Genomic DNA, 115,343 nt, shown 5'->3' on the forward strand with positions numbered 1-115,343 from the left:
TGACCATCCCAGAACACAAACCCCAGCTAAATCAACAGGTTAGTAGCCTGACTAAAGGGAAATTTTGCTACCAAACTCGATACCGCTGGTAGCAGGCACATCATAGCGCGTATCCTTGCCTTTTTTGGTGTTTTGGAGTAGGGGCAGGCTTGGGGGCTTTCAGGTCAGCAACCTCAGCACGTAGTGCCTCGTTCTCAGCCTCCAACTTCGCAGCCTTGGCCTTGTATTTCTTGGCCTTATCTTCGTTTAGCCTGCTATCTTTGGCGTGCTCTTTGCCTTCTTCCAGTCTACGTTCAGCCCTTGCCTCAATCTTTGCGTTTTCTTCTTTGAGCCTTTCGGCTTCTTTCTCTGCTTCCGCCTTCCCTTCCTCGGCCTCCTTTGCCTTTTGCTTCATTTTTTGGCTAGGTAGGTGAAACGCAACTTTGAACTTATCCACAAAACCCATACCAGCCCAAGCCTCGGCCGCTTTTCTCTTGTAGTGGGCAATGTACTTCCTTGCTTTTTGTTTGGTAGTTAGCAACAGACTAGCCTGGTGAGTTTCAGCCTTCCATTGTTCCCTGGACAGCCGACGACGACCGGGGCCAAGTCTGGACATACCGAAGTGGCTTGCTACCTTGATATGAAACTGATCCTGCCATAGACGCATAGCTTGGCAGTATTCTTTATTTTGTTCCCCTTTCGGCCTGTTTTCTTCTTTGGCCTTTTCTGAGGCAGACCGGCCCTTGTGTAGAACATTGAAATTCTCCCCTGCTTTGGGGACAGCATAAAAATGAATATGAGGGTGAGTTTCGTCCAAATGCTCAACTACTGTTCTCAGCCTTTCCCCATATTCCAACTTTAACCATTCAATAGATCGGGCTTTGAAAGCGTCCCAGTTTTCGGCTTTACCTCTTTCCATAGAAATGACACCAGCCAAAAGACAAGCCCCGTCTTTTCTTAATTTCCTACCTTTGGCATCTTTCGCATTATCTCCCCACTCAGTAGCCATTTTTTCCAATTCAGCCAGTGAAACACCATAAAGAATATTTGGCTTTTTTGGGTTTTCAATATGGAAGGTATTGCTCGGCTCTCGTCCAGCCTCGGCTAAAATGTCTCTAATACTCCATTTTTCCTTGGCCTTTATTATCCTGCCTTTTGCTGTTTTTCTTTCTTTTTGTTTGGCTCCCACGCGCGCGTAAACGTCGATGTGGATAAATTGATACGTCATTTTTAGCCCTCCTTTATTGTTGTTTTTTGGTGTGGCTTATCATATTATCTTAAATCTTTTTCGCTCTGTCTAACAGACATAGCGACCGACTATGCTTATTCACTTCGTTCATAAGCGCGGCCCCTACGGGGAAAAATCAAAATCAAAGGCGTTATGCGCTAACGCATAATAAGGGGCTACACCCCTTAACCCCATGAATATCAAAAAATTGCTTTTTGATATTGACTTAATCTAACCAATAGATTATATTATTGGTGTGATTGTAGTATCTGCCTACAATCTTCCTTACGGGATTATGTTGACGCATACAATTAGATAGCAGAAATTAAAGCCTCCAAGTTTTGGGGGCTTTTCTCGTTATTGACATCTCTGGTTTTTTTTGTATGATTTGATTAACTAATTGTTGTACACGTCAATCACAAAAGTTAAGCCGTAACCAGACGGTAAACAGATTCCCGGTTCCAACATTTGATTAATACAGTCCTAGACTGAAAACGTTAGTATTGTGCGTAGCAAACAACTACACAGAAATCACAAGAAAACAGAAATAGGTCTTTGACAGTGAAGGGGTTAGAACGAGGTATGGAGAAAGCCCCGCCCGGTCCGAACGTCACAGGGTCTCCATTGTGCGGCCAGCACATGCGCGAAGAGCGCGGGTGACAACCTGATTTATGAGCCTATATGTCAGGGATGCGATATGCTAGTATCGTGAGCAATGGACTTCTAACCTGTCAACTTGGCGGGTTAGGGGTTCCTTTGTTCGCTCAATCTAATATCCAAAAGAACAAAGGAACTAAAATAAGATGCAGATCTATTGCAGTAATTAGGTAGATCTCTTGCAGATAGAATAGAGATCATTTTGAATATCAGAAGTTAGAGAACTCAGATCATCAACATTAAACTTATTTGAGTAAGTTGCTACATTCACACTTTCAACTGAATGACCAAAGAATTGGCAACGGGGTTCAAACTCAACCCCTTTTTTCATCATATGGTCATTGAGATATTTTCTCAATGAATGGAAAACAAGTTTCCCTCTGCTTATTTTCAACTCTTCCAAATGGCGAGCAAACTTTTTCCCCACAGCATTACCTGCCCCTTTCCCTGTTCTGCTTTTTGCCCCATATTTGAAAACTTGCCCTTTGTGTTTTTTGGAGTTCTCAACCAGAAAAGCCTTAAAGTCTTCATCAAACAAATCAGCAGGCAAAGGTACTTCCCTTTTTCCAGCATGTGTTTTGCTATCTCTGATAATCAAAAAGTGATTACCCTTTTCTGTTTTCTGGAACTGGTCAGCTTGTAGGCTGGTAATCTCATTGACACGGCAGCCAGACACCAAACCCAACAGCAGACAATAATAATAGTCTGGGTCTTTGACTTTCTGGTCTTTGAAATACTCACTCCCAAAAATGGCCTTTATTTCCTGATCTTCAAAAATGGCATATCCACCCGTTAACTTTTGCCTTTTTGTCAGCAGTGCCAAACCCTCGGCCGGATTCTCTTCCTTGGTATATCCCTGCTTAATGGCAAAGTTGAATAGTGTTTTCAGGTAGCCAATTTTCCCATCAATGGTTCTTGGCACGTTGCCCTTAATAGCCAGATATTCCTGATAGCGAGTCATATCACTTTTCAGGACTTCGAGGATATAGCACCCTTTACCAACATAGGCAGAAAACTCTTTGACCGTGTTTTTCAGTGCTGTAACTGTTGCGGGTTTGACCTGCTTCAACAGCAAATACTTGTCAAGCAGTTCTATCAGCGTTAGCCCTGAGTGCGTAGCAGGTAATCCCTGAACCTCGATAGAAGCCCCCTGCGGGGGTTTGGGGGGAAACGTAAAGGCTTGAGCATCCCTTGACACTTGAAGGGCTTGTAGAGCCTCCAGCAGCCTTTTATGGTCGTCCTGACCGTCTGCTATGGCTATGCCCCTACTCAGGTCTATCTGGTACTTCTGGATCTTGGATAGGTCAATGGTCATTTTCAAGGCTTCCAACAGTCTGGATGCTCTAATGATAGCCGTTGCCTTGTCCTTTGTTCCCAGTGACTTTTTGACCTGCTTACCGGCAATCCTTGTGTGTAGGTAGTAGGTGCCTTGGCGGGTGTATACGGGCAGATTGAGCATGGATTGCTACCAAATCTGCTACCAACCCTGAAATGATAAAAGCCTGCTAACTCATTGAATTAGCAGGCTTTTTGAATAGTTGGCGGAGCGGACGGGACTCGAACCCGCGACCCCCGGCGTGACAGGCCGGTATTCTAACCAACTGAACTACCGCTCCGCAGCGGTGCCAGATAAACTGGCGTCCCCTAGGGGATTCGAACCCCTGTACCCACCGTGAAAGGGTGGTGTCCTAGGCCTCTAGACGAAGGGGACAGGACATTCATTCATCGAAGAAGTTTGGTGGAGGTAAGCGGGATCGAACCGCTGACCTCTTGCATGCCATGCAAGCGCTCTCCCAGCTGAGCTATACCCCCAAACAAGGTCTTCGTTAACGAAGAAGCGAGATTATGCACGAAAACTTTTATGTGTGCAAGCCGGGCCTGTTTTTCGGAATAAATCATGCGAATTCAGACGCGTGCCTCGATCAAGACACCGCGCTCAGCACCGCCAGGACCGCCGCCGTCAACTGCCGCACATCATCGGGGGGCATGACAAAGGCAGGCGTCAGATACACGGTGCGCCCCAGCGGCCGCACCCATACGCCGGCCTGCAGAAACGCCTGGCATAAGGCGGCGCGGTCCGGGGCACGATGCAGTTCGACCGCGCCGATCGCGCCCTTGACGCGCACCGCCTGCACGCACGGCAGATCGCGGCACGCGCCCAGGCCCTCTGCCAGCAAAGTTTCGATGGCCTGCACCTGCGCCAATCGAGGTTCGCTGCCGAACAGATCCAGCGAGGCATGGGCGGCTGCGCAGGCCAGCGCATTGCCCATATAAGTCGGCCCATGCATCAGCGCATGCGCGGGATCGTCGGACCAGAAGGCCTCGAACACGCGCTGACTGGCCACCGTGGCCGCCAGCGGCAGCGTGCCGCCGGTCAAGGCCTTGGACAAGGTCAGAATATCCGGTCGGACCCCCGCCTGCTGGAACGCGAACAGGGTTCCCGTACGTCCGAAACCGGTAAAGATTTCATCGAAAATCAGCAGGATGCCATAGCGGTCCGCTACCCGGCGCAAGCGCCGCAAGACATCGGGATCGTGCATCTGCATGCCTGCAGCCCCCTGCACCAAGGGCTCGACCAGCAAAGCGGCCACCTGATCCTGTTGACGCTGCAACAGGGCATCCAGCAAGGCCTCGCCCTGATCATCATGCGGCAATGGCAACACATCCTGGGCGGGCAGGACACCCTGAAAGGCGGCATGCATGCCGATATCGGGGTCGCACACCACCATCGTGCCAAACGTGTCGCCATGATAGCCGCCTCGAAATGACAGGATGCGCTGCCGCTGCGGCTCGCCCTGGTTCAGCCAATACTGGATCGCCATTTTCATCGCCACTTCGACGCTGACCGAGCCGGACTCGGTAAAAAACACCCGATCCAGCCCTGGTCCCAGCAAGCCGCACAGCCGCTGCGCCAGCGTCAGCGCCGGTTCATGCACCAGGCCGCCGAACATGACGTGGGGCATGCTCTCCAGCTGGCGCCGGACCGATTCAGCAATATGGGGATGGTTATATCCATGGCAGGCGGTCCACCAGGAAGCCAGGCCATCGAGCAGCACGCGGCCATCGGCCAGATGGATCCGGCAACCCCGGGTGGCTCGGACAGGGGCCGGCAATCCGGCGGTTTTCATCTGGGTGTAGGGCAACCAGATATGCGGATACCCCTGGTCCAGCCAGGGAATGGATGAAGTTGTCATAGTTTGTTTCTACTGTGCAGCATCGTGCAAAGCGCCCCGAATGGACGGGCGAAGCGGGACGATGGGAGGCGATTGATCGGTATTGTCATTAACTTTCATCTTCCGCTATCTTGTATCTATTTTCATTTAATTCCATTTTTCGTCTTCCAAATTTATATTATCGCCTCCTATCAGATTCTTTCTGGAACCGTCGGCCACAGACCTGCCATGGGCATCTTCGAACCGCTTTACCTGGACGCTTTGCGCCAGCTGGAACGCCAGTCGCAGCGGCGCACCTTGAGCGCATGCGATGAGGACCTGCCCGGTCGCCGCCGCGACGCCGCACAGGGCATTCTGAATTTCAGCAGCAACGACTACCTGGGCCTGGCCTCGCATCCGGCCCTGACGGCCCGCGCCTGCGACTACGCGCAGCGCTACGGCGCCGGGTCGACGGCATCCCGTCTGGTCTGCGGCACCCGCACGCACACACTGGCCATCGAAGCAAAGCTGGCGCACGCCAAAGGAACCGAGGCCGCCTTGCTATTCACATCCGGATGGCAAGCCAATGCGTCCGTCTTGCCAGCGCTGCTGCGGCTGCTGGGCCGCGACACACAGGTCTATGTCGATCGCCTGGCGCACGCCAGCCTGCACCAGGGCTGCCGCGCAGCAGGCATCCGGGAAATCCGCTTTCGCCACCAGGATCTGCATCACCTGGAACAGCTGATCCAGTCGCACGGGGGCGGCGCCGCACGCCGGATGATCGTGACAGAAAGCGTGTTCAGCATGGATGGCGACCAGTGCGACATGCCAGGCCTGACGGCCCTCGCCAAGCGCCACGGGGCCTTCCTGTATCTGGACGAGGCGCATGCCACAGGCGTCCTGGGACCCGGCGGCATGGGTCTGTCAGGGCTGCATCCCGATGGGGTCCAGTTGGCCATGGGCACGTTCAGCAAAGCCCTGGGCGGCTTCGGCGCCTACGTGGCCGGCTCGCGCGCCTTGTGCGATTACCTGATCAATACCTGTTCCGGCTTCATCCACACCACTGCCCTGCCGCCTGCCGTGCTGGGCGCCATCGATGCCGCTCTGGACCTGGCGCCCAGCCTGCAGGCTGACCGCGACCGGCTGACTCATCTGAGCCAACGACTGCGGACTGCGCTGCAGGCGCTGGACATCGACACCGGTGCATCCGACACGCACATCGTGCCGGCCATCATCGGCGACGAACAACGCGCCCTGGACTTGAGCCGCCATCTGCGCACACAAGGCATCCTGGTGACAGCCATCCGGCCACCGACGGTACCCAAGGGCACCAGCCGACTGCGCATCGCCGTCAGCGCGGCGCACAGCACCGCCGATATCGATACGCTGGTCCGGGCGATTGCGCGCGCACAGAAGGCCATGGCATGAGCACGGCCACCCTGCCCGCCACCGACAGCACGACAGTATCCCGCGGACGCCATCGCCGGACCCGGCCACCCGAACAGCGATTCGACGCAGCTGCCGCCGGATACGAACGCCACGCCAGGGTGCAGCATGCCGTAGCGGATCACCTGCTGGCCTGCATCACCCGACAGGCGCTGCCGCCTGCTCCGCGCATTCTGGAAATCGGCTGCGGCACAGGGATCCTGACCCGGAAGCTGGCTGCCCGCTTCACCCAGGCTGACTGGACCATTACGGACCTGGCCCCCGCCATGCTGGAACAAGCCCGGCAGGCGCTGCGCCTGGGCGACAAGGCCCGCTTTCACATCATGGACGGCGAGCACCCTGAACCCCCCGCAGCCGACCGGCAGTTCGATCTGATCTGTTCGAGCATGGCCCTGCAATGGTTCAGCAACCCTGCACAGGGCATGGCCCGGCTGGCCGATTTGCTGACGCCCGGCGGCTGTCTGGCCGTCGCCGTCCCGATCCGGGGCAGCTGGACGGAATGGCGCGCCGCCCATCGATCTCTGGGCCTGTCGTCCGCCACGATTCCATTTCCGGCCGCCGCACGCCTGCGTCCACCCAACGACGCCTTCCAAAGCGACATGCACATGCACCGCTACATCGACGAATGCGGCAGCGCCCTGGGTTTTTTGCGACATCTGCGCGGCATCGGCGCCAGCGCCCCCCGCCCCGGCAGCCGCCCCCTGTCTGTGCTGCAACTGCGGCAGGTCTGCGCAGCATTCGAACAATCCGGCGCACGCTGTTCGTACCGGATCGCCTTCAGCCTATGGCGTCGCCAGGGTGCAAGCCCATTGACCACAAGGAGTCCCTGATGCAGGCCAAGCCTGATACGCCACCCGCCCAGGGGGTATTCGTGACCGGCACGGACACCGACGTCGGCAAGACCCTGGCGTCCGCCATCCTGGCAAAAGCCTGGCAGGCCGACTACTGGAAACCCTATCAGACCGGGGCCATCGACATGGGCGGCGACACCGACACCGTGGCCGCCCTGTTGGGGCCGGGCCGGTACAGACTGCACCCTCCCGCCCGCATTCTGCAGGCGCCGCTGGCCCCCTGGGCGGCGGCCCGCCTGGAAGGCGTCACACTGGACGCAGCCCGCCTGCGCCTGCCCCAGACATCCGCCCCGCTGATCGTTGAAGGCGCCGGCGGATTGTATGTACCCATCGATGAGCGGCACATGATGCTGGATCTGGCCGCCCATCTGGCTCTGCCGATCATCCTGGTGACGCGCAGCACGCTGGGAACGATCAACCACACCCTGCTCAGCCTGCAGGCCCTGGCTGCACGCGGCCTGCCGGTGATGGGAGTGATCATGAACGGCCCCCTGTCGCCCGGCAACCGCCTGGCGATAGAGCATTTCGGCCACGCACGCATCCTGGCCGAGATCCCGCCCCTGCCTCAGGTGGATGCCACTGCCGTCGCCCGGATCGCAGCCGGCATTCCGCCCTTGCGCCTGATCCAGCCGCCTGCGCTGCAAGACGGATCCTGAACTGATGATCTTACAAACCCTCACATCTCTGCCAATCAGCGCCCGACGCTCGATTTCATTCATGCTCGGACGATTTATCAGCATAGCCACCCATAAATAACAGAAATTACAGACAATTAAATAGGTTTAAGCGTCTATTAGAGATTTGTCATTCCCCCAACGCCGCCCTACCATCCCCGCTATCCTCTCTTTTGCATCATCACCCATGCCCTCTTGCCTGCGTCACGAAACACTCGACCCCGCCTGGCCCATCCAGGCGATTCTGGATCTGTTCGCTCTGCCCTTCAATGATCTGCTGCTGCAGGCCCAGACGGTGCACCGCCTGCACCATCCAGCCAACGCCGTGCAGCAATCCAGCCTGCTGTCGATCAAGACCGGCGCCTGCCCGGAAGACTGCGCCTACTGCCCGCAGTCTTCTCGCTACACGACCGCCGTGGAACAAGCCCCGCTGATGCCCTTGCCGCAGGTCCTGACGGCGGCAAAGCGCGCCCAAGAGGCGGGTGCGCAACGGTTCTGCATGGGGGCGGCCTGGCGCTCCCCGACCGAGCGGCAACTGGACGATGTGATCGAGCACGTACAAGCCGTCAAGGCGCTGGGCATGGAGACCTGTGTGACACTGGGCATGCTCAAGCCCGGACAGGCCGAACGCCTGAAGGCCGCCGGCCTGGACTACTACAACCACAATCTGGATACCTCGCCCGAATACTATGGCGAAATCATCCATACCCGAACTTACGACGACCGCCTGCAGACGCTGCAGCGGGTACGCGACGCCGGCCTGAAGGTCTGTTGCGGCGGCATCGTCGGCCTGGGCGAATCGCGCGAAGTCCGCGCCGGCCTGATCGCCGCCCTGGCCAGCCTGAACCCCTACCCGGAATCCGTGCCCATCAACCAGTTGGTCAAGGTGCCCGGCACGCCCCTGGCCGACGCACCGGACCTGGACCCGCTGGAATTCGTGCGCACCATCGCCGTGACCCGCATCGTCATGCCCAAAACGGTCGTGCGCCTGTCGGCCGGACGCGAATCGATGCACGACAGCACCCAGGCCCTGTGTTTCATGGCCGGCGCCAATTCGATCTTTCACGGCGAACAACTGCTGACCACCCCCAACCCGCGCGCCGAAGCCGACGCCAGCCTGTTCCAGCGCCTGGGTCTGACGCCCATGCCCCAGGCCGCTGAAGCCCATCTTGCCTGAACCGCCATGCATACCCTGATCCTGAGCATCACCTTCAGCGTACTGGTGTCCGTGTTTCTGAAGCTCGCCCGGCGCTGCCAGGTGCGTATCGAGCAGGCCATCGCCATGAATTACGTCACCGCCTGCGTGCTGTGCCTGTGGCTGCTGCGGCCCCCGCTGGAATCCCTGGGGCAGCAGACACCGACCGGATGGGTCGTGCTCAGCCTGCTGGGCGTCTTGCTGCCCGCGGTCTTTCTGATCATGGCGACCGCCGTGCGCCGGGCCGGGATCGTGCTGAGCGACACGGCGCAGCGCCTGGCGCTGATCATCCCGATTCTGGCGGCCTTTCTGGTGTTTCACGAGGCCTTGTCCGGACTGAAGGGCCTGGGCATCCTGATGGCCCTGGGCGCCCTGGCCTGCCTGCTGCGCCGCCCGCCACTCCAGGCTGCCGACACGCCCGATACCCAGGCCCTATCGATAGAACAGACGGACGACGCGAACCAGACAGGCCGCCGGATGTGGCTGCCGCTGCTGGGCGTCTGGGCAGGCTACGGCACGATCGACATTCTATTCAAGCAGATGGCGCGCACCGGATCCGGCTTTACCAGCACACTGCTGCTGAGCTTCATTCTGGCCGGCGTCCTGATGGGCTTATGGCTGCTGATGCGCCGCACGCAGTGGCATGCCCGCAGCCTGCTATCGGGCATCCTGCTGGGGGCGCTGAATTTCAGCAATATCTATTTCTACATCCGCGCTCATCAGACCTATCCGGACAACCCGACGCTGGTATTCGCCGCCATGAACATCGGCGTCATTGCCATCGGCACGCTGGTCGGCGCCGGCCTGTTCCACGAGCGGCTAAGCAGGACCAACCTGGCCGGTATCGGCCTGGCGCTGGCCGCCATCGTGCTGCTCTTTCCCCGCTGATCCTCCGGCCGGCGGTCCGTCCGCCGCCCCATCGGGGGCATCGTCTGCCGGCGGCAGGGCGTCGTCCACGACAGGGTCGTGCGAAATATCGTGCTCGATATCGACCCGGGGGTCCAGCACCGCCATGACGTGAGCGTTTTGCAGCGTATCGGCCATGGGCACGAACTGCGTGGGCGCGTCGGGACTGACGTGGGTGCCCTTGACCCGCTGTTCCCGGATGAACAGTACCAGCACGGCGGAGCAGGCGGACACAAAGACGAAATAGACATCACTGCCCCAGGTGCGCATCAAGAGCCCCGCCAGCAGCGGCCCCAGACAGGCCCCCACCCCGTACACCATGTACAGCAGGGCGCTCAGGCCCACGCGCCGTTCGGGATCGACGTTGTCATTGGCAAATGACGTGCCCATGGGATAGAGCGTGAACTGGACGATACCCAGAATGACTGAAAACGCCACCAGGGCCGGATAGGGAAACTGCATCCAGCCCCACAGCGGGATGCCCAGCGCCACCAGGATCAGTGCCCCGAAACGGATCAGCTTGACCCTGCTGGTGCGGTCCGCCAGCCAGCCCAACGGCCACTGGAAGACCAGCCCGGCGGCCAGAGACGCCGCCAGGAATATCCCCACCTGGTGATTGTCCATGCCATGCTGCAGGCCATACACCGGCGCCAGGCCATAAAAAGCGCCGTTGAGCATGCCGGCGACGAACAGCACCGTCAAGGACATGGGTACGCGATTCAGGTAATAGCGCAAGGCCAGGGGAGCGGGCACCTGCAAGGCCGGGTGCGAGCGCCGCGTCAGCGTGATCGGAATCAGACTGAGCACGCTGCAGATCGCGACGAACACCAAGGGCTGGTAGTTCAGGTCCGGGAACAGGCCCAGGGCCAGCTGTCCCAGCACGGTGCCCATACAGGTGGCCACCATATAAAACGCGAAGACCGTGCCCCGGGCGGCGTTTTCCGTCTGCTCATTGAGCCAGCTTTCGATGGCGACGAACAGGCACACCATGGACACGCCGGCCACGAAACGCAAAGCCAGCCAGAACCACAGATCGTGGACCAGGATCATGACCAGCACGGTGATCGTGGTCAGGGCCGCGCAGGCCGCATAGGTGCGGATATGGCCGACCTGGATGATCAGCCGATAGCCGAACCGCGCCCCCAACACCAGGCCCAGATAGTAGGACGCGATCATGGCGCCCACCCAGACTTCGGATACGGATTGCGCGGTCAGCCGCAGACCCAGATAGGTGTTGAACAGCCCTGAACTGAGCAGCAGAATCAGGGTTGCCAGATACAGGGAAAAGAAGGCGCCGATCGTCTTGGCCATGAAAGAAATCCGGTCAGGCCCGCGCCGTATCCCGGCCGCAGTCTGGGTGAAATATCCGATATGATAGAACGATGAACGAAACTGAAGTGTCCCCCAGTCTGACGCACCTGGATGAAAACGGCCAGGTGCGCATGGTCGATGTCGGCGAAAAGGTCGCCACGGCCCGCACCGCCATCGCCGAAGGCCGCGTCCGGCTCAGCCCGCACGCCTGGCATCTGCTGTCGGCCCAGGCCAACGCCAAAGGCGAGGTCCTGAACACCGCCCGCATCGCCGGCATCCTGGCCGCCAAACGCTGCGCGGAACTGATTCCGCTGTGCCACAGCCTGCCGCTCAGTTTCGCGGGCGTGGATTTCAGCGCCGACGACGCCAGCCACACCCTGACGATCCGCAGCACCTGCCGCACCAGTCACCAGACCGGCGTCGAAATGGAAGCCATGACCGCCTGCTCCGTGGCGGCCCTGACCGTCTACGATATGTGCAAGGCCGCCGACAAAGGCATCGTGATCGAACAGGTCCGGCTGATCTACAAATCCGGGGGTAAAAGCGGTGAATGGCGCAACGATTAAGGTACTGTACTTCGCCCAGGTCGCCGAGCACCTGGGCATCCGCCAGGAAACCCAAACCCTGGATACACCGGTCCAGGCCGGCGTCTGGCTGGACGCGCTGGCGGCGCGCTGCCCGGCGCTGGGGCCATCCAGCCGCCTGAAACTGGCGATCAATCAAGAACACGCCGGACGCCAGGACATCATCCAGCCGGGCGATGAAATCGCCGTCTTCAATCCGGTCACCGGCGGCTGACCCTGGCTACGCCGCTTGACACACCCGGCAGGATTTTCAGCATGGTACAGATTCAAACTGAACGCTTCGACGTGGCGGCCCTGATCGCCCAGCTGCAGGCCCGCACATCGGGACAGGCAGGCGCCCTGGTGCATTTCCTGGGTACCGTCCGCGACTACAACCCCGACTCCGAATCCCGCAGCCTGTTCCTGGAACACTATCCAGGCATGTGCGAACGCGAAATCCAGGCCCTTTGCGATCGCGCAAAACAACGCTGGGATATCTTGGATACGCTGGTGGTGCATCGCGTCGGCGAACTGCCGCTGGGCGACCCCATTGTCTTTGTCGGGGTGGCCAGCGCCCACCGGGGCGAGGCCTTTCGCGCTTGTGAATACATCATCGACACGCTGAAAACCCAGGCCCCCTTCTGGAAGCGCGAAACGCTGGCCGATGGGCAGGCGTTCTGGGTGCAGCAGCAAGACGCCGATGCCCGTAAAACCGCACAATGGGATACCCCGTCCACACCATGAAAGCCGATCCGACCCAGCCTCTTGTCAGCCTGCGATGCGCCGTCCTGACCATTTCCAGCCGCCGCCAGGCAAAAGACGACACCAGCGGAAACTACCTGGATGCCGCCCTGAGGGAAGCCGGCCACACGGTCCAGGCCCGCAGCCTGTGCCCCGATGACCGCTACCAGATCCGCAAGATGCTCAGCGACTGGATCGCCGACCCCGGCATCCAGGTGATTCTGTGCAATGGCGGCACGGGCTTCACCCACCAGAAATCCACCATCGCCGCCGTCACACCGCTGCTCGATCAGGTGGTGCCTGGCTTTGGCGAACTCTTCCGCCATCTGTCCTGGCTGGATATCGGGGCCTCGTCCCTGCAGTCCGATGCGCTGGGCGGCATGGCCAACGACACGCTGGTGTTCTGCCTGCCGGGGTCCACCGGCGCTTGCCGGCTGGCCTGGGAAAAAATCCTGCAGCCGCAGCTCGACAGCCGCCAGCCTCCTTGCAACTTCGCCAGCGCCTACCGCGCCCGCACTTCGGATTGACTATGCTGGATTTCGATACGGCCCAAGCCCAACTGGCGGCCCGCGCCCGCACGCCCGAGCAACGGGAAACCCTGCCGCTGGCGGCGCTGTCCGGTCGCGTGCTGGCCGACGACGTGGTCGCCGCACTGGACCTGCCGCCCGCTGATAACAGCGCCATGGACGGCTATGCCGTGCGGGCGGCGGACACCGCTGCCGCCCCTGTCACCCTGCCCGTCCAGCAGCGTTGTTTTGCCGGCCAAGCCCCCCAGGCCCTGCTGCCCGGCCAGGCGATCCGCCTGTTCACCGGCAGCGTGATTCCGGCAGGCGCCGACACGGTCGTCATGCAGGAAGACTGCAGCGAAGACGATACCGGCGTCACTTTTCAGACACCGGCCCAAACGGGCCAGCACATCCGCTACCGGGGCGAAGACATGCGCCAAGGCAGCCGCGTGCTGGCGCAAGGCGCTCTGCTGGACGCAGGCCGAATCGCCGTCCTGGCCGCCCAAGGCATTGCCCAGGCATCCGTCTATGCGCCACTGAAGATCGGCATCCTGACCACTGGTGACGAACTGATCCCGCCAGGCCAGCTGCTGCCGCCCGCCGCCATCTACAATTCCAACGCCCCCATGCTGGCCAGCCTGTGTCAGGGCTTGCAGACCGCGCCGGTGCTGCTGCGCCATGCCCGCGACGAGGCCCCCGCCATCGAGGCAGCGCTGACTGAACTCAGCCACAGCTGCGATCTGGTGCTCAGCGTAGGCGGGGCCTCCGTCGGCGAAAAAGACCTGGTCAAGCCTGCCATCGAAGCCCTGGGCGGCAGCCTGGATTTATGGCGGGTACGGATGAAACCCGGCAAGCCCGTCGCGCTGGCTGATCTGAATGGCCGGCCCATCGTCTGCCTGCCCGGCAATCCAGTATCCGCCTTTGCTGTCTTTACCCTGCTGGTCAGCCCGCTGATCCGGGGCTTGCAAGGCCGCAGCCAGACGCTGCCGCCTGTGCGATACGGCACGTTGCACACCGACCGGCCGCTGGGCGGTGACCGTGACGACTTCATTCGCATCCAGGCGGCGCTGACGCCCTCGGGCGACACTGTCCTGACGCCGCACAGGCAGCAAAGCTCCGGGGCGCTCAGCAGCCTGGCCTGGGCCGACGGCCTGGCACGGATTCCGGCAGGCAGCCGCCTGTCATCCGAAGCCGGCGTCACCTGGTACGCGCTATCGGACTGGCTGCGCTAAGACTTGGCCGCTGCACACGGGATGCCTCATCAAGGCTATCGTGATGCGGCGTCCTGACTGGCGACGCCGCCAGCCCAGCGATCCCAATCCTGCGGCGTATTCAGATTGACCAGACAATCGGGGTCGGCAAAATCGACCGGCTGGGCGCCGCAAGCCCGCAGCCAGGCCTGAACCTGACGCTGGCCCGACTGCAAGAAATCCTGCAGTCCGGGCGCTAACGAGCCATGCGCCACCAGGCACAAGGGATGCGGCCCATCCGGCGTACGGGCATAGGCAGGATGTTCCGGCGTCGCCACGGCAGCCAGCCGCGCCAGCAGATCCGCCGGCCAGCGCAGCACATCCACAGGCAAGATGAACAGCCAGGGGGATACGGCCTGCTGCAGGCCGGTCAATACGCCGGCCAAAGGGCCGCTATGCTGCAGATCGGCGGCATCCGGCGCCACCTGGCCATAGGCGGCATAGGCTTCGGCATGACGATTGGCGCTGATGAAGATCCGGGCAACGCTCTGACCCCGCATATACCGGCACACGCTGGCAACCAGCGGCTGGCCCTGCCAGTCGCGCAGGCCCTTGTCGATATCCGGCGCAGCCGGGGTGCGCATGCGCAAGGATTGGCCGCCGGCCAGGATCAGTCCGTCGACCGGCCTGCCAACGGCAATACCCGAATGCCCGCCTGTCGACGGATCGGGACTAGCCACCGATGTAGCTCATCTCGATCTTGTGATCGCGATGCGCCTGGCCGCGCCGTTCGGAATATCGATCACCCCGCGCCAGCCAGACGCCGGCCAGCCGCTCGCCCAGCGCCTGATCGCTGGCGCCGGAACGCAGCAAGGCCCGCAGATCATGGCCCTGTTCGGCGAACAGACAGGTGAACAGGCGCCCTTCGGGCGACAGCCGCAAGCGCGTACAGTCACCGCAAAAGGGCTGGGACACGCTGGTGATCAGGCCGATTTCCCCCGCCCCGTCGGCGTAGGTCCAACGGCTGGCGACTTCGCCGCGATAGTGGGCTTGAACCGCTTGCAGGGGAAACTCATCCCCGATCAGGCGCACGATTTCGGCCCCGGTGACGACTTCGTCCATCCGCCAGCCATTGGTATTGCCGACATCCATGTATTCGATGAAGCGCAGCACATGCCCTGTCCCCCGGAAATGCCGGGCCATGGGCAGGATCTGCGCGTCGTTCATCCCCCGGCGCACCACCATATTGACCTTGACCGGCGCCAGGCCCGCCCGGGCGGCGGCCTCGATGCCTGACAAGACGGTAGCGACGGCCACGCCGCTATCGCTCATGCGTTCGAACAAGGCGTCGTCCAGCGCATCCAGGCTGACGGTGACGCGATTCAGCCCTGCTTGCGCCAGCGCGTCGGCCTTTTTGGCCAGCAGCGTGCCGTTGGTCGTCAGGGTGAGTTCAGGCGGCTGGCCGTCGGGAGTGCGCAACTGCGCCAGCATGGCGATCAGGACCTCGATCTGTTTGCGCAGCAAGGGCTCGCCGCCGGTCAGGCGGATCTTGCGCACCCCCTGGGATAGCGCCACCGCCGCCACCCGCGTGATTTCCTCGAAGGACAGCAGGGCGCTATGCGGCAAGAACGCATGATCGGCGCCAAATACCTCGCGCGGCATACAGTAGGTGCAGCGGAAATTACAGCGGTCCGTGACCGAAATGCGCAAGTCCCGCAAAGGCCGCCCGTAGGTGTCGCGCACCGCCTCGCCCGGCGCCAGCACGGGCGCCGGGCGAGGCTGGTCTTCGGTTTGATGATAAATGACGCGACTCATGGAACACACGCGATCAATCGTTTTCCTTGACGCGATAGACCAAGGTGGCGACTTTCGCCAGACCCAGGACCTTGACCGTGACGCTGCCCAACAGCAGACGCGACAGGCCGCTGCGGCCATGGCTGCCGATGAAGATCAGGTCGCAGTCCTGGTCCTTTGCGGCGTGGACGATGCCATCGGCCACATTGAAATTGGACACGGCGCAGGCGGTGGCCTTGACCCCAGCAGTGGTGGCGCGATCCAGCACCTGCTGCAGGTATTTTTGCGCTTGTTCGGCCGCCGTGCGGTCGTAGTCTTCGTCCGTGATGGCATAGGCGGCGGCCATGCCGTCGAACCCGACCGTGGCGGCAAAAGGCTGCGTGACATGCAGCGCAACGACCTCGGCCCCGATGGTGCGGGCAAAGCAGACACCCTTGTTGGCGGCCTGGGCCGAGAGTTTAGAGCCGTCCGTAGGGATCAGGATTTTCTTGAACATACTCAGATCATCCAAAAAGCTGAACAGGAGACTTCAGCATACCTGCTGGGCGGCTGAAATGACAGTCGGATCAGCCCTGAGATTGATGTGGCGCAGATTCCTGGGAAGCTTGAAACAATTTGGTGCAACGCCCGCCCGATCGGCAAAACGCCAGCACCGGACCGGGAAGTTCCTGCAGCAGATGGGAAAAATCCGCCACATCGGCAGCCGTCATGGCGCCGCTGACCACCGGCTGATACCGCGCCTGCAGTCCCGCTGCTTCGGCTGCCCGCAGCACGTCGGCCGACAGCGGCTGGCTGGGGCCGTCTTCGCCGTCCGGACGATTGATGATGACGGACTTGAAGCCCGCATCGGCCAGGGCCTGCATATCGGCCGGCTGCAACTGCCCGGTCACGGCAAAATCGGGGGCCAGGGATTGATAAGACACACTCATGAGGGCTCCTTGCAGGGATCGGTTCCTGCGATCATCAAGCGATGGTCGGCCAGCCGCTGCGCCATTCGCGCATCGGACAGCACGGCATATTCGGCCTGACGCTGGTCAGTCAGGGCATCGTGCGCATCCATGCCCCGCGCGGGGTGACACATCAGCACATCGCCATCCTGGGCCAACGTCAGCCAGCGCGACATCCAGATTTCATACGCTGGAACGCCGCCCTTGAAATCATACACGCCCAGGAACCCCGGATTCTGCGTCAACCCGGCCGCCTGCACGCGGCGGCGCAGTCCGGCCGCCCCCAGACCGGCAATGACCTGCGCCTTGAAGCACAAACGCCAGGGCAAGCCCGCCTGACGGGGGCGGCCCGTGTCGCGTATCCAGGGTCTGGCTGTCCGGGTATCCAGCGCCTGCAGCAGCTGATCGCGCACACCTGGCAACTGGTGCACATGCTGATGACCGTCGATATAGTCCGGCAGGCGTCCGGTCAGATCCTGAAAACGATCCAGCTGACGGCAGATGGCGTCTCGCACCTGCCCCAGCGGCAGACGGCGCAGATAAGCGGCCTGGATCAGTGATTTCAACGGCAGGCACAGGCCGGGCTGGCCGAAGGATTCCGTCAGGTTCAGATGCAAGCCGACCTGCAGATGGGTCGTCAGCAAGGCGGGCAGGTTCTGCGACGCACTGGGACCATCGACCAGCAGGCTGGTAGCCGACAGGCGGCCCAGACCGGCCAGGTGCAGGATGCCGGCATCCACAGCGGTATTCATCCCGAAATCATCGGCGCACACTACAATGCGGCGGTATTCGGAAGCGGGGCTGGCGCTTGGGCGTTCAGGATTCATGTTCAAAAAACTCTACACCCAGATCGGCTGGTTCGTCATTGTAGGCTGCGCAGCGGCGGCCACCCATTGGGCCGTGGCAGTGGCCTGCGTGGCCTGGGCAGGCCTGACACCGTTGCTGGCCAATGTCGCAGGCTGGCTGGTAGCCTTTGGCGTGTCGTTCACCGGCCATTATCGCCTGACGTTCCGCCACCAGCATGCGCCCCTGCTGCAATCCGCCCTGCGGTTCTTCCTGGTATCCGCCCTGGGCTTCGCTGTGAACGAAGCAGCCTATGCCACCCTGCTGAACATCACCCCGATCCGCTACGACATTCTGCTGGCGCTGGTGCTGATCGGAATCGCCGGCATGACCTTCATTCTGGGGCGCTACTGGGCGTTTCGCCACACCCGCTGACGGCATCCTGGGCAGTCACCCGCCACAATCCCATGCCACGCGACTGCGCCACCGGCGCCCGTCCGGCCAACGCCGGCAGGCGATCAGCTTCGTCCAGCCAGGCCATCAGCCAGGTAGCCGGATGCGCCGGCTGGCATAGAAAATCCTGCAAACGCGAGGGCAGCCACAAGACATCCGCCCCGTGATCCGGCATGAACAGGGCGGCATCGGCGAGTTCGCGGCGCCAGTCGTCACCCCGCATCACGTCGGGATCATCCCAGTTCGTCACCGCTACGATGGGGGCCCGCCAACCGGCATACATCGGCAGATCGTAGGCATACTGATTGAACATGACCAGCTGATCGCCCGGCGCCGCGGACTGCGCCAGCACCTGGGCCAGCGGTTTGGAACTGCGCTGCGGGACCGCCAGCAAAGCCGCCACGGCCAGCAGGCAGATGCCGGCGGCGATCAGGGCATGCCGCACCAGGCTGCGCCGCACATTCGGCGCGGTTTCTTCCTTGCGCTGTTCAAAGGTTTCCTGGATGAACCAGGCCAGCGGCGGCAATACGGCGATCACATAGCCGACCAGTTTCGAACTGGGAATGGAGAAGAACACCAGCACGACCGCCAGCCAGGACAGCATCAGACCGCGCAACACCCGGCGGTCCACCTGCTCGGGCCGGCGGACCGGGGGCACGAAGCTGGTGTGCAGGGGGCCATGCAGATACAGCCAGCGCCACAGCTGGATCGACCAGGGCAGGGTCAGCGCCAGGATGACGGGGACATAGAACCAGAATGGGTGTGGATTATTGAATCCGGTTTCCAGGAAGCGTTGAAAATGCTGGTAGACGATGTAGTAGTCGAAAAATCCCGGGTAGCGGACCTGCATGGCCACCATCCAGGGCAACACCAGCGCCAGAAACAACGCAATGCCAGGCCACCACAGCAAACGCCCCATGGCCCGGTAGCGGCGACGCCCCAGCAGCCAGAAAAACAGCACGCCGCCCGGCAGCACGACGCCGATCAGGCCTTTGGCCAGAAAGCCGGCAGCCGCCAAGGCATACATCCCCAGTACGGCCATGCGATCGGAACGCTGCTGTTCGTGACGAAACACCGCATCGGCCCCGGCCATGACCGTCAAGCTGATCAGGGCGGCCACCAGCATATCCAGATTGGCGTAATGCGCGCCGCCAAACAGAAAGGGCTGCACCGCCAGGATCAGGACTGCGCGGCTGGCGACGGACAACCGTGCATACCGGCGCAAAAAGAGATAGAACACCGTGACCAGCACTGTGGCGGACAAAACCGATACCAGGCGGCCCGCCCAGGCATTGTCCCCGAATACTGCCAATGCCCCTGCCGTCAGCCAGTAGAACAGCGGCGGCTTATGGAAAAACGGCATGCCATCCAGGCGCGGCGTCAGGTAGTCGCCCGACATCAGCATGTGCCAGGCCACCCCCACGTAGCGGCCCTCGTCGGGCAGCAACAGGGGATAGGCCCAGGTTGTCGCCACCAGCCAGACAAAGGTACACACCGCCACCCAGCCCCAGGAGGCGCGCGCCTGCAGGCGCTGCCAGGTGTTTTCGCAGGCATCCACCAGGCGGTGGCTTGCGTGGCAGATCTTTGCAGCGGCGTTCATACGGCGGATTCCGGCGGCACGTCAGAGGACGCCGACCCCGCATCCGGGCCGGCCTGTTTGGGCTGATCGGGCGCTATCCCGCCCCCTGCCCGTTCACGCAGCAGATAGACCGGCCGCCCTTTGACTTCAGTGAAGATGCGCGCCACGTATTCGCCCACCACCCCCAGCGACATCAGATTGACGCCGGAAAAGAACAGCACCACGGTAATGAGCGTGGCCCAGCCGCGCACCGGATCCCCGAACAGCAGATAGGTCACGACAATCACCAGCCCATAGAGAAAAGCCGCCAGCGACAGGCAGGCGCCCAGCAGGCTGAGCAAACGCAGCGGCCACGTAGTGAAAGCGGTCAGGCCATCCACGGCGAAGCGCAGCAGTTTCAAAGGATGAAAGCGGCTGACCCCGTGCAGGCGCTGAGGCGGCGTATAAGGCATGGGTTCGGACTCGAACCCTACCCAGGCGAACAGCCCCTTCATGAAACGGTCGCGCTCGGGCAGCCGGAGCAAGGCATCGACCACCATGCGGTCCATCAGGCGGAAATCCCCGGCATTGGGCGGCACAGTACGGCCGTCGGATGTTCGCATCAACGCATAGAACAGGCGCGAGCCGATGCGCTTGAAGGGGCTTTCATCCTGCCGCGTCGCCCGCACGGCGTAGACCATCTGCACCCCTGCGCGCCAGCGATCCAGCATGGCCGGCACCATCTGCGGCGGATGTTGCATATCGGCATCCAGGCACACGACGACATTGCCCCGGGCGGCTTCCAGGCCAGCCGTCAGGGCGGCTTCTTTGCCGAAATTGCGCGACAGGCGCAGATAGACGATCTGGGGATGCAGGCTGCACCAGTGCCGCAACAGATCGGGCGTACCATCCGTGCTGCCGTCATCGACCACGATGATTTCCAGGGCATCTACCCGGGATTCCAGGGTGGCCAGCAGTTCAGGCAGCAAAATGCCCAAGTTGGCCTGTTCGTTCAGGCATGGCACGACACAGGACAGAAAAGCAGGCTGGGGCATGGGATCAGTCAATGAAAATCGGCAATTCGGGCAATTGTCGCCAAGATGCTGATGATAACTGAAGGCCAGCCGGGCAGGCCACTGTATCCGCCTGCCTCAGCGGCCCCTCGGCGTCACCCGAAGCTGGAACAGAGCGCTTTACGCTGGCCCATAAAGATTCCTATAATAGGTACCTTTAAAATTCATGGACTGCGAGACCTGCATGGACGACGCCTTTGTCTGTACGGAAGACGACATCGTTACCCTCGTCCACCACTTCTACCGGCGCGTGCGCCAGGACGGCGTGCTGGGACCGATTTTCGACACTCATATCGACGACTGGGACGAACACCTGGAGCGCATGGTGCGTTTCTGGTCATCGCTGCTGCGCCGTAGCGGCACCTACAGCGGCACCCCCATGCCGCGCCACGTCGCACTGCCGGGCCTGGAAGGCCCTATGTTCATCCGCTGGCTGGACCTGTTCCGGGAAACCCTGAGCGAATTCGACAATCCGGCATTCGTCGCCCAGGCTCAGGATTTTGCTCACCGCATCGCCCGCAGCCTGTGGTACGGCTATCAGATCAGCCACCACCCCGACCAACCCATCACGGAGTTCGACGCCCATGTCTCGCCTGTTGAACGTTGAAGAAAGCCCGGCGGCGGCAGCCCCGGCCGGCCCTTCCATGGCCGCTTTCCTGGCCCTGGGCTTTCGTCCCCTGTACATCGCCGGCGCCAGCTGGGCGCTGATTTCGATCGCCCTGTGGATCTTCACGCCGCAGCTGCTGGGCGAACCCATGACACTGGTGGCCTGGCATGCACACGAAATGCTGTGGGGCTTCATCATCACCATCGCAGTGGGCTTTCTGCTGACGGCCAGCGCCACCTGGACGGGCTTCAATCCCCTGCAGGGCAAACCGCTGGCAGTCCTGTGCATCCTGTGGTGCGTCGCCCGCATCGGTTTTCTGCTGGGCGGCCTGACGGGGTTCTGGATCGCCGCCGCTGCCGAACTCGCGTTCTTTCTGATGGCATCCATCGCGCTGGCGCGCGTCATGATCAAAGGCCGCAGCCGGCGCAATTACGGGCTGCCGGCCCTGATCCTGATGCTGGGCGTAGCCGACCTGCTGTACCTGCTGGCCGTCTTGCAAGGCAACTACGTAGTGCTGATGGAACGCTTCGACCTGGGCCTGATCGGCATGGCCGTGGTCGCCCTGCTGATCGCCCGCCGGGTGATTCCGTTTTTCGCCATGCGTATGGTCCAGGGACTGCAGATTCCCATGCTGGCGCGCTCCGGCCACGTACAGATGACATTCAGCGTCCTGGCCCTGGTGGCCGGCGCGCTGGTGCAGATCACCGGCACCCCCATGACGCCGGGTAGCGGCCCTCACGCCCTGCCCCTGATCATGGCGGCCAGCCTGTTCATCACCGGGCTGATCAGCCTGGGGCAATTGCTGTACTGGAAACCACAGGCCGTGCTGCGCAAGCCCATGCTGTGGATCCTGTATCTGGGCTATGCCTTCCTCGGCATCGGCCTGCTGGCCGCCGCCTGGCAGTTCAGCAATCTGTTCGATCCGGCCATCCTCAGCGGTGTGCTGATCCGCAGCGCCACCCATGTGCACCTGATCGGCCTGGCGGGATTCTGCATTCTGATCATCGGCATGCTGACCCGCACCGCCCTGGGCCACCTGGGGCGCCCGCTGGCGCTGGACCGCAGCATGCTGGCTGGGCACTGGCTGATGGTGGCAGCCGTCGTCCTGCGCCTGGCGGCCCTGTGGCCGTCAGCTGCCAGCCTGCACTTGCTGCACCTGGCCGCGCTGGCCTGGGTCCTGTCTCTGGGCTTGTATCTGTGGCGCTTCGTCCCGATGCTGATCCGCCCGCGCCCGGACAAGCCCGCACCGGTCTCCACCCCCAAAAAAGCGGCGGCCGCCCCCGTGGCCCAGGCGCGCTAGGCACCGGACGCCCACGACCATGCGCCTGACCAATATGAGCGACTATGCGGTGCGGCTGCTGATGTATCTCAGCAGCCATCGCGACCGTTTATGCACCATCGCTGAAATCGCACAGTTCTACGGGATTTCCGAGCCGCATCTGATGAAAATCACGCACCGGCTGGCCCAGCACGGTTGGATACGCACGGTGCGCGGCAAGAACGGCGGCATGGAATTGGCTCATGAGCCCCGTGACATCGCGCTGGGCGCTCTGATCCGCGACATGGAAAACGACCTGGCCCTGGTCGAATGCATGGGGGCGGAAAACCACTGCATCCTGACCGGCCACTGCGGCCTGAAACCCGTGATTGCAGGCGCTTTGAAAGCCTTCATGGATTATCTGGACAGCCACACCTTGGCCGATGTGCTGCCCCCTGCGCCCCTGGCGGACCCTGCCGCCTCCGCCGTGCGGATCGCGGCGCCGCCAGCCCGCAAGGTCGTCGGCGCCCGCTGACCCGGGGATGCCCGGACCAGCGCTGTGCCCGCCCGATGTCCCGGACGGGCGCCCCATCGCCGCCCTACTGCACCAGCGGCGAGTCCGAGCCCTGCATGGGGATACCCTGAATCTGCGCAGCGCCGACCAGCTGTTGCAGGTACTGGTGAACCGCCCGGCGATAGCTGGATTCCTCCAGCCAGGCGGCCAGGCGTTCCTGCACATCGGCGAACGGCACGGTACGGCCCTCGACCTTGCGGCCGGTGCGCACGATATGAAAGCCGAAACGGGTTTCGATCAGTTCACCCGCCAGCGTGTGCTCCGGCATGGCGAATACGGCCTTTTCAAATTCCGGCACCATTTCACCGCGCGTCAGTTCGCCCAGCGCGCCGCCTTGCGCCCCGGAAGGACAGTTGGAATATTCCTGGGCGTACTGGGCGAAATGCCCCAGGCCTTTGCGATGCAATTCCGCCAGATGCAGATTGGCGCGTGACCGCAGTTTCTGCACATCCAGATCCGCTGTCGCCTGGAACAGGATATGCCAGGCTTCGATCAGATCGCCTTCGCGGAATTCCTCGGGATGCTGATCGTAGTAGCGCCGGCAACTGGCCTCGTCGGCCTGCGGGGTGCGCACGTCTTCGGCCAGCACCGCCGCCTGCAGGGCCTCAGGGGAATCGGCATTCAGCGCCAATTCCGCGCCGCGCTGACGGATCAGTTCGCGCAATACCAGTTCCTGCCCAGCCGCCAGGCGCGGATTGGCTTCCTGCTCGTGACTGGAGACTTCGGCCAGGATGTCCGATTCGGTGATGACGACGTCATTAACGGTAATCATGATGTTTCCTTAGCGACGCGGACGGACCAGCTGCCATGGGCGCACCAGATACGTGACCGAGGCAAAGCCCGACCAGACGTGCACCAGCCGCGTGAACGGAAAGATCACGAACAGCGTCATGCCCAGCACCATGTGCAGACGATAGATGCCGGGGACGCCTTCCATGGCGCCGACGGCGCCGGAACGGAAGGTGACGATGCGCTGCGACCATTCGCCCAGCTGGACCATGACCGCGCCATCGGTGTGATGCACCGATGTGAACAGCGTCGCCAAACCCAACACCAGGACCAGCAGGATCCACAACAACGTCACCCAATCGGACACGGTGGAATTGTGCATGATGCGGATTTCCGACCAGCGGCGATGGATCAGCAGCAACAGGCCGATCAGGCAGATGACACCCAGGATGGCGCCGCCGATGATCGCCAGCAGCTGCTTGTCCTGCGTGGTGAGGCCAAAGGCGTGATAGACCGCTGGCGGCGTCAGCAAGCCGACCAGATGGGTGAAGAACAGGGAAATGATGCCGATGTGGAACAGGTTGCTGCCCCAGCGCAGCGACCCGGTGCGCAGCATCTGGCTGGAATCGCTTTTCCAGGTGTACTGTTCCCGTTCAAAACGCACCAGGCTGCCCAGCAGGAACACGGTCAGCGCAATATAGGGATACACCCCGAAGAAAAACAGATCGAGCGTCTCTTTCATGATGGTCTCCTCAGGCTTGACTGCCGTTCGGGTGGCCGGCCCGCGAACGGGGCGGGTGGAACACAAGGGGTTGCGGCTGATTGCCGGGACGGCCCATCAGCAACGGTTCGGTACCGTCGGCCTGCGGGCCGAAGGTGACCATGGTTTCTTCCATCTCGCCTTCCGGAGGATCGGGCAGGACTTCGGGCTGCACGTCGGTCATGGTGCGCAACTGGGCAAAAAGACAGGCGTAAGGGCTATCGGATTCACCCAGTTTGTCGCCCAGGCGAGCCAGCACATGGATGGCGTCCCCCAGCAGTTCTTCGGCCGCCTGAGGCGGAATCTGCCCCAGGAATTCCAGGAACAGCGGCACGTAATCGGGCAGTTCGATCGAGGCCGGTTCCAGGCCGTGCTTGCGATATTCCTGCTGCAGATCGACCATGGCCTGGCCGCGATCGCGGGATTCGCCGTGGACGTGTTCAAACAGATGCAGGGAATGCGCGGCGCGCCGATCAAAGGTCGCTACATATTCTTCCTGCAGATCGATCAGGTCGTCGAAGCTTTCCAGAAAAGTGAACAAAGGGTCCAGCCGCGACCGGACTGCCGCCGGCAGCGCGTCGGACAGTTCCGGCAAGGCATCCAGCCAGTCTTGTTCAGGATAGCTGAGCAGGGCTGACAGGACGGAAAAAACCGGCGTATCTTGGGCGTTCAATGCGTGCGTCATGATTCCCCCTACGCCGTCTTGGCCGGATCAAGAAACACCACGGTCGGCTTGCGCTTGCTGCGCGGCTTGCCAAACAGCGAGCCTTCGGAACTGCCGCCGGAGCAGCCGTTGCCAAAGGTAAAGCCGCAGCCGCCGCGCATTTCAAAGGCGTTTTCGGCATTTTCACGGTGCGCCGTGGGAATCACGAAGCGATCTTCGTAGTTGGCGATGGCCAGGTAACGGTGCATGTCCTCGACCTGATGCAGCGACAGCCCCACCTGATCCAGAATGTCGTGCCGTTCCTGGCGATCCACGGACCGCGCCCGCATGAAGGCGCGCATGGCCAGCATGCGTTCCAGGGCGACTTCCACCGGCGCCTCGTCGCCGGCCGTCAGCAGATTGGCCAGATAGCGCAGCGGAATCCGCAGGGATTTGACGTCGGGAATTTCACCAAAGGCGCCGATCTGGCCGCTATTGGCCGCCGACTGGATGGGCGAGAGCGGCGGCACATACCAGACCATGGGCAGCGTGCGGTATTCCGGGTGCAGCGGGAAGGCGATCTTCCAGTCGACCGCCATCTTGTAGACCGGCGAATTGCAGGCTGCATCCAGCCAATTTTCAGGGATGCCGTCGGCCAGCGCCTGGCGGCGGACCTCAGGGTCATGCGGATCCAGGAACAGATCCAGCTGGGCCTGGTACAGGTCCTTTTCATTGGGCACGCTGGCGGCGGCCTCGATGCCGTCCGCGTCGTACAGCAAGACGCCCAGGTAGCGAATACGCCCGACACAGGTTTCGGAACACACCGTCGGCTGTCCGGCCTCGATACGCGGATAACAGAAGATGCACTTTTCCGCCTTGCCGGATTTCCAGTTGTAGTAGATCTTTTTGTACGGGCAGCCGGAAATGCACATGCGCCAGCCCCGGCATTTGTCCTGATCGATCAGGACGATACCGTCTTCGGCGCGCTTGTAGATGGACCCGGACGGGCAGCTGGCGACGCAGGTGGGATTCAGGCAGTGCTCGCACAGGCGCGGCAGGTACATCATGAAGGTGTTTTCAAACTGCCCGTAGATGTCCTTCTGTACTGCCTCGAAGTTGTAGTCCTTGGACCGTTTGGAGAATTCGCCGCCCAGGATTTCTTCCCAGTTCGGCCCCCATTCGATCTTTTCCATGCGCTTGCCGGTAATCAACGAGCGGGGCCGGGCCACGGGCGGCGTGGTGCGTTCCGGCGCCTTTTGCAGATAATCGTAATCGTAGGTGAAGGGCTCGTAGTAATCGTCGATCTGCGGCAGATTGGGGTTGGCGAAGATGCGCGACAGCAGCTTCAGTTTGCCCCCCTGGCGCGGCTCGATACGGCCGTTGGCCTTGCGGCTCCAGCCCCCGTTCCAGCGATCCTGGTTTTCCCAGTCCTTGGGGTAGCCGACGCCCGGCTTGGTCTCGACGTTGTTGAACCAGGCGTATTCCATCCCTTCGCGAGACGTCCAGACGTTCTTGCAAGTGATCGAACAGGTGTGGCAGCCAATACATTTGTCCAGATTCAGGACCATGGCGACTTGTGCGCGGATTTTCATGGGTGCGACTCCTTTCAGGCCTGTGTCTGGGCGGACACTTCGTGTGTTTCATCCATCCAGTCGATTTTCTTCATCTTGCGGACCACGACGAATTCATCGCGGTTCGAACCGACCGTCCCGTAATAGTTGAAGCCGTAGGACAGCTGCGCATAGCCCCCGATCATATGAGTCGGTTTGACGACCGTGCGCGTGACGGAATTGTGAATGCCGCCGCGCTTGCCGGTGATCTCGGACCCCGGCACGTTCACGATCTTTTCCTGAGCGTGATACATCATGGTCATGCCCTCGGGTACGCGCTGGCTGACCACGGCTCGCGCCACCAGGGCGCCGTTGACGTTGAAAACCTCGATCCAGTCGTTGTCGACGATGCCGGCCTTGGCTGCATCGATTTCCGACATCCAGACGATCGGGCCGCCGCGCGACAGCGTCAGCATGATCAGGTTGTCTGAATAGGTCGAATGGATGCCCCATTTCTGGTGCGGCGTGATGAAGTTCAACACCACGTGCGGTTCGCCATTGCTGAACTGCTTGTCCAGCATGGGCTTGATGGTCTTGGTGTCCACCGGCGGGCGGTAGACGCACAGGGCCTCGCCGAAGTCGCGCATCCAGGGGTGATCCTGGTACAGCTCTTGCCGCCCGGTCAGGGTGCGCCATGGGATCAGTTCGTGCACGTTGGTGTAGCCGGCGCTATAGCTGACCTTGTCGGATTCGATGCCCGACCAGGTGGGCGACGTCAGGATCTTGCGCGGCTGCGCCTGGATATCGCGGAAACGGATCTTTTCGTGTTCGCTGGACCGGATCAGGTGCGTGTGATCGCGCCCGGTGATCTTGGACAGCGCCTGCCAGGCCTTCATCGCCACATGGCCGTTGGTTTCCGGCGCCAGGGTCAGGATGGTCTCGCAAGCATCGATGTCGGTGAAGATGCGCGGCTGGCCCTGGCCGACGCCGGGTTCGCGTTCACGGTAGTTCAGCTTGCCCAGGAATTCGACTTCTTCCTTGGTGTCCCAGGAAATACCCTTGCCGCCATTGCCCAGTTTTTCGGCCAGCGGTCCCAGCGTGGTGAAACGCTCGTAGACATGCTTGTAGTCGCGATTGACCACCATCATGTTGGGCATGGTCTTGCCGGGGATCAGATCGCATTCGCCCTTGTGCCATTCGCGCACTGCGTAGGGATCGGTCAATTCGCCCGGGGAATCATGCTGCATGGGCTGCAGCACCAGATCTTCGTCGGGCAGGTCGGCATCGACCGCCAGCTCGGAGAATTTCTTGGCCAGGTTCTTGTAGATTTCCCAGTCGCTGCGCGATTCCCAGATCGGGTCCACGGCCGCCGACAGCGGGTGGATGAAGGGGTGCATGTCCGAGGTGTTCAGATCGTTTTTTTCGTACCAGGTCGCCGTGGGCAGCACGATGTCCGAATACACGCAGGTCGTGGACATGCGGAAATCCAGCGTCACCAGCAGGTCGAGCTTGCCTTCGGGCGCATCGTCGTGCCAGGCGACTTCCTGGGGTTTGCTTTCCCCCATTTCGCCCAGGTCCTTGCCCTGCACGCCGTGCTGGGTACCCAACAGGTGCTTGAGGAAGTATTCATGCCCCTTGCCGGACGAGCCCAGGATATTGGAGCGCCAGATGAACAGGTTGCGCGGGAAATTGTCGGGATTGTCAGGGTCTTCGCAGGCGAATTTCAGCTTGCCGTCACGCAGGCCCTGCACGGTGTATTCCTTGGGATCCATCCCGGCGGCCTGCGCATCGCGCACGACCTGCAGCGGATTGGTCTGCAGCTGGGGCGCCGTGGGCAGCCAACCCATGCGTTCGGCCTTCACGTTCATGTCGATCAGGCTGCCCTGATATTTCGAGGCATCGGCCAGCGGCGACAGCAGTTCCGAGACCTGCAGTTTTTCGTAACGCCACTGGTCGGAGTGCGCATAGAAGAACGACGTGCCGTTCATGTGGCGCGGCGGACGCAGCCAGTCCAGGGCAAAGGTCAGCATGGTCCAGCCGGTCTGCGGACGCAGCTTTTCCTGGCCCACATAGTGACACCAGCCGCCGCCCGATTGCCCCACGCAGCCGCACATCGACACCAGGTTGATGATGCCGCGATAGGCCATATCCATGTGGTACCAGTGGTTCAGGCCAGCGCCCAGAATCACCATGGATTTGCCTTCGGTCTTGTCGGCATTGTCCGCAAACTGGCGGGCCACCGTGATGACCTGTTCGCGCGGCACGCCGGTAATGCGTTCCTGCCAGGCCGGGGTATAGGGCACATCGTCATCGTAGGACGAGGCGGCATTCTCGCCGCCCAGGCCGCGATCGATCCCGTAGTTGGCCACGAACAGGTCGAATACCGTGGCGACCAGGACTTCGCCTTCGGCGGTCTGCACCCGTTTCACGGGCAGATTGCGCACCAGGACTTCGTCGTGATCCGTCCCCTTGAAATAATCGTGATGCACCCCGCCGAAATACGGGAACGCCACCGGCACGACTTCGTCATGGACCTCGAGCAGGCTCAGGCGCGGCGCGACATCATGGCCGCGCGCATCTTTCAGTTCCAGGTTCCATTTGCCGGCGTCTTCGCCGTCTTTCTGGCCCCAGCGAAAGCCGATGGACCCCTGAGGCACGATGAATTCGCCGGTCTGTTCGTCACAGGCGACGGTCTTCCATTCGGGATTGTTCTGCTGGCCCAGGCGATCGGCGAAATCAGCCGCCCGCAGCTTGCGGTCCGGCACGTAGCGGTCGCCCTGACGCACCAGGCGCACCAGGAACGGCATGTCGGTGTACTGGCGGCAGTAGCGGTCGAAATAGGCGCTCTTGCCCGCCAGATGGAATTCTTTCAGGACCACATGCCCCATGGCCAGGGCCAGGGCGGCATCGGTGCCTTGTTTCGGGTGCATCCACAGATCGCCGAATTTCGCGCCTTCGGCATAATCGGGGAACACGGACACGACCTTCGCCCCGCGATAACGGGCCTCGACCATGAAGTGGGCATCGGGCGTGCGCGTCTGCGGCACGTTCGAACCCCACAGCATGATGAAGGTCGAGTTGTACCAGTCGGCGGATTCGCTGACGTCGGTCTGCTCGCCCCAGGTCTGCGGGCTGGACGGCGGCAGATCGCAGTACCAGTCGTAGAAACTGAGCAAGGACCCGCCCAGCAGCGACAGATAACGGCTGCCCGAGGCATACGACACCATGGACATGGCCGGGATCGGCGAGAATCCGGCGATACGGTCCGGACCGTGGCGCTTGATAGTGTAGATGTTGGCGGCCGCGATGATCTCATTGACCTCGTCCCAGTTGGAACGCACGAAACCGCCCAGACCGCGTACGGACTTATAGGACTTGGATTTCTCTGGATCGGTGACGATGGATTCCCAGGCCTGCACGGCGCCCATCGATTTGCGCTGTTCGCGCCACATCCGGGCCAGGCGCCCGCGCAGCATGGGGTATTTCACCCGGTTGGCGCTGTACAGATACCAGGAAAAGGTCGCCCCGCGCGGACAGCCGCGCGGTTCGTGGTTGGGCATGTCCGGACGGGTACGGGGGTAATCGGTCTGCTGGGTTTCCCAGGTGACGATGCCGCCTTTCACGTAGATTTTCCAGGAACAGGACCCGGTGCAGTTCACGCCATGGGTAGAGCGGACGATCTTGTCGTGCTGCCAGCGGTTGCGGTAGGCGTCTTCCCAGGTACGGTCCTCGTGCACCACGTTGCCATGCCCTTGTGAAAAGGGTTCTTTCGGACGGGAAAAATATTTCAGGCGATCGATGAAATGGCTCACGATGGTTGCTCCGTTTGAAAGAATTCGAAAAGGCGCCGCTCAGCGGCGCGGCCCGGATTGCAGGGCAGGATGTCGATGGGCGTCAGCACGGGATCTCCGCACGGCGACGCGAGTAATACCACCAGGTGACAGCAATGGAAACGGCATAGAACACGACAAAGAACACCAGCGCCGCGTGGGGGGTGCCGGTCAGATCAAAGGACGTGCCGAAGCTTTTGGGGATGAAAAATCCGCCATAGGCCCCCATGGCGCCACTGAAACCCAGCACGGCGGCGGATTCCTTCGCACCTTCGGATTCGGCCTGCGCCAGGGCGCCGGCGCCATGACGGCGCTGCGCCAGCGTATTGAAGATGACGGGGATCATCGCAAAGGTCGAGCCATTGCCGATGCCGGTCAGAAAAAACAGGAACAGGAAGGCCAGCAGGAAGCCCAGGAAGCTGCCGGCCGATTCGGCGCCCGGCAAGGCCGCCATGACCCCAAAGACCCCCAGAATCATCCAGAAAAACGTCCAGAACGTGACTTTCGCCCCGCCCAGGCGGTCGGACAGCCAGCCGCCGAACGGCCGGGCCATGGCGCCGACCAGAGGCCCCAGCCAGGCATATTGCAAAGGCCGGATATCGGGATACAGGTATTTGATCAGCAGGGGAAAACCGGCTGAAAAACCGATGAAAGACCCGAACGTGCCCAGATACAGAAAGCACATGATCCAGTTGTGCTTGCGCTGGAAAATGACCGCCTGCTCGCGAAAGGACGCCTTGGCGTCTGCGATGTCATGCATGCCCACCCAGGCCAGCATGGCGACGATGATGATGAAGGGCGCCCAGATAAAGGCGGCATTTTGCGCCCAGACTTCGACCGGGCCGCCATGCGCGCCGGATAACTGCGCCACCTGAGGATCGCCGGCCCACGGCCCGAGAATCCCCATGGTGATCACCAGCGGCGCCAGGAACTGCACCGAGGACACCCCCAGATTGCCCAGCCCCGCGTTCAACCCCAGGGCGGAACCTTTGCGTTCCTTGGGAAAGAAAAAGCTGATGTTGGACATGGAGGAGGAAAAATTGCCGCCGCCCAGACCGCACAGCAACGCCAGCATCAGCATCGTGGAATACGGCGTGGAAGGATCCTGGACGGCCAGCCCCACCCCGATGGTGGGCAACAGCAAACTGGCGGTGGTCAGCGCTGTCCAGCGCCGTCCGCCGAATACCGGCACCATGAAGGAATAGAAGATCCGCAGCGTAGCGCCGGACAGCGCCGGCAATGCCGCCAGCCAGAAGAGCTGATTTTCGGTGTAGCGAAATCCCAGATTGGGCAAGTTGACCGCGACGACGCTCCACATCTGCCAGACGGCAAAGGCCAGGAACAGCGCGGGGACCGAGATCCACAAATTGACATTGGCAATGGCGCGGCCTTCGTGCGCCCAGAAAGCCTTGTCTTCGGGAGTCCAGACGGTCAGCAGGCGGCCGCTTCGGCGTGGTCGGGCATCATCAGGCACGTTGCTCATGCAGGGAACTCCTGTAATAAGGACCCTGTACGATAAACCCCACATTCAATAGGGGTGATGATCTGGATCAAACCTACCGGATTTTCTGTTCCCGGAAGATTGACCGAATCCTAGGAGGACGGGGTCTCGTGATCTGACTGAAGAACGAGCCCAGTATAAGTGCCTCAGCAGCTAAAGACCACTTTTGAATCAAGGGTGCTGCCAAAAAAACGGCCGCCCCTGAGGCGGCCATTCGGACAGGCGCCCTGGCCGCAGACGCGGCCCGCGGGCGCACCGGAAACGATCAGACGCGATCGCAGCGGATAGTGATGGGGTGGCGGCGCAGGCCTTCGACGACCTGGTCGGTGACTTCTCCGTCAACATCGGTGATGGCGTAGCCGATCTTGCCGCGCGTCTGCAGCTGCTGGCTGACGATATTCAGGCCGAACTCACCCATCAAGTTGCTAAGCGCCCCCATGGCCCCCGGCACGTTCTGGTGGATATGCACGATCCGGGCGGCGCCAGCCTGCTCGTGATAGGCGATCTCCGGGAAATTGACCGTGCCTTTGGTCGTGCCGCTGCTGATGAAGCGCTTCAGCTTTTCGGCGACTTCACGGCCGATATTTTCCTGGGATTCCTGGGTGCTGCCGCCGATATGAGGGGTCAGGATGACGTTGTGCATGCCGCGCAAGGGGCTGTCCAGGGCCTCGTCGCGGCTTTTCGGTTCCGTCGGGAAGACGTCGATGGCGGCGCCCGACAGATGGCCGGACTTCAAGGCGCGCTGCAGCGCCGGAATATCCACCACCGTGCCGCGCGAGGCATTGATCAGAATGCTGCCCGGTTTCATGGCGGCGATGGCATCCGCATCGATCAGGTTGGTGGTGTCTTTGCCGCCCGGCACATGCAACGTCACCACATCGGCCTGGGCCAGGAATTTCTTGAGCGAACTGGTGGCGTGGGCATTGCCCAACGGCAGCTTGGCTTCGATGTCGTGATACAGCACCCGCATGCCGAAGGATTCGGCCAGAATCCCGACCTGCGAACCGATATTGCCGTAGCCGACGATGCCCAAGGTCTTGCCGCGGGCCTCGTAGGCGCCGTCCGCCGTCTTGTCCCAGAAGCCTTCGTGGACCCGCGCATTCTTTTCAGGGATCTTGCGCAGCAGCAAAATGGCTTCGCCCAGCACCAGTTCAGCGACCGAACGGGTATTGGAAAACGGCGCATTGAATACCGGAATGCCGCGCAAGGCAGCGGTTTCCAGATCGACCTGATTGGTGCCGATACAAAAGCAGCCGATGGCCCGCAGATCCGGCGCATCCGCCAGCACGCCCTGATCGAGATGCGTACGGGAACGGATCCCGACGACATGCGCGCCTTGCAAGGCATCGCGCAAGGCGTCGCCCGTCAGTGCCCCCGGATAGGTGATGACTTCGTCAAACCCGGCGGCGATGAAGACTTCTTTGGCGCTGGCATGAATATTTTCGAACAGGACGATGCGTGCCATCTTGATCCTTCTCAAGAAGTGAAAACGCCCATTGTGCGGTATTTCTGAGTCGGCGTCAGGGTCATCCCTAATGAAAGCAGGGTCAAATCGGGCTGTTTATGCCGATATCCTGCCGATCGCGATATATGCTTATGCCCGATCCTGCAGCGTTTCCGTCTGAACGCCGTCCGGTCCGCCCTGTCCGGTGCTGATCACCATGCGATCACGCCCGGCGTCTTTGGCGCGATACAGGCATTCATCGGCCCGCCGGAACAGCGACTGAGCAGTGTCCCCCGACTGCCAGGCGGCCACGCCGGCGCTGATGGTCAGCGACAGCTGGCGGCCGTCTTCCAGGTCCACCGCATGATCCCGCACATGGTCCAGCACCCGTTGAATCAGGATGCTTGCATCCTGTATCGCCGTATCCGGCAGCAGCACGACGAATTCCTCGCCGCCGAAGCGGGCCAGCACGTCCGCCTTGCGCCGCAATAGATTACGCAGGACCTCGGCCACCCATTTCAGGACAAAATCCCCCACGTCGTGGCCATAATCATCATTCACCCGCTTGAAGTGGTCCAGATCGAACACAGCCAGCACGACATCACGGCCCGGCAGACCGGGATGACTGAGCAGCTGTTCCAGAGATTCATCCAGCCCGCGCCGGTTCAGCAGGCCGGTCAGGGGATCGTGCAGGGTCAATTCGCGCAGTTGCTGATTGGCCTGCTGCAAGGCGCCCATCGTGGCCCGCAGATCGGCGGTGCGGGCCTGGACCTGATGCTGCAAAGAACTACGGGCCGAAGATTCTATCTGCAAGGCGCGATCCAGCATATCGCGCAGCTGCATGACCTCGGCATAGGTCAGCAAGAATATCTGGCTGCCCAGCGCCACCTGCATCCAGCGTTCCTGAGCCATGAAGCCGGGGATATAGCCGAAAGCCGCCAGGCCATAGAACAGGAAACCGGCATAGAACACCAGCCAGGACACCACATACCAGCGGGCGGCGCGTTCACCCTGACGCTGGTGCCAGATCCCGATCGCGAACATCCCCAGCATGCTGGCCAGGGCATAAACCGTGTTGATCTTGATGATGAGTGCATATGACACCCAGAAGCTGGCGACAAACAGCACCACACCCACACCGAACAGGGCGTGGATCACCCGAGTATGACGCGGCCAGTGATCCGCGCGAATACCCAGAAACGCCTTGGTAAACAGCAGCAGACTGAGAATCGCCAGGATTTCCGTCACTGGCACAGACACATTGGCCAGCCAGGGGGAAGCCGGCCACAGATACTGAAAACTGAGTCCCGACATCGACGTCAGGAACAGCCCTCCGCACAGGATGTAGGCGGCGTTATACAGCGGCTGCAAAAGCCGCAGGCGCAAGAACAGGGTCAGATTGAAGATCGCCAACAGCAGCATCGACCCCATGAACATGCCCTGCGCCAGGCTGTGATCCTGGGTGCCGGCGATGGCCGACTCGGCGGTATGCAGAGACAGAGGGATATTGATGGCGCCGCTGCTGTGCACCCGGATCACCACCCCCAGGGATTGCCGGGGCCGGAAATCCAGGGGCAGCAGAAACAGGCGATGGCGCACAGGGCGCATATCGAACCGCCTGGCATCCCCCATGCGTTCGGCCTGCAGCAGGATCGGCGCAGCGCCGGCGCGGACGGAATCCAGATCGTAAATCCAGAAATCGACCTCGTCGAGCAAAGGGTAGTCCAGCTGCAAAAACCAGGTATGTTCCGCCGAATCGGGGTTGCGCAAAGGCACATAGACCCAATACGCGGCCTTGGTATGAGTGAAAACCAGCTGATCGGCATCGCGGCGCTGCAGCGGCCAACGACCGCTGAGCAGGTCTTCAGGCCCCAGTTCCTGCCGGTCGTCCTGCATGAAACAGAGGCCGGACAACGAGGGAACATCCGGCTGCAGCAAAGAGAGCGACAAAGTCGGGCACAGCGCATCCAACGATTGCGCCACGGTGGCGGCCGGCCATGTAAACGCCAGCCAGACGCTTAGCAGGCATTGCACCCACAGCCAGCCCGCGCGCCCGCGCGCAGCCCGCCGCTGTCCACCGACTGTTCGCCTGCTCCCCCACCCCATGTCCGTTCAGGTCCCCATGAAACATATCAGGGTTATGCTGCATCTATATATCATTATGCATGTGAAGCTCAGACCATGCGATTTTTTGCACTGCAATGCCAGGCTAAAGCACTCGCCTGCCCCTTATTTCGTTCGGATATCCTCATGCCCTCCACCGCCACTCCGCTTTCTTCCGCACCGGCCCCTCAGACTTCGACACGATTCATGCGTACGCCCAATTTGGCCGAGCCGGACATCAACCGGTTACGGGCATCGATCCGGCAATATTTCCTGGAAACCTGCGACCGCTATGAATCGCTGTTCCAATGCCTGGCCAACGAAGAGGCCTACGTCGTCAAGCCCATCGCGTTGCGCCACCCCCTGATTTTCTATTTCGGCCACACCGCCACCTTTTTCGTCAATAAGCTGCTCTTGACCCGCTTGATCGACCAGCGTCTGGATCAGCGCCTGGAATCCATTTTTGCCGTCGGCGTCGACGAAATGAGCTGGGATGACCTGGACGAACGCCACTACGACTGGCCCAGCGTGGCCGAGGTCCGCGCCTATCGCCTGCGCGTGCGCCAACTGGTCTGCGATCTGATCGACCACGCCCCCCTGCAATCCCCCATCGACTGGCAGAACCCCTGGTGGGCCATCATCATGGGCATCGAACACGAACGCATCCACCTGGAAACCTCGTCTGTCCTGATCCGCCAGCATGCCCTGAAATACGTGCGCCCGGCCCCCGGCTGGGAGCCCCAGACGGATACAGGCGCCGCAGCCCCGCATAACGAAACCGTGCGAGTCCCTGGCGCGACGGTGCAAGTCGGCAAGGCCTTTACCGATCCGCAATACGGCTGGGACAATGAATATGGCAGCCATACCGCCGATGTCGAATCCTTTCAGGCCAGCCGTTATCTGGTCAGCAACCAGGAATTCCTGGCCTTCGTCGAGGCCGGCGGCTATCGCAACCACCGCGACTGGACCGAAGAAGGCCGCCAATGGCTGGCCTTCAGCCAGGCGGAACATCCCACGTTCTGGGTGAAAAAGACCCAGGGCTGGGCGCTGCGCCTGATGACCCATGAAATCCCCATGCCTTGGTCCTGGCCGGTCGAAGTCAACTACCTGGAGGCCAAGGCCTTCTGCAACTGGAAGGCCGCCGAAACCGGCCAGCCGGTGCGCCTGCCCACGGAAGACGAATGGTACTGCCTGTATGACGCCGCCGGTTTGCACGACCCCGACGATCAGCCTTGCGCCGCCAACCTGCACCTGGATCACGGAGCATCATCCTGCCCGGTCAACCGTCACGCCCATGGCGACTGGTTCGACGTGGTCGGCAACGTCTGGCAGTGGACGGAAACCCCCACCTATCCGTTCAACGGTTTTGATGTGCATCCGATCTACGACGATTTCACGACGCCGACTTTCGATGGCCAGCATAATCTGATGAAAGGCGGTTCCTGGATCGCCTGCGGCAACGAGGCGGTGCGGGCTTCACGCTACGCGTTCCGGCGCCATTTCTTTCAGCATGCGGGGCTGCGCTACGTGATATCCCACGCGCCGGCCGAGGCCCCCGCCGCCTACTACGAAACCGACAAGCTGATGTCCGAATACGCTGAATTCCACTACGGCGACACCTATTTCGATGTGCCGAATTTCCCCCAAGCCCTGGCGCGGCATGCCATCGCCGCCATGGGCGACCACCCCCGGCGGCGCGCCTTGGATCTGGGCTGCGCATCCGGGCGCGCCACGTTCGAGCTGGCGCGCGTCTTTGATCTGGTCACCGGGGTAGATTTTTCAGCCCGCTTCATCAACCAGGGCGTGCAGCTGATCCAGTCCGGCCAGTTGCGCTACACCCTGGCCGACGAAGGCGAACTGGTGTCGTACAAGGCCCGCAGCCTGGCTGACCTGGATCTGCAGGACACGATCGATCGGGTCGAGTTCTACCAGGGCGATGCCTGCAATCTGAAGCCCCAGTTCAGCCAGTACGATCTGGTGTTGGCCGCCAATCTGATCGACCGGCTGTACGACCCGGCCCGCTTCCTGGATCAGATCCATGAACGCATCGTCGCGGGCGGCCTGCTGCTGATCGCGTCCCCTTATACCTGGCTGGAAGAACACACGCCGCGCCAGGCCTGGATCGGCGGGTTCAAGAAAGACGCGGAAAACCACACCACCCTGGACGGTTTGAAAGAACACCTGGACACCCATTTCGAGCTGGTGTCCGGCCCCACGGATGTGCCGTTCGTCATCCGCGAAACCCGCCGCAAATTCCAGCACACGCTGTCGGAAATGACCATCTGGAAACGACGGTAAGCCCGCGACCGCCTGAATATCAGGAAGCCTGATGCGCGTCAGGCTTCCTGACGCGGCCGATGCGCCCGCACGAAGGCGGCAAAATCCTCGGCCGGCAAGGGCCGGCTGTAGTAATAGCCTTGGGCTTCTTCGCAGCCTCTGGATTTCAGAAACTCCTGCTGCTCAATGGTCTCCACGCCTTCGGCAATGGTGCGCAGCCCCAGGCTGCGCGATAGCTGGATGATGGCGGTGGCAATCGCCTGATCATCCGCATCGATATTGATATCGCGCACAAAGGATTGGTCGATCTTCAGCTTGTGCAACCTGAAGCGCTTCAGGTAGCTAAGCGACGAATAGCCTGTGCCGAAATCATCGATCGCAAAACGCACCCCGAATGCGGAGAGCTCTTCCATGCGTTGCGCGGCGGCCTCGGGCGCTTTCATGGCGACGGCTTCCGTCAGTTCCAATTCCAGCAGATCCGCCGGTACCTGGGTCTCGGCCAGAATCCGCTGAATCTGGTCCACCAGATCCGGCTGATTGAACTGGACCGCCGACAGATTCACGGCAATTCGCAAAGTGGGCAGGCCTTGATCCAGCCATTGGCGCAATTGCTGCATGGCCGTGCGCAATACCCATTCCCCGATGGGGACGATCAGGCCGCTGGCCTCGGCCAGTGGAATGAATTCGCTAGGCGGCACACGGCCCCACTGCGGGGAATCCCAGCGCAGCAAAGCCTCGGCGCCCAGCACGGCGCCATCGCTGAATGCCAGCTGCGGCTGATACACCAGAGAAAATTCGTGATTGCTCAGGGCCTGCTTGAGTGCATTGACCAAGACCAACTCACGGCTGACATGGGCCTGCATTTCAGCCGTGAAAAACCCCACCCTGTGACGCCCCTCGCTTTTGGCCCGATACATGGCGGTTTCAGCGTTTTTGAGCAAGGCATCGAACTCCGCCGCGTCTTCCGGATAACCTGCCACACCAATCGTGGCCGAGCTGAAGATATCCTGGCCGGCCAGCTTCAGCGGCAAGGCGATCGCCCGTTGCAAAGTCTGGGCCAGCGCCAGCGCCTGTTGCCGGGTCGCGCTAGGCAGCACCGCTACAAAATCGTCGCCGGAATAGCGTGACAGGAATGCCGGCTTTGGCAAACAGGCGCGCAGCCGCTGCGCCATTTCCTGCAGCAAGGCATCCCCGATGTGATGGCCCAGGGAATCATTGACGGCCTTGAAATGATCCAGATCGATCCATAAGGCCGCCAGACCCACCCCGCGACGCATGGCATCGCTGCACTGCTCGCGCAACAAGGAACGGTTGGGCAGGCCGGTCAGCTGATCGTATTGCGACAGCAGCCGGACGCGCTCGACGGCTTGGCGCTTTTCGGTGATGTCCCCGTTGTGGGCCAGATAGTTGGTGATCCGGCCCTGGGCGTCTCGCACCGGGTAGATCAATACAGACTCGACATATTCCCGACCGCTCTTGCTGAGGTTGGTCCATTCCCCGCGCCAGGCCTTGCCCTGCGACAGCTGCGCCCACATGGCGCGAAATGTCATGGCCGGCGTACGGGCCGGTTTCAGGCGGCGCAGATTGCGTCCCAGGACCTCGGGCGCAGAATAGCCGCTGATGCGGGTAAAGGCTTCGTTGACGAATTCGACTCTGGCATTATGGTCGGTGATGATGATCGCCACAGGACTTTGCACGACGGCGGTCGACAAAGTGCGCAGGGCCTGTTCGCTTTTCACGCGGTCTGTGATGTCGCGGGAGATCACTGCAAATCGCGGAGCATGTCCCTGAGGGACCGTTTCCCGGGAGACCGAGAGCTCGAAATCGCGCCTTTTGCCTTGACCGGCATCCACGGTGATGACCTTGCCCCGCGACTGTCCCTGCGCAGCGGCCTCTTGTAGAGCGGCCCGGACGATCTGGGCATCTTTGGGCGACATGACCTCGTGCACGGTACGCCCCAGCAACTGGTCGGCAGGCATGGACAGGTCCTCGGGCCGGCTGGTGTGAACCGCCAGATAGCGGCCATCGGCATCCATATCGAAGACCAGATCCGGCATGGCATCGAGCGTAGCCTGCAGGTGCGCCTGGGATTCCTGCAGCAAGGCATAGGGCCGCCGGACTGCCTCGGTGAACACGGCCCGGTACAAAAACCCGTAGGCGATCACCTTGTAAATATGGCCGCACAAACTGTAGATATCCGTCACCCCCGTGTACAGGGTCAGGAAATATTCTCCCTGGGCCATGACGCAGGCGCTGACAAACAGATCACTGACATTGACACGGCGCGGGCGGCGCATGCACAGCCAGAATAGCGACGCCGCCAGCAGGTAAAGCGCGATCAGACTGTATTCGGCGTAGACCTTGAAGGCGGTCAGCCCCGACCCGGGAATGAACGACTGAGGTATCCAGTCAGGCGACAGGAAGTACAAAGCCGCCAGCCCGGCCACCAGGACCGGCATCCCGATCAGTTGCATCCCCAAAGAAATACGGGTCTTGCCGCCTTTCCAGGACAGAACCGCCGCCGCCAGCAATCCCAGCGCGCCCAACAGACGCGCCAGCAGCCAGAAATAGATGGATTTGTCCGGATCATTGGGCGTGATGAACCCTGGCATGCCTGGATAGGCCAGCAGATGCAGGAAATCCAGCAGCGCCACCCCGAAAAAGGCGCCGCCCAGAAGCGCCAGGCTGCCGGGCAGCGCTTCGTGGCGACTGCCCCAGAGCACCGCAAAAATCATCGATGCCGCCACTACCGAGACGACTTCCGCCAGGTTATGCAGCAACAGATAGTGAGCCAGCTGATGAAACGCAGCAGGAAACGTCAAATTGCTGATCAAAATCAGCAACACCATCAGGACGCTGATGGAACGGATGGCGCGACGCGCATCTGCCTGGTAGCTGGGATGTATCCGCATATCTGTTAGGGATGAACCATCCCGTCAATGTACTGACGGCCCTGCTACCTGACAAGTCGTTAAACCCCTCGGGCCGTCGCCAGCTCCGGCAGATCGACGCCCCACCAGCGCAGCGTGCCCGCCAGGTGCAAGCGCACGGCCTGCATGGCCAACAACCGGGTCGTGATCCTGCCTGCCGAAGAAGCTTAATAACCCTTTGCCATATGCTTAAAGTCTGAAAAACTTTGCAGGCCCGGTAGCAGCTCATTAGAATGAAAACCCATAAAAGACGTCGTTGATATAACAACACCGCTTAACTACCGAGGCCTGCTCATGAAAAAACTACCTGCTCTCGTCCTGGCTGCCGTCCTGCCCCTGCTGTCCGTGGCGCCCGCCGCTCAGGCGGCGACGGATGATCTGGCCGCCATCCAAAAAGCCGGCGTCCTGCGCATCGGCACCGAGGGCACCTACGCCCCGTTTTCTTTTCACGACCAGAAGGACAACCAACTGGTCGGCTTTGACGTGGATATCGGCCGCGCCATCGCCAAACAACTGGGGGTCAAGGCCGAATTCGTGGAAGGCAAATGGGACGGCCTGATCGCCGGACTGAACGTCAACCGCTATGACGTAGTCATCAATCAGGTGGGCATCACCCCCGAACGGCAGACCAAATACGATTTTTCCAAACCGTACATTTCCTCGGCCGCTGCGCTGATCGTGCGTGACGACAATGCCGCTATCAAGACCTTCCAGGATCTGAAAGGCAAGCGGTCCGCCAACACCATCACCAGCAATTTCGGCAAACTCGCCCAGCACTATGGGGCCGAAGTCGTGCCGGTCCAGGGTTTCAACGACGCCATCGCGCTGCTGACATCGGGCCGCGTGGATGCCACCATCAACGACGAGCTGTCGTTCCTGGATTTCAAGAAGCAGCAACCGGCCGCCAAGGTCAAGGTCGTGGCAACGGACACCAGCGCGGAATTCAGCCAATCGGGCGTGCTGCTGCGCAAGGACCAGCCGGCGCTGAAAGCCGCCGTCGACAAGGCACTGGACGCGATCCGCGCAGATGGCTCCTACAAGACGATCTCGGAACACTACTTCGGCGCCGATCTGTCCTCGCGGGTGAAATAAAGCCGCCCGTCTATACTGCGACACGATCTGAAAGGAGTGCCCGACCGTGCCAGACTGGCTGCATCTGATGGCAAATTCCCTCTGGCCGCTGCTGGTCGGGGGGATTCAATTCACCGTGCCGCTAGCGATCCTGTCCTTCCTGATCGGGCTGGCGCTGGCATTTCTGGCGGCCATCGCGCGCTTGTTCGGTCCGCCGCCGCTGGTCGCCCTGGTGCGCTTCTACATCTGGCTGATCCGGGGCACCCCTTTGCTGGTGCAGCTGTTCGTGATTTTCTACGGCCTGCCCAGCATCGGCTTTGTCCTGGACCCGCTGCCCGCCGCGCTGATCGGCTTTTCGCTGAACGTCGGGGCCTATAACGCGGAAGTCATCCGGGGCGCCATTGAGGCTATCCCCAAAGGCCAATGGGACGCCGCCTATTCCCTGAGCATGACCCGCGCCCAGGCGCTGCGGCGCACGATCCTGCCGCAGGCAGCCCGCGTGGCCGTGCCGCCGCTGTCCAATTCCTTTATTTCTCTGGTCAAGGACACCTCGCTGGCAGCCGTCATCACCGTGCCGGAAATCTTCCAGGCGGCGCAGCGCATCGCGTCCGTCACCTACGAGCCGCTGATCCTGTACACAGAAGCCGCCCTGATCTATCTGGTGCTATGCACCTTCTTGTCAGCCGCACAGACCCGTCTGGAACGCCACTTCAGCCAGCATGCGGTCTTCTCCGAGGGCCAGCGATGATCCAGCTGCAAGACATCCGCAAGTCCTTTGGCGGCCATGACGTACTGAAAGCCGTCAGCGTCGCCATCCCCGAAGGCCAGGTGACCGCCTTGATCGGCCCGTCCGGCAGCGGCAAAAGCACGCTGCTGCGCTGCGTGAACCTGCTGGAAACGCCGGACGAAGGCGCGCTGACCATCGGCACGGAAACCATCCGCTTCCAAGCGGGACGTCACCCGGACCGGCCCACCGTGCAACGCATCCGCCAGCAGACCGGCATGGTGTTTCAGAATTTTCAGCTGTTCCCGCACCAGACTGCGATCCAGAACATCATGGAAGGCCTGGTCACCGTCAAGCGCTGGCCGCGCGAGCGTGCCCAGGCGCGGGCGTGTGAACTGCTGGACAAGGTCGGCCTGCGCGACAAGGCCGATGCCTGGCCCGCCAGCCTGTCGGGCGGGCAGCAGCAGCGGATCGCCATTGCCCGCGCCCTGGCGCCCGAACCCCGCGTGCTGTTGTGCGATGAACCGACATCCGCCCTGGACCCCGGACTGGCGGCGGAAGTCGTCGCCGTGCTGGGCGACTTGGCCCAGGAAGGCATGACCATGCTGATGGCCACCCATGACCTGCGCCTGGCCGCCCAGATCGCCCGCCAGACTGTGTTTCTGGAAGACGGCGTCATTGTGGAATCGGGGCCGTCGCAAGCCCTGTTCCAGCACCCCCAAGACCCCAGGACACAGCGTTTCGTGGTCACGCTGCAGGGCTGAACGCGGCGGCACGGTTACGCGCAAGATTGAGGTAGAGCATGTCAGGAGCGTCCAGCCCCACCAGCGCAGGGTGAGAAAAATGCGCCTGATCGCCTTCAGGCCGGGTGTGTTTGAGAAGAGTCAAGATATCCAGATGCTGTCATGGAGAGATAATACGCTTGAAAGAAACCGCCGCGATAGCTGAGAACGGTGTACGGTCGTGATTGTGGCGTAGATTGCGATGCAAAGATTTTCAGGCCTGCTCCAGCACGCGGTGCATCCCGGTCGACCTCTCGAGCCCGGGTGCAACACCGGCGTGCTTCGCCGGCTGTGGTTTGGCGGCGCTGCCGGAGCTCGCGCAGGTGCTCTGATCGTGATGGCCGGGCGGGGTCTGGTTAGGTTGAAGTGAAAATTGGATGACGGATGGCGCGTTCCAGCACACCCCGCTTGGGAGGATTGGACGGCCCTGGGTTTCCGAACTTGCGTCCGAAGGGGCAGAGGAGCGAGCTGACCAGTTCCGAGTGCACTGGCCCGCCGCATGGTAGTGCGCCTGATGGTTGAGCCGAGGAGAGATATCCCCCGGTGATTTCGATCGAAGGTTTCGCTGTCCTGGTGGGTGGTGGTGTTCGGTGAGGCCTGTGCTGGCGGGGGAATAGTGGTGGTTTTTAGGTTAGCGGGCGCTGGCCAGCCACAGCTCGCACCCCGTGGCCGGTGGTTGCGGTGATGCCTTTGGTGCCGGAGGCGTGGCCTTGCCTGTGGTCATGATTGCCTGATATGGCCGTTGGAGGAGGCGGTCCTGTTGGTGAGAGGGGGGGGAGGCCGGGGGTAGCGCGCTGGGTGTGGAGGGGCGAGGTAGGGAAGGTGCGCTGTGCGGTAATGCGGCGGCCGGAGGGTCGGGTGGAGGGCTGAAAGCCGCTGTAGGGGGGGAGGGGCCCGGGGTAGGCAGGCGCGGGCCTCCGCCGAGAGGCATCCTCGGAGCCGCTAGATGGGGAGGTCTAGGTGGTGAAATGGGGCGAGGACCGGGGGCCGCGACATCGGGCGAATTGGTGGTGTTGGGTGTGGTTTTGTTTTGGCTTGGGGGTCCAGGGAAGGAGGGGCACGTGTGGTGTGCGGGTGTGGGGGGTGGGGAAGGTGAAGGGGATTGGCGTTGGCGGTTGTGCGGGTGGCGTATTGTTGTGCGGCGGGTGGATGGTTGCTGTTGAGGGCGGATTTGGGGAGTCGCGTCCCTGAGTCCTGCCGGGCGCCGACGCGGGTGTGATGTTGAAGGACACCGCGCCGGGGCCTGGATGGTGTGCATTGGCCGAGGGGGTACCGCGCGGGGATTGGGGGACCGTGGGGTGGGCCCCTTGTAAGAATATCGCAGGGCCGATACGGATATTGGCGCGTGGGACGAAAGACACCCGGGGGTGAGGGGCATAAAAAGGCAAATGGTCAGAATAGATGCCCGGGACTCGCGTGGAGAGAGGGAGCGGCGCCCGCCCCTGGGATTAGCGTCCCTGGAGCGGCGTCGCGCGCGTCCGGCATGTCGCGGGTCGCGTGCCCCGGGCGCTGTGAGATGGGGTGCGGGTAGGATGTGCCGGGATTGGTGACCTGGGGATGGGTGCTGGGTGGGGGTGTGGGGCGTGGCCGAGTGCGTCCGGGGGGGGGGATGGGTGCCCGTGGGGATGGGTGCCATTCCGTGGCGGGGTTGCTGTCCGGTTCGTGGATTGTGCCGGTGGCCCGCCGTCGGCGCCCCCGAGATAGGGGGAGGGGGTGCCGGGGGCGTGATGTGCCCGGGCGTCCCGGCTCTGATGCCGTCACTCCCGGCCGTTTTGCGAGGTGGGGGTTGGTGCGTGCTGTCCGAGCCCTGCAGCCGCGGGATGCCCTCGGGGGGGAGCGAATCCGGGCCCATGGTGCGAGACATAGATGGGGGTGCGGGTGGGGGGCGTGGGTGTGCTGGCGGCTCGCGCCCGGGGGACGCCCGTTGGGGCGGCGGTGGACGGGTGGTGGGCCCCGGGTTTGGGGCGCTTCGGATTGGGTCGTCCGGGCCCCATCCACCTTTTTTGATCGTGGGATTGCCGCCCGCCGCCCGATTGCGGGTGACCGGTCACTGCTCGGTCCCGTGCGGGCGGGCCGCCGCTACCGGACGGCGCCGTTTTGTGTCCCGGCGTGGGTGGCCTGTGCGCCGTATGGGATCGGGATTGCGGCGGTCGCGTCACCCCCTTGGGGTCGCCGTTTACGATGGGTCGATGCCCGGGGATCGATGTAAGGATTGTTTGGGGTCGCGCCGCCGGTGGGGAGTGGGCCCGCGTTGTCGTTGCAAGCAAAATAAGGTTCCCGACGGCAGCCCTGTTGGTGCGGATTCTTCCGTCTGTGTTGTCCGTGTTGTTGTATTGATGTGATTGCGCCGGCGCCCAGTGCGCTCTTTCCTTGGTTTGGGTTACCGGGGGTTTCCTTGCTGTTGACAGCCCGGGCTGATGGGGGCACTGGTTCGATCTGGGAGGTTCGAGTTGAAATGTGGGGAGAGAAAAAGGGCTGTGGGGTCGCTGAGTGAAGGTAGCACCGGTTTGCACGATTGGTGGATCTGCTCGCTGCTGGCGACAGCGCCAGGGATACTGCCAGGCGACGACGGTTGGTGAGGCCGATTGAGTGATGAGCATGCCGAGAAGAGGAGAGGTGATCCGAGCGATGTTTGAATGGTTGCGCAATGTACGGTCGCGATAAAGAAAGCGAATTGAGGGCACTGCCCGATGCGAGAAATGCGTTGACAGATGGAGGATAGGGAAGGGTGTAATTGTTGTGTGCCGACACCCGCTTTGCGCGTTCTCCAGGGGTTCAGGGGTTGTTGCTGGATTGCTGGCGCATTTGATGTGATTGGGAAAATGACGAAATGGAGTAATGCCATGAGGTCCCGATGGCGCCCACCTGGATGAACGCGCTCGGGTGAAAGATGGACAAAAAAAGAAGGAGACCAAGCCGAAAACAAGGCTGAAGATCCGCACTGGTTCGTCCGCACAGGGAGTAATACACCGGAGATGATCGCAGAAGAGGACGCTGATCAACACCCCCGTGACGGTGAGACGTTCAGGAGGAGATGAGAGATTATGCTGGGTGCCAATCAAAGTGCAGAGAGAGACACTGAGGAAGGTGAATGTGGGCCGATGCGCCAACGTGCGGGGAGTCGGATCGGCAATCTGATGGTGTAAAACTGCCACCGTGATTGTGGTGGTGCGGATTGTTTTCCTTGGTGAGGGTCTTGCGTGGGCCGCTGGAGATCGAAAATTGAAATAAAACGAGCATCATGGATCGCGGATGAGTGCCCATCGGACAGAATGGAAGGTGTTGTTTCCGAGGTCCTCTCCGCTGGGAATCATATATTGTCGTGTTGTTTAGGGGATGCGAAATGCCACAAGATCTAGGGGAAATCCCCGAACGCGGTTACATGCCAGGGTTCAGGATGTCGCGCCCGGCGCCGACACCGGCGCGGCTGCCGTGTATTTCGCCCCGGCCACGCAGACCACGACAAATACAGTAACAGCGATCATCGTCATGGTCACAGACTCACCCAACAGCCAGGCCGACAGCAGCAAGCCCATGAAAGGCTGCAATAGCTGCAGTTGCCCGACGGCGGCGATGCCTCCCAGCGCCAGCCCCCGATACCAGAAAATGAATCCGACCAGCATACTGAACACCGCCACATAGGCCAGGCCCACCCAGGCAGATACCGGGACCGCCGCCCCATCCGCCGGCAGCAGGACCAGGGATAGCGGCAAACTGATCGGCAGCGACAGCACCAGCACCCAGCAGATCACCTGCCACCCCCCCAGGCGACGCGAGAGGCGTCCGCCTTCGGCATAGCCGTAACCGCAACTGAGGATAGCGCCCATCATCAGGGCATCGGCGCCCAGGGACCCGGACCCGTCCTGACTGAAGGCGAACCCCGCCACCGAGGCCGCCCCCAGCACGGCAAAAATCCAGAATGCGCGGGAAGGGCGTTCTCCCCCCAACCAGGTGCCGAAAATCGCCGTCGCCAACGGCAGCAAACCGATAAAGACCAGAGAGTGCGCCGAGGTGATGGTGCGCAGCGCCAGCGCCGTGCACAGCGGAAACCCCAGCACGACGCCCAACGCCACCCAGGCCAGCGTGCGCCATTCAGCCCCGGTCGGCCGCTGATTGCGCCCGATCATCAGCAGGCACACCGCCAGAATCCCGGCCAGCGCTGCTCGTCCCGCCGTCACGAACAAAGGGTCCAGGCCCAGGACGGCCACACGGGTCGCCGGCAGCGAGCCACTGAAAATCGCCACGCCCAGCGCGCCGTTGAGCCATCCGCGTGTACTTGCCTGCATCATCCTTCCCGTCTCTTCGATCCCTGATTGGGATAACACTATGCAGGCCTGAGCTTTCCTAAGCCAGATACAGTCTGGTACAGTAAGACGAAACTGTACTGGTATCAATTGAGCATGGGTACTTCCGTCGCCAAAACCGGCCGCACCACGCACGTCATGCAATACGTGCATCAGCGCATTGCGGCCCGCGAATGGCAGCCCGGCGCGCGCCTGCCGTCTCTGCGGTCCATGGCCCGCCACCAGGGGGTATCCAAATCCACCGTGGTCGAGGCCTACGAACGGTTGGCGGCCAACGGCATCATCCGCCCCCAGGCGGGCTCCGGGTTTTATGTCTCCGGCCCGCTGGCGCCTTTGGCAGTGGCTGAAATCGGCCCGCAACTGGACCGCCAGGTCGATCCCCTGTGGGTGGCCCGCCAGTCGCTGGACATGACTGCCGGCGCCATGAAGCCGGGGTGCGGCTGGCTGCCTGCCGACTGGATGCCGGCCGATGCCATCCGGGATGCGCTACGGCAATCCGCACGCGACCCGGACGCCGCATTGACCGATTATGCCGCCGCCCTGGGGCTCCCTGCCTTGCGCACGGCCATTGCCCGGCAACTCTCGGCGCGCGGCCAGCAGGTAGACCCCCGGCAGATACTGGTGACGGATTCCGGCACGCAGGCGGTCGACCTGCTATGCCGGTTCCTGATCCGGCCAGGGGATACTGTGCTGGTCGACGACCCCTGCTATTACAACTTCCTGGCGCTGCTGCGCGCCCATCAGGCGAATATTGTCAGCGTCCCCTACCTGCCGGACGGGCCTGATATGGACCGTTTCCGTCAGGCGCTGGCCCAGCACCGCCCCCGTCTGTATCTCAGCAATTCCGGCCTGCACAATCCCACCGGCGCCAGCCTGTCAGACCACAAGGCGCAGCAGATCCTGGACCTGGCACAGCAGCACGATCTGATCATTGTGGAAGACGATATCTTCAGCGCCTTTGAGCCAACGCCATCCGCGCATCTGGCCAGGCTGGACGGATTGGATCGCGTGATCCAGGTCGGCAGTTTTTCCAAGACCCTGTCGGCCAGCCTGCGATGCGGCTATCTGGCGATCCGCGCGGACTGGATCGACGCGCTGGCCGACCTGCGCACCGCCACGACATTTTCCGGCGCCGGACTGACCCAGTCCGTCATCTGCCGCTTGCTGCAGGACCCCGTCTGGCCCCGCCACATCAGCCTGTTGCGTCAGCGTCTGGGCCAGGCGATGAACCGGGCGGTTCCCCTGCTGCAGCATCTGGGACTGCAGCCCTGGCACCTGCCGCCCGGCGGCATGTTCCTGTGGTGCAGGCTGCCGGATGATATCGACAGCACCCGGCTGGCGACACTGGGCCTGCAGCACGGCCTGGTCCTGGCGCCCGGCAACGTCTTCAGCCTGTCCCAGACGGCAGGCGCCATGCTGCGATTCAACGTATCGCAGATGGACGACCCCCGCTTGCCCAGCCTGCTGACGGCGCTGATGATTCAGGCGCACAATCCTTCCGGCACGACCGGACACCACCGATCGCCCTCCTCGACAGACCTTTTATGACCGCCACACCGCACGACACCGAAGTCCTCAACGCCTTTACGGGTTCCTTGCAAACACAGATCGCCTCGCTGCCGCCCGCCTGGCGCAGCACGCTGGAAGCGCCGCATCTGCAAGGCGTGCTGGCCAAGCTGGATGCCATGCTGGCCGAACGGCTGGCGGCCGGCGCACAGATTTTCCCTCTGCGCCCGTTTCGCGCCCTGATCGAGACCCCGCCTGAATCCGTCCAGGTCATCATCGTTGGCCAAGACCCTTATCACGGGCCAAACCAGGCCCAGGGGCTGGCCTTTTCCGTACCCGATTTCTGCCCCACGCCGCCCAGCCTGCGCAATATGTTCAAGGAACTGGCCCAGGAATACGGAGCGCCTGCCCAAGCGCCGCGCAACAGTCTGGTGCGCTGGGCGCGCCAAGGCGTGCTGCTGCTGAACACATCCCTGACGGTGGAGGCCCACCAACCGGCCTCGCATGCCAAAAAAGGCTGGGAACACATCACGGATGCCCTGATCATGCGAGTGCTGCGCGAACCCCGCCCCAAAGTGCTGCTGCTATGGGGATCGCACGCTCAGGCGCGGCGTCAACTGCTGGAACTGCAGGCGCCGGCCGGCCCGGTTCAGGTGCTGATGTCCAACCATCCCTCGCCGCTATCGGCCCTGCGGCCGCCGCGCCCCTTTATCGGCTGCGGCCATTTCCAGCAAGCCAACGACTGGCTGCAGGCGCAAGGCGAATCAGGCATCGACTGGCTGCTCGCCAAGTCGCCCGCCGCGGCTGCGGGCTACGGCGACTGACGGCACATGGCCTGCGGCCTCGGCCACCGGCCACACCCGGATGCAGTCCCGCCCTGCGGTCTTGGCCGCATACAGCGCCTGATCGGCCCGCGCCAACAACCGATCCAGATCGTAGCCGGCCTGACGCGAGCAGGCGATCCCCACACTGACCGTCAAGCAGCACGGCAAGCTGTCGGTCTGCGCGGACAAGCCGCTACGGATCCGGGTGGCCAGTTCCTGAGCCCCCAACGGACCCAGATTCGCGGCGACCACGACGAATTCCTCACCCCCCAGACGGGCACGCAAATCCTGCGCATCCACCGATTGACTCAGGATCTGGGCGAAGCAGGCCAGCACACGGTCACCCGCCTCGTGACCAAAGTTGTCATTGACCTGTTTGAACCAATCCAGATCGCACATCAGCACGGCCACATCCACCCCGGACGGACGAGCCTGCTCCAGCAGGAGCTCCCCCTGCTCGAACAAGGCTCGACGGTTGGGCAATCCGGTCAGGACATCATGCAAGGCCGCGTAGCGGTAATTCCGCTCGGCGCGCGCCCGCACCATCATCAAGATGCTGAAGGACAGGCTGATGGCAAAGAACAGCCCTTCGAACATCACCAAAGTGAAATCCGGCCAGTTCCGCCAAATCTGCGGCTGCATTGGGCTGGCCGGGATCCGATACAGATAGAACAAGGCGTGGATCGCCAGAAAAACGATCAAAGGCGTTGCAACGCCTGGATAGCGTCGCCATTCAGGCCAGACCTCGGTCAGCGCCGCGCCGAGATAGCCCAGGCACAGAACCGAATAGGCGGCCACGCGCAGATCCGTGTCCGACAGGAAGGCCGGCCACTGACACAACAGCAGCCAGACGAGCGCCCCCGCCCCCAGCCAGCGCCAGGAAACCGGCCGGCCGCCGAAAACCCGCAAGCTGATCCACAGGCAGGCATGCCCGGTGATCATCAGCATATTGGTCACGATGATGGACAGGGTCAGCAGGTCCGCGTATTCACGCGTCACGCCCAGCAAGAACCCCAGGCAGGCCAGCCACATGCCGGTGGCGCACCACAGCAATGTGCGTTCACGCCGACCCTGTATCGCGGCCAGAAACGTCAGGCCGCCCACCAGAAACAGGACAAAGGCTTCTACAACGAGCAGGGTACGCGGGTCAAAATTCACCATGAGAGGCATGCTTGCTAAATAACAGGAACCGACCACTAACAGTGCGGCGCGCCAACATACTCACAATCTGTATCAGGTCACTATGATATAGGGCTTAAGGATACTTCAGTCCTCTTTCCGCCATGAATGCCGTCATCCGTATAATGGCCGGGCCTGCCCGATACCCAGGCCGCTACGATGCATGCCCACCATGTCACAGAATTCCAGCCCCTCTCCCCTTTCCATCCCCAGCCTGACCGCTCCGGTCGCCATGGGCTACATTCCGCTGGGCGCGGTGTTCGGCTTCCTGTTCGTCCAAGCAGGCGGCGATACCTGGCTGGCGATTGCCTCCAGCCTTTTGATCTATGCGGGCGCCGCGCAGTTCATGATGGTGCCCATGTTGGCTGCGGGGCTGCCCATCAGCGCGATCGCCCTGGCGACCCTGGTGCTGAACTTGCGCCATATCTTCTACGGCCTGTCGTTGCTAAACCACATGCCAGCTGCCCGCTGGCAGCGCTGGTACAGCATTTTTGCGCTGACCGACGAAACCTATTCCGTCCTGACCGCTCTGCCGTCCCAGGCTCGCGCCCGGCACATGGCGCTGGTCTGCGCCCTGAACCAAGGATGGTGGGTGTTGGGCACCACACTGGGGGCGGTGCTGGGCGCCCAGGTGCAGATCGGCCTGACAGGGCTGGATTTCGTTCTGGCCGCCCTGTTTGCCGTGCTGGCGGTCGAACAATGGCGGGTGCGACGCGACGTGCTGCCCATCTGGATCGCTCTGGCCGCCTACGCCATCGCGCTGCTGGTGTTCCCCGCCCAGGCGCTGGCGCTGGCCATCGCTCTCAGCCTGTTGGCAGCGGCCCTGCGGCCCGCCAGGCGGTCCGGCCTTCCCGCCACACCAAAGCAACCGGACGCCTCATGACCGATACCGGCTACGTTCTGATCATCATCGCTGTGATGGCTGCCATCACCCTGATCCTGCGGGCGCTGCCCTTCATCGGCGGGCACTGGCTGCGCCGGCATCCCCTGGTGCACAAGCTGGGCGATACGCTGCCCTTGTCCATCATGGTGCTGCTGCTGGTCGACACCGTCGCCGGTCAGGCGCGATCCAACCCCCTGGGGCCCTGGCAGGAACTGCTGGCGGTGGCTGTCGTGGTACTGATGCAATGGCGCACACGCCAGACCTTGCTGAGCATCGTCACCGGCACGGCGGTCTACGTCGTGCTGCGGGCGCTGTAAACCGCCAGCCCTTTACAATCAGGGCATTGCACTCTTGTCCAGGACACTACCATGCCCAGCTTTGACGTCGTCTCCGAAGTCGACAAACACGAACTGTCCAATGCCGTCGATCAGGCCAACCGCGAACTGGCGACCCGTTTCGATTTCAAGGGCGCCAACGCCCGCTTCGAACTGGAAGACTACGTGGTGAACCAATCCGCCCCCAGCGCCTTCCAACTGGGCCAGATGCTGGACATCCTGCGCGGGCGCCTGTCGGCGCGCAGCATCGACGTGCGCTGTCTGGACGTAGCGGACCCGCTGGAAAACCTGGGCGGCGCCCGCCAGAAAGTCACGGTCCGCCAGGGCATCGAGCAAGCCACCGCCAAAAAACTGATCGCTGCCATCAAGCAGGCCAAGCTGAAGGTCGAAACCCAGATCAACGGCGACAAGCTGCGCGTGACGGGTAAAAAACGCGACGACCTGCAGCAAGTCATCGCCCTGCTGCGCAAGACCGACGTGGAACTGCCGCTGCAATATCAGAACTTCCGGGATTAAGACCACACCGTCATCTCGCCGGCCCGGGCGGATACCCCTGACACCATCAGCGACACACCAGGCCCTGCCCGCCAACAGTCCTATACTATCGGCAGACGTTCCGCCCGACACGACGCGAACATGCGATTGCAACGACACCCAAGAGGCAGGCCATGACGACTTACGATGTCAAGCTCATCAGCAAACGGGAAGTAGCTGAAGGCACAATGGAATTCACGCTGGAAAAACCAGCCGGCCTGGAAATCCGCGCCGGGCAGTTCTGCGATGTCAAACTGCCCAGCCCCGAAGGCACGCCCAAACACGACGGCATGCACGGTTTTTCCTTCGTCAATGCGGCCTTTGAGCCCCACATCGCCGTCGCCACGCGGATGCGCGGCACGCCATTCAAGGAAGCCTTCAAGAACACCCCCGATGGCACGGTCGTCAAACTGATTGCGCCGTTCGGCGACTTTACCCTGCACAAGACCGACTCCGTACCGGCGGTGTTCATCATCGGCGGCATCGGTATCACCCCGGTGCGCAGCATGATCGCGCAGGCGCTGCACGACAAGACCGCCCACCGCCTGACCCTGATCTACGCCAACCGCACGCCGGCTCAGGCCGCCTATGCCGACGAACTGCGCCAGTGGGCTGGCCAGCATCCGAATTTCACCTTCGTGCCGGTCTACACCCAGGCGCGCGTGGATGGTGCGGAACACGGCCGCGTCGATGCAGACATGATCCGGCGCCACGTCCCCGACCTGGCGGCGCCCCGGTTCTACCTGGCCGGCCCCGAAGGCATGGTCAAGGCCACACGGGCGCTGCTGATCGCCATCGGCGCCAACGAAGACAATATCCGCGCCGAAGAATTCGAAGGCTATTGATCACAAGAAAAGGCCCGCTACACCCTTCCATGAAGATCGGCTTATTGCAATGCGATGATGTCGCCCCGGCCCTGATCGGGCTGCACGGGAACTATCCCGACATGATCCAGACCCTGCTGCACACGGTTGACCCCGCACTGAGCTTCGAGGTCTTCGCCTGTCATCAGGGCCGGTTCCCCGATATCGCCACCCGCATGGATGGCTGGATCACCACAGGATCCAAATGCGGCGCCAATGACGATGCCGACTGGATCGGGCAACTGTCGGACGTGATCCGCAGGCTCTGGCAAACACGCCAGCCTTTGGTGGGCATCTGCTTTGGCCACCAGATGATTGCCAAGGCCCTGGGCGGCCAAGTGGAACGCAGCCCCCTGGGCTGGGGGTTGGGCGCCTATCCGACCACTCTGGAACAGCAGGAGCCCTGGATGACGCCCTGGCAGTCGGCCACCCTGCAATTGCTGGCCAGTCACCAGGATCAGGTGACCGAGCTGCCGCCCCAGGGCCGGGTTCTGGCCCGTAGCGGCTTCTGCCCGATCTACATGATGCAGGTCGGCGACACCTGCCTGGGCATCCAGGGGCATCCGGAATTTTCCCGCGCCTATACGGCTGACCTGCTGGCCTCGCGGCGTGACCGGATCCCCCCCGAACGGCTGCAGGCCGCCCAGGCACAGCCTGCGCGGCGCCGTCAACGACCTGCTGGTCGGGCGCTGGCTTCTGAACTTCATCCGGCAAGGACGACAACATCGCGTCCAGCCCTGACGGCCATCCTGCCTGCTTCTGTTAGGATGCCGTCCTCTTCTTCACCTTCTTGAACACCAGTCACACTCTTATCATGCCTGCCAGCTACGCCTTGTCTCGCCCCGTGCGCACCCCTCTCTTGCATCGCGGCCTTGCGCTTGCTTTATTCGGTCTGCTCGCCACCGCCAATACGGCTCAAGCGAAAGACCACATCACGCTGGGCGCAGGCGTCATCGCCACGCCACGCTACGAAGGCTCGGATGAATACAAGGGCCGCACCATCCCCATCATCAACGCCCGGATCGGTCGTTTCTACGCCCGCACGGAAGACGGCGTGGGCCTCAGCCTGATCCAGAGCGAAAACCTGGCGCTGGAAGCCGGCGCGAACATGATGTGGGGCTATGGCGGGGACGATGTGCCGCCGGGCATCGGCGGTCTATCCGACGCCATCGGCGCCCGGTTGGGGCTGTCCGCCAATTTTTCAGGGGCGATCTTCAGCATCGCCGCCACCCAGGCGGTCACGCACCGGGATCGAGGGCTGCTGATCAAATCGCGGGTCGCCTACCCCTATGCAGCGACTGACCGCCTGATGTTGACCCCCAGCGTCACCGCCAACTGGGCCAACGAAAAATACATGAACGGCTATTTCGGGGTCAACAGCACCCAATCCAGCCGCTCGGGATTGGCTCAATACCACCCCACGTCGGGTCTGAAAGACGTGTCGCTGCGGCTGACCGCCGGCTATGCCGTGACCAAACGCCTCAAAGTCTCCACCGGCGTCGCCACGTCCCGTCTGGTGGGAGATGCCGCCGACAGCCCGATCGTCAAACAGAAAACCCAGTTTGAGACCCTGCTGGGCGGCAGCTATTCATTCTGACCGGGCGGCTGGCGCAGCATCTGTTCCATAAGCTGCGCCTGGCCTTCATCCAAGCGGCCCGCCTGCCGGGCCAGGGCGACACCGCGCTCGCACAGGCGGTCATACAGATCACGCATGGCCGGATCCACCGCCTGCAGGGCCTGCCGATGCAAACGCACCGTCCCGGCATCCCCGCGCGACACGGGGCCGGGCATGCCGCCCGCCACCCCGCTGCGCGCCATCGAGGCCAGGGTCCCGCGCAGCAAGGGCAATAAGGCATCCAAAGCCTGTTGTTCGGTTGCGCCCCAGGATTGCCACAGGCGCACGGCTTCAGCCAGCAAGACATGGATATGCTGCGACGCATAGCCGCCGGAGGCGTGGTAGCGCGCCCGCGCACCGGGCGGTAATGCCAGGCCCACGCAGCCCAGAAGGGACGCCAGTTCAGACAGACAGGCATTCAGCGCGGGATCCGCCGCTTCGATCGCAATCGTGCACCCCGGCAGGCTGCGCACCGCCGCCATCGGATCGGCCCCGAACGCCTGCATCGGGTGGAACCCTCCGATCAGGGCGCCTGCTTCGGCGGCCGACTGCAAAGCGGCAACGGATGTCGCGCCGCTGCAATGCACGACCCCCTGCCCCGCATGCCAGACCAGCGCATCGGCGACCTGTTCAATCGCCGCATCCGGCGTTGCAACGAACACCAGATCGCACTCATCGGCGACGGCCTGAGGATCCCCCGCCTGGCAGGCCGGCAGCAGCGCCGCCATGGCGCGCGCGCCATCCAGGCGGCGGCTGCCTACCCACGCCACCGAGGCGCCTGCCTGCTGCAGGGACAAGGCCAGCGCCTGCGCCAGCCGCCCCGCACCGATAAAGCCCAGCCGCAAAGATTCCAGCGGAAGCGGAGACACCAGATTCATCACACGCGTTTCTCTTTGCCAGCCCACCACCAATAGACCCGTAACCCCAGCAGAAGCGCCAGCAGACCGGCATACAGGCGCGGTTCCAGGAAATCGTTCTTGCCTGCCCGCATCCAGTCGAAATGCAGGACGGACAGCACTGCTGCAGGATAGATCAGCCAATGCAGACGCTTCCACCCCCGCCCCAGGCGCCGGATCCAGCCCCGGGTCGATGTCAGGGCCAGCGGCACAAGCAGCAGCACGGCCACCGCACCCACGCCGATGAAATCCCGCTGCCAGATATCGGTCCACATCGCTGCCGGATCGCCGCCGCGGTCCCAGATCGCCCAGGCGATCACATGCAACATCGTATAGAAAAATGCATACAGGCCTAAAGCGCGCCGATGTCTCACCAGCTGCCCCCAGCTTGCCAGCCGACGCAGCGGCGTCACGCACAAGACGATCCACAAGAGCGCCAAGGCCCAGATGCCGGACGAACGGGTCAGGAATTCCTGCGGATTGACGCCCAGGCCTTGCGTCGCCCCCAGCGCGATCCAGCGCAGCAAGGGAAACAAGCCCAGGCAGTGGATGCCGATAGTCAAAACCCTGCCGCTACGCATCAAAAATTCTGCCGCAGGTCCATGCCGGTATACAGGGACGCCACGGCATCCGCATAGCCATTGAACGGCTGCGTCGGCACACGCGGCGCGAAAAAGCCCGAGCCGATCCGCTGTTCGGTGGCCTGGCTCCAGCGCGGATGCGGCACGTCAGGATTCACGTTGGCGTAAAAGCCATATTCCCGCGGCGCCGCCCGCATCCAGCTGGTGACAGGAGGTTCGGACTGCAGACGGATATGCACCAGGGATTTGGCCGACTTGAAGCCGTATTTCCATGGCACGATCACCCGCAACGGGGCGCCGTTTTGCGCCGGCAAGTCGCGCCCATACACACCAAAGGTCAGCAGCGCCAGCGGATGCATGGCTTCGTCCATCCGCAAGCCCTCGGTATAGGGCCAGTCCAGAATGCCCTGGCGCACTCCCGGCATGACGTCGGGCTGCAAGGCTGTGGTGAACACCACATAGCGCGCATCCGCGGTCGGCCCGACCTGTTTCAGCAGATGCGAGAGCGAATAGCCGATCCAGGGAATGACCATGGACCAAGCCTCGACGCAGCGCAGCCGGTAGACGCGCTCTTCCAGGGGCGCCAACCGGCGCAGATCGTCCAGGTCCAGGGTCATGGGGTGCTGCACGGCGCCATCGATCTTCACGGCCCAGGGCTGCAGCGCCATGCGCCCGGCATGGGCGGATGGATCGCCCTTGCCCGTGCCGAACTCGTAGAAATTGTTATAGGTAGTGATATCCCGCCAGCGATTGGGCTTTTCCATCGTAGACCACTGGGCGTCCAACGGTGCTTCCAGCACCGGCCCGACGGGCGTATCGTCATCGGCGGCCCGCGCCAGCCCGGTGGCGCCCAGCGCCAGGGACCCCAGCGCGGCCTGCTGCAACCACCGTCGCCGCCCAAGCCAGATGGCTTCAGGTGTAATGTCGGACGGTGGTATGAAAGGTCCCTGTTTCGTACGCATGGTATCAACCCCCGGGCGGCAGGCGCTGCCAGCCCTGTTCACCTAGTCCAGCTTGCCTGCAAACTGGACCAGACGGCGGGCCTGGTAGCCGATGGCCGCACGCACGTCGTCGGTAAAAGGCGCCCCCTGGGTATGGCTATAGCCGTAAGGATTGCCGCCGACCTTGAAAATGGACGGATCCGTAAAACCGGGCGCCACCACGATGCCGCCCCAATGAAAGACCGTCGTGTAAAAGGACAGGATGGTGGCTTCCTGCCCGCCGTGCGTATTCTGCGCCGACGACATGGCCGACACCGCCTTGTTGGCCAGGCCTCCCTTGGCCCAGACGCCGCCCAGCGTGTCGATAAAGGCGCGCATCTGACTGGCCATGACGCCGAACCGGGTGGGGCAAGAAAACAGATAGGCATTGGCCCATTCCATATCGCCTGCGGTGACGGCAGGGATATCGGCGGTCTTTTCAGCCTGAGCCTTCCAGGCATCCTGGCCGGCCACCACCTGGGCAGGGGCCGTTTCCGGGGCTTTCAGCAACCGGACCTCGGCGCCAGCAACCTGGGCGGCCTCGGCGGCAATCGAGGCCATCTGATGATTGGTGCCGTAGGTGGAGTAGTAAACAATGGCAAGCCGGACGCTCATGCGAATCTCCTTAAGGGTTCGGATCAAGGCCGCTACACAGCGGCTTTTTGACTGTACGCCAAATCGATCCGGGTGTCGCGGCTGCTTCCGTCACAAGCTGTCACCGGCGCGCTGCGCAGCGATGTTCAGCAAAGACTTGCGCGTAGAATGGGTCCATCCACACAACCGACTGCCCACCCTGATTACGCCTCTCTTTCGCTGGTTCGAATCCCTGATCAAGGTCTTCCAGGAACCGGATGACCGCATGCCGCCCACGTCGGTGGGGCGTTTCTATGGCTTTTATCTGATCCAGGTCTGGCCGGTATTCCTGGCCATCCTGGTGGTCGGCCTGGGCGTGGCATCGATAGAAGTCGCCCTGTTCGGCTTCATCGGCCGCATTGTCGACCTGGCCAAGGAAATTCCCGAACCGGATTTTTTCCCCTGGCACGGCCGGGAATTGCTCTGGATGGCCCTGATCACACTGATCGCCCGGCCGCTCTTTAGCGCATTGCACGATCTGCTGGTCAATCAGACCATCGTCCCCAATCTGACCAATCGCATCCGCTGGCAGAACCACCGCTACGTTATCCGCCAGAGCCTGAGCTTCTTCCAGAACGATTACGCCGGCCGCGTCGCCAACCGCATCCTGCGCACCGGCGACGCGCTGCGGGAATCCGCCGTCCAGCTGGTGGACGCCCTCTGGTACGTGGTGGTCTACACCGGCAGCGCCATCGCCTTGTTCGCGCATGCGGACTACCGCCTGGCTGCGCCGCTGATCGCCTGGATCATCATTTATGCCGCCCTGCTGCGCATCTGCGTGCCGCGCATGAAGGAGCGATCCTGGAAGGCCTCGGCGGCGGCCTCAACCCTGATGGGGCGCATCGTGGACGGCTACGGCAACATCCTGACGCTGAAGCTTTTTTCACGCCGCCAGCGGGAAGAAGCCTACGTCGCCGAAGCGCTGGCCGAACACACTGAAAAGCTGGCCCGCATGACCCGCATCACCACGGCGCTGGATGCGGGCGTGACGGCACTGAACAGCCTGCTGATCGCCGGGACCTCCGGACTGGCCCTGTGGCTATGGAGCCAAGGCGAAGTCACGGTGGGCGATATTGCACTGTCCACCGGATTGGTCATCCGCATCAGCAATATGTCCGGCTGGGTCATGTGGGTCGTGAACAGCATTTTTGCCGACGTCGGTGCGGTGCAGGACGGCATCACCTCGATCTCGCTGCCCCGCGCCGTACAGGATGCCGCCGCAGCGCCGCCGCTGACCGTGACGGAGGGCGCCATCCAGCTGGACAAGGTGCATTTTCATTACGACCCCCAGCACCCGGTATTCAGCGGACTGGACCTGCGCATCCGCGGCGGAGAAAAAGTCGGCCTGATCGGCCCATCCGGCGCTGGCAAATCCACCCTGGTCAGCCTGCTGCTGCGTCTGCACGACATCCATCAAGGCAGCATCGCTATCGATGGGCAGAACATCGCCCGCGTCACCCAGGAAAGCCTGCGCGCGCAGATCGGCGTCGTCACCCAGGACACATCCCTGCTGCACCGATCCATCCGCGACAACATCCTGTATGGCCGACCCGATGCAACCGAGGCGCAGATCCTGCAGGCTATTCGCAAGGCCCAGGCGGACACATTCATCCCGGAGCTGATCGACCGGGACGGACATCGCGGCCTGGACGCCACCGTGGGCGAACGCGGCGTCAAGCTGTCTGGCGGACAACGCCAGCGCATCGCCATCGCCCGCGTGCTGCTGAAGGACGCCCCGATCCTGGTGCTGGACGAAGCCACCAGCGCCCTGGATTCCGACACGGAAGCCGCGATTCAGGACAGCCTGGACGCCCTGATGCAGGGCAAGACCGTCATCGCCATTGCACACCGGCTATCCACCATCGCCCGCATGGACCGGCTGATCGTGCTGGACCAGGGCCGCATCGCCGAAACCGGATCGCATGCCGAACTGCTGGCCCGCAATGGCCTGTATGCGCATCTATGGCGGCGGCAAACAGGCGGATTTGTGGCGGCGGACAGCCCGGACAGCCCGCAACAGCCATAGCCAACAGCGCGACGGGGCCGCCGCTACAATCCCAGAAACAGAAAGAGGGGTGATACCCGCCCCTGTTCAAGCGAGCCCCTATGAGCACCCTATTTGACCCCTTTGACCTGGCAGGCCTGACATTGGCCAATCGGATCGTGATGGCGCCTCTGACGCGCAATCGTTCGCCCCGCGCCGTGCCGCCGCCCATCACGGCGACCTACTACGCGCAACGTGCCAGCGCCGGACTGCTGATCACCGAAGCCACAGCCATTTCCCATCAGGGACAAGGCTATGCGGACGTGCCCGGCCTGTACACCGCCGAAGCCCTGACCGGCTGGCGTGCCGTGACCGATGCAGTTCACGCCCGGGGCGGCAAAATCGTCGTCCAGCTGTGGCACGTGGGCCGCGTCTCGCACACCTTGCTGCAGCCCGGCGGCCAGGCGCCGGTCGCGCCTTCCGCCATCCAGGCCAAGGCGAAAACCTATTTGATCAACGCCGACGGTAGCGGCAGTTTTACCGCGACATCACACCCCCGCGCCTTGAGCATCGACGAACTGCCCGGCATCGTCGAGGACTACCGCCGCGCTGCGCGGGCAGCGATTGACGCAGGCTTTGACGGCGTCGAGATCCATGCGGCCAACGGCTACCTGATCGACCAGTTCCTGCGCAGCGGTTCCAACCAGCGCACCGATGCCTACGGCGGCGCCATCGAGAACCGCGCCCGCTTCCTGTTCGAGGTCGTCGCAGCCATCACCGCCGAGATCGGCGCCGCCCGCACCGGCATCCGCCTGTCGCCCGTTACTCCGGCCAACGACAGCGTCGACACCGAACCGCAGCCGCTGTTCGAACATGTGGCACAGGGCCTGGCGGCTTATGGCCTGTCCTATGTGCACATCATCGAAGGCGCGACCGGCGGACCTCGCGATTACCAGCAAGGCGACACGCCATTTGACTATGCTGCGTTCAAGCAGGCCTACCGTCAGGCGGGCGGCCTGGGCGCCTGGATGGTCAACAACGGCTACGACAAGGACCAGGCCGCACAAGCCGTTGCCAGCGGCGCCGCCGATCTGGTGGCTTTCGGCAAGTCTTTCATCAGCAATCCCGATCTGGTCGAGCGGCTGCGCCAGGGCGCCGGGCTGAATGCAAGCGACAGCAGCACCTATTACGGCGGCGGCGCACACGGGTATATCGATTACCCGACACTGGGCGGCTAGGGACCCCTGACCGGTCCGGCTACGGCCGGACCACCCTGGCGGCCGGCCAACGCACCAGCCCCAGCGCCAGGGCGGTACCCACCAGCACCACGGCGGCCCCGGCCATGATCTGCCGCGTCACGACCTCATCCAGAAACCATACCCCCCACAGCACCCCGAAGACCGGCACCAGGAACGTCACGCTGACCGCCCCGGTCGGCCCCATGCTGGCGATCAGGCGAAAGAAAACGATATAGGCCATGCTGGTGCACACCAGGGCCAGCGCAATGGTGGCGATCCAGGCATCCCACGAGACGGCCTGGGATGGCCAGTCGGTGATCGCCAGAGGCGCCAGCACCAGGGCAGCAGCCACCATGCTGCCCGTCGCGTTGGACAGTGCATCGACATCGCTAAGGAACCGCTTGGTCCAATTGGCGGCAATGCCGTAGAACAAGGGGGCGGACACCGCCGCCAGCACTGCCGGACCATCACCGCCCGCGCTGAAATCCAGCTTGTCCCAGACCAGCACCACGATCCCCAGCACCGCGATGGCCAGGCCCAGCGCCCGCATCCACGGCAAGCGGTCCTTCAGCCACAACCAGCCGATCACGGCGCCCCACACCGGCGTGACGGCGTTGGTCACAGCCATGAAACCGGCCCCCAGCGACTGCGCGGCATAGGCATACAACAGAAAAGGAATGGCGGCATTCAAAGCGCCCACCACCAGGATTGCCTTCCATCGGCGCAACATCAAGGGCAGCCGGCCGCGCAGGATCGCCAGCGGCAGCAAGGTCAAGGCGGCCAGCCCCACACGCAGTTCCATCAAGGGCCCGGGACCGAATTCAGGCACGGCCACACGCATGAACAGGAAAGACCCGCCCCACACCGCCGCCAGCAGCAGCAAGGCCAATAAATCGTGACGACGCATGGGGTTGGATGTCCAATCAGAGGATGCGCCATTCAAAGGGCGCGAATCAGAAACGGACGGACGACGGCGCCGCGTGCCGGGCAGGCCGGCGCTTGTCGCCCGGAGCAGGCAATTTACCCGGCCAGCCCGGGCGCCGTCCAGTGCCCTGCAAAACCATGATACCTACCTGACCTGGGGTTCTCCTCTCTTTCGCTTTCCAGAACCGAGTCCTATCATGTAGCACCGGCATACAGCCGGTGCGGCGGCAGTGCCCACCCTGCGCTCGCCAGCATGGCGGACATGATCACAGAAAGAACATCGGCTGCTTCGTGACTTCAACACAACAGGAGACTCACACATGCGCAACACCACATCCAAAGCGGTATTGACCGTGCTCGCGCTGGGATTCGCCGGCGCCTACGCGACCAGTGCCTCGGCGACCACCTTGGCCGACGTCCAGCAACGCGACTATGTCCGTTGCGGGGTCAACACGGGCTTGCCAGGATTCGCCGCCCCTGACGACAAAGGCCAATGGGCAGGCCTGGACGTCGATTTCTGCCGCGCCGTCGCCGCCGCCGTTCTGGGCGACGCCACCAAGGTCCAGTTCGCGCCGCTGCCAGACAAAGAACGCTTCACGGCGCTGCAGACCGGCGCCATCGACCTGCTGGCGCACAACGCGACCTGGACGCTGACCCGGGATGCGGAACTGGGCGTCAGTTTCACCGGCGTCACGTTCTACGACGGCCAAGGATTCATGGTCAAGAAATCACTGGGCGTCGATCACATCAAAGACCTGTCCGGCGCCACGGTCTGCACCATCACCGGCACCACCACCGAACTGAACCTGGCCGATTATTTCCGCGCCCACAAGATGAAGTACACCCCGCTGGTCGTGGACAACACGGCGGCATCCATCACGGCATTCAAAGACGGCCGCTGCGATACCCTGACATCGGATTCATCCCAGCTGGCCGCCCTGCGCGTCAAGCTCTCCAACCCCGACGATGCCGTCATCCTGCCGGAACTGATCTCCAAGGAACCGCTCAGCCCCGCCGTCGCCAAGGGCGACCCGCAATGGGACACGCTGGTCCGCTGGACCTACTATTCCATCATCCGGGCGGAAGAACTGGGCGTGACCTCCAAGAACGTTGACGAGATGATGAAGTCCGACAATCCGCTGGTCCAGCGCCTGCTGGGCACTGCCGACCACATGGGCCAGAAACTAGGCCTGAAGGATCAGTTCGCCTACAACGTCATCAAGCAGGTGGGCAACTACGGCGAGATGTTCGACCACACGGTCGGCGCCAACGGTCCGCTGGGCCTGAAGCGCGGGGTCAACGCGCTCTGGACCGACGGCGGCCTGATGTACGCCATGCCGCTGCGCTGATCCTGGCCTGCGGATAGCCTTTCCGTCGACGCGTGCTGCCGGGCCGGACCCGCGCAGCACGCCATGCATCCATGACAAACATCGATACGCATTCCCACCGCCCCCCCGCACGCCGATGGCGCAACGATCCCCGCATCCGCGCCATCCTGTTCCAGGGGCTTGCCCTGGCGCTGGTCGTCTGGCTGGGCTGGACGCTGTTCAACAATACGCTGGACAACATGCAGGCCCGAGGCATCCGCACGGGCTTTGGATTCCTGGAAAACCAGGCGGGTTTCGGCGTGCTGTTCTCGCTGATCCCCTACAACGAGAGCATGAGCTATTTCCGCGTGTTCCTGGTCGGTTTGCTGAATACCGTGCTGGTGTCGGCGATCGGGATCGTGCTGGCCACCATCCTGGGCTTCATCATCGGCATTGCGCGCCTGTCCAGCAACTGGCTGGTATCCAAGATCGCCCTGGCCTACATCGAAATCTTCCGCAACATCCCGCTGCTGCTGCAGATCTTTTTCTGGTATTTCGCGGTCATCCGCAGCCTGCCCGGCACCCGCAACAGCATCAATATGCTGGACCTGATCTACCTGAACAACCGGGGCGTCTATCTGCCCGCCCCGCAGACCGAACCCGGCTTCGGCTTCGTCACCCTGGCCTTTGCGCTGGCTATTGCCGCCAGCCTGGGGTGGGCGGCTTACGTCCGCCGCCGCCAGGAACGCACCGGCCGCCGCCTGCCGGTCTTCTGGATCAATACCGCCCTGATCATCGGGCTGCCGATCCTGGTCTTTCTGCTGCTGGGCATGCCGCTGCACTGGAGCATCCCCGCCCTGCGCGGATTCAACTACAGCGGCGGACTGAACTTCATCCCCGAACTGGGCGCCCTGCTGTTGGCCCTGACCATGTTCACCGCCGCCTTCATCGCCGAAATCGTGCGATCCGGCATCGAATCCGTCAACAAAGGCCAGCGCGAAGCCGCATCCGCACTGGGCCTGCGGCCTAGCCGGTCGCTGCGCCTGGTGATCATCCCCCAGGCCCTGCGCGTCATCATCCCGCAGCTGACCACGCAGTACCTGGACCTGTTCAAGAACTCTTCCCTGGCGACCGCCATCGGCTATCCGGACCTGGTGGCCGTCTTCATGGGTACCACCCTGAACCAGACCGGCCGCGCGGTGGAAATCGTCGCCATCACCATGGGGGTCTACCTGACGATCAGCCTGCTGATTTCCCTGAGCATGAATCTGTATAACCAAGGGGTTGCGCTACGGGGGGGACGCTCATGACGGCACATCCCGACACCCCGGGCGCCGCGCCCGACCTGCCGCCCCCCAGATCCGAGGTCGGCTTCATCGGCTGGGCCCGCAAGCACCTGTTTTCGACCTGGTACAACAGCCTGCTGACGATCCTGCTGGCCTATGCCCTGATCCAGACCCTGGCGCCCTTTCTGGACTGGTCCGTCATCAACGCCCGGTTCTTGGGGACATCCGAAGCCGACTGCACCCGTGGCGCCGCCTGCTGGGTGTTCGTCAGCCAGCGCCTGAATTTCTTCATCTACGGTTTTTACCCCGATGCCGAGACCTGGCGCGTCAACATCGTGTTCGCCATCATCGCCGTGTGTTTCGTGCCGCAGATGATTCCGCGCTTCCCCGGGCGGCGGATCCTGCTGGCGCTGGGTTTCACGGTCTTGCCCGTCGCCGGCTTCATCCTGATCTACGGCGGGATTTTCGGGCTGCCGGTCGTCGCCACCAACAAATGGGGCGGCCTGATGCTGACGCTGGTGCTGGCCTATTCCGGCATGGTGGCCTCACTGCCCATCGGTATTCTGCTGGCCCTGGGCCGGCGTTCGAAAATGCCTGCCATCCGCGGCCTGTCGGTGGCCTTCATCGAACTATGGCGCGGCGTGCCCCTGATCACCGTGTTCTTCATGGCATCCGTCATGATTCCCCTGTTCCTGCCGCAGGGCGTGACCTTCGACAAGCTCCTGCGGGTCTTTATCGGCATGAGCTGCTTCTGGGGCGCCTACATGGCCGAAATCGTGCGCGGCGGCCTGCAGGCGATTTCACCCGGCCAATACGAGGCCGCCGACGCCCTGGGCCTGGGCTACTGGAAAAAGATGATCCTGATCATCCTGCCCCAGGCGCTCAAGACTGTCATCCCCGGCATCGTCAATACCCTGATCGCCCTGTTCAAGGACACCACGCTGGTCCTGATCATCGGCCTGTTCGATATCCTCGGCACGATCCAGTCCACGATTTCCGACCCCGCCTGGGGTGACGTCACGACGGAAGCCTATCTGTTCGTGGCCGCCATCTTCTTCGTGTTCACCTTTGGCCTGTCCCTGTACAGCCGCAACCTGGAACGCAAGCTGCGCGCCGGGGCCGGCGATGAATAGCCAGGCGCGCACCTTTGACCTTCATCCCGCCATGTCCAGTGAAACCGCTACCCCCAAAGACACCGTCATCCACGTCGAAGGCGTGCACAAGTGGTACGGACAGTTCCATGTCCTGAAAGACATCAACCTGACCGTGCAGCGCGGCGAGCGCATCGTGATCTGCGGGCCATCGGGCTCGGGGAAATCGACCTTTATCCGCTGCATCAACCGGCTGGAAGAACACCAGCGCGGCCACATCAGCGTCGACGGCGTGGAACTGACCGCCGACGTCAAGGACATCGAGCTCATCCGCAGCCGCGTGGGCATGGTGTTTCAGCAGTTCAACCTGTTCCCCCATCTGACCGTCATGCAGAACTGCTGCCTGGCCCCGATGTGGGTCAGCAAAACCCCCCGGCGCGAAGCGGAAGCCACCGCCATGGAATACCTGAACCGCGTGCGCATCCCCGACCAGGCGCATAAATTCCCCGCCCAGTTATCGGGCGGACAGCAACAGCGCGTGGCCATCGCCCGGGCGCTGTGCATGAGGCCGGACGTCATGCTGTTCGACGAGCCGACATCCGCCCTGGACCCGGAAATGATCAAGGAAGTCCTGGACGTCATGATCGAATTGGCACAGTCCGGCATGACGATGCTGTGCGTGACACACGAAATGGGCTTTGCCAAGACGATTGCAGATCGGGTGATCTTTATGGACAAGGGGCAGATCATCGAAGAAGCGCCGCCGGCGGAATTCTTTTCACAGCCCAAGAGTGCGCGAACGAAGTTGTTTCTGGAGCAGATTCTGGATCACTGAGGCACCGCACCACCCAGCGCCCAGGACAGTACAATTCTGGATGGCCCCGGCCACCCAAGTTTATGTCACCTGAGGCCCGCCTTGGCACACACAGAATCTGCAGCTGCACACACAGAGCCCCCCGCCCCCTCCGCCAGCGATCAACGCAACAACATCACGCGCCTGACGGTCGCGCAGGCGCTGGCCGGGGCCAATGCCGTCGTGGTCTATGCCACGGGCGCCATCATCGGCAATATGCTGGCCCCGGACAAGACGCTGGCCACGCTGCCGATTTCCATTTTCGTCGTGGGCATGGCCGCCTGCATCTTGCCCGCCGGCGCCATTGCGCGGCGCCACGGCCGCCGCATGGCGTTTCTGGCGGGAACCGGCTGCGGCGTGCTGGTGGGGCTGCTGGCGGCACTGGCGGTGATGCTCGGCTCGTTCTGGCTGTTCTGCTTTGCCACCTTCTTCGGGGGCGCCTACGCGGCGGTCGTGCTGTCGTTCCGCTTCGCCGCCGCCGACGGCGTCAGCCCTGCGGCAAGACCCCGCGCCCTGTCATTCGTCATGGGCGGCGGCGTGGCGGCAGGCATCGTCGGGCCGACGCTGGTCACCTACACCATGGACCTATGGCCGCCCCACATGTTTGCAGCCACCTTCATCGCCCAAGCCGTGGCTGCGGCGCTGTCCGCCATCGTGCTGATCGGCGTCAAATTGCCTATGCCCACCGCCGCAGAGCGGACAGGCGGCAGACCGATGCACATCATCGCGCGCCAGCCGCTCTTTGCGACTGCCGTGATCTGCGGCGCGGTCTCGTACATGCTCATGAACTTCCTGATGACGGTGGCTCCCTTGGCCATGCACCTGAGCGGCCATTCCCAGACAGACTCGAATCTGGGGCTGCAATGGCACGTCATCGCCATGTACGCACCCAGTTTCTTTACCGGCCGGCTGATCACCCGCTTTGGCGCCGGACGCATCGTGATGACAGGGCTGCTGCTCAGCGGTCTATCCGCCGCGGTGGGCCTGACGGGCATTGATGTCACCCATTTCTGGCTGACCTTGATTTTGCTGGGCTTGGGATGGAATTTCGGCTTTATCGGGGCATCCGCGCTGGTCTTGGAGTGCCACCGCCCTGAGGAGAAAACCCGGGTTCAATCGCTGAATGACTTCATCGTGTTCGGGACGATGGCGATCGGTTCCTTTGCATCGGGCGGGATATTGGCGGCCTATGACTGGGATATGGTGCTGTGGGTTTCGTTTGTGCCGCTGGTGCTGGCGGTAGTCGCGCTGGGCATGCAGTGGTCGCATGCCAATCAGACGGCGGGGAATGTCGCGTGATGCATGCCTGGCCTGGGCCGGGATACGACAGGCGTGCGCTGCGCCATCAATTCCACCAGCCAGTCGATGAACACGCGCAATTTCGCGCTGATATGCCGATTCTGGGGGAATGCGACATACATCGGCATCGGGTCAATCTGCCAATCCGCAAATAAGGGAATCAGCTCACCCTGCGCCACATGCGCCTGGGCCATATAAGACGGCATCCAAAGTGCGCCGATCCCTGCCAAGCCTGCCGCCAAATAGGCATTGCCATCGTCGACCACCAGGGCAGGCCGGCCCTGCACCTCAATGCTCTCGTCGCCACGATGCATGATGCACGGAAAGACACGCCGAGTACGCGATCCAGCAAATCCCACGATGCGGTGATGCGGCAGATCCAGCTCTCCAGGGTGATCGGGATGACCCGCCCGCGCGAGATAGCTTGGCGCGGCATATACCGCCAGCGGCAAATCCGCGGCATGCCGCGCCACCAGCGACTGCTTGCTTATCTCCCCGCCACGCACGACGCAATCCACATTTTCATCAATCAGGTCCACGACACGATCACTGACTCCCAAGTGCAGCTGGATATCGGGATACTTGGCATGAAAATCCGGCAAGGCCGGCACCAGAATCATGCTGGCAAACGGACTGGGCACATCCACCCGCAGCCTGCCCCGAGGCGACGCCAGGGCGCCGGACAGGCTGGTTTCCGCATCATCCATATCGGCCAACAAGCGCAGCACCCGGTCGTAATACGCTGCGCCGTCCGGGGTGACCTTGACCTTGCGCGTCGTGCGGTTCAGCAGCCGGACACGCAGATGCGCCTCTAGTTGCTGCACCAGTTGCGTCACGGTCGTCTTACTCAGATGCAGGGTGTCTGCCGCCTTGGTGAAACTGCCCGTTTCCACGACTCGAGCAAAGGCCTGCATGGCATCGAAACGATCCATCTGCCCTCCTCAGGCGCTGGCATTGTTTGGTTTTCACAAACAGTCTTGTGTGTGTTTGCCAGTTTATCAGCCGATTGTCCGTCCCTAGAATGCCTAACAGCCAGCCTCCAACCGGCATCAACCCAATCACGAAGGAAGCCATTCCATGACAACACGCCACGCTGTTTTTCCACCCGGACGCCAGGCTCTTTATGAACGGCACCGCTACTCGCCTGCCATCAAATCCAACGGTTTTCTTTTCGTCTCTGGCCAGGTCGGCAGCCTGGAAGACGGTTCGCCGCAAGCAGGGCTGAAAGAACAGGTGCGACAGGCCTTTGAAAACCTGAACGCCATCCTGGCGGCCGCCGGATGCAGCTTTGATGATGTGGTCGACATCACGGTTTTCATGATCGATCCGCAATCGACCGCGGAGGAAATCTGGCAGGTGGTACCTGACTATTGGGGTGCTGCGCCATATCCGACCTTGACCGCCGTGGGTGTCACCTGGCTGTCCGGATTTGATTTTGAAATCAAGATCATTGCGAAGTTGCCGTAGGGGGAGGTCATGTGCACGCGGATATATCCGCCGATGTCTACTTGACGGGAATGACTACACCCCAGGTGAGCGCAAGAAACCGATAGCAGCACTGTCTATCGCTCAACTAGTCTTCCATGACGTAACACTCTGGAAAGACACGTCATGGAACTGGAAAGTAAAACCATCATCATCACCGGCGCAAGCAGCGGGATCGGCGCGGCGGCGGCGCGGCTGTTCGCATCCGAAGGGGCTAATGTGGTGCTCGGCGCACGGCGGTCCGAGAAGCTCGAGGCCCTGGCAGAAACGATTCATCAAACCCACGGCAAGGCCGTATTTTTGGCTGGCGACATCAAGGATCAGGGCTACGCCGATGCTCTTGTCGACCTTGCGACACATGCGTTCGGCGGGTTGGACGGGGCATTCAACAACGCCGGTACGGTGGGCGAGATGCGGCCTGCCCCGGATATGAGCATCGACAATTGGCTGGATGTCATTTCAGTCAATCTGACGGGCGCCTTTCTGGCAGCCAAGGCGCAGATACCTGCCATGAAGGCGCGCGGAAAAGGCTCGATCGTCTTCACCTCGTCATTCGTAGGTTTCGGCAACGGCGGCATGCCGGGCATGGGAGCTTATGCGGCATCGAAGGCGGGATTGGTCGGCTTGACGCAATCGCTGGCTTCGGATCATGCCATCGAGGGCATCCGCGTCAATGCGCTCTTACCAGGCGGCACGATCACGCCCAGCGGGGGCGAAGGCAATCCAGCCGCCTTGGAGTTCATCGCCAGCTTGCATCCCATGAAGCGGATGGCAAGCCCCAAGGAGATTGCGCAGGCCGCCCTGTTCCTCCTTTCTGATCGATCCAGCTTCATGACCGGGAGCCCGATGATCGTAGACGGCGGAATATCCGTTCGGCTGACATAACCAGCGAAGGCGATTCTGGCGACCGCGCTACATCGGGTTGGAGCCCATCGTAGGCATGTAGCGTTTCCCCAGACCTAAGGGGATAGGATCCATGTATTTGACATAACACAATAATGCTGGTATTTTATACAGTTATAGTGGCGGCACACGGTGTGCTGCCACGTTGCTTTGGGAGAAAACCATGTCAACACCTAAACGTGTCGCCTGGAAGGATATCGTCGCGCCGCCGCTTAACTGGAAAGCCCCAAAGATGTCCAACCAGGAATCTGAATCCAGCGAGAATAAACAAGAGAAGGAAGAGCAAGGCTCTGATAAGTAAGTATCTTGTTGCTGGGCAGCGCCGCTGATTCGTCAGTTCGAGCACAGCCCAGCCAGGGCTCTGGCTACTACGGTGCATCGTGGCTGGAGCCCATCGTACGCAGGTGGCACCTCTCCGAATCCAACGGAATCACCGAAGGATTTCATACGAAAATGGAGATGCTCTCGCGCAGAGCCTATGGCTTCAGGAATTTTGAGAATTACCGCATAAGAGTCTTGGCTCAATGCGGTTGGAGCGGTGTCATCAACCGGGTCTGATGAATGCTCATCCCCCGCGAATGGGGTAGAGCCAAGAAAACATGGTGCCGGGGCCGGAATCAAAAGAAGTCCGTAAAGCCAATGTTTATAAGGGTTTTGGGGTTTTCTTATTTTTAGGGGTACACCCTGGGGGACTTTAGATATAAATGTTGCATAAAGGCGACGCTTACGACTTAAATTCGAGAAGCGCTGCCATTGTTCCAGTCTACATCGTGATATGTTCCTTCCTTGTATCCATCAATGATACTAATATGAAAACTGGTCAAGATGGACTGTGATCCGGAACTCTTCTGCTTCTAAGTTCTTATTAGCGAACCATTGGCTAAGAGGTGTGGCAATAAGATGATCAGAACGAGGCACTCTTACGCAGATTTGAGATTCATCCGTGCTTCGAAAACCAGAAGATCACTTTCCTGTTTAGCGATCATAAGCTTGACCAATTGTGGGTTTATCTCGACTTCTCCGTTTTCTGCTACTTGAACCATTTCTGGATATTTTGCCAGGATCAGGTCCGCTAGGCCACGGCTAAAGCCATCTCGGATCAATTTGATTGTAATGTCATCAGCGGTGCCGTATTTGATTAGTTTGTAGAAGTCAGCATCGACAGCACCAACCCCATTTAGAACCTCAACAAATCTAAAAATTTTGTGATCAAAAAAATCGTCCTCTTCCTTGAGGCGAACAATGGCGAGGTTAACCCTCTCTGCTTCATCTTTAGTTGAAATTCTGACCCAGTGATCATAGTGGCTGTCGCCATATTTGGTATCACCCCATTTTCCGACAAATACGTAGTCGCTCCGCCCATCTTCAACAAGTTTTCTCCAATATCGTAGGGTCAGCCGAATGATCTCTTTGGTACTGTACTGTTTCAATTTCCAGTCGAGCATCATGGCATAGAAACTGAGGGCAGCAGGTCGGTTGAGGCGGATGAGATCGCTGTATTCTCTGTTTTCGTCGAAATGATCAATGAAACATTCCTTGATTGTTTGCATCAAGAGATCGGCGCCATCAATCGCACCGTTAAGCTCGATCCAAACCTTTATTTTTTGGTCGATTTGTTCCTCTTCTTTGAATACATCTATCTCATTGACGCTATTGGCAATTAGCAGCTTCCCTACTTCAGTGGTGACGTATTTGCACTCTTGTCCCTTCACCACGCCGGGGTGAAGGTTTTCAAGCCGCTCAACAGCATCCTTAAATCTTTCGGAAGTTTTTTCGTCGATTATATCCGTAGCCTCTAGTAGCACATTGCTCACGCTGTCTCGGTCTGCTTGCATGACGTGGGCGACCTTCTTGTAAAATTTTTGCAAGTTGGCCCTCTTGTTAGTGAAATTATCAACGCCGATAAGATAAATACTGGACTCAAGTTTTTTAAGGGCCGAGCCTACTTCAGATGAAAAGACCTCGCTGAAGCGATTTACTCTGCCGACGAGATTTTTGAATTGCGACGATGTGAGATTGCTCGTGCCTTTGGTGTAATCGAATATAAACAGTCTTTCGATAGGAAGATTTACTCCTTCAAGCAACGTGGAGTTGCAGACAATGTATCTTAGCTTACGAGATTTGGAAAATAGGTTTTCCAAATAAAGCCTGATCGTGTCAGGGATCGAGCCATGATGGTACATAACACCTTTCCTAAGACAGGAGATGAGTCGGTACCTACTATCAAAGATTTCTTCCAGCTCATCACATGCCCGATTGATCAGTGGGCAATTCACAACGGGAAGAGTGGCCGCTAAGGCCAACGCAAATGCTTCTATGCTTTTCTTTTTGTTGCCGTAGATAATGTTTTTCGACAACGACTCTTTTCTAATCAGTTCAAAGCAATCGTCATAGCGTTTGTCAAGATCAAGCCACTCGTTGAGAAAGTGATCATAGAGCTTAAATTTTCCGTCTTTTTTTTTCATATCTGAAGTCCTGAACGTAAAATCTTTCTGATTTGATGTATTCGTCAATCCTGAACCCTTTAGGTGTCATGTCCAGATAACGTACTCGGAGATTGAGTTCGTCACAAAGGAACGGTGTCAGAAACTTAAACGAGGTTTCAGGGTCGCGCGCGCCTAAAATGCATAGCATGGTTGCCAGCAGTTCGCTCCTGTGGTCGCCCTGGAGAAGATTATGCGCCTCGTCAACAAACACCATCTCAAAGGATAGAGCGGGATATTCATTCAGCAAGCGATTCAGGCGTTCTTGTGTGAGTACAAACGCTCGATTATTTCTTTCCTTAGAGTACATTTCTGGGTGGGTGACAATCTTGCCTAGCTCATCAATATCAGCATCAATTAGCCGCTTTTTAGTCTGTGAGAGCAATGCTTTCGAAGGTACCAAGATTAGAATTCGCTTATCTGGATTGTCCCTTACTGATTTTATGATCAGCTCAGATTTTCCGTAGGACGTCGGCGCAACCACGACTGAGGAACTTTTGTATTCTGATTGTACAAAGGTTCTCAAGGCATCCTGTTGCTCCGTTAGAACTATGCCCTGATTACGGAACGTGTCAATATAACTGCCAATAATGTTTCTAAGGAATGAGTTGCTACGGTAGTCATCTTCGGGGAAGCTTTTACTAATTACTGCCGAAACTGGGTGTAGGCCGCTATTTAGAGCGACGTCGTAAAGTGCTTCGTATCGGCCAGTAATATTGCCGTAGAAGAGAATTATGCGATACCCAAGCCGCTTGATTTCTGGGGCTTGGTGGTTCAGGAGTAGAACGGCGATTGCCAAAAGCTTCACTATGTTGGAATCTACCATTTCATCTCCACGCAAAAACTGTAGGTAGAGATTCTTGAATTTGGTGTTGCCTAGTTTTCTGATCGTCAACTCTTGCATGTTAACGTCCTGCTTCGCTTTTCAGAAAATCTTCAAGTTTCTGTAGTGTTCCCTTATGAAGGGACAAAACCAAAACAGTTTTGAAGACTGACTTTCCGACGAGGTCTTCGGTGAACCGAGAGACGGTCTCGTCAACCACGCGGCGGGAAACGTCACTAAACAAAGCCGAGATTAAGAATACGTTATTGTCCGAGGCGGTAGCACTATTGTTCGCGACCATATCACCCTCCATTTCCAAGATCTCTAAAACCGACTCTTTATAGTCTGTCTTTGCCTGAATGGATTTTTGAGCAGCATTGATCGCGTTCAGCCAATGATTAAGCTCTTGCTCGGCTAACCGCTCCTTAAGGTCATCGCGTGCCTTAGCTAACAGGGCTCGGGTGGCAACACAAGGAGTCTTGTCGTTCCCAAGACCACCTGATTTGACTTCAGTGATCCACACATTGTTTTTGGACGACTCGTAAAGGAGAAGATCGAACCCTTTCCTTATACTTTTTTCTTCCATGTTGAAGAAAGGCGAAACTACGTCGAAGTTAGGGAAAAGCTTCAGAATCACAACGTGAGCTAGCAGCTCACCGAGCATTCCGGTTTTTGTCGTTTCTGGCTTATTGGTGTATCTATCCCAGAATGCCTTCAGTGTGGCGGGATATTTGAATATCACTCTATCGCGGCTGGCTTGGTCGACGCCGTGGCAGATTCGGGTCAAGTTTTCTCTTAAAGCTGTCTGGAGCTCTTCGGAGAGGGTTTCGATGCAGCACAATGCACATTGATCGATTTGTTTGAAGCTCACGCCATCCATAAAACGCTTTCCAAAAGGGCCGGAGCCTGCAGGGTTCGCTGCATTCGCATGCAGCCTTCGCTGATGGCACGCATCCTCCTGAGGAGGTGCTTAGCGCTCCCCAGCTCAAAGGCTGCGACGTATGAACCTCGTGAGTCGCTCCAGATTTTGTAGCCCTCCCATGAATGACCGCTATTGGCAACAGCACAATCTAAGAATGTATCAAAAATAAACAATACGTGTTGCGGTTTTAGGGTTATCGACTAGATAGACGATGGCGTCCGCGCGTCGCACACCGCGCCACTTTCCGATGATCAAATCCTGGCCGTAGTACCGTCCATCTATGCCGAGGCACATCGCGAAACCCGCGCCGAGCGGTACAGCTAGGTGCTGTCTCGCCGGTGGATTTTGGAAAGTGCTATTCCATGTCGCTTTCATCCTGCACCTCTATGCGCATGCATCCTCCCCAGTTATTTTTGCGCCGCAATCTGGATGGCGGTGCGTCCTGTGCGGTACGCAGACCTATTCCCGCCAGTGCGGCCCGTCGCGATTGTGGCCGCCCGCGGGCAGGACCAGAAAGCAGCTGTCCAGAGGCCTACCCTGGGTGGGACGGATCGCGCACCACTGCGTGGTTTCATCAAAGGCCCAACACTCGTGCGGCGGACTTTCCGGAACGAAGTAATGGCAGTAGATATATTCAAGCTGCTTGTCTCTTGGATCAAACTGTTGCGCCGTGGCGAGGATCTTTGCATGGCGCAGACGTTCGACCTTGTCGCCCTCAACAGCCTCGAAGCCGATATGGACGATGCTCGGCCGTCCGGCGGGTAGTTGAGCGTTCGCTTCAGACAGCTTCTTGCGGATGTCGCGTGCCTTGCTGTCCACAGCGTCCTCGCTCAAGCTTTCCCAATTCAGGACGACCGCCAGATCGCAGGCCTCAACGTAGCGTGGGTTGTCTCCACGACTGGTTCGCAGTAGTGTTTGGTACTTTGCGTTGCGGACGTACTGACCCGTCAATAATTCGAGGAGCCGGTGGCTGCTACCCAGCACCAGATCTGTGGACAGCACGTTCTGCAGTGGCCGCAGGTTCAGGGTAGCGATGCTGCCAACCGCCGTAGCGTCGCTCCATGCCAGCCGCTTTTTGCCAGACGCCAGCCATTCGAGGATTTTGTCCTTCAGGTAATCTGTGGGAACGGTCATGAGCTCGACCTGGAAACTGGTCTTGCACAGGGTATTGCGCTCCAGACCCACCAGGTATGCAGAGCAGTTGGACCAGAGCCGGCCGATCTGAAGTCGCTCGCCCTCACCGTACTCTCCCACCTCCATGCGCTTGCATTCGACGGCCCAGGTGCAACCACGGAGCGTGACATCCATGTCGTGGGTCTGAGCCTGACCCGGCTGCTCGTCGACGAAGGAGACGCTGGCTCCGGCACGCCGGTAGCAGGCTGCTACGAGTAGTTCGAAGAGCCCACCGTTAGGCTGCCCGCGCTCCTTGCCAACCATGCGCTGAACGCGCGGAGCGAGGCCACCAACCTGCTGCAGCAGGTCCAGATCACGCCCGATGGCTTGAAAAACAGGGACGACTCGCGATCCGAAGACATAGTCGTAGTTACCGATGTGATCAAGCAGAGCCTCGGCCAGGAACAGATACCAGCCGAAACCGTCCTTGGCATCGAAAAAGCGGCCGTCCCCACTGCCGATGCCCATCGCACTTAGGTACAGCCGGCGGGCTGCTTGCTCCCGGCGCTGTATCCATTGCTGAGGGGAAATGAAGCTCTTGAACCAGTCCACGGCCCGGCGCAGCTCAGTGTTGTCCGGCCATTCATCGGGACGGGGGACGGGCGGATCGAAGAAATCCGGTGGAAATTGCAGTTGGTCTGCGATGCGTTCGGCCTGAAGGCGATCCATTAGTAGCTCCACTAGGCCTAGAACGGCCGCTGCCCAAGCGGAGGCAACGAGACCGCGATGTCGTGCAGCTCTCGTACGAGATGCTGTAAATTTGAGTGTTGCTCGGGACCGTCGGAAAGATCCACATACATGCGTCCGGCCAGCTCGTCTGGTAACTGGCGGGAATGGCTTGACTGCCGGATGATGGGAATGAACTTTGCGGTGCCGACCTCCCTCATCATCTGCGCGGTGACCAGCATCTGTTCATAACCGACGCCACCCTGTCGCTGCTGCGCCTTTTGAACATAGGTCTCGGTACAAATCATCAACACCCTGTCGCTCTCTCGCACACCGCGCGCTATGAAGTGCGCTAAGTCTTCGCCAGGACGCACATGCCATTGATCGAGCACCACTTCGACACCGTTTTGCCGCAGAGTCATGGCTAGTTGAGTAACCCACGCCCGATGCTCTGGCGAATCCCATGAGTATGAAATAAAGGTCTGAGGCGGGCGCCGTAGGGGTCCCAACATGGTACTGGGCAGTAGTCCGGCTTGATGCAGTACGCTCGCGAGGTCGATGTTTTTCACTGCCCAGTGGCTACGATTTACTTCCATCTTCGGGTCGATATCGAGCGCAGGCAGCAACTGCATGAGGCGATCGTGAGGGATGGGCGCCGCGATGTTGTCGAAATTGAAGGTAAAGGCGAATTCTTTCTGCCTGCGGATGATACCGGTGATTCGCCCCACACGCGCCGATGCACCCACGTATTTCTCATAGGCAAAGAGCGTTGGCAGCGTCATGAGCGCCGCCAGGGCCGTGTCGTCCAAAGCCTCGAATTGCCGCTTGATCTGTGGGTGGGTGTATTCGAAAACCCGGTCGTACTCCATCACCCATGAAGTGCCAGTCCATGCTGTTTCATTTCCGGACATCAATAGATTGTAGAGTTGGTTCTGATTGCTCATGGCTGGAGTAGTGTGATGGGATTGCTCGCAATTGTGTGCATGTATCGGCTGGAGTATTGGGAAAGTTTGGCATGCCGACAGAATTGGACCGTCGATCAAGGGATAGAAGACGGCTTTAGGTACCGGTCGGCGCTGCACTATTAAAGAATGTATCAAAAATAAACTTTAGAGTGTTGCTGTTTTCAAATTCATCGCATAACCAGGCCATTGCATCTTTGCTTCGCAGACCGCGCTGCGCCAATTTCGCTTCTTACTCATCCTTTAACGGGACGGGCTAACGCACCATTGCGTATCGCTGACGCCTGCGCGTTACGCCTGCCAAACCACGTGGCATTGGTTGCTGTTGGGAGGGTGGACGGCCTTGCTGATTTCCTAGTGTTTCACGCTGGACTGGCTGTCAAGGGCAGCGCGTACGTGCGCGCTTGCGGCCGGTGGCCGTTGTTACCCTGTGACAGATGGCTCTACGACGCTACCCCCTTAGTTCAAGGCAATTCCGCCTGAGTTTTGAGCCGGAGGGAGTGTCAGATTTTTTGTGGGCGGGGCGGTTTGGCATCGTTTAATCCCTCGCCTCGGTGAACCGTTCACCGAACAGGATGGCGAACTGATTCATGGCTGCTTTCCACGTATGAACCGATCGTGACGGCTTGGCCAGCACGTTTCGCAGCGCCAGCCATAGGAGTTTGACGGCCGCCTCGTCGCTGGGGAATTGGCCCCGGTTCTTGATGATTTTACGCAGCTGCCGATTCATGTTCTCGATGGCGTTCGTGGTATAGATCACGCGCCGGATATCGGGTGGGAAGATGAAGAACGGCACCACATGTTCCCAGGCCCGCTCCCAGGCGGCCACGATCGTCGGATATTTCGTGCCCCAAGGGCCAGCCGCGAAGGCGGCCAGCGCCTCTCTGGCCTGTTGCTCATTGGCGGCGGCATAGATGGGCTTGAGGGCGGCGGCGACCAACTTACGGTCCTTCCAGCCGGCGTAATCCAGGCTGTTGCGCATCAGATGCACGATGCAGGTCTGCACCGTCGTTTTCGGGAAGACCACGTTGATGGCCTCGGGCAGGCCCTTTAAACCATCGACCACGGCAATCAGAATGTCCTGGGGTAATCCCCCCATAAAAGCGGTGAGATCAGAAGTAGAATTTTCTCATTGAGGAGTTCTACAGCATGAAGAAATCACGATTCACAGACAGCCAGATCCTGGACGCGATCAAACGAGTGGAGGCCGGCATCACGGTGCCTGAGATGTGCCGTGAACTGGGCATCAGCTCCGCGACGTTCTATAAGTGGCGCGCCAAGTACGGCGGCATGGATGTGCCGATGATGTCGCGGATGAAGGAGCTGGAGGCGGAGAACGCCCGGCTACGCAAGATGTACGTCGAAGAGAAGCTAAGGCTGAGCTGCGCGCGGAGGCTTTGAAAAAAAGTGGTGAAGCCATCTCGCCGCCGCGAGATGGCTCAACGTGTTGTGAGGAGTGCGGGGTATGGTCCGGTTGGCCTGGAGACGTTTGGCATCAGCCAGACGTGCTATCGCTATGAGGGAAGCACAAGGCTGAAAACGACGAAATCGCCGACTGGCTGCTGCGCCTGACGGACAACCACCGCAACTGGGGGTTTGGGCTGTGCTACCTGTATCTGCGCAACGTGAAGGGCTTCGGTTGGAACCACAAACGGGTCTACCGCATCTATGGGGGTTGGGCTGAACCTGCGGGTCAAGCCGCGGAAACGCCTGGTGGGCCAGGGGGGGGGGGCGGTGGTGGGGGCCGTTGCGTGGGGTTTGGGGGGGGGGGGGGGTTTTTGGGAGGGTTTGTGGTGGGGGGGGGGTGGGGTTGGGGTGTTTGAGGGGGGTGGTGGTTTCGGGGGGGGGGGGGGGGGTGGGGATTGATTTTTCCTTGCGGTGGGGGGGGGGGGTGGGGGGGGTAGGATGGGGGATGGGCGGGGGGCCTTGGCGATTCGTTGTGAACGCTAAATGCAAGTGTCTGATCGGTAAATCGACAACGGCAGTCCGATGCGGAAAGGGGAACAGAAAAGAGCGGAGGGGGGGGAGAGGAAAAACAAAGGGAGGGGGGGGGGGGGGGGGAGGGGGGGGGGGGGGGGGGGGGGGGGGGGGGGGGAGAGGGAGGGGGGGGGGGGGGGGGGGGGGGGGAAGTAGGGGGGGGGGGGGGGGGGGTGAAGGGAGGGGGGGGGGGGGGTGTGGTGGGTTATGTAGTGGGAAGGGGGAGGGGGGTGGGGAACATGATGGTGGTGGGTTGGGGATGGGGGGGGGAGTGTGGGGGTGTGGGGGGGGGGGGAGGGGGGGGGGGGTGGTTTTGTTGGGGGGGGGGGGGGGGTGGGGGGGGGGGGGGGGGTGGGGTTCTGGGGGGGGGGGGGGGGTGGGGTGTGTCTGGGGTTGGGGGGAAGATTGTATCTGGCCTGAAAGGGGGGGGGGGGGGGGGGGGGGGGGGGGGGGGGGGAATGGGCGCGACGGGGGGCATCAAGCTGGAATACATCCAGCCGGGCAAGCCGCAACAAAATGCCTACGTCGAGCGGTTCAATCGAACTGTGCGCTACGAGTGGTTGTCCCAATATCACTGGGAAGATCTGGATCAGGTCCAGCGCGCAGCAACAGAATGGATGTGGTCCTACAATCAAGAGCCCCAAAATATGGCCTTGGGCGCCCTCACCCCAAAACGGCGGCTGGCCATGGCCCCATATCCGTTCTACTTTTGTAAATCATAAAAAGGGGGGGATTACCCCTGACACCCCTGTTCTTGGAGTCATTAAAGACCCTGGACCCAAACCTCCAACCTTTGGCTCTGCTCACCCCACGCCCACGACATCACCCTCCCCGGTAAAGTGTCTCCCCAGGGGGCAGATAGACCCGTTTATTACCACCCAGCCCGTCGGGGGGAAATTTCACAGGGAAGGGAATAAAAAAACCAACGGGGTAAATGCGCTCAGGGGCCAATTCTGCAGGCCACCGTCTGGGTATCCCTCGTAGGGCCCCCGTTAAGAGCTCGGGGAGACATCCGTGCCATAGGTCTCAGCAAGGATGCCTGGATCTCGCCGCTTACCCCTGGGGAAGGGGGATATGTTTTTATAAACCGGGAAATGGCTCTCATCTTGGGGATAAAGCGGCTGAAGGTACCTCCGGTCGGGGGAATTAACACGCATCGATCCTTGTTCAACAGCGTCTTGGCGCTCACGCCGTTGCGTTCGTCGGCTTGTTGGGCCGGCTTGTCTTCGCCGGCACGGTAGCCAAGGTGGGCGTTCATCTCGCCAGCCATGGCCCGCTCGATCACCGCCTTGCCAAAGGCATCAATCAGATCCTCGACCTCCATGGCCGACATCGGACCTTCGACCAGGCCGTCCAGCAAATGCTCAGGCAGCTTCGGAAATCGGGCCGTACGGGCGGCCGCCTGGGCCGCAATAGATGGCTTCTTGTGTTTCACGGGCATATCCATGATCGTTTTCTCTCATGTTATGCCTCGCCCACAAAATTCTGGACACTCTCGAGCCGGAGACAGTGATGACGCAATATTCCCTTTCCTTTGATTCTGATTGCTTGAAATCTGAACCACTGGGGGGGGGGCGGACGTTTTCTTGGACGGTTTATGCGGGCACCAAGCCTAAATCCTTCCGATACTCCATCGGGCTGCGCCGCCCTGACGACAGCTTGATGCGACGCCGCGAATTTCCAGCCACTGATGACTAAGACGTTTCTTTCTTGAACTCTATCTCTGCTTTAAGTCTGGCAATAGTGGGCTCGCCCCAGTCACGCCTATGTCTTATGACTACCCGACCTCCATTGCCTATACGTTCGGCAAGCTCAGCAAGTGTTTGCGCGTGACCGCTAGGCCATTTGTTGGCCAATGCGAGTGCTTCAACAGCACTATATGTGAGCGGCTCGCCCGTTGCATGCAGTGCCTTAAAAAGCTCTTTTGCCCTAGCGTCATCCAAAGGATGAGCAAGGCCAGTTGCAACATTGACGATTGAACTCAGCGTCTCAATAGAACGCTTTAAAAGTTCGGACATTTCCTTATCTCCCGGGTGGTGTTTCAAGTGATTAAGTTAAGCCACGCTCTGCAACGGTGATACATACAACGGGAGCTACACATGTATGTTTATGCTATGTGTAATGTTAGCTAGTCATCCGTGCTGCCACTCCTTCGAGATCCGCGTTGCTTAACCCTGATCCTGACCAACCTTCGGCAAACTTTGCGCTTTGCGACCGGGGTAGTTTGTCATCTGTAAGGTTGCGAATTCTTATTCGAGCTGGCAGCGAGGCTCCTTCGCCCACAAAGATAGCTTCTTGTTGTGCGAGATTTGGGAGAGCCTTCGTCATTCCAGAAAGTCCATCCGGTAGAAAGCGTGCTACATGTTGTTGATCTGCCTGATTTGTTAACCGCAAAACAAGCCACGTGCCACATTGCGATATAACCGTACTTTCCACGTCTGCTGGGCGTTGACTGACCAGCATCAAGCCAAGGCCATATTTGCGTCCTTCCCGCGCAATTCTTCGCACTGCTGCCTGTGCTGTAGCATATTCAGCTTCTCCTCGGTCGGGAACATATCTATGAGCTTCCTCGCAAACCAATAGGATTGGATCTTTCTTTCTCTCGTCTAAGGTCTGATAGAGCTTGTACTGAAATAATAGTCTCGCTAGCATTCCGGCAAGTGGGCCTGCCACTTCATTTGGTAAGCCCGATATATCCAGTATGCGGATATCTTTCTTCGAGTCGTCATCGGCCTGAATTTCATTAACGAACTGAGAGAGAACCTGAGAAAGCGTTGGGGAATTTTCATCCCAGTTGGTCATTAAGAAATTAATTCTCGGGTCGCGGCGTAAAACTGCGAGCTTATCCAAGATGGATTTGAAGTTTTTGGTGAAGTCACTTTCAGTGACACGTCCCAAGACGTTCCCTTGGATGCGCGCTCCCTGCAAGTAGGTTATGTGATTAATGAGCTCATCTAAGGAGAAAGGACGAGGTTTGTCTCGATCAAACTCAATGATTGTTTGCGCTTCGACGCCTGCCTTAGGCCGCGGATCGTCTGGATTACCGCCATCCTCGGGAGCTGCTCCGCCGTAGTTTGTGGGTGAAGGCTCCACTAAGCCAGCAGCGACCAGTCTCGCATAAGTTAGTGCCTTATAAATAACGTTGTTTTGGGAAGTTGCTTCAAATTCTGTCTTTCCGATTGTGAGCGATCTAAACTCATCCGCTGACATCAACCAGTAGGGAAACTGAATTGGCTCACCTTGAGCCTGCTCATGGCCAATGGGATCATAGGCCCGATATACAACTGCTCGGTCCCCAAATGCTTGTCCATACTCGCCGTGCGGATCGATAATGATAATTCGTGGACGACATAAATCTTTGCTATTCGGTTTGTGCTCAAGCACACTGTGAAGCAAGGCGGCAACTGCTCCCGACTTACCGGATCCAGTGGATCCTAAGACAGCACAATGCATACCGAACATTTTGTCTATGTTAGCGCGACAGCGCGCTGAGTCTGCACCAACATACGTGGCGAATGGAACTAATGGATCGATTTTATCGTCGTGAAGTTGACCCTCAGCTGATTTGTACAGGTCGACAGATTCGTCACGTGTAAGTAGGTATACGCCTTGGCGCGGCAATGGGTAGGTGGAGACACCGCGGGTGAACTTCAGAGTGCTGTTAGCTCCCTGCCAAACCCCCTCGGCGAAAAGCTCGATCTCCATGACTCGTTGGTCTGCTTCGGGGGGGATGGGCTGCCCCTTTTCTATTAGTTCCTCTGATCGCATCCGCAGTAACGTTACGAACCCGAAAACTAATCGACGTCCAAAATGAACTTTTACGATGCTGCCAATCTGTCCAATAGGATAGACTCGGCCTTGATGGCTGCGTGTTAGTTCAGTTACGTCGCCGCTTAATTCAACGCGGATGGTTGTGCCGGCAACCTCAACAATATTGCCGATTTTTAGGTCTGGTACTAGCTCAAAATTAACCATTACACCGCTCCTTCAGCACCATTTTGAAGCACATTGGTCACGCCTTCAAAAGTCCACCAATCCAATGGTGTCTCATCGCTTCGGCTGTGCAATGGTCCAATCTGTCCAGCATATAAACCCCGTTGGGTCATAACGTATACCCGTTTCCCCCAGGAAGATTGGCGCCACGCTTCAAGCACAGGAGGAAGCGCGCCAGACTCAAGGCAAAAGGCGAGAATGGTTGTTTTACTGCTTGGCATTGATAGTGCAAATTCAATTTCTTGATTGATATGATCGTCGCCAAAGCTGTATCCGCATATCGCAAGAATATTGTCGCTGCCGTTAGATAGTGCGCGCCGGAAGATATCAAATTGGGCAGCAAAAGGGTCTCGTTGAGTAGCAATGTATTTTGTTGCTTGTGGATAAATCAAAACCCGGCCAGCGCGTTCAGGATAGAGGTCTCGGTCACGGACACGCCATACGTTGCCGTCATCGCCTAAATGCCAATCAATCGATCCATGTAGTTTAATGACATGCCCACGGAAACCAGCTGTTGGCGCTTTGTCGCCGTACCTATGATTTCTGAATGCAACCGATCCGCCTGAGAAACCATCCCAGTATGGGAAACACCCAAGAGCCAGTGCATCCTCCAGAAGTGTGTCGTAGTTCGTGGTGAAGAAGCGAATCGGTGGTCGTCTACTGTCGAGTCCCGCCTGTCGTTTGCCGATCAGTGCATTCAAAAAATCTAGGTGATACTTTACGGAGACCATGGGGTTTTTGTATGAGCCGATGACAGCATCGTTACCCTCAGACGCAGCACGGTAACCCCAACGTACTGTTTCAGATATGTGTTGTAGAACTTCGGAATGTGCTTCTTCCAGAGCCTTGATGGTGTATTCGTTGCCAGCAATGGTGATTTTTTGAGAATGATTTCTATTTGCTAGCGTGGCGTAATCACCAAGATGGCTTAAAAGATGTTCAATATGGGTGTTCTTTGGCAGTTCTGCTAATAATGCATCCAATAATGGTTTATGTGCAGAGGTGGCGGACAGCTCCATTATTCGATCGGTCAGCGGATTCATCAGAGGTATGCCGGAGCTATAACTTACTCCGGCACCGAGTAACCACATTTGGTCCGGTCTGCTCAAAAACTCATCGAGCTGCTGTAAGTATCCGTCATCAACTGTATCCACTAGCACCTCCACGAATTAAAAATGGCCACCTTGCTAACCCCGATGGCGGCTGAACCTGTATGAATGTATCAAAAATAAACAAGAAGGTGTTGCCGTTTTGAAACTCATTGCCTAATTAAGTCAATGCGTCTGCGCGTCGCGCACCGCGCTGCTCCAGGTTTCGCTATACGCTCATCCCTTAACGGGACGGGCCATCCAGCCTTGCACATCCCTGACGCCTGCCGCGTGCCCTTGGGCACTTGCCAACCCCACACGGTCACTGGCTGTTGGGGCAGGGGCGGCCTTGCTGTTCTCTTCAGTGTGTCACGCCGGTCTGGCCGTCAAGGGCGGCGCGCACACGTGCGCTTGCGGCCGGTGGCCGTCTGTGACCCTGTGACGGCTGGCGCTGCGGCGTGACCCCTTCGGTTCCAGGCAATTCCGCCTGAGTTTTGAACCGGAGGCAGTCATGCAGCAATATTCTCTTTCCCTTGATTCCGATACCTTGAATGCCGGCGCGTTGCTGGTGCGTGAGGCGGATGGTGCCGTGCGTGCGGCCAGCCGTAAGGAAATTCTGACGGTGGCGCGCGAGCTGGTCAATGTCGATGAGTTGCATGGACAGGATCTGTCCCAGCCCAGACTCGTCAAAGACTTTCTACGATTGCGCTTGAATGCGGCGCTGGAGCACGAGGTATGTGGGCTGGTTCTGCTCGACAGTCAACATCGGCTGATCGACTATCTGGAGCCGTTTCGCGGCACGATCAATCAGGCGTCGGTCTATCCGCGTGAGATCGTGAAAATTGCGCTGCACCGAAACGCGCTGTCGGTTTTCCTAGTACACAATCATCCTTCGGGGCTGGCCGAAGCCAGTCCAGCGGATATCGCGCTGACCAAGCATCTGAAGCAGGCGCTGGCGCTGGTCGATGTCCGGTTGCTGGATCACTTCATAGTGGCCGGGGCGACGGTGTTGTCGATGGCTGAGAGGGGGCTGTTCTAAGCCATTATCGGCAAGCCTGCGGGCTTGCCTTTTTTGGTGTTCGCCATGTAGCCCTCCGGGCCCAACGATGGCTTGGGTCGGCTCCATTTCTACTCTGTTTAAGCCATGTCGATTGCTGTTAAATCAGGAGGTGCTTGGGCAGTGGCCTATCATGCAGGAAATAGTCGTTCTTGTAGTCACTATCAGTTGGCGCGATCCTGAGAATAAAGCCATTGCTTTGTGCATCGGATAAATCAATAAGCCTACTGAGCAAGCTCAATGCTTGCTTCTGAACGGGGTTTAGATTCTTCTTTATGTTTATCAGCTCTTGGAAGGTATGCTGCTCCAAGAAGTTAAAGTGACTGCCCAGCAAGCCACATATCCCGTCGGATAGCTGAACCTCAATACTGTCGTGTGACTTGATGAACGAATAGTTAACAAATTCCCCCTTGTAGCTCACCTGGGTGTTCGCCAAACCCTCTTGAACTGCAGATTCGTTGTCGAAGACGTGTGAGCTGGTTGGATAAGTATAGAGGGGTCTTAGGAACAGAGGTTTGAAGCTATCTATCAAGACATCATCCTCGTTGTCCACAATGAAGGGCATCTCAGGCAGCTTGGCGCCTGCGCGAAGCAGATGAATCACCAGTTGGAAAATGTCTGATTGAGGACGCATTACTTGCGACTCAAAGAGATCTGCCAGTTCGTTTATGAAGGTAAAGCTGACTTCCCTCTTGATATTCGGAAAACGGTACTTCCTGAGCAGGGGAACCAAGCAATCCAAGTTGGTGTTAGCCAATGTGAATAGCTCGTTTTTTATCTCCATCACATAGGGCATGTACTGGCAAAGCCCATTGTCGTCCCATAGGGAATCAACGATATCAACCAGCGACCAATAGAGGATGTTGAAATTGGTGTAGTGGATGTACACCTCGTTTTGGCTCAGCCACTCAAGTAGCGTTCGTACCCTTTTGGAGTTCAGCACACCCAAGTAGTTTCCCGTCGCCAGTTGGTTGAATTTAATTTCAGTGGCCGACTTCTGGATATGAAGTGACGTTACCAGCTCATCCACGTTGGCAAGAGGCCTGGATTTCTTGTGGCAAATCCCGCCAAGCACAAAATTTTTGGGCTTTTCATTGAGTCCGTTTTCGGTTATCCAGAACTTCCGGATATTGTTGGTTTCGTCATAGAAAAATGAGTATTCTTCATCAAGCCCATAAAGGGGTTGGTTGCCAAAGATATTCATCATCATGGGAGCTCTCAATTCCTCCGCATCTAGAACGATCATGTTTGGCTGCTTCACTTTACCCCCCCTCTGGGGTTCACAATAAAACTCGGGCAATAGTCCGCGATCATAGGTGCCTCAATTTAAGCCCCTGGCAGGCCAAGATACATGGTGATTGCTTTTGCAATGCCTGCTGCAGCAACTTCCATCCCGACGCCAGTGGCGCCTCGGGCAGCCTTCCCCGTCAAACGACCCAGCCAATTGCTCGCGGTATCAGATTTTTTTTGCTCGTTGGCTGACGCTGTTGCTTGATCTAATTCGGTGCGCAAACCAGCAAAATCTCCGGGGCTTAAACCGAGTTCTATGAGCCGTTTTTCCAGGGAATCCCAATTCCCGCTGTGAACAAGTGTGATGGCCGTCTGGGTATAGCCTTCACCCGCATTGGAAACGTTGCTCACATTGCCAGAAATATTGGTATTGAAAATCTGCGTCATTTTTTCTCTGCTTAATGGTGGGTTGCCGCCTATTGGAGTGTCTCCCGCGTCGGGAGCTTCCCTTGCCAGGTCGATGGCATAACCCAAAACGGCTGTTTTTACCGAATCAAGTAGGCGCACGATTGCACCGATGGGTATTTCCTTCCATGCAGAGACACACTGCATGTCATGCATGATTTTGGAGGCATGATGGATTGCGAGATTGAGTGGCCAGGGTTCATGCAGACACCCTGATTTGTCACCTTCAATATATGCGGCAAAGGCGCTAATACTGTTTCCCATATAGGCATGGCTGTATTCTTCTTGAAGGGACTCAGGCAGTATGGATACGGGTACTTGCAAACGGTTGGCTCGACTGTAGGGGCCTGCAAAGGAACCGTACGATTCAACGCGCACAACGCGGTAGTCCGGTAAGGAGTCGATATTGGGGTATCCATTGAGTTCCCGGTCAACCCATTCGCCGAGTTGTTGATGGGATATGCGGGCGGCAAGTAGTTTGCACATCCTGAGCAGGGAGGGAACATCGGTAGTTTGCGAGATGGCTGCAGCCTGGATATCTTCGAGAAGCGACATAACGAATTGCCTGTTTTTGGTACGTGTCTGTGAAACCGTAGTGCGACAAAGAAACTGCACACAGAATACTGTGTTTCAAGTGGTATATGTTTGTTTCGCTTGGTTTGCTAATCCTTTTCTTGCTGTGCAATTGGGATCAGCATGGTCTTTAAGAAGAGAGTTTGCATTCCAAAGAAAAATGTATTGCCTAAGGTATGCAGACGGATCTCCATTATGTTGCATCAATCCACAGTGCTTGTTTATTTGTCGGGATGCGGTGCACTTGATTTGCCAATTTCTTCGCACTGTCGCAATAGTTTGGCTTGTTCCGATGGTGGAAGGTCATGAAACTCAGGGGCATTGGTTCCGATAACTTTAATTGGACCATTGAATCGGCCCGGGTTTTCTAGACGGTCCCGGTTTTCAAAAAATGCTGGTTCTCGAATTCTACTGGTGAACAATCCCCGGCATGGCTGTGACGCCGCTTCGGGTTGTAGAACATCTCAATGTAGTCGAAGATATCCGCCCTGGCCTGTTCGCGGGTAGCGTAGACGCGGCGGCGAATCCGTTCACGCTTGAGCAGCTGAAAGAAGCTCTCGGCCACGGCATTATCATGGCAATTACCCCGCCGGCTCATGCTGGGCTTGAGTCGATGAGCCTTCAGAAAGTCGCGCCAGTCGTGGCTGCCGAACTGACTACCCTGGTCGCTGTGGATGATGACTTCAGTCTTTGGTCGACGGCGCCAGACAGCCGCCAGCAAGGCGTTGAGCACCAGATCGGCGTCGATGCGGCTGCTCATGGACCAGCCCACAACGGTGCGAGCAAAGAGGTCGAGCACCACCGCCAGATACAGCCATCCCTCGTGGGTACGGATGTAGGTAATGTCGGTCACCCACGCCTGATCGGGCGCAGCCACGTCGAATTGTTGCTGCAAGAGGTTCTCGGCCACCAGGCTGGGGCGCCCACCTCGATGGCCCGGCCTGCGCTTGTAACCCGTTTGGGAGCGCAGCTGGTTCTCGCGCATGAGCCGTGCCACCCGGTGCCTGCCACAAATCTCGCCCAGATCCCGTAAGTCGTGAGTCACCTTGCGATAGCCGTAGACTCGGCCGCTGTCCTGCCAACTCTGGCTGATCAGCCCCACGAGTCGTCGATCTTCCAAGGCACGAGCGCTGTGTGGAGAACGGCGCCAGGCGTAGTAGCCGCTGGGATGGATACCGAGCACCGCGCACATGCGCCGCACCTGAAAAACGCTCGTGTGGTCCCGAACAAAGGCGTACTTCACTGGGACTGCTTCGCGAAGTACGCCGCCGCTTTTTTTAGGATGTCGCGCTCCTCGGTCACACGCCGCAGCTCGGCCTTCAGGCGCCGAACTTCCTGAGCCTGTTCACCGGCCTCGCGGCGGCTGCCCTCGTCACCGGCGTACTGTTTACGCCACTGATACAGGCTCCAGGTGCTGATCCCCAAACGCGCGGCAACATCGGCCACCTTGTGACCGCGTTCGGTTATTTGGCGTACAGCCTCAATCTTGAATTCCTCGGAAAAGCGCTTTTGCATGGCCTTCGTGCTCATGATGACTCCTCATCGCCCCATTATGAGGCATCTGGGTGTCTAGAGGTTCCGGGCCGATTCACATGGTTGTCTCCCGTGCTTTAGGTAACTCTATTTTACAAGGTGTGGGATTCTTTGGGGGCTTTGTCGAAAGCACGAGCAAAAAGGTTGCATGCAGAAATTGTCTTGTTTTCTGCCTATCAATAGGCTTTTCCGATTGACACCGATACCGGCTTCCCGTTGGTGAGAGTACTTCCCAAAGAGGCTTGGCCTCTCTGGACTCTCCACCCTCGCCGACGGGAGCCTCGGGGGCTGGGGTTACGGGCCGATGGCCCTGAACCCCTCCCTCGGGCGAAGCGTGCGGACACTCCTGCCGCGTCAAGGGGCCGTGTCCTCGCCCGTAGGGCTGCGGGCCGCACCATCCCTTGACCCGTCATCCGCGCTGTCTATGGTGCGATCCGACGCGCAGAGCGATTCTGGCTGGAAGAGGTGTCAAGGGCGGGACCGGAGGCCGCAGCCCGAAGCAAGGCGTAGGGACCGAGTGAGGATGCCGGGCGTAGCCTTCACCCTTGACGCATCTGGAGGCCGTGCAGCCTATTGGCAAGGGATAGGTCAGCCGCATAGCCTGCCTACTTCTGGCAATCGCTAAAAATGGGGGGATTACCGACAAGCTGCTTACTCGTGTTGACGGCAGTCTGCCCGGACTCAAGAAGTGCATCCTTGAACTGAACGACGTGCGCCCTCGTGATAGCCGCAGGGGCAATGCCTCCGACGTATTCACGGAACCGCCGCACCACTCGATCCATAGCCTTCATGTGGTAGCTGCTGGGCTTACGCTCGTTCTTCCACAACGTATCCAAGTCATCCAGCGACAGACCGACACTGGCGACTGCTGGGACACTCAGAACTCTATCTGTTGGGGAAGCCTTCACAACCGCGATTGCAGCCCGCTGGCTGCCTCGAGTCTGTGCCGTGCAAGTATCCCCTTAGCGCGGGGCAGCCGGAGTATCTTGGGGCCGTATCCGCCGTTCCCTGCCGTAGATCATCATGGGTGGCCGACTGAGTACCCGACAGTGCATCCGCAATTGTGCGGAACTCACCGTCAACTTTCACGGCGGCAATACGGCAGCGGGCCTTGGCTTCGGCATAGTTGCTCGTGCCCAGAGCACGAGTGACTTCCCGACGACCGTAGGTGGCACGCAGCCCAGCAGGAACAGCACGACGGATGTAGTAGCGATTACCGCGACGTTGAAGATAGGTACACATGGCGACAGTCCCATGGACATGTAGCAGTCGCCTGAATTTTCCACGTCCGAATCGGCGAGATGGCAACGCAACTCTTTGATTCTAAACATGGTGCCCGGGGCCGGAATCGAACCGGCACGCCTTGCGGCGGGGGATTTTGAGTCCCCTGCGTCTACCAATTTCACCACCCGGGCAGGGTCGGGGTGGCAGATCGCTACCCCGGAAATGGATCGCCATTATACGGTGTTTTTCTGCATGTCTGCCTGACGGCGCCAAACACCGGGGGACTGTCCGTACTCGGACCTGAAAGTGCGCCCCATATGCGCAGCATCCGCAAAGCCGCAATCGGATGCAATGGCAGCAATGCTTTTGTCGGTCTGGCGCAGCATCCAGGCGGCCAGGCGCAGGCGCACGGTACGGGCGTAGGCCTGGGGGGTAGTGCCCAGGTGCTGGTGAAACAGGCGCTGCAATTGCCGGGGCGACAGGCCCAGGCGGCTGGCCAGATCGGCCAATCCCAGGGCCTGACCGGCATACTGCTGGATCAATAGAACGGCGCGGCGCACTGCCGGGGGACTATCGGCAGGCACATCGGGCGGCGGGGGCTGCACCTGGCGGTGAGGTTCACCGGCCTCGATCTGCAGCAAGCGCAGGGCGCGCCGGATGTCCGCCTGGGGCACGTAGCGGCTAAGGATGCGCACGGCCACATCGGTGACGGCGGGGCCGCCGGCGCAGCTGATGCGCCGGCGGTCAAAAGCAACGGGCTGATCCGTGACCAGATCGTCCGGCCCGAACACGGGATAGCGATCGGAAAAATCCCGGTATAGATCCCCGCTGACGCACAGGCGATACCCCGCCATGACCCCCGCCTGGGCCAGAACAAAGACGCCATTGCACAGCCCGGCGATCCGGCGACCGCCTCTGGCGGCCTGACGCAGCCAGGCCAGCAAGCCCGGCCCAGGAATATCCTGCGGCAGATGGGGACCGCCCACCACTACGATGTAATCAAAGCGCAGGGGATCGCCCAATAAGTCGGTGGGCACAACCTGCACGCCGCTGGCCGAACGCACGGGAATCAAGGTGTCGGCCACCACTTCCCATGAGCAGGGGCCGGGTGTATCGGTCTGGGCGTCCAGCAGCCCCAGCAGATCGGTAAAGGCGGCAAAGGCGCCCATGGCGAACTGCGGCAGCAGCACAAACCCCAGGCGCACGGAAATTTCAGGCATGGATGGAATGTCGTTTTTATTCATTTATGTAAACATAAAGTCGTGTTTATTCTAGATAAAGAAATCGTATGGATTCACCGCTATTAGGGAAAACAGCATGAACAATAGATTCAGCGCTTCCATACTATACAAACGTCGTTTTCATTCAATCATCATTCTGCCAAATCACTAGAATCTCTGGCAAGCAAGGCCTGCCCCTATTCCAGGGCCATGCAGGCGATACACCCCTATTTCCAGGAGGCGACCATGTCCTTATCCGTCTTCGACATCTTCAAGATCGGCATCGGCCCATCCAGTTCCCATACCGTAGGCCCCATGCGGGCCGCCCGCAATTTCGCCCGCAACCTGGACGTGCGCGGGCTGCTGGATCAGGTGTCCAGCCTGTTGGTACACCTGTACGGGTCTCTGGCGGAAACGGGCGCCGGCCACCGCACCGACATGGGCATCATGCTGGGCCTGATGGGCGAAGCCCCCGACACCGTAGACCCCGCCGCCATCGGCGCGCTGATGGACGCCGTCGAACGTGATCAACGCCTGGCCCTGTGGCGCCACCATACGATTGCCTTCAACCCCAAGACCGTGTTTTCCGGACGTGTCCAGCCGCTGCCGGAACACCCCAACGGCATGCGCTTCATCGCCAAAGATGCGCAGGGCGATACGCTGCTGGACGAACGCTATGTGTCGATCGGAGGGGGCTTCATCCGGGCGCTGGACAGCATCGAAACCGACGAGACCGTCCCAGAACACGAACCCATGCCCTACCCCTTCGCCAATGCAGCGGAACTGATGGACCAGTGCGCTCGCCATGGGCTGACCATCCCCCAGCTGATGATGGCCAACGAATCCACGCTGCGGCCTGCGGATCAGGTCCGCGCGGGGGTCTTGCGCATTGCCCAGGTCATGGACGACGCCATTGAGCGTGGCTGCGGGCTGCAAGGCGATTTCGCGGACGAGATCCTGCCCGGCGGGCTGAAGGTCCGCCGCCGCGCCCCGGCGCTGTACCGTGAACTGAAAGCCAAATCGGGCGAGGCCCGGACACCCCACCCTGCCCATCCGGATGACGTGATGTTCGCCATGGACTGGGTGAATCTGTACGCCATGGCGGTGAACGAGGAAAACGCCGCCAGCGGCCGGGTGGTCACGGCCCCCACCAATGGGGCCTCGGGCCTGCTGCCCGCCGTGCTGCGCTATTACCGCACCTTCATCCCCGGCTGGTCCGAAGACGGCGTGGTGGATTTTCTGCTGACAGCGGCGGCCATCGGTTTTCTGTACAAGGAAAACGCCTCGATTTCCGGGGCCGAAGTCGGCTGCCAGGGCGAGGTCGGCGTCGCCTGTTCGATGGCGGCTGCCGGTCTGACGGCGGTGACGGGCGGCACGGTGGCGCAGATTGAAAACGCCGCCGAAATCGGCATGGAACACAATCTGGGGCTGACCTGCGACCCGGTGGGCGGGCTGGTGCAGATTCCCTGTATCGAACGCAACGCCATGGGCGGCAACAAGGCCATCAACGCATCACGCCTGGCGCTGCACGGCGATGGCAAGCATCACGTGACGCTGGACATGGTGATCGAAACCATGCGCCAGACCGGCGCCGACATGAAATCCAAATACAAGGAAACGTCGCGCGGGGGCCTGGCGGTCAACGTGGTGGAATGCTGATCCCCTAGCGCCCGGCCCGCACCACGCCGATGCTGGCGGCGACCACCAGGCCGACCCCCAGTATCTGCCCCAGCAGCATGCCCTGCCCCAGGATCAGCCAGCCCGACAGGGCGCCGATGGCGGGCTCCAGGCTCATCAGCACGCCAAAGGCAGCGGCGGGCAGACGGCGCAAAGACTGCATTTCCAGGATGTAGGGCACCAGGGGCACCAGCACGGCCAGCCCCGCCGTCAGGCCCAGCTGCTGCCAGGGAAACAGCACCGTGCCGGATTCCACCACCGCAAAGGGCAGCGACAGCACAGCTGCCGCCAGCAATGACGCCGATAGTCCTTGCAGGCCGGGAAAGCCCCGGCCAATGCGCTTCATCATGATGATGTAGACCGCCCAACCGGCAGCCGCCAGCAAGGCAAAGGCGATACCCACAGGATCCGCCCCTGGCCCGCTATGCGCGTCTCCCCAGGCCAGCAACAGAATGCCGATGGCGGCCAGCAGGGGCCAGGCCAGCGCCCGCCAACCGCGCACGCCCAAGGCGGCGACCGCCAGCGGGCCGCAGAATTCCAAGGCGACGGTCAGATGTTGGGGCAGCCGTTCCAGGGCGACGAAAAACGCCAGGGACATGACGGCCATCCCGGCCCCCAGGATCAGCGTTGCACGCCATTGGGCGGCGGTGAAACGGTGCAGGGGTGGGCGTACGAAGAGGAACAACACGACTGCCGCCCAGCATATCCGCAAGGCGGATGTACTCAGCGGCCCATAATCCCCGATCACGGGCACCGCCAGCGAGACCCCGGTCTGCACGCTGATCATCGACGCCACGGCCAGGCCGACCGCCACCAGCATGCCGTTGCCCTTCAGCGATCGGGCGTCTTGACCCGAAGATGAGGGCGCATCTGCACCGGGCGATTGGCGGCGCGTCCCATCGTCGGTCACGTTTTGGCCGGCCGGTGAAAATGGCTTATCGTTGGGCACTGCAATCTCAGGCGGCCAGTCATGCCGCTGCCTGCTTTGTTTCTCAGACACACGACTATACAGGACCTCTCGATGCACGTTTCCATTCCCTTGTCCGTCCTGGATCTGGCGCCGATCACCGAGGACGGCAGCGCGGCCGAATCCTTTGCCCACACGGCTGATCTGGCGCGCCATGCGGACGCCTGGGGGTTCTGCCGCTACTGGATGGCGGAACACCACGGCATGACGGGCATCGCCAGCGCCGCCACCGCCATTTTGATCAACCATGTCGCGGCCGCCACCACCCGCATCCGCGTGGGGGCGGGCGGCATCATGCTGCCCAATCACTCGCCCCTGGTCATCGCCGAGCAATTCGGCACGCTGGACGCCCTGCACCCTGGACGCATCGACCTGGGCCTGGGGCGTGCGCCGGGGTCGGACCAGACGACGGCGCGGGCGCTGCGCCGGGCGCTGCAGACCGACCCCGATGCCTTTCCCCGCGATGTGGTGGAATTGATGGGCTATTTCCAGGGCCAGAACCCGGTGCGCGCCGTCCCCGGCGAAGGCCACGGCGTACCGATCTGGATTCTGGGGTCCAGCCTGTTCGGCGCCCAGCTGGCGGCGGCGTTGGGGCTGCCCTATGCCTTTGCCTCGCACTTCGCGCCGGCCCAGATGATGGACGCGATCCGCGTCTACCGGCAGCATTTCCAGCCGTCCGAACACCTGGACAAGCCCTACGTCATGCTGGGATTCAATGTCTTTGCCGCCGACACGGACGAACAGGCGCATTTTCTGGCCAGTTCCTGGCAGCAGTCCTTCGTCAATCTGCGCACCGGCCGCCCTGGCCGCCTGCCCAGACCGGTGGACGGGTATCTGGACGGCCTGCCGCCGGCCGCCCGTGAACTGCTGGACCATATCCTGTCGTGCGCCGCCATCGGTTCACCGGACGCGGTCGCCGCGCAGATGCAGTCCTTCATCGCCCGCACGGGGGCCGACGAGTTGATGATCACCTGCAATATGCATGATCACGCGGCGCGGCTGCGATCCTATGAAATCGTGGCGGGGCTGATCCGCCCGGCAGACCGCCCCGATCAGGCCGCGCAAGCCTGATCCTGTCGCCTCAGGGGGCGATCGGCAGCGCCCGCTTATGGGCGCTGCGCCGCCAGGCGCCGACGATGATGTCAAAGGCTTCCGGGGCTACATCCAGCCCTTCCAGGAAATCATCGATCTGCTGATAACTGACACCGAAGGCGTCTTCGTCGGGCTTGAGCGGCGTCAGCAGCTCCAGATCGGCGGTGGGTACTTTGAACACCAAGGCATCGGGCGCCCCCATGGCACCGGCCAACGCCCGGACCCGGCGCTTGTTCAAGCCTGCCAGCGGGGTGACGTCGGCGGCGCCATCGCCGAATTTGGTGAAGAACCCCATCAGGGCTTCGGCGGCATGATCCGTGCCCACCACCAGCCCGCCGCGCGCGCCGGCCACGGCATATTGGGCGATCATGCGTTGACGCGCCTTGATGTTGCCATGCAGGAAGTCTTGCTGAGCGGCATCGCGAAACGTCTGCCCCGATGCCTGCACCGCCGCCAGCATGGCGTCGGCGGCGGGCTGTACATCCACCGTCAGGGATTCGTCGGGCTGAATGACCTGCAGGCAGGCCTGCGCGTCGGCTTCGTCCAGCTGGGCGCCATAGGGCAGGCGCATGGCCACGAACCGGGCATCTCCGCCCTGATCGCGCACCTGCCGCACCGCCCGTTGCGCCAGGCAGCCCGCCGTCAGGGAATCCACCCCGCCGCTGATGCCCAGCACCAGGGCGCGCGCGCCGGTGCTGCGCAAGAGCTCAGCCAGAAAATCCACCCGCTGCCCGATTTCGGCAGCGGCATCGAAATGATCGCGCACCCCCAGACCCAGGCGGATCTGCAACTGCAAGGCGCATTGTTCAGCGGTCAACAAGATACGGTCCTCCGTCAAAAAGGGCCCCCACGCTGCGCCTTCGGCTTGCTGCCCTCCAAGGGGGCGCTTTTTGCCTTGGGGCGGCCCGGCGGCAAAAAAGGGCCGGATTCCACAGAATCCAGCCCGATACGATACTGCAGAACGGCCCGCCTGCACGGCGGGCTGTTCCCGTCAGCTGCGGTCTTCGAAGCGATCCAGCACGGCGCCGGTGCTGGCATCCGAGCAGTTGAAGGCGAATTTCGCCTGCACCCCGCGCGTGTAGCGGGGGGCCGGCGGCGTCCAGCCGGCGCGGCGCTTGGCCAGAACGTCGTCGGACACATTCACCTGCAGCAGCTGCTTGTGCGCGTCGATGGTGATGGAATCGCCTTCTTCGACCAGGGCGATCGTGCCGCCCACGGCGGCTTCGGGGGCGACGTGGCCCACGACCATGCCCCAGGTGCCGCCCGAGAAACGGCCATCGGTGATCAGACCCACCGAATCGCCCAGGCCTTCACCCACCAGAGCGCTGGTGGGCGCAAGCATTTCCGGCATGCCCGGACCGCCCTTGGGGCCCAGATAACGCAGCACCATCACGTCGCCGGCCTTGATCTTGCCGGCCAGGATGGCGTCCATGGCGGACTGTTCGTCATCAAACACCCGCGCCGGGCCGGTCATGGCCGGGTTTTTCAGGCCGGTGATTTTCGCCACGGCGCCCAGCTCGGCCAGATTACCCTTCAGGATGGCCAGGTGGCCTTCCTTGTAGAGCGCCTTGTCCAGGGTGTGGATGATGGTCTGGTCGGCGCTGGGCACGTCGGGCACATCGGCCAGCGTTTCGGCAATGGTTTTGCCGGTGATGGTGATGCAGTCGCCATGCAGCAGGCCGGCGTTCAACAGCAGTTTCATGACCTGGGGCACGCCGCCCGCCTTGTGGAAGTCCACCACCAGAAATTCGCCGCTGGGTTTCAGGTCGCAGATGACCGGCACGCGACGGCGCACGCGCTCGAAATCGTCGATGGTCCATTCGACCTCGGCCGCATGGGCGATGGCCAGGATATGCAGCACGGCATTGGTCGAGCCGCCCGTGGCCATAATGACGGCCACGGCGTTTTCGATGGATTTGCGCGTGACGATGTCGCGCGGCTTCAGGTCCAATTCGACGGCTTTCAGCAGCACGCGAGCCGATTCGGCGGCCGAGTCGATCTTTTCCTGGTGCACGTTGGCCATGGTCGAGGAATACGGCAGGCTCATGCCCATGACCTCGAAGGCGGAACTCATGGTGTTGGCCGTGTACATGCCGCCACAGGACCCGCTGCAGGGGATGGCGTGGGTTTCGATATTGCGCAGATCGGTTTCGGACATGCGGCCGGCGGCGTGTTCGCCGACGGCTTCGAAGACGCTGACGATGTTCAGGTCCTTGCCGTTGTAGCTGCCCGGCAGGATGGTGCCGCCGTAGACGTAAATGGACGGCACATTGGAGCGCAGCATGCCCATCATGCCGCCTGGCATGTTCTTGTCGCAACCGCCGATCACCAGCACGCCGTCCATCCACTGGCCCTGCACACAGGTTTCCACGCAGTCGGCGATGACTTCGCGCGACACCAGGGAATATTTCATGCCTTCGGTGCCCATCGCCATGCCATCGGAGATCGTCGGCGTACCGAACATCTGCGGATTGCCGCCGGCCGCCTTGGTCGCTGCCGCTGCTGCGTCCGCCAGCGGCTGCAGGCCGCTGTTGCACGGCGTGATGGTGCTCTGACCATTGGCGATGCCGATCATGGGCTTGTTGAAGTCGTCCTCGGTATAGCCCAGGGCGTAGTACATGGAACGGTTCGGTGCGCGGGCCACCCCCTGGGTGATATTGGACGAGCGCAAAGGCTTGGACATGATCGGATCCTTACGGGTTATATCTGAGGACAATCGTAAAGTGTACGGCTTGTTCGCGCAACGCGCAGCGAGCCGATCCGCTGCGTGCGGATATTCCCGCGCCCTACCCGCGCGATCACGCGCGGATCGTTTTTAAAAATCCCGCCGCGCCGCCTGCGCCCAGGACGCCAGTTGCTCGGGCTTGAGCAGCGCCCAATCCCGGCGAGCACCGGAAATATGCCCCTGGGCGACCCAATCCGCCAACAGACGGCTGAGCGTTTCCGGCCGCACCCCCAGATGCGTCGCCAGCTGACGCTGGGTTAATGGCAGACGCACGGTGCCCGCATGATCGCTGGGCAGGCGCAACAGATAGTCCGCCAGGCGCTGCGCTGCCGTGCTGTCGCTGTACCACTCGATGTCATTGACCCGCTGGTAGACCCGGTCGCTCAGGCGGTTCAAGAGCCGCACGGCCAGTTCCGGCCAGGCCTGCACCGCCTCTTGCAGGCCGATGCGTTTCAAGCACTGCACGATCACATCGCCGCGCGCACGCGCCTCCATGGGGTAGCGGCCATGGCTCATGAACATGGCGGTCTCCGCCAGCAGTTGACCCGGCTGGAAAATCTGAAAGACACGCTCCTGCCCGTCCTGGGTATGGCGTAGCACCTCGATGTCGCCCCCCAGGACATACAGGTATTCCACCGCATCCTGCCCTTCCCGGAACAGCACGTCTCCCGACTGCACGTGCAGGATGGCGGCATCGCGCAGCAACACCGGCGTCAGATCCTGCGGCATGCCGCGAAACAGGCTGTGCTCCAGGACCTGCACAGGAGAATCAACAGTTTTATGGGTTTTTGTCATGGCAGCTGAAACCCTTCGATGGCGATTGCCCGCGACTGAAAACAATTCGCATCCATATAGGAAAAACGCAGGGACATCATACTGCCGGCCATATAAGCACATGGCATAGCCCCTATACGGTTTTGTTCATAATGCGCTTATGATGACTGGTTGCCGGCCCGGGGGCCTCCCTGCGCCGCACGCCCTATTCACCCTCACGCCAATGGAGACCCCGTGAAGCCCGCATCCTCGAATGACGTCATTTCCCCCCTGCGACAAGACATCCGGATGCTGGGCCGAACGTTGGGGGAGGTCATCCGGGAATGTGAAGGGCGGTCCATCTATGACGTGATCGAAAAGCTGCGCCGCGCCGCCGTCAAGTTCCGCCGCGAGGGCCAGGACAGCGATGGCCGCATGCTGGAACGACAGATCCGCCGGCTGGCCGATGGCGAGGCCAACTCAGTCGCCCGCGCTTTCAGTTATTTCCTGCACCTGTCGAACATTGCCGAAGACCGCGACCAGACGCGCCGCCAGCGCCAGCAATGGCAGCTCGAAGGCCCGGCCACGCCCGGCAGCCTGCAGCATGCCATCGAACGCCTGAAATCCGGCGGCCTGTCGGGCGCCCGCATCCGCCAGCACCTGTCCCAGGCCTGTATCGTGCCGGTGCTGACCGCCCACCCGACCGAAGTCCAGCGTAAAAGCACGCTGGATCTGCATCAGGAAATCGCCCGCCATCTGCGGCAACTGGATGCGCCGCACGCCCCGCTGGAAGCCGCCCACCTGCAAGAACGGCTGACCGGCCTGATCGCCGCCCTGTGGCAGACGCGCATGCTGCGCCAAAGCAAGCTGACGGTATTGGACGAAATCGACAATGCCCTGTCCTACTACACCAGCACCTTTTTCAGCACCCTGCCCCAGCTGCACCTGGACATGGGGGCGCTGCTGCGCAAACCGCCTAAATCGGTGTTCGACGTGGACAATACGCCGCTGCCGCCCTTTGCCCACATGGGCAGCTGGATCGGCGGGGACCGCGACGGCAATCCCAACGTCAACGACGCCACGCTGGAACAGGCCTTGCTGCGCCAATGCGCCCACGCGCTGCGCTATTACCTGACCGAAGTGCACGAGCTGGGGTCCGAACTGTCGGTGTCCCAATCGCTGATGCAGGTCACGCCCGCCCTGGCCGATCTGGCCGCCAGCAGCCAGGATCCATCCACCCACCGCCAGGACGAACCCTACCGGCGGGCCTGCATCCACATCTACGCCCGCCTGGCCGCCACGGCCCAGGCGCTGACCGGACGCCGGTTGGCGCGGCGCAGCACCTACGACGCCCCGGCCTATCCGACCGCCGCCGATCTGGCCGCTGATCTGCACACCGTCGCCGAATCCCTGGATACCCACCGTGGCGCCCTGGTGGGCCGCCTGCGCCTGACTCATCTGTGCCAGGCCGTCGAGATCTTCGGCTTCCACCTGGCCACCGTCGACCTGCGGCAAAGCTCAGACGTGCACGAACGCGTGCTGGACGAACTGATGCGCCAGGCCCAGGTCACCCTGGACGGCAAAGCCGTCCACTACGCGCGACTGAACGAAGCGGACCGGATCCGGGTCCTGCGCCAGGAACTGCGCGAACCGCGCCCGCTGGTGTCCCCCTGGGTCGACTATTCGGCGGAAACGAGCAAGGAGCTCGCCATCCTGCGCATGGCCTCCGGCTGCCGGCGACGCTTCGGCGAGGCGGCCATCCGCCAGTCCATCGTCTCGCACACGGAAACCCTCAGCGATCTGCTGGAAGTCCTGGTGCTGCAACAGGAAACCGGCCTGATCGCGCCCACCGTGGGCAACACCACGCCTCAGGCAGGCCTGATGGTCGTGCCGCTGTTCGAGACCATCCCCGACCTGGAGCGTGGCGCGGACATCATGGACGCCTGGTTGTCCCTGCCGGAAGTCGCCGCCCGCGTGCGCCAGGCGCAACACGGCATCCAGGAAGTCATGCTGGGCTATTCGGACAGCAACAAGGACGGCGGCTACCTGACGTCGCACTGGTCGCTGTATCAGGCGGAACGCCGCCTGGTCGAGGTCTTTCACAAACACCGCACACGCCTGCGGCTGTTCCACGGCCGGGGCGGTTCCGTGGGCCGGGGCGGCGGCCCCAGCTACGACTCCATCGTGGCGCAGCCCCCCGGCACCGTGAACAACCAGATCCGCCTGACCGAACAGGGGGAAATCATCCAGGGCCGCTACAAGGACGCCGAGGTCGGGCGCTGGCACCTGGAACTTTTCGTCGCCGCTACGCTGGAAGCCAGCCTGGCTGGCGCGCCCGCGGCCCGCAACGAAGATCAGCACGCCACCGCCTACGGCGAGGCCATGGCCTGGATGTCGCAGACGGCACGCGAGGCATACCGCAATCTGGTCTACGAGACCGAAGGCTTCACGGACTATTTTTTCGCCTCGACGCCGATCCGCGAAATCGCCGGTTTGAATATCGGATCGCGGCCCTCGTCCCGCAAAGCCCTGCAGCGCATCGAAGACCTGCGCGCCATTCCCTGGTCATTTTCCTGGGCGCAATGCCGTCTGCCGCTGCCCGGCTGGTACGGCGTAGGCGCCGCACTGACCCGCTATCTGGAAGACGGCGGGCCGGACCACGCCCTGACGCGCGACACGCGCCTGCAACGCCTGCAGGCCATGGCCCGCGACTGGCCCTTTTTTCGCACCCTGCTGTCCAATATGGAACAGGTCTTGGCCAAGACCGACCTGGCGATCGGCCGCGCCTATGCCGAACTGTTCACGGACAAGACCCTGCGCACGCAGATCTTTGCCCGCATCGAAACGGAATATCACGCCACCGTCCAGATATTCCAGGACATCACCGGACACGGCCTGCTGGCCCACGACGCACCGCTGCAAGCCGCATTGGCCGAACGGTTCGCCTATATCGATCCCTTGAACCACCTGCAGGTGGAACTGCTGCGCCGCATGCGATCCGGCCCGGCCTCGACCCATCGCGCCAATGAACAGGAATCCCGCGACCAGCGGGCCATCCACATGACGATCAACGGGATTGCCGCAGGGCTGCGGAATTCGGGGTAGATCAGCAGGCGTACGCGGGTTCTTCGATCCCCTGCACGCCGGGGCGCAGGGCGAAGACCGCGCCGTCCAGCGCATCCGGCGCCGCGTTGTGCAAGCGGATGGACGTGACGAACAGCGTGTCCAGATTGCGGCCGCCGAAAGCGCACATGGCCGGCTTGGCAGCCGGCACACGCAAGCTGCGGTCCAGACGCCCGTCGGGGGTATAGCGGTGCACCAGCCCGGCATCGTTGCCGCAGATCCAGTAGCAGCCATCCGCATCCACGGCGGCGCCATCCGGTCGCCCGCCTGCCAGGCGCTCGATGAACAGCCGGCGCCCGCTGGGCATCCCCTCATCGGGGTCGAAATCAAACGCCCAGACGCATTGACGGCTGGGGTGGGAATCGGACAGATACAGGGTCTTGCCATCCGGGCTGAAACCCAGTCCGTTGGGCGTGATCAGATCATCCAGGATACGGTCCAGACGGGCATCGTCCCCCTGTCCTGACAGGCGGTACAAGGCCCCGGCCGGAACCCCCAGCGACGTATCCCCCACCATGGTGCCGGCCCAGAGACGGCCCTGGCGATCGCAGCGCCCGTCATTGAAGCGCATGTCCGCCCGGGCATGCCCGACCCCGGCGACCAGATCCTGCGTCAGCTGCTGATCCGCCGCGGGCGTCAGGCGATAAATGCCGTCTTCCGCCGCGCCCAACCAGCCGCCTTGTGGCAAGCGGGCGATGCAGCCCAGCTGCTGGTCCGCCCGCCAGCTGGTGTGCTGACCATCGGCAGACCGCCAGCGGTGCAACAGTCCCGCCGGGATATCCACCCAGTACAAGGCCTGTTCGCCTGCATGCCAAACAGGGCTTTCCCCCGTCTGGTCCCGCAGGTGCAGGACCAGTTCTGCTGTATCCGTCATGGTGGTTCCTGTTGGTCAGGCGGGCAGCGCTTCGATCAAGGCCCGCAGGGAGGATTCTTCCTGGGCATTCAGTTCGACCAGAGGCGCGCGGACTGGACCGGCGGAATGACCAACGATGCGCGCGCCCGCCTTGACGATACTGACAGCATAGCCGGCCTTGCGGTTGCGGATTTCCAGCAGCGGCAGAAAGAAGGTGTCCAGCAGATGGCCGATGGTGGCATCGTCACCGGCCTTGACGGCTTCGTAGAATTTCATGGCGGTGCCAGGAATGAAGTTGAATACCGCCGAGGAATACACCGGCACGCCCAGCGCGCGATAGGCCTGGGCAAAGACTTCCGCTGTCGGCAAGCCGCCCAGATAGGCGAAGCGGTCGCCCAGACGGCGGCGCACCCGAACCATGTTTTCAATATCGCCCACACCATCCTTGAAGCCGATCAGATTGGGGCACTCTTCGGCCAGCTGTTCCAGCACGGAAGCCGACAGGCGGCACTGGCCGCGGTTGTACAGCACCACACCGATCTCGACGGAATCGCAGACTTCCTTGACGTGACGTGCGATGCCGTCCTGCGGCGCTTCGGTCAGGTAGTGCGGCATCAGCAACAGGCCGGCTGCGCCCTGGCGTTGGGCTTCCTGGGCAAAGGCGATGGCATTGCGCGTGGGGCCGCCTGCGCCAGCCAGGATGGGCGTGTGGTTCTGACAGGTCTTGACAGCGGTTTCCACGACCTTGGAATAGTCGTCCAGCGTCAGGGAAAAATATTCCCCCGTGCCGCCCGCCGCAAACAGGGCGCGCGCGCCAAAGGGCATCAGCCATTCCAGGCGGGCCTGATAGCCCTTGGCATTGAAGTCCCCATTGGCATCAAAGTCGGTGACGGGAAAGGACAGCAGCCCGTCATTCATTATTTCCTTGAGTTCCTGGCACGAGATCATAAGAGTGTCCTCTGGTGGCGAGGATGCAGACAGATGCTGCCCCTCATTATTTAGTCATACGTTATCATACAACATGGAAATGAAAGGGGCAATCAAAATAGCGTCCAAGCACCTGCCGTTTACCCTTACCCTGCTTTCAGGGGCTTGCGCGCGCCACGGGCGACCGCGATGCGCCTATCTAGGTCACAGGTGTGACGACAGGACACCCAAAAGGGTTGAACCTTCTAATAATCCAGCGGATTCAGGCGGCAGACGGAGCGGATTCCTGGGCCTTGCGCAGCCGTTCGCGGCTGTTCGCCAGGTGGGTGCGCATCGCCGCCCGCGCCGCGTCCGGGTCTTTGCGCGCGATAGCGTTGTAGATGTCCTCGTGTTCTACGTGCACGCGTTCCAGATAGCGGACGCGATCATCGTCAGCCAGGGCGGCGGAATCCACCCGGGTCCGGGGAATGATCGCTTTGCCCAGCTGCTTGAGGATATCGTGGAAATAACGATTGCCGGTGGCGGTGGCGACCAGCAGATGAAAAGCCACGTCCGACACCACGGCATTGCCGGTTTTCTTATGGATGCTTTCGGCGAATTCATCCAGAGTGCCGCGCAGCTGCTGCATATGCGCATCGGTGCGCCGCAGCGCCGCCAGGCCGGCTGCCTCGGTTTCCAGACTGATGCGCAATTCCAGAATCGCCATCACATCCAGCATGGTCAGGATATTTTCCGTGCGGATACGCAGCTGCTGTTCGTTTTGCGGTTCCAGCAGAAAGGTCCCTATCCCATGCCGGGTTTCCACCAGACCGGCGGCCTGCAGCCGGGAAATGGCCTCGCGGATGACGGTGCGGCTGACCCCGAAGGATTCCATCAGCTCGGATTCCGTCGGCAGTTTCTCACCCACGTGAAACTCGCCGCTGCGAATCCGTTCGGACAGCGCCGTCACCACATTCTGGGTCAAGCTACGCGAACGCCGAACAGGAGCAGTGGCCATGATGGAGATCACATTAAGGTTAGAGAACGGTCATCATACTTCAATCACCCGAAAGGACAGGACGGGAAACCACTTAGAACCGCGGGGCCTTGCCCGACCAATCCGGCTGATACTTGCGCATCTGAGCAGCATCATTGCGCGACCGGATGCCACAACTCAGATACTGTTGATGCAGCCTCGCCAGAGCGTCCTGATCGATTTCGAGCCCCAAGCCCGGCGCATCCCCCAGGACAAAAGCGCCGTCCTGAAAATGCAGCTGCCCGCCAACGATGACTTCCTCGCTCGGGTCCAACCAGGGGTAATGCGTATCGCAGGCATAGCTGAGCAGCGGCACGCTGGCGGCGACATGCGCCATGGCCACCAGGCTGATGCCCAAATGGGAATTGGAATGCATGGACAGGCCCAGGCCAAATGTCTCGCACATCCGCGCCAGCAATTGGGTATCGCGCAAACCGCCCCAATAGTGATGATCCGACAGGATGATCTGGCATCCATGCGCCGTCGTATTGGCGCGGAACTGGGTCAGATCCGTCACCACCATATTGGTCGCCAGCGGCATGCCGGTCGCCTGATGCAGGGCGGCCATGTCCGCCAACGTAGGGCAAGGGTCCTCGTAATATTCCAGCAGACCATCCAATTGCTTGCCGACGCCGATGGCCGTATCCAAAGCCCAGTTGCCGTTGGGGTCGATACGCAACGGCATGCCGGGAAAGCGATCCGCCAGGGCCTGGATGGCGGCGACTTCTTCCTGAGGGGGCAGCACCCCCGCCTTGAGCTTGATGCTCTTGAACCCGTGACGGGCGATCATGGTCTCGGCCTGAACCACCAGCTGCGCCGGCGTCAGGGTTTCGCCCCAGGCATCGTCCGGGTAGTCTGCATCTACATGACGGGCATACTTGAAAAACAGATAGGCGCTGAACGGTACGGCATCGCGCACCCGCCCGCCCAGCAAATCCACCAGCGGCATGCCCAGGTAACGGGCCTGCAGATCCAGAAAGGCGACTTCAAAGGCCGAATAGAGCTTCTGCACGTTCTTGGCGGGGTCCGTGCCCGGCGCCAAGGTAAAGGCGGTGCTGTCGCTGACGCGGACCTGATCGACCACCTGCTGGACGCGTCGCCGCAAGCCATTCAGATCGAACGGGTCCATCCCCGCCAGCAGAGGCGCCAGCGCCTGCAACAATTCCAGTACCGGCGCATCGCCATATGTTTCCCCCAGACCGATATGCCCCGTGTCACTTTCCAATTCAATGATGGTGCGCAGAGCATAGGGTTCGTGGATGCCGGCGGCATTGAGCAGCGGCGGATCCTTGAAGGCGATCGGGGTAATCTTGGCTGACAACAGACGCATGATGGATGATCCAGGAGATGAAGAAACGTCGGAACGAAATATTTTCGATTTCTCTTTATATCATAGTTGTACGACATGATAACTGTATGTTGTCAGATCAAAATGACAGATCAGGGAATTCCCCTAAAAGCAAATCTTATGAAATAATATTCGTTATTAATCAATTATTTATAAACAAAACTCACGACAATATTCTCCCCTGATGATCCCTGCTCACCCCTCTTGATTGTCGGAATCTTGAACTTGTCATATGACGAAATATAAATATTGAGATGAGATCGGGGAACCATCGGCCATGTCCTTCAACACATCCGGCGGCTATCTCTGCGCACTGAGCCTTGCCCCCTGGAACAAGACAACTTGATTCCTAGAGAGGCTTACTTCCATCATCGATGATGTCATACAACAAAGACAGGGCGAAGAAAACAGGACCTCAGACACCATTAGGGAATGTACTAACATCACGAAATACTTCAAAAAAACCATTAATAATCATTTACTTAAAAAAATGCACAAGCAGCAGGCAGTATCCACTCCGGCATGCGCATCAAAAATTCTCTGTTCGGATTCCAATCTAAGTTATATGATGACTTATAAGGTAGGACCAACGAAGCCGACCTTTACCCTGACCGGTGGACACTCAAGGAGACAACCCCATGAAAGGCAATCAACAGACCGCGCGACAGGTGCGATTCCACGCACTGGCGGGCGCCCTGGCATTGGCATGCTCAGCCGTTTCGGTACACGCCGCCCCCGTCGCGCTGAACATTGTGGACGTAGCCGGTAATCTGGCCGTCACCCAAAAGGCGCTGGAAGCCTTCCGCGATCAGAATCCGGATCTGGTGTCCAGCATGACCTTCACCAATGCCCCGGCGCCGCAGATTCCCGGCAAGATCAAGGCCATGCAGAAGGCCAACCGTGCAGACATCGACCTGGTGCTGACCGGCACCGACGCGCTGGCGGCCGGCATCGAACAGGACCTGTGGGTCAAGCTGTTGCCTGACCACCAGGACAAATTCAAGGACATCCTGAACCAATATCACCGCAACGCCGCCCGCATGCAGGAATTGGCCAAGGGCTACGGCCTGGAAGTCAGCTTCATGCAATCCGGCCCGCTGCTGGAATACAACCCGGAAAAGGTCAAGAACCCGCCCAAGACCCCCGCCGAGCTGCTGGACTGGTGCAAGGCCAATCCGGGCCAGTTCCTGTACGCCCGCCCCGCCAATTCCGGCCCGGGCCGTACTTTCCTGATGGGCCTGCCCTATCTGCTGGGCGACAAAGACCCCTATGACCCGATCAATGGGTGGGACAACACCTGGAAATTCCTGAAGGAACTGAACGAGTGCGTGCCTTACTACCCGGGCGGCACCTCGGCCATCATGAAGGAACTGGGCCAGGGCAGCCGCACCATGACGGCAACCGTGACGGGCTGGGACATCAACCCGCGCGCCCTAGGCATCGTGCCGGCGGACTTCAAGATCCAGGCCTTTGACAACTTTACCTGGGTCAATGATGCGCACTACATGGTCATCCCCAAGGGCGTGTCTGCGGAAAAACAGGAAGTCCTGTTCAAGCTGATGGACTTCATGATGCAGCCCAAGCAGCAGGCCATGACCTACGACGCCGGCTATTTCTATCCCGGCCCCGCCATTCGCGATGTACCGCTGTCGGCCGCCCCGAAGGAAAGCCAGGAAGTCATCGAGAAATATGGCCGTCCCGAATACGCGGAATTGACGGCTCGCCGCCCCAGCGCCGTGCCGCTGGACGCCAAGGCCATGGTGGAAGCCTTCCACAAATGGGATACCGACATCGGTGCCCTGAAGAAGTAATCACTGCCTGATGATCACCCGCCCGCCTGCCCTACGGGGCGCGGGCGGCCTGTATCTCCCTGGATTTTCAATATGAATGAATCTTTCCAACAGCTGCGTCTAGACGGCGTCGGGCGGCAGTACCCCACCGCATCGGGTTCCACCGTCGCCGCCCTGAAGGATCTCAGCCTGGATATCCAGCGTGGCGAATTCATCGCCCTGCTGGGCCCCTCCGGCTGTGGCAAATCGACTGCTCTGAACTGCCTGGCAGGTCTGGCCGAACTCAGTTCCGGCAGCATCTGGCTGGATGACACCCGCATCGACGTCCTGCCCCCCGAGCGGCGCGGCTTCGGCATGGTGTTCCAGAACTACGCGCTCTTTCCACATATGACGGTCCGCGACAACGTCGGCTTCGGCCTGCGCATGCGCGGCACCCCCAAACAAGAGATCGCCCGGCGGGTCAAATCCGCGCTGTCCCTGGTGCAGCTGGAAGGCCACGAAGCCAAGCTGCCCGGCCAGCTGTCCGGCGGCCAGCAGCAGCGCGTGGCGATTGCCCGCGCCATCGTCATCGAGCCGCCCGTCATCCTGATGGACGAACCGCTATCCAATCTGGACGCGAAACTGCGCGTTGAAATGCGGGCGGAAATCCGCCGCATCCATCGCCAGCTGGAACGCGCCACCATCTACGTGACGCACGATCAGGACGAGGCGCTGTCCATGGCCGACCGCATCGTCGTCATGCGCGCCGGCAGCGTCCAACAGGTCGGCACCCCGCGCGAAGTCTACGGTCAGCCCCGCAACCTGCACGTGGCCCGCTTCATGGGATACCGCAATGTCCTGGCATTCCAGGTCGCGCGCCTGGAGGCCGACCAGATCACCGTCAGCCAGCAGCATGTTCAGCTGCACGGCACGGCCCTGTCCGTGCCGACCGGCGCCCAGACCGTGGCCGTCGCCATGCGGCCCGATGATTTCGAGGTCGCCGCCGCGCACCAGACCAACTGCATCGACGCCACCATTCGGCACATCGAGTTCGGCGGCCGCAGTTCCCTGCTGATCGTCACCAGCAGCATCGGTGAACTGTTCGTCCGCCTGAACGGCGATTTCCAGCCTGGCGACCAGGTGCGCCTGCACATCCCGGCTGATCGCGTCCTGGCCTATGCGGAGGCCATATGAGCGCTGCCGATCTCGCCATGGCGCCCAGGGGCGATCACCGAGCTTGGCTGGTCGCTCCGGCTACCGTGGTGCTGCTGGCTTTGTTCGCCTATCCTTTTCTCTATGGGGTGGTGATTTCCTTCCAGCCCATGGCAGGCGACAGCATCTGGGCCAACTACATCCATTTCTTCACAACATCGACGGAATGGGGCACCCTCTGGACGACCTTCAAGCTGGCTGCGCCGGCGACCCTGATCAATATCGGGATGGCGGTGCCGGTCGCGTTCTCTCTGCGCCGCAATAGCCGCAAGCAGCGTATCGTCACGACGATTCTGGTCATCCCCATCACACTGGGCACGGTGCTGATCGCCGACGGCATGCTGACGTTCTACAGCCCGGTGGGCTGGTTCTCGCAATTCGTCCATGGCCTGCACCTGTATTCCGAGGAAGTCCGCCTGACCCACAACTACTGGGGCGTGCTGATCTCTCTGGTGATTTCCGATTTCCCGTTCGTCTTTCTGCTGACCCTGTCCTACATTTCGGGCATCGACCCCACGCTGGCCAAAGCCGCCGGCACCCTGGGCGCGAACGCCTGGCAGCAGTTCCGCCTGATCTACCTGCCGCTGCTGATGCCAGGGCTGAGCATGGCGGCTGCCCTGTCCTTTGTACAGACCTTTGCCGTGTTCCCATCCGCCATTCTGCTCGGCGCGCCCGCCGGCCCGACGCGGGTGATCTCCATCGCCGCTTACGAGGCGGCCTTTGAACAATACGACTACGGCATGGCCTCGGCCATCGCCATCGTCATGGGGTTTGCGCAGTTGTTGATTGTCTGCGCGATCTTCGCATTCCGGCAGGCCTTTTATACCGGCCCGGCCACCAGCGGCAAAGGGTGACACAAATGCAATCCATTACGCACAAGACTCCCGAAAACGGCCGGCGCTGGGGCTGGCTCTGGCGCGCCACGGTCTGGACGGTCATGGGATTTTTCCTGCTGAACGTGGTCTTCATGATTCTGACCGTCATGGTCAATTCCGTGGCGACCCGCTGGTTCGGCACCCTGCTGCCGGAAGGCATGACCTTGGGCTGGTACGGCCGCGCCTGGGATGAATTCCAGTTGGCCCACATCCTGATCGTCACACTACAGGTTGTGGCATCGGTGGTGATCCTGGCGATCCTGCTGGGAGTCCCGGCGGCCTATGCGCTGGCGCGCGCCAAATTTCCCGGCAAGAAACTGGTGATGCTGCTGATCATCATCCCCATGCTGGTGCCGCCCGTGACCTACGGGATTCCCATGGCCACGGCCATGTATCAGATCGGCGTGGGCGGCACCTTGGCCGGCGTCATCCTGTCGAACCTGGTGCCCGCCCTGCCCTTCGTCATCCTGGTCATGACGCCTTTCATCGAACAGATCGACCCCGGCCTGGAATCGGCCGCCCGCATTTTCGGCGCCAATACCTTCCAGTATTTCCGCCATGTGCTGGCCCCCTTGCTGGTACCGGGCATGCTGGCGGCGGGGCTGTTGGTGCTGGTGCGCACCATCAGCCTGTTCGAGCTGACCTTCTTTACTGCCGGGCCGGATTCCCAGACCCTGGTGGTGGCGCTGTACTACGCCGTGTTCTCGACCGGGGTGCGGGCGCCACAGGCCATTGATGCCATGGCCATGATCTATATGGCCATCACCATGGTCTGGGTGCTGATCGCACTGCGCTTCGTCAGCCCGACCCAGCTGGTCAGCCGGGTCAAGGAAGCCCCGCGTGAGTCCTGATCAGGACATGCCGGCATGATGCCAGAACGCATGGACGCCACACCGCAGCGATGCCTGACCCTGACTCAGGGGCCGCATCGCCTGCGGGTGGGGCCGGCTGCCGGCGGCCGCATTCTCAGCTGGACCAGCACTTTGCCGGACGGCCATCGCGATTGGCTGACACCGATCCAGGCACAGGAATGGCCGGCGCACGAATGGCCCAAGGGCGGCCTGTTTCCCCTGGCGCCGTTTTCCAATCGCATCCGCAACGCCAGCATGAACTGGGCAGGCCGGACGATGCGGATCAACCCCCTGCCCGGCCAGGCCCATGCCCTGCACGGCCAGGCGCAGCGCATGATCTGGGACGTACTGGAGGCGACAGACGAGCAAGCCATCTTGAGCGTACGCCACCCCGCCGGAGACGACGGTTGGCCATGGCTTTGGTCGCTGCAGCAGACCATCCGCCTGTCGGCGGATGGCCAGCTGGACATCGCACTGGCGCTGACGAACGAAGACACGCAGCCCATGCCAGCCGGCCTGGGCTTGCACCCCTACTTCACCGCTGACAGCGTCCACGCCTTTGCCAGCAAAGACTGGGCGCACGAGCAGGAACTGGCCTTGTTCCCCCGCCCAAACCGCCAGACCCGCTGGCAGCGCACCGACAGCACCTGGACGAGTTTCCTGTCCGGCTGGACGGGCCATGCCGAGATCGCCTGGCCCACGGGTCCGGGCCTGCACCTGCAAACCCGAGGTCCGCTGGGCCACTTGGTGCTGCACTGCAACGCAGGCCGCTACCTGTGCGTGGAGCCCGCCACCCATGTCTGCGACGCCGTGAACCTGGCTGCCGCAGGCATCCAAGGCACCGGTCTGCGAACACTGATGCCGGGGGATACGCTGGCCGTCGGCATGACCCTCAGCATCCAGACCTGAGCCGGGCGCGGCCCGGCTTTCGCTCCCGATACAAGGCAAAACGAAAACGGGCGGCCTTTCAAGGCCGCCCGTTTCCATGCCGATCCATCAGGCATCAGGGCTGCTTGCCGCATTCCGCCGTTTCGGTCGTCCAGGCCCGCGCCTGCTCGCTGAGCGTAAAGCCCAAGCCGGGGCGATTAGGCACTTCCATGCGCCCGTCCTTCATGACCAGGCGCTCATTGAAGAGCGGCTCCAACCACTCGAAGTGTTCCAGCCAGGGCTCGCGGGGATAGGCCGCCGCCAGATGCAGGTGGATTTCCATGGCGAAGTGCGGCGCCATGCTCAGGCCGTGATAATCGGCCAGCTGCATGATTTTCAGGAACTGGGTGATGCCGCCCACGCGAGGCGCATCGGGCTGGAAGAAATCGGACGCGTGGGCCTCGATCAATTCCGCATGTTCCCTGAAACTGGTCAGCATTTCACCCGTGGCGATCGGGGTATCGAAGGTGGCGGCCAGCGCCGCATGGCCCTGGACGTCGTAGGCATCCAGCGGCTCTTCGATCCAGGTCAGGCCGTATTGCTCCAGCACCCGGCACATGCGGGCCGCCGTCATCCGATCCCATTGCTGATTGGCATCGACCATCAGCGGAAAACTGTCACCCAGTTTTTGACGCACAGCATCGACCCGCTGCAGATCGACCGCATGATCGGGATGACCAACCTTGATCTTGATGCCGCCGATACCCCGCGCCCGCGAGGCATCCACATTGTCCAGCACCTCGTCCAAAGGCGAGGACAGAAAGCCGCCGGACGTGTTGTACAGACGAACCGAATCCCGGTGTGCGCCCAATAGCTTGGCCAGCGGCAAACCGGCCCGTTTGGCCTTCATGTCCCACAAGGCGACGTCGAAGGGCGCAATGGCCTGTACCGTCAGGCCGCTGCGACCGACCGACGCCCCGGCCCAGCACAGCCGGTCCCAGAGCCTCTGGATGTCGCTGGGGTCCTCGCCCAGCAGCGTGGGGGCGATTTCCTGGGCGTGGGCATACATGCCCGGACCGCCCGCCCGCTTGGAATAGGCGAAGCCCAAGCCTTCGTGACCATCGCGGGTGCGGATCTCGCAAAAGATCATCGCGACTTCCGTCAACGGCTTCTGGCGGCCGGTAAAGACCTTGGCGTCGCTGATGGGCGTGGGCAGCGGCAGGAACGCCAGGGACAACTTGATCCAGGCGATGCGGTCACTGCCGCCATCGGAGGCGGCAGCCGCATGCGCTGATTCGGCAAATGCAGCGGATTCTGGGCGAGACATGGGGGGCAATCCTTTTGAAAACGAAATGTCAAAATAGGGACACAGCCCGCCCCGGGACGACCCGGACAGACCGGAATAACACACAGATACTATGTCTTGGCATGAACACAAAGAAATTAAAAACACATCGGCAACACAATGAAGTGGTGCCTTTCGATGGGTATTTCCTTTCCGTCATGATGAGTTGTATGATAACTTACTTGTGAAAATTTTCCACCCCGGAGGTTCCCCTATGTCCATCACTGGCATGCAGATCATCGGCCGCCAGAATATCGCTGGCACCGGACCATCTCTTCAGGCCGTCAACCCGGCGGATCAGCAAGCCCTCTCTCCCGCATGGCAGGGTGCAGACATCCATCAGGTAAATCAGGCCGTCGCCCTGGCAACCACCGCCTTTGCATCCTACCGGGAAACCTCTCTGGAGCAACGGGCTGCCTTCCTGGAAGCCATCGCCCAATCCATTCTGGATCTAGGCGACGCACTGATCGACCGCGCCATGCTGGAAACAGGCCTGCCACGCCCGCGCCTGGAAGGCGAGCGCGGCCGCACCGTCAATCAGCTGCGGCTGTTCGCGCGCGTCGTGCGTGACGGCGACTGGCTGGACGCCCGCATTGATCATGCCTTGCCGGACCGCAAACCCGCCCCCCGCAGCGACCTGCGCATGCGCCAGATTCCGCTGGGGCCGGTGGCCATTTTCGGATCCAGCAATTTCCCGCTGGCCTTCTCCGTGGCGGGCGGCGATACGGCGTCCGCCCTGGCTGCCGGCGCCCCGGTAGTGGTCAAGACGCACCCGGCGCACCCTGGCACCTCCGAACTGGTGGGCCAAGCCATCCGCGCCGCTGTGCAGCAATGCGATCTGCATGAAGGCGTGTTTTCCCTGCTGGCCGGCCCCGGCATCGAACTGGGACTGGCGCTGGTCCGTCATCCCGGGATCCAGGCCGTGGGCTTTACGGGCTCACGCCAGGGCGGCATCGCCCTGATGCAGGCCGCCGCTCAACGTCCGGCGCCGATCCCCGTCTACGCAGAAATGAGCAGCACCAACCCGGTCTACCTGTTGCCCGGCGCCCTGGCGGCCCGCAGCGAAGCGCTGGCCGATCAGTTTGCCGTCTCGCTGCTGGGCAGCGCCGGCCAACTCTGCACCAACCCCGGACTGATCATTGCGCTCGAAGGCCCGGATCTGGACCGCTTCATCGCTCAAGCCACCCGAAAGATCCAGGCGGCGCCCGCCGCCACCATGCTGACGACCGGCATTGCGCAAGCCTACCGCACCGGCGTCAATC

General features: G+C 60.9%; 98 protein-coding genes, 4 tRNA genes and 3 pseudogenes (1 of these 105 running past the window's edge). 49 read left to right on the top strand and 56 right to left on the bottom strand.

Annotated features, from left to right (window positions below; all coding sequences use genetic code 11):
- Window positions 1-100: 100 nt before the first annotated feature.
- The 6 genes from VDP79_RS10160 to VDP79_RS10185 all read right to left on the bottom strand — a co-directional run bounded on the left by VDP79_RS10160 (window position 101) and on the right by VDP79_RS10185 (window position 5,058).
- Complete coding sequence (locus VDP79_RS10160) at window positions 101-1,207, bottom strand: plasmid recombination protein (protein WP_323018093.1); 1,107 nt, start codon at window positions 1,205-1,207, stop codon at window positions 101-103.
- 823 nt (window positions 1,208-2,030) lie between these two features.
- Window positions 2,031-3,323, bottom strand: coding sequence for a phage integrase SAM-like domain-containing protein (locus VDP79_RS10165; protein ID WP_323018094.1), 1,293 nt, complete (start codon window positions 3,321-3,323; stop codon window positions 2,031-2,033).
- 80 nt (window positions 3,324-3,403) lie between these two features.
- Window positions 3,404-3,480, bottom strand: a tRNA-Asp gene (locus VDP79_RS10170).
- Between the two features lie 19 nt (window positions 3,481-3,499).
- A tRNA-Glu gene (locus VDP79_RS10175) sits at window positions 3,500-3,575 on the bottom strand.
- Window positions 3,576-3,600: 25 nt separating this feature from the next.
- Window positions 3,601-3,676: transfer RNA gene (locus VDP79_RS10180), tRNA-Ala, on the bottom strand.
- Window positions 3,677-3,786: 110 nt separating this feature from the next.
- Entirely contained in the window at window positions 3,787-5,058 is a 1,272-nt protein-coding gene (locus VDP79_RS10185) for an adenosylmethionine--8-amino-7-oxononanoate transaminase (protein ID WP_323018095.1), read from the bottom strand.
- A 207-nt stretch (window positions 5,059-5,265) separates the two neighbouring features.
- Here VDP79_RS10185 and VDP79_RS10190 point away from each other — a divergent pair, with 207 nt between their 5' ends.
- The 5 genes from VDP79_RS10190 to VDP79_RS10210 all read left to right on the top strand — a co-directional run bounded on the left by VDP79_RS10190 (window position 5,266) and on the right by VDP79_RS10210 (window position 10,070).
- Window positions 5,266-6,444 carry an 8-amino-7-oxononanoate synthase gene (locus VDP79_RS10190; RefSeq protein WP_323018096.1) on the top strand — a complete coding sequence of 393 codons (1,179 nt, stop codon included), beginning with the start codon at window positions 5,266-5,268 and terminating at the stop codon, window positions 6,442-6,444.
- Complete coding sequence (locus VDP79_RS10195; RefSeq protein WP_323018097.1) at window positions 6,441-7,292, top strand: methyltransferase domain-containing protein; 852 nt, start codon at window positions 6,441-6,443, stop codon at window positions 7,290-7,292. Before VDP79_RS10190 ends, VDP79_RS10195 begins: the two co-directional genes overlap by 4 nt.
- Complete coding sequence (gene bioD, locus VDP79_RS10200; RefSeq protein ID WP_323018098.1) at window positions 7,292-7,969, top strand: dethiobiotin synthase; 678 nt, start codon at window positions 7,292-7,294, stop codon at window positions 7,967-7,969. The genes VDP79_RS10195 and bioD overlap by 1 nt, the downstream gene beginning before the upstream one ends.
- Window positions 7,970-8,174: 205 nt before the next feature.
- A complete protein-coding gene (bioB, locus tag VDP79_RS10205) occupies window positions 8,175-9,164 on the top strand; it encodes a biotin synthase BioB (RefSeq protein ID WP_323018099.1) in 990 nt (329 codons plus the stop codon).
- A 6-nt stretch (window positions 9,165-9,170) separates the two neighbouring features.
- Complete coding sequence (locus tag VDP79_RS10210; RefSeq protein ID WP_323018100.1) at window positions 9,171-10,070, top strand: EamA/RhaT family transporter; 900 nt, start codon at window positions 9,171-9,173, stop codon at window positions 10,068-10,070.
- On the opposite strand, the gene VDP79_RS10215 is transcribed toward VDP79_RS10210, so the two are convergent.
- On the bottom strand, window positions 10,002-11,399 hold the full coding sequence (locus VDP79_RS10215; RefSeq protein ID WP_323018101.1) for an MFS transporter: 1,398 nt from the start codon (window positions 11,397-11,399) through the stop codon (window positions 10,002-10,004). The genes VDP79_RS10210 and VDP79_RS10215 overlap by 69 nt on opposite strands.
- 71 nt (window positions 11,400-11,470) lie before the next feature.
- Between VDP79_RS10215 and moaC the strand changes: the two genes are divergently transcribed.
- Genes moaC through glp form a run of 5 tightly spaced genes read left to right on the top strand, consistent with a single transcriptional unit; the run spans window position 11,471 to window position 14,441 of the window.
- Window positions 11,471-11,965, top strand: coding sequence for a cyclic pyranopterin monophosphate synthase MoaC (gene moaC, locus VDP79_RS10220; RefSeq protein WP_323018102.1), 495 nt, complete (start codon window positions 11,471-11,473; stop codon window positions 11,963-11,965).
- The gene (locus tag VDP79_RS10225; RefSeq protein WP_323018103.1) at window positions 11,946-12,197 is read left to right on the top strand and encodes a MoaD/ThiS family protein; all 252 of its coding nucleotides are present in this window, start codon (window positions 11,946-11,948) and stop codon (window positions 12,195-12,197) included. Before moaC ends, VDP79_RS10225 begins: the two co-directional genes overlap by 20 nt.
- 41 nt (window positions 12,198-12,238) lie before the next feature.
- Window positions 12,239-12,706, top strand: coding sequence for a molybdenum cofactor biosynthesis protein MoaE (locus VDP79_RS10230; RefSeq protein ID WP_323018104.1), 468 nt, complete (start codon window positions 12,239-12,241; stop codon window positions 12,704-12,706).
- Window positions 12,703-13,230, top strand: coding sequence for a molybdenum cofactor biosynthesis protein B (gene moaB / locus VDP79_RS10235; RefSeq protein WP_323018105.1), 528 nt, complete (start codon window positions 12,703-12,705; stop codon window positions 13,228-13,230). Before VDP79_RS10230 ends, moaB begins: the two co-directional genes overlap by 4 nt.
- A 2-nt stretch (window positions 13,231-13,232) precedes the next feature.
- Complete coding sequence (gene glp, locus VDP79_RS10240) at window positions 13,233-14,441, top strand: gephyrin-like molybdotransferase Glp (RefSeq protein ID WP_323018106.1); 1,209 nt, start codon at window positions 13,233-13,235, stop codon at window positions 14,439-14,441.
- 35 nt (window positions 14,442-14,476) lie between these two features.
- Here the strand turns inward: glp and mobA are convergent, their stop codons facing one another.
- The 5 genes from mobA to VDP79_RS10265 all read right to left on the bottom strand — a co-directional run bounded on the left by mobA (window position 14,477) and on the right by VDP79_RS10265 (window position 17,967).
- Window positions 14,477-15,139, bottom strand: a complete 663-nt coding sequence (gene mobA / locus VDP79_RS10245) for a molybdenum cofactor guanylyltransferase (RefSeq protein WP_323018107.1) — start codon at window positions 15,137-15,139, stop codon at window positions 14,477-14,479.
- Window positions 15,132-16,214, bottom strand: a complete 1,083-nt coding sequence (moaA, locus tag VDP79_RS10250; RefSeq protein ID WP_323018108.1) for a GTP 3',8-cyclase MoaA — start codon at window positions 16,212-16,214, stop codon at window positions 15,132-15,134. The genes mobA and moaA overlap by 8 nt, the downstream gene beginning before the upstream one ends.
- Window positions 16,215-16,227: 13 nt before the next feature.
- On the bottom strand, window positions 16,228-16,689 hold the full coding sequence (locus VDP79_RS10255; protein ID WP_323018109.1) for a universal stress protein: 462 nt from the start codon (window positions 16,687-16,689) through the stop codon (window positions 16,228-16,230).
- A 70-nt stretch (window positions 16,690-16,759) separates the two neighbouring features.
- Window positions 16,760-17,122, bottom strand: a complete 363-nt coding sequence (locus VDP79_RS10260; RefSeq protein ID WP_323018110.1) for a TIGR01244 family sulfur transferase — start codon at window positions 17,120-17,122, stop codon at window positions 16,760-16,762.
- The gene (locus VDP79_RS10265) at window positions 17,119-17,967 is read right to left on the bottom strand and encodes a ChbG/HpnK family deacetylase (protein ID WP_323018111.1); all 849 of its coding nucleotides are present in this window, start codon (window positions 17,965-17,967) and stop codon (window positions 17,119-17,121) included. The genes VDP79_RS10260 and VDP79_RS10265 overlap by 4 nt, the downstream gene beginning before the upstream one ends.
- Between VDP79_RS10265 and VDP79_RS10270 the strand changes: the two genes are divergently transcribed.
- On the top strand, window positions 17,966-18,358 hold the full coding sequence (locus tag VDP79_RS10270; RefSeq protein WP_323018112.1) for a GtrA family protein: 393 nt from the start codon (window positions 17,966-17,968) through the stop codon (window positions 18,356-18,358). The two genes, VDP79_RS10265 and VDP79_RS10270, sit on opposite strands and share 2 nt — an antisense overlap.
- Here the strand turns inward: VDP79_RS10270 and VDP79_RS10275 are convergent.
- The gene (locus VDP79_RS10275) at window positions 18,318-19,976 is read right to left on the bottom strand and encodes a glycosyltransferase family 39 protein (protein WP_323018113.1); all 1,659 of its coding nucleotides are present in this window, start codon (window positions 19,974-19,976) and stop codon (window positions 18,318-18,320) included. The genes VDP79_RS10270 and VDP79_RS10275 overlap by 41 nt on opposite strands.
- Window positions 19,973-20,989, bottom strand: coding sequence for a glycosyltransferase family 2 protein (locus VDP79_RS10280; RefSeq protein ID WP_323018114.1), 1,017 nt, complete (start codon window positions 20,987-20,989; stop codon window positions 19,973-19,975). Before VDP79_RS10280 ends, VDP79_RS10275 begins: the two co-directional genes overlap by 4 nt.
- Before the next feature lie 202 nt (window positions 20,990-21,191).
- Between VDP79_RS10280 and VDP79_RS10285 the strand changes: the two genes are divergently transcribed.
- From VDP79_RS10285 to VDP79_RS10295, 3 genes are read left to right on the top strand one after another with little or no spacing between them, the layout of a single operon-like run.
- Complete coding sequence (locus VDP79_RS10285; protein WP_323018115.1) at window positions 21,192-21,614, top strand: group III truncated hemoglobin; 423 nt, start codon at window positions 21,192-21,194, stop codon at window positions 21,612-21,614.
- Window positions 21,592-22,914, top strand: a complete 1,323-nt coding sequence (locus tag VDP79_RS10290; protein WP_323018116.1) for an NnrS family protein — start codon at window positions 21,592-21,594, stop codon at window positions 22,912-22,914. The genes VDP79_RS10285 and VDP79_RS10290 overlap by 23 nt, the downstream gene beginning before the upstream one ends.
- A gap of 19 nt (window positions 22,915-22,933) precedes the next feature.
- Window positions 22,934-23,407, top strand: a complete 474-nt coding sequence (locus VDP79_RS10295) for an Rrf2 family transcriptional regulator (RefSeq protein ID WP_323018117.1) — start codon at window positions 22,934-22,936, stop codon at window positions 23,405-23,407.
- A 64-nt stretch (window positions 23,408-23,471) separates the two neighbouring features.
- On the opposite strand, the gene VDP79_RS10300 is transcribed toward VDP79_RS10295, so the two are convergent.
- From VDP79_RS10300 to VDP79_RS10335, 8 genes are all read right to left on the bottom strand, one after another.
- Window positions 23,472-24,218, bottom strand: a complete 747-nt coding sequence (locus tag VDP79_RS10300; protein WP_323018118.1) for a peptidylprolyl isomerase — start codon at window positions 24,216-24,218, stop codon at window positions 23,472-23,474.
- Window positions 24,219-24,227: 9 nt separating this feature from the next.
- Window positions 24,228-24,917, bottom strand: a complete 690-nt coding sequence (gene narI, locus VDP79_RS10305) for a respiratory nitrate reductase subunit gamma (RefSeq protein WP_323018119.1) — start codon at window positions 24,915-24,917, stop codon at window positions 24,228-24,230.
- Between the two features lie 10 nt (window positions 24,918-24,927).
- Window positions 24,928-25,620 (bottom strand): nitrate reductase molybdenum cofactor assembly chaperone, encoded by a 693-nt coding sequence (gene narJ, locus VDP79_RS10310; protein ID WP_323018120.1) that lies wholly within the window; start codon window positions 25,618-25,620, stop codon window positions 24,928-24,930.
- Window positions 25,621-25,628: 8 nt separating this feature from the next.
- Window positions 25,629-27,170, bottom strand: coding sequence for a nitrate reductase subunit beta (narH, locus tag VDP79_RS10315; protein ID WP_323018121.1), 1,542 nt, complete (start codon window positions 27,168-27,170; stop codon window positions 25,629-25,631).
- Between the two features lie 14 nt (window positions 27,171-27,184).
- A complete protein-coding gene (locus VDP79_RS10320) occupies window positions 27,185-30,940 on the bottom strand; it encodes a nitrate reductase subunit alpha (protein WP_323018122.1) in 3,756 nt (1,251 codons plus the stop codon).
- Window positions 30,941-31,022: 82 nt separating this feature from the next.
- Entirely contained in the window at window positions 31,023-32,441 is a 1,419-nt protein-coding gene (locus tag VDP79_RS10325; RefSeq protein WP_323018123.1) for a NarK family nitrate/nitrite MFS transporter, read from the bottom strand.
- Window positions 32,442-32,724: 283 nt separating this feature from the next.
- A complete protein-coding gene (serA, locus tag VDP79_RS10330) occupies window positions 32,725-33,924 on the bottom strand; it encodes a phosphoglycerate dehydrogenase (protein ID WP_323018124.1) in 1,200 nt (399 codons plus the stop codon).
- Window positions 33,925-34,053: 129 nt separating this feature from the next.
- On the bottom strand, window positions 34,054-35,937 hold the full coding sequence (locus VDP79_RS10335; RefSeq protein WP_323018125.1) for a diguanylate cyclase: 1,884 nt from the start codon (window positions 35,935-35,937) through the stop codon (window positions 34,054-34,056).
- Window positions 35,938-36,213: 276 nt separating this feature from the next.
- On the opposite strand from VDP79_RS10335, the gene ovoA reads away from it, so the two are divergent.
- A complete protein-coding gene (ovoA, locus tag VDP79_RS10340; RefSeq protein ID WP_323018126.1) occupies window positions 36,214-38,304 on the top strand; it encodes a 5-histidylcysteine sulfoxide synthase in 2,091 nt (696 codons plus the stop codon).
- Window positions 38,305-38,342: 38 nt separating this feature from the next.
- On the opposite strand, the gene VDP79_RS10345 is transcribed toward ovoA, so the two are convergent.
- A complete protein-coding gene (locus VDP79_RS10345; RefSeq protein ID WP_323018127.1) occupies window positions 38,343-41,195 on the bottom strand; it encodes an EAL domain-containing protein in 2,853 nt (950 codons plus the stop codon).
- A 312-nt stretch (window positions 41,196-41,507) separates the two neighbouring features.
- Between VDP79_RS10345 and VDP79_RS10350 the strand changes: the two genes are divergently transcribed.
- From VDP79_RS10350 to VDP79_RS10360, 3 genes are read left to right on the top strand one after another with little or no spacing between them, the layout of a single operon-like run.
- On the top strand, window positions 41,508-42,305 hold the full coding sequence (locus VDP79_RS10350) for an amino acid ABC transporter substrate-binding protein (protein ID WP_323018128.1): 798 nt from the start codon (window positions 41,508-41,510) through the stop codon (window positions 42,303-42,305).
- 46 nt (window positions 42,306-42,351) lie between these two features.
- Complete coding sequence (locus VDP79_RS10355) at window positions 42,352-43,032, top strand: amino acid ABC transporter permease (RefSeq protein WP_323018129.1); 681 nt, start codon at window positions 42,352-42,354, stop codon at window positions 43,030-43,032.
- The gene (locus VDP79_RS10360) at window positions 43,029-43,772 is read left to right on the top strand and encodes an amino acid ABC transporter ATP-binding protein (RefSeq protein WP_323018130.1); all 744 of its coding nucleotides are present in this window, start codon (window positions 43,029-43,031) and stop codon (window positions 43,770-43,772) included. The genes VDP79_RS10355 and VDP79_RS10360 overlap by 4 nt, the downstream gene beginning before the upstream one ends.
- Before the next feature lie 3,410 nt (window positions 43,773-47,182).
- Here VDP79_RS10360 and VDP79_RS10365 read toward each other — a convergent pair.
- Window positions 47,183-48,076 (bottom strand): DMT family transporter, encoded by an 894-nt coding sequence (locus VDP79_RS10365; RefSeq protein ID WP_323018930.1) that lies wholly within the window; start codon window positions 48,074-48,076, stop codon window positions 47,183-47,185.
- A gap of 114 nt (window positions 48,077-48,190) precedes the next feature.
- Here VDP79_RS10365 and VDP79_RS10370 point away from each other — a divergent pair, with 114 nt between their 5' ends.
- Window positions 48,191-49,642 carry a PLP-dependent aminotransferase family protein gene (locus VDP79_RS10370; protein ID WP_323018131.1) on the top strand — a complete coding sequence of 484 codons (1,452 nt, stop codon included), beginning with the start codon at window positions 48,191-48,193 and terminating at the stop codon, window positions 49,640-49,642.
- Window positions 49,639-50,424, top strand: a complete 786-nt coding sequence (locus VDP79_RS10375; protein WP_323018132.1) for a uracil-DNA glycosylase — start codon at window positions 49,639-49,641, stop codon at window positions 50,422-50,424. The genes VDP79_RS10370 and VDP79_RS10375 overlap by 4 nt, the downstream gene beginning before the upstream one ends.
- Here the strand turns inward: VDP79_RS10375 and VDP79_RS10380 are convergent.
- Window positions 50,365-51,585 carry a GGDEF domain-containing protein gene (locus VDP79_RS10380; protein WP_323018133.1) on the bottom strand — a complete coding sequence of 407 codons (1,221 nt, stop codon included), beginning with the start codon at window positions 51,583-51,585 and terminating at the stop codon, window positions 50,365-50,367. The genes VDP79_RS10375 and VDP79_RS10380 overlap by 60 nt on opposite strands.
- A gap of 190 nt (window positions 51,586-51,775) precedes the next feature.
- On the opposite strand from VDP79_RS10380, the gene VDP79_RS10385 reads away from it, so the two are divergent.
- The 6 genes from VDP79_RS10385 (at window position 51,776) to VDP79_RS10410 (ending at window position 55,815) form a co-directional block, all read left to right on the top strand.
- Window positions 51,776-52,486, top strand: a complete 711-nt coding sequence (locus VDP79_RS10385; RefSeq protein ID WP_323018134.1) for an AzlC family ABC transporter permease — start codon at window positions 51,776-51,778, stop codon at window positions 52,484-52,486.
- Window positions 52,483-52,803 (top strand): branched-chain amino acid transporter permease, encoded by a 321-nt coding sequence (locus VDP79_RS10390; RefSeq protein ID WP_323018135.1) that lies wholly within the window; start codon window positions 52,483-52,485, stop codon window positions 52,801-52,803. The genes VDP79_RS10385 and VDP79_RS10390 overlap by 4 nt, the downstream gene beginning before the upstream one ends.
- Window positions 52,804-52,854: 51 nt before the next feature.
- On the top strand, window positions 52,855-53,337 hold the full coding sequence (locus VDP79_RS10395; protein ID WP_323018136.1) for a YajQ family cyclic di-GMP-binding protein: 483 nt from the start codon (window positions 52,855-52,857) through the stop codon (window positions 53,335-53,337).
- A gap of 152 nt (window positions 53,338-53,489) precedes the next feature.
- A complete protein-coding gene (locus VDP79_RS10400; protein WP_323018137.1) occupies window positions 53,490-54,200 on the top strand; it encodes an FAD-dependent oxidoreductase in 711 nt (236 codons plus the stop codon).
- 29 nt (window positions 54,201-54,229) lie between these two features.
- Entirely contained in the window at window positions 54,230-55,012 is a 783-nt protein-coding gene (locus VDP79_RS10405; RefSeq protein WP_323018138.1) for a type 1 glutamine amidotransferase, read from the top strand.
- 20 nt (window positions 55,013-55,032) lie between these two features.
- The gene (locus VDP79_RS10410; protein WP_323018139.1) at window positions 55,033-55,815 is read left to right on the top strand and encodes a MipA/OmpV family protein; all 783 of its coding nucleotides are present in this window, start codon (window positions 55,033-55,035) and stop codon (window positions 55,813-55,815) included.
- Here the strand turns inward: VDP79_RS10410 and VDP79_RS10415 are convergent.
- Genes VDP79_RS10415 through wrbA form a run of 4 tightly spaced genes read right to left on the bottom strand, consistent with a single transcriptional unit; the run spans window position 55,803 to window position 58,905 of the window.
- The gene (locus VDP79_RS10415) at window positions 55,803-56,711 is read right to left on the bottom strand and encodes a Rossmann-like and DUF2520 domain-containing protein (RefSeq protein ID WP_323018140.1); all 909 of its coding nucleotides are present in this window, start codon (window positions 56,709-56,711) and stop codon (window positions 55,803-55,805) included. The genes VDP79_RS10410 and VDP79_RS10415 overlap by 13 nt on opposite strands.
- Entirely contained in the window at window positions 56,711-57,292 is a 582-nt protein-coding gene (locus tag VDP79_RS10420) for a protein-methionine-sulfoxide reductase heme-binding subunit MsrQ (RefSeq protein ID WP_323018141.1), read from the bottom strand. Before VDP79_RS10420 ends, VDP79_RS10415 begins: the two co-directional genes overlap by 1 nt.
- 17 nt (window positions 57,293-57,309) lie before the next feature.
- Window positions 57,310-58,272, bottom strand: coding sequence for a protein-methionine-sulfoxide reductase catalytic subunit MsrP (gene msrP / locus VDP79_RS10425; RefSeq protein WP_323018142.1), 963 nt, complete (start codon window positions 58,270-58,272; stop codon window positions 57,310-57,312).
- 42 nt (window positions 58,273-58,314) lie between these two features.
- Window positions 58,315-58,905, bottom strand: a complete 591-nt coding sequence (wrbA, locus tag VDP79_RS10430) for an NAD(P)H:quinone oxidoreductase (RefSeq protein WP_323018143.1) — start codon at window positions 58,903-58,905, stop codon at window positions 58,315-58,317.
- A gap of 244 nt (window positions 58,906-59,149) precedes the next feature.
- Between wrbA and VDP79_RS10435 the strand changes: the two genes are divergently transcribed.
- Both VDP79_RS10435 and VDP79_RS10440 read left to right on the top strand, forming a co-directional pair.
- A complete protein-coding gene (locus tag VDP79_RS10435; RefSeq protein WP_323018931.1) occupies window positions 59,150-60,949 on the top strand; it encodes an ABC transporter ATP-binding protein in 1,800 nt (599 codons plus the stop codon).
- 80 nt (window positions 60,950-61,029) lie between these two features.
- Entirely contained in the window at window positions 61,030-62,145 is a 1,116-nt protein-coding gene (locus VDP79_RS10440) for an alkene reductase (RefSeq protein WP_323018144.1), read from the top strand.
- 19 nt (window positions 62,146-62,164) lie between these two features.
- On the opposite strand, the gene VDP79_RS10445 is transcribed toward VDP79_RS10440, so the two are convergent.
- Window positions 62,165-63,052 (bottom strand): DMT family transporter, encoded by an 888-nt coding sequence (locus VDP79_RS10445; protein WP_323018145.1) that lies wholly within the window; start codon window positions 63,050-63,052, stop codon window positions 62,165-62,167.
- Window positions 63,053-63,389: 337 nt separating this feature from the next.
- On the opposite strand from VDP79_RS10445, the gene VDP79_RS10450 reads away from it, so the two are divergent.
- The 5 genes from VDP79_RS10450 (at window position 63,390) to VDP79_RS10470 (ending at window position 68,905) form a co-directional block, all read left to right on the top strand.
- Window positions 63,390-64,418 (top strand): amino acid ABC transporter substrate-binding protein, encoded by a 1,029-nt coding sequence (locus tag VDP79_RS10450; RefSeq protein WP_323018146.1) that lies wholly within the window; start codon window positions 63,390-63,392, stop codon window positions 64,416-64,418.
- 71 nt (window positions 64,419-64,489) lie between these two features.
- A complete protein-coding gene (locus VDP79_RS10455) occupies window positions 64,490-65,686 on the top strand; it encodes an amino acid ABC transporter permease (RefSeq protein ID WP_323018147.1) in 1,197 nt (398 codons plus the stop codon).
- Entirely contained in the window at window positions 65,683-66,795 is a 1,113-nt protein-coding gene (locus VDP79_RS10460; RefSeq protein WP_323018148.1) for an amino acid ABC transporter permease, read from the top strand. The genes VDP79_RS10455 and VDP79_RS10460 overlap by 4 nt, the downstream gene beginning before the upstream one ends.
- A 31-nt stretch (window positions 66,796-66,826) precedes the next feature.
- A complete protein-coding gene (locus VDP79_RS10465; protein WP_323018932.1) occupies window positions 66,827-67,588 on the top strand; it encodes an amino acid ABC transporter ATP-binding protein in 762 nt (253 codons plus the stop codon).
- A gap of 81 nt (window positions 67,589-67,669) precedes the next feature.
- A complete protein-coding gene (locus VDP79_RS10470; RefSeq protein WP_323018149.1) occupies window positions 67,670-68,905 on the top strand; it encodes an MFS transporter in 1,236 nt (411 codons plus the stop codon).
- On the opposite strand, the gene VDP79_RS10475 is transcribed toward VDP79_RS10470, so the two are convergent.
- On the bottom strand, window positions 68,881-69,837 hold the full coding sequence (locus VDP79_RS10475; protein WP_323018150.1) for a LysR family transcriptional regulator: 957 nt from the start codon (window positions 69,835-69,837) through the stop codon (window positions 68,881-68,883). The two genes, VDP79_RS10470 and VDP79_RS10475, sit on opposite strands and share 25 nt — an antisense overlap.
- Window positions 69,838-69,982: 145 nt before the next feature.
- Here VDP79_RS10475 and VDP79_RS10480 point away from each other — a divergent pair, with 145 nt between their 5' ends.
- The 4 genes from VDP79_RS10480 to VDP79_RS14970 all read left to right on the top strand — a co-directional run bounded on the left by VDP79_RS10480 (window position 69,983) and on the right by VDP79_RS14970 (window position 71,851).
- A complete protein-coding gene (locus tag VDP79_RS10480) occupies window positions 69,983-70,372 on the top strand; it encodes a RidA family protein (protein ID WP_323018151.1) in 390 nt (129 codons plus the stop codon).
- Window positions 70,373-70,516: 144 nt separating this feature from the next.
- A complete protein-coding gene (locus tag VDP79_RS10485) occupies window positions 70,517-71,275 on the top strand; it encodes an SDR family oxidoreductase (RefSeq protein ID WP_323018152.1) in 759 nt (252 codons plus the stop codon).
- 181 nt (window positions 71,276-71,456) lie between these two features.
- Window positions 71,457-71,594 (top strand): hypothetical protein, encoded by a 138-nt coding sequence (locus VDP79_RS10490; protein ID WP_323018153.1) that lies wholly within the window; start codon window positions 71,457-71,459, stop codon window positions 71,592-71,594.
- Between the two features lie 8 nt (window positions 71,595-71,602).
- A complete protein-coding gene (locus VDP79_RS14970) occupies window positions 71,603-71,851 on the top strand; it encodes a transposase (protein ID WP_416233124.1) in 249 nt (82 codons plus the stop codon).
- A gap of 362 nt (window positions 71,852-72,213) precedes the next feature.
- On the opposite strand, the gene VDP79_RS10495 is transcribed toward VDP79_RS14970, so the two are convergent.
- From VDP79_RS10495 to VDP79_RS10520, 6 genes and pseudogenes are all read right to left on the bottom strand, one after another.
- On the bottom strand, window positions 72,214-73,758 hold the full coding sequence (locus VDP79_RS10495) for a hypothetical protein (protein ID WP_323018154.1): 1,545 nt from the start codon (window positions 73,756-73,758) through the stop codon (window positions 72,214-72,216).
- A complete protein-coding gene (locus tag VDP79_RS10500) occupies window positions 73,733-74,680 on the bottom strand; it encodes a DEAD/DEAH box helicase family protein (protein WP_323018155.1) in 948 nt (315 codons plus the stop codon). Before VDP79_RS10500 ends, VDP79_RS10495 begins: the two co-directional genes overlap by 26 nt.
- Before the next feature lies 1 nt (window position 74,681).
- Window positions 74,682-75,479 (bottom strand): hypothetical protein, encoded by a 798-nt coding sequence (locus tag VDP79_RS10505; RefSeq protein WP_323018156.1) that lies wholly within the window; start codon window positions 75,477-75,479, stop codon window positions 74,682-74,684.
- 501 nt (window positions 75,480-75,980) lie between these two features.
- Window positions 75,981-77,363, bottom strand: coding sequence for a hypothetical protein (locus VDP79_RS10510; RefSeq protein ID WP_323018157.1), 1,383 nt, complete (start codon window positions 77,361-77,363; stop codon window positions 75,981-75,983).
- Between the two features lie 17 nt (window positions 77,364-77,380).
- Window positions 77,381-78,304: a toll/interleukin-1 receptor domain-containing protein gene (locus VDP79_RS10515; RefSeq protein WP_323018158.1), complete on the bottom strand. Its 924-nt coding sequence runs from the start codon at window positions 78,302-78,304 to the stop codon at window positions 77,381-77,383.
- 556 nt (window positions 78,305-78,860) lie between these two features.
- Window positions 78,861-79,403: pseudogene (locus tag VDP79_RS10520) on the bottom strand (IS256 family transposase); the annotation flags it as partial.
- A gap of 68 nt (window positions 79,404-79,471) precedes the next feature.
- On the opposite strand from VDP79_RS10520, the pseudogene VDP79_RS10525 reads away from it, so the two are divergent.
- Window positions 79,472-80,038: pseudogene (locus tag VDP79_RS10525) on the top strand (transposase); the annotation flags it as partial.
- Window positions 80,039-80,772: 734 nt separating this feature from the next.
- Window positions 80,773-81,021 (top strand): annotated as a pseudogene (locus tag VDP79_RS10530) (integrase core domain-containing protein); the annotation flags it as partial.
- A 218-nt stretch (window positions 81,022-81,239) separates the two neighbouring features.
- Here the strand turns inward: VDP79_RS10530 and VDP79_RS14975 are convergent.
- The 4 genes from VDP79_RS14975 to VDP79_RS10550 form a co-directional block, all read right to left on the bottom strand.
- Window positions 81,240-81,746 carry a transposase gene (locus VDP79_RS14975; protein WP_416233099.1) on the bottom strand — a complete coding sequence of 169 codons (507 nt, stop codon included), beginning with the start codon at window positions 81,744-81,746 and terminating at the stop codon, window positions 81,240-81,242.
- Window positions 81,747-81,993: 247 nt separating this feature from the next.
- Complete coding sequence (locus tag VDP79_RS10540; RefSeq protein ID WP_323018159.1) at window positions 81,994-82,317, bottom strand: DUF1889 family protein; 324 nt, start codon at window positions 82,315-82,317, stop codon at window positions 81,994-81,996.
- A gap of 106 nt (window positions 82,318-82,423) precedes the next feature.
- A complete protein-coding gene (locus VDP79_RS10545) occupies window positions 82,424-84,274 on the bottom strand; it encodes an ATP-binding protein (protein ID WP_323018160.1) in 1,851 nt (616 codons plus the stop codon).
- Window positions 84,274-85,446, bottom strand: coding sequence for an SIR2 family protein (locus VDP79_RS10550; RefSeq protein ID WP_323018161.1), 1,173 nt, complete (start codon window positions 85,444-85,446; stop codon window positions 84,274-84,276). Before VDP79_RS10550 ends, VDP79_RS10545 begins: the two co-directional genes overlap by 1 nt.
- Before the next feature lie 445 nt (window positions 85,447-85,891).
- Between VDP79_RS10550 and VDP79_RS10555 the strand changes: the two genes are divergently transcribed.
- On the top strand, window positions 85,892-86,419 hold the full coding sequence (locus VDP79_RS10555) for a JAB domain-containing protein (RefSeq protein WP_323018162.1): 528 nt from the start codon (window positions 85,892-85,894) through the stop codon (window positions 86,417-86,419).
- Between the two features lie 118 nt (window positions 86,420-86,537).
- Here VDP79_RS10555 and VDP79_RS10560 read toward each other — a convergent pair whose 3' ends face one another.
- The 6 genes from VDP79_RS10560 to VDP79_RS10580 all read right to left on the bottom strand — a co-directional run bounded on the left by VDP79_RS10560 (window position 86,538) and on the right by VDP79_RS10580 (window position 92,682).
- The gene (locus VDP79_RS10560) at window positions 86,538-87,683 is read right to left on the bottom strand and encodes a hypothetical protein (RefSeq protein ID WP_323018163.1); all 1,146 of its coding nucleotides are present in this window, start codon (window positions 87,681-87,683) and stop codon (window positions 86,538-86,540) included.
- Between the two features lie 80 nt (window positions 87,684-87,763).
- Window positions 87,764-88,687: a hypothetical protein gene (locus VDP79_RS10565; protein ID WP_323018164.1), complete on the bottom strand. Its 924-nt coding sequence runs from the start codon at window positions 88,685-88,687 to the stop codon at window positions 87,764-87,766.
- A gap of 385 nt (window positions 88,688-89,072) precedes the next feature.
- Window positions 89,073-90,220, bottom strand: a protein-coding gene (locus tag VDP79_RS10570) for an IS3 family transposase (protein WP_323018933.1) whose coding sequence is annotated in 2 segments (ribosomal slippage) — window positions 89,073-89,971 and window positions 89,971-90,220 — 1,149 coding nt in all. Because the reading frame shifts where the segments join, the coding sequence is not laid out codon by codon here.
- Between the two features lie 903 nt (window positions 90,221-91,123).
- On the bottom strand, window positions 91,124-91,480 hold the full coding sequence (locus VDP79_RS14980) for a DUF6538 domain-containing protein (RefSeq protein ID WP_416233100.1): 357 nt from the start codon (window positions 91,478-91,480) through the stop codon (window positions 91,124-91,126).
- 88 nt (window positions 91,481-91,568) lie between these two features.
- Window positions 91,569-91,653: transfer RNA gene (locus VDP79_RS10575), tRNA-Leu, on the bottom strand.
- Window positions 91,654-91,695: 42 nt separating this feature from the next.
- Window positions 91,696-92,682 (bottom strand): GlxA family transcriptional regulator, encoded by a 987-nt coding sequence (locus VDP79_RS10580; RefSeq protein WP_323018165.1) that lies wholly within the window; start codon window positions 92,680-92,682, stop codon window positions 91,696-91,698.
- Between the two features lie 246 nt (window positions 92,683-92,928).
- On the opposite strand from VDP79_RS10580, the gene VDP79_RS10585 reads away from it, so the two are divergent.
- Window positions 92,929-94,341 (top strand): L-serine ammonia-lyase, encoded by a 1,413-nt coding sequence (locus tag VDP79_RS10585; RefSeq protein ID WP_323018166.1) that lies wholly within the window; start codon window positions 92,929-92,931, stop codon window positions 94,339-94,341.
- 4 nt (window positions 94,342-94,345) lie between these two features.
- Here VDP79_RS10585 and VDP79_RS10590 read toward each other — a convergent pair whose 3' ends face one another.
- A complete protein-coding gene (locus VDP79_RS10590) occupies window positions 94,346-95,269 on the bottom strand; it encodes an EamA family transporter (protein ID WP_323018167.1) in 924 nt (307 codons plus the stop codon).
- A 111-nt stretch (window positions 95,270-95,380) separates the two neighbouring features.
- Here VDP79_RS10590 and VDP79_RS10595 point away from each other — a divergent pair, with 111 nt between their 5' ends.
- A complete protein-coding gene (locus tag VDP79_RS10595; protein ID WP_323018168.1) occupies window positions 95,381-96,397 on the top strand; it encodes an LLM class flavin-dependent oxidoreductase in 1,017 nt (338 codons plus the stop codon).
- A gap of 10 nt (window positions 96,398-96,407) precedes the next feature.
- Here VDP79_RS10595 and nadE read toward each other — a convergent pair whose 3' ends face one another.
- From nadE to VDP79_RS10610, 3 genes are all read right to left on the bottom strand, one after another.
- Window positions 96,408-97,238: an ammonia-dependent NAD(+) synthetase gene (nadE, locus tag VDP79_RS10600; protein ID WP_416233101.1), complete on the bottom strand. Its 831-nt coding sequence runs from the start codon at window positions 97,236-97,238 to the stop codon at window positions 96,408-96,410.
- 171 nt (window positions 97,239-97,409) lie between these two features.
- Window positions 97,410-99,101, bottom strand: a complete 1,692-nt coding sequence (gene ilvD, locus VDP79_RS10605; protein ID WP_323018169.1) for a dihydroxy-acid dehydratase — start codon at window positions 99,099-99,101, stop codon at window positions 97,410-97,412.
- Between the two features lie 132 nt (window positions 99,102-99,233).
- Window positions 99,234-99,938, bottom strand: a complete 705-nt coding sequence (locus VDP79_RS10610) for a Crp/Fnr family transcriptional regulator (RefSeq protein WP_323018170.1) — start codon at window positions 99,936-99,938, stop codon at window positions 99,234-99,236.
- Window positions 99,939-100,151: 213 nt separating this feature from the next.
- Here VDP79_RS10610 and ppc point away from each other — a divergent pair, with 213 nt between their 5' ends.
- Window positions 100,152-103,001 carry a phosphoenolpyruvate carboxylase gene (gene ppc / locus VDP79_RS10615; RefSeq protein ID WP_323018171.1) on the top strand — a complete coding sequence of 950 codons (2,850 nt, stop codon included), beginning with the start codon at window positions 100,152-100,154 and terminating at the stop codon, window positions 102,999-103,001.
- Window position 103,002: 1 nt separating this feature from the next.
- Here the strand turns inward: ppc and VDP79_RS10620 are convergent, their stop codons facing one another.
- From VDP79_RS10620 to VDP79_RS10635, 4 genes are all read right to left on the bottom strand, one after another.
- Window positions 103,003-103,893 carry an SMP-30/gluconolactonase/LRE family protein gene (locus VDP79_RS10620; protein WP_323018172.1) on the bottom strand — a complete coding sequence of 297 codons (891 nt, stop codon included), beginning with the start codon at window positions 103,891-103,893 and terminating at the stop codon, window positions 103,003-103,005.
- Between the two features lie 15 nt (window positions 103,894-103,908).
- Window positions 103,909-104,820: a 5-dehydro-4-deoxyglucarate dehydratase gene (kdgD, locus tag VDP79_RS10625; RefSeq protein ID WP_323018173.1), complete on the bottom strand. Its 912-nt coding sequence runs from the start codon at window positions 104,818-104,820 to the stop codon at window positions 103,909-103,911.
- 241 nt (window positions 104,821-105,061) lie between these two features.
- Window positions 105,062-105,796 carry a FadR/GntR family transcriptional regulator gene (locus tag VDP79_RS10630; protein ID WP_323018174.1) on the bottom strand — a complete coding sequence of 245 codons (735 nt, stop codon included), beginning with the start codon at window positions 105,794-105,796 and terminating at the stop codon, window positions 105,062-105,064.
- A gap of 73 nt (window positions 105,797-105,869) precedes the next feature.
- A complete protein-coding gene (locus VDP79_RS10635) occupies window positions 105,870-107,144 on the bottom strand; it encodes an enolase C-terminal domain-like protein (protein WP_323018175.1) in 1,275 nt (424 codons plus the stop codon).
- 656 nt (window positions 107,145-107,800) lie between these two features.
- Here VDP79_RS10635 and VDP79_RS10640 point away from each other — a divergent pair.
- The 5 genes from VDP79_RS10640 (at window position 107,801) to VDP79_RS10660 (ending at window position 112,778) form a co-directional block, all read left to right on the top strand.
- Window positions 107,801-108,973: an ABC transporter substrate-binding protein gene (locus tag VDP79_RS10640; protein WP_323018176.1), complete on the top strand. Its 1,173-nt coding sequence runs from the start codon at window positions 107,801-107,803 to the stop codon at window positions 108,971-108,973.
- A gap of 72 nt (window positions 108,974-109,045) precedes the next feature.
- On the top strand, window positions 109,046-110,125 hold the full coding sequence (locus VDP79_RS10645; RefSeq protein ID WP_323018177.1) for an ABC transporter ATP-binding protein: 1,080 nt from the start codon (window positions 109,046-109,048) through the stop codon (window positions 110,123-110,125).
- Window positions 110,122-110,997: a sugar ABC transporter permease gene (locus VDP79_RS10650; RefSeq protein WP_323018178.1), complete on the top strand. Its 876-nt coding sequence runs from the start codon at window positions 110,122-110,124 to the stop codon at window positions 110,995-110,997. Before VDP79_RS10645 ends, VDP79_RS10650 begins: the two co-directional genes overlap by 4 nt.
- A gap of 5 nt (window positions 110,998-111,002) precedes the next feature.
- Complete coding sequence (locus VDP79_RS10655; RefSeq protein WP_323018179.1) at window positions 111,003-111,869, top strand: ABC transporter permease; 867 nt, start codon at window positions 111,003-111,005, stop codon at window positions 111,867-111,869.
- A 15-nt stretch (window positions 111,870-111,884) separates the two neighbouring features.
- Window positions 111,885-112,778 carry an aldose 1-epimerase gene (locus VDP79_RS10660; RefSeq protein WP_323018180.1) on the top strand — a complete coding sequence of 298 codons (894 nt, stop codon included), beginning with the start codon at window positions 111,885-111,887 and terminating at the stop codon, window positions 112,776-112,778.
- Between the two features lie 94 nt (window positions 112,779-112,872).
- Here the strand turns inward: VDP79_RS10660 and VDP79_RS10665 are convergent, their stop codons facing one another.
- Entirely contained in the window at window positions 112,873-114,063 is a 1,191-nt protein-coding gene (locus VDP79_RS10665; protein WP_323018181.1) for an L-talarate/galactarate dehydratase, read from the bottom strand.
- Window positions 114,064-114,295: 232 nt separating this feature from the next.
- On the opposite strand from VDP79_RS10665, the gene VDP79_RS10670 reads away from it, so the two are divergent.
- Window positions 114,296-115,343 carry the 5' portion of an aldehyde dehydrogenase (NADP(+)) gene (locus VDP79_RS10670; protein ID WP_323018182.1) on the top strand. Its footprint extends 521 nt past the window's final position, so the window shows 1,048 of its 1,569 coding nt (coding positions 1-1,048); the start codon lies at window positions 114,296-114,298; its stop codon lies off the right edge, out of view.

Origin of the sequence: Castellaniella sp., from assembly GCF_034675905.1 — a bacterium.
Taxonomy (GTDB): domain Bacteria; phylum Pseudomonadota; class Gammaproteobacteria; order Burkholderiales; family Burkholderiaceae_B; genus Castellaniella.

What these genes read in the sequence shown, in the direction of transcription:
- VDP79_RS10165 (WP_323018094.1), bottom strand. Translation starts at nt 3,323, where the DNA reads ATGCTCAATCTGCCCGTATACACCCGCCAAGGCACCTACTACCTACAC.
- VDP79_RS10500 (WP_323018155.1), bottom strand. Translation starts at nt 74,680, where the DNA reads ATGCAAGAGTTGACGATCAGAAAACTAGGCAACACCAAATTCAAGAAT.
- VDP79_RS10450 (WP_323018146.1), top strand. Translation starts at nt 63,390, where the DNA reads ATGCGCAACACCACATCCAAAGCGGTATTGACCGTGCTCGCGCTGGGA.
- VDP79_RS10445 (WP_323018145.1), bottom strand. Translation starts at nt 63,052, where the DNA reads ATGCGTCGTCACGATTTATTGGCCTTGCTGCTGCTGGCGGCGGTGTGG.
- VDP79_RS10405 (WP_323018138.1), top strand. Translation starts at nt 54,230, where the DNA reads ATGAAGATCGGCTTATTGCAATGCGATGATGTCGCCCCGGCCCTGATC.
- VDP79_RS10635 (WP_323018175.1), bottom strand. Translation starts at nt 107,144, where the DNA reads ATGCGTCTGTTGTCAGCCAAGATTACCCCGATCGCCTTCAAGGATCCG.
- VDP79_RS10280 (WP_323018114.1), bottom strand. Translation starts at nt 20,989, where the DNA reads ATGCCCCAGCCTGCTTTTCTGTCCTGTGTCGTGCCATGCCTGAACGAA.
- VDP79_RS10505 (WP_323018156.1), bottom strand. Translation starts at nt 75,479, where the DNA reads ATGGATGGCGTGAGCTTCAAACAAATCGATCAATGTGCATTGTGCTGC.
- VDP79_RS10160 (WP_323018093.1), bottom strand. Translation starts at nt 1,207, where the DNA reads ATGACGTATCAATTTATCCACATCGACGTTTACGCGCGCGTGGGAGCC.
- narJ (WP_323018120.1), bottom strand. Translation starts at nt 25,620, where the DNA reads ATGACGCACGCATTGAACGCCCAAGATACGCCGGTTTTTTCCGTCCTG.
- moaC (WP_323018102.1), top strand. Translation starts at nt 11,471, where the DNA reads ATGAACGAAACTGAAGTGTCCCCCAGTCTGACGCACCTGGATGAAAAC.
- VDP79_RS10365 (WP_323018930.1), bottom strand. Translation starts at nt 48,076, where the DNA reads ATGCAGGCAAGTACACGCGGATGGCTCAACGGCGCGCTGGGCGTGGCG.
- VDP79_RS10285 (WP_323018115.1), top strand. Translation starts at nt 21,192, where the DNA reads ATGGACGACGCCTTTGTCTGTACGGAAGACGACATCGTTACCCTCGTC.
- VDP79_RS10195 (WP_323018097.1), top strand. Translation starts at nt 6,441, where the DNA reads ATGAGCACGGCCACCCTGCCCGCCACCGACAGCACGACAGTATCCCGC.
- moaA (WP_323018108.1), bottom strand. Translation starts at nt 16,214, where the DNA reads ATGAGTCGCGTCATTTATCATCAAACCGAAGACCAGCCTCGCCCGGCG.
- VDP79_RS10555 (WP_323018162.1), top strand. Translation starts at nt 85,892, where the DNA reads ATGCAGCAATATTCTCTTTCCCTTGATTCCGATACCTTGAATGCCGGC.
- VDP79_RS10460 (WP_323018148.1), top strand. Translation starts at nt 65,683, where the DNA reads ATGACGGCACATCCCGACACCCCGGGCGCCGCGCCCGACCTGCCGCCC.
- serA (WP_323018124.1), bottom strand. Translation starts at nt 33,924, where the DNA reads ATGGCACGCATCGTCCTGTTCGAAAATATTCATGCCAGCGCCAAAGAA.
- VDP79_RS10580 (WP_323018165.1), bottom strand. Translation starts at nt 92,682, where the DNA reads ATGCCTGAAATTTCCGTGCGCCTGGGGTTTGTGCTGCTGCCGCAGTTC.
- VDP79_RS10485 (WP_323018152.1), top strand. Translation starts at nt 70,517, where the DNA reads ATGGAACTGGAAAGTAAAACCATCATCATCACCGGCGCAAGCAGCGGG.
- VDP79_RS10275 (WP_323018113.1), bottom strand. Translation starts at nt 19,976, where the DNA reads ATGAACGCCGCTGCAAAGATCTGCCACGCAAGCCACCGCCTGGTGGAT.
- VDP79_RS10255 (WP_323018109.1), bottom strand. Translation starts at nt 16,689, where the DNA reads ATGTTCAAGAAAATCCTGATCCCTACGGACGGCTCTAAACTCTCGGCC.
- VDP79_RS10185 (WP_323018095.1), bottom strand. Translation starts at nt 5,058, where the DNA reads ATGACAACTTCATCCATTCCCTGGCTGGACCAGGGGTATCCGCATATC.
- glp (WP_323018106.1), top strand. Translation starts at nt 13,233, where the DNA reads ATGCTGGATTTCGATACGGCCCAAGCCCAACTGGCGGCCCGCGCCCGC.
- VDP79_RS10380 (WP_323018133.1), bottom strand. Translation starts at nt 51,585, where the DNA reads ATGGTGAATTTTGACCCGCGTACCCTGCTCGTTGTAGAAGCCTTTGTC.
- VDP79_RS10545 (WP_323018160.1), bottom strand. Translation starts at nt 84,274, where the DNA reads ATGGTTAATTTTGAGCTAGTACCAGACCTAAAAATCGGCAATATTGTT.
- VDP79_RS10350 (WP_323018128.1), top strand. Translation starts at nt 41,508, where the DNA reads ATGAAAAAACTACCTGCTCTCGTCCTGGCTGCCGTCCTGCCCCTGCTG.
- msrP (WP_323018142.1), bottom strand. Translation starts at nt 58,272, where the DNA reads ATGCGTACGAAACAGGGACCTTTCATACCACCGTCCGACATTACACCT.
- VDP79_RS10660 (WP_323018180.1), top strand. Translation starts at nt 111,885, where the DNA reads ATGATGCCAGAACGCATGGACGCCACACCGCAGCGATGCCTGACCCTG.
- VDP79_RS10630 (WP_323018174.1), bottom strand. Translation starts at nt 105,796, where the DNA reads ATGGCCACTGCTCCTGTTCGGCGTTCGCGTAGCTTGACCCAGAATGTG.
- VDP79_RS10440 (WP_323018144.1), top strand. Translation starts at nt 61,030, where the DNA reads ATGAGCACCCTATTTGACCCCTTTGACCTGGCAGGCCTGACATTGGCC.
- VDP79_RS10455 (WP_323018147.1), top strand. Translation starts at nt 64,490, where the DNA reads ATGACAAACATCGATACGCATTCCCACCGCCCCCCCGCACGCCGATGG.
- VDP79_RS14980 (WP_416233100.1), bottom strand. Translation starts at nt 91,480, where the DNA reads ATGTGTACCTATCTTCAACGTCGCGGTAATCGCTACTACATCCGTCGT.
- ilvD (WP_323018169.1), bottom strand. Translation starts at nt 99,101, where the DNA reads ATGTCCAAGCCTTTGCGCTCGTCCAATATCACCCAGGGGGTGGCCCGC.
- VDP79_RS10260 (WP_323018110.1), bottom strand. Translation starts at nt 17,122, where the DNA reads ATGAGTGTGTCTTATCAATCCCTGGCCCCCGATTTTGCCGTGACCGGG.
- VDP79_RS10540 (WP_323018159.1), bottom strand. Translation starts at nt 82,317, where the DNA reads ATGTCCGAACTTTTAAAGCGTTCTATTGAGACGCTGAGTTCAATCGTC.
- VDP79_RS10645 (WP_323018177.1), top strand. Translation starts at nt 109,046, where the DNA reads ATGAATGAATCTTTCCAACAGCTGCGTCTAGACGGCGTCGGGCGGCAG.
- VDP79_RS10475 (WP_323018150.1), bottom strand. Translation starts at nt 69,837, where the DNA reads ATGGATCGTTTCGATGCCATGCAGGCCTTTGCTCGAGTCGTGGAAACG.
- VDP79_RS10480 (WP_323018151.1), top strand. Translation starts at nt 69,983, where the DNA reads ATGACAACACGCCACGCTGTTTTTCCACCCGGACGCCAGGCTCTTTAT.
- moaB (WP_323018105.1), top strand. Translation starts at nt 12,703, where the DNA reads ATGAAAGCCGATCCGACCCAGCCTCTTGTCAGCCTGCGATGCGCCGTC.
- VDP79_RS10560 (WP_323018163.1), bottom strand. Translation starts at nt 87,683, where the DNA reads ATGATCGTTCTAGATGCGGAGGAATTGAGAGCTCCCATGATGATGAAT.
- VDP79_RS10585 (WP_323018166.1), top strand. Translation starts at nt 92,929, where the DNA reads ATGTCCTTATCCGTCTTCGACATCTTCAAGATCGGCATCGGCCCATCC.
- VDP79_RS10510 (WP_323018157.1), bottom strand. Translation starts at nt 77,363, where the DNA reads ATGGATCGCCTTCAGGCCGAACGCATCGCAGACCAACTGCAATTTCCA.
- narH (WP_323018121.1), bottom strand. Translation starts at nt 27,170, where the DNA reads ATGAAAATCCGCGCACAAGTCGCCATGGTCCTGAATCTGGACAAATGT.
- VDP79_RS10640 (WP_323018176.1), top strand. Translation starts at nt 107,801, where the DNA reads ATGAAAGGCAATCAACAGACCGCGCGACAGGTGCGATTCCACGCACTG.
- VDP79_RS10190 (WP_323018096.1), top strand. Translation starts at nt 5,266, where the DNA reads ATGGGCATCTTCGAACCGCTTTACCTGGACGCTTTGCGCCAGCTGGAA.
- VDP79_RS10490 (WP_323018153.1), top strand. Translation starts at nt 71,457, where the DNA reads ATGTCAACACCTAAACGTGTCGCCTGGAAGGATATCGTCGCGCCGCCG.
- VDP79_RS10325 (WP_323018123.1), bottom strand. Translation starts at nt 32,441, where the DNA reads ATGAGCAACGTGCCTGATGATGCCCGACCACGCCGAAGCGGCCGCCTG.
- VDP79_RS10230 (WP_323018104.1), top strand. Translation starts at nt 12,239, where the DNA reads ATGGTACAGATTCAAACTGAACGCTTCGACGTGGCGGCCCTGATCGCC.
- VDP79_RS10495 (WP_323018154.1), bottom strand. Translation starts at nt 73,758, where the DNA reads ATGAAAAAAAAAGACGGAAAATTTAAGCTCTATGATCACTTTCTCAAC.
- VDP79_RS10655 (WP_323018179.1), top strand. Translation starts at nt 111,003, where the DNA reads ATGCAATCCATTACGCACAAGACTCCCGAAAACGGCCGGCGCTGGGGC.
- VDP79_RS10385 (WP_323018134.1), top strand. Translation starts at nt 51,776, where the DNA reads ATGTCACAGAATTCCAGCCCCTCTCCCCTTTCCATCCCCAGCCTGACC.
- VDP79_RS10360 (WP_323018130.1), top strand. Translation starts at nt 43,029, where the DNA reads ATGATCCAGCTGCAAGACATCCGCAAGTCCTTTGGCGGCCATGACGTA.
- VDP79_RS10295 (WP_323018117.1), top strand. Translation starts at nt 22,934, where the DNA reads ATGCGCCTGACCAATATGAGCGACTATGCGGTGCGGCTGCTGATGTAT.
- VDP79_RS10410 (WP_323018139.1), top strand. Translation starts at nt 55,033, where the DNA reads ATGCCTGCCAGCTACGCCTTGTCTCGCCCCGTGCGCACCCCTCTCTTG.
- VDP79_RS10210 (WP_323018100.1), top strand. Translation starts at nt 9,171, where the DNA reads ATGCATACCCTGATCCTGAGCATCACCTTCAGCGTACTGGTGTCCGTG.
- VDP79_RS10290 (WP_323018116.1), top strand. Translation starts at nt 21,592, where the DNA reads ATGTCTCGCCTGTTGAACGTTGAAGAAAGCCCGGCGGCGGCAGCCCCG.
- VDP79_RS10595 (WP_323018168.1), top strand. Translation starts at nt 95,381, where the DNA reads ATGCACGTTTCCATTCCCTTGTCCGTCCTGGATCTGGCGCCGATCACC.
- VDP79_RS10465 (WP_323018932.1), top strand. Translation starts at nt 66,827, where the DNA reads ATGTCCAGTGAAACCGCTACCCCCAAAGACACCGTCATCCACGTCGAA.
- VDP79_RS10370 (WP_323018131.1), top strand. Translation starts at nt 48,191, where the DNA reads ATGGGTACTTCCGTCGCCAAAACCGGCCGCACCACGCACGTCATGCAA.
- VDP79_RS10650 (WP_323018178.1), top strand. Translation starts at nt 110,122, where the DNA reads ATGAGCGCTGCCGATCTCGCCATGGCGCCCAGGGGCGATCACCGAGCT.
- VDP79_RS10345 (WP_323018127.1), bottom strand. Translation starts at nt 41,195, where the DNA reads ATGCGGATACATCCCAGCTACCAGGCAGATGCGCGTCGCGCCATCCGT.
- VDP79_RS10565 (WP_323018164.1), bottom strand. Translation starts at nt 88,687, where the DNA reads ATGTCGCTTCTCGAAGATATCCAGGCTGCAGCCATCTCGCAAACTACC.
- bioB (WP_323018099.1), top strand. Translation starts at nt 8,175, where the DNA reads ATGCCCTCTTGCCTGCGTCACGAAACACTCGACCCCGCCTGGCCCATC.
- VDP79_RS10620 (WP_323018172.1), bottom strand. Translation starts at nt 103,893, where the DNA reads ATGACGGATACAGCAGAACTGGTCCTGCACCTGCGGGACCAGACGGGG.
- VDP79_RS10610 (WP_323018170.1), bottom strand. Translation starts at nt 99,938, where the DNA reads ATGACAAAAACCCATAAAACTGTTGATTCTCCTGTGCAGGTCCTGGAG.
- VDP79_RS10390 (WP_323018135.1), top strand. Translation starts at nt 52,483, where the DNA reads ATGACCGATACCGGCTACGTTCTGATCATCATCGCTGTGATGGCTGCC.
- VDP79_RS10435 (WP_323018931.1), top strand. Translation starts at nt 59,150, where the DNA reads ATGCCGCCCACGTCGGTGGGGCGTTTCTATGGCTTTTATCTGATCCAG.
- VDP79_RS10665 (WP_323018181.1), bottom strand. Translation starts at nt 114,063, where the DNA reads ATGTCTCGCCCAGAATCCGCTGCATTTGCCGAATCAGCGCATGCGGCT.
- VDP79_RS10300 (WP_323018118.1), bottom strand. Translation starts at nt 24,218, where the DNA reads ATGATTACCGTTAATGACGTCGTCATCACCGAATCGGACATCCTGGCC.
- VDP79_RS10415 (WP_323018140.1), bottom strand. Translation starts at nt 56,711, where the DNA reads ATGAATCTGGTGTCTCCGCTTCCGCTGGAATCTTTGCGGCTGGGCTTT.
- VDP79_RS10515 (WP_323018158.1), bottom strand. Translation starts at nt 78,304, where the DNA reads ATGAGCAATCAGAACCAACTCTACAATCTATTGATGTCCGGAAATGAA.
- VDP79_RS10215 (WP_323018101.1), bottom strand. Translation starts at nt 11,399, where the DNA reads ATGGCCAAGACGATCGGCGCCTTCTTTTCCCTGTATCTGGCAACCCTG.
- VDP79_RS10395 (WP_323018136.1), top strand. Translation starts at nt 52,855, where the DNA reads ATGCCCAGCTTTGACGTCGTCTCCGAAGTCGACAAACACGAACTGTCC.
- bioD (WP_323018098.1), top strand. Translation starts at nt 7,292, where the DNA reads ATGCAGGCCAAGCCTGATACGCCACCCGCCCAGGGGGTATTCGTGACC.
- VDP79_RS10375 (WP_323018132.1), top strand. Translation starts at nt 49,639, where the DNA reads ATGACCGCCACACCGCACGACACCGAAGTCCTCAACGCCTTTACGGGT.
- kdgD (WP_323018173.1), bottom strand. Translation starts at nt 104,820, where the DNA reads ATGATCTCGTGCCAGGAACTCAAGGAAATAATGAATGACGGGCTGCTG.
- narI (WP_323018119.1), bottom strand. Translation starts at nt 24,917, where the DNA reads ATGAAAGAGACGCTCGATCTGTTTTTCTTCGGGGTGTATCCCTATATT.
- wrbA (WP_323018143.1), bottom strand. Translation starts at nt 58,905, where the DNA reads ATGAGCGTCCGGCTTGCCATTGTTTACTACTCCACCTACGGCACCAAT.
- VDP79_RS10400 (WP_323018137.1), top strand. Translation starts at nt 53,490, where the DNA reads ATGACGACTTACGATGTCAAGCTCATCAGCAAACGGGAAGTAGCTGAA.
- VDP79_RS14975 (WP_416233099.1), bottom strand. Translation starts at nt 81,746, where the DNA reads ATGGATATGCCCGTGAAACACAAGAAGCCATCTATTGCGGCCCAGGCG.
- VDP79_RS10265 (WP_323018111.1), bottom strand. Translation starts at nt 17,967, where the DNA reads ATGAATCCTGAACGCCCAAGCGCCAGCCCCGCTTCCGAATACCGCCGC.
- ovoA (WP_323018126.1), top strand. Translation starts at nt 36,214, where the DNA reads ATGCGTACGCCCAATTTGGCCGAGCCGGACATCAACCGGTTACGGGCA.
- VDP79_RS10270 (WP_323018112.1), top strand. Translation starts at nt 17,966, where the DNA reads ATGTTCAAAAAACTCTACACCCAGATCGGCTGGTTCGTCATTGTAGGC.